This window comes from Campylobacter sp. CCS1377 (assembly GCF_040008265.1).
Taxonomy (GTDB): domain Bacteria; phylum Campylobacterota; class Campylobacteria; order Campylobacterales; family Campylobacteraceae; genus Campylobacter_D.
This window is the reverse complement of record NZ_CP155620.1, coordinates 288,356-403,698: the sequence shown is the minus strand read 5'-3', so window position 1 is coordinate 403,698 and position 115,343 is coordinate 288,356. Positions and strand designations below refer to the sequence as shown.

The 115,343-nt window shown below is 30.6% G+C and carries 110 protein-coding genes, 4 tRNA genes and 2 pseudogenes (2 of these 116 running past the window's edge); 41 read left to right on the top strand and 75 right to left on the bottom strand.

The window, feature by feature from the left end; translation table 11 throughout:
• The 5 genes in view from AAH949_RS02085 to lpxB are tightly spaced (at most 11 nt apart) and all read right to left on the bottom strand, a layout consistent with a single transcriptional unit that may run on beyond the window.
• On the bottom strand, positions 1 to 327 hold the 5' portion of the coding sequence (locus tag AAH949_RS02085; protein WP_348518830.1) for a chemotaxis protein. Its footprint begins 630 nt before the window's first position; only the first 327 of its 957 coding nucleotides appear in the window; its start codon is at positions 325 to 327; the stop codon falls past the left edge of the window.
• Position 328: 1 nt separating this feature from the next.
• Positions 329 to 1,060 (bottom strand): metallophosphoesterase, encoded by a 732-nt coding sequence (locus AAH949_RS02080; protein ID WP_348518829.1) that lies wholly within the window; start codon positions 1,058 to 1,060, stop codon positions 329 to 331.
• Positions 1,057 to 2,790 (bottom strand): sulfatase-like hydrolase/transferase, encoded by a 1,734-nt coding sequence (locus AAH949_RS02075; RefSeq protein ID WP_348518828.1) that lies wholly within the window; start codon positions 2,788 to 2,790, stop codon positions 1,057 to 1,059. The genes AAH949_RS02080 and AAH949_RS02075 overlap by 4 nt, the downstream gene beginning before the upstream one ends.
• Positions 2,790 to 3,275 carry a transcription elongation factor GreA gene (gene greA, locus AAH949_RS02070; RefSeq protein WP_134237714.1) on the bottom strand — a complete coding sequence of 162 codons (486 nt, stop codon included), beginning with the start codon at positions 3,273 to 3,275 and terminating at the stop codon, positions 2,790 to 2,792. The genes AAH949_RS02075 and greA overlap by 1 nt, the downstream gene beginning before the upstream one ends.
• Before the next feature lie 11 nt (positions 3,276 to 3,286).
• On the bottom strand, positions 3,287 to 4,381 hold the full coding sequence (lpxB, locus tag AAH949_RS02065; RefSeq protein WP_348518827.1) for a lipid-A-disaccharide synthase: 1,095 nt from the start codon (positions 4,379 to 4,381) through the stop codon (positions 3,287 to 3,289).
• Positions 4,382 to 4,528: 147 nt separating this feature from the next.
• Between lpxB and zupT the strand changes: the two genes are divergently transcribed.
• Positions 4,529 to 5,404: a zinc transporter ZupT gene (gene zupT, locus AAH949_RS02060; RefSeq protein ID WP_134237712.1), complete on the top strand. Its 876-nt coding sequence runs from the start codon at positions 4,529 to 4,531 to the stop codon at positions 5,402 to 5,404.
• 155 nt (positions 5,405 to 5,559) lie between these two features.
• On the opposite strand, the gene AAH949_RS02055 is transcribed toward zupT, so the two are convergent.
• From AAH949_RS02055 to peb3, 5 genes are all read right to left on the bottom strand, one after another.
• On the bottom strand, positions 5,560 to 6,132 hold the full coding sequence (locus tag AAH949_RS02055; RefSeq protein ID WP_348518826.1) for a cytolethal distending toxin subunit A: 573 nt from the start codon (positions 6,130 to 6,132) through the stop codon (positions 5,560 to 5,562).
• 9 nt (positions 6,133 to 6,141) lie between these two features.
• Positions 6,142 to 6,945 (bottom strand): cytolethal distending toxin subunit B family protein, encoded by an 804-nt coding sequence (locus AAH949_RS02050; protein ID WP_134237710.1) that lies wholly within the window; start codon positions 6,943 to 6,945, stop codon positions 6,142 to 6,144.
• Complete coding sequence (locus tag AAH949_RS02045; RefSeq protein WP_348518825.1) at positions 6,942 to 7,760, bottom strand: RICIN domain-containing protein; 819 nt, start codon at positions 7,758 to 7,760, stop codon at positions 6,942 to 6,944. The genes AAH949_RS02050 and AAH949_RS02045 overlap by 4 nt, the downstream gene beginning before the upstream one ends.
• 47 nt (positions 7,761 to 7,807) lie before the next feature.
• A complete protein-coding gene (locus tag AAH949_RS02040) occupies positions 7,808 to 8,650 on the bottom strand; it encodes a DUF817 domain-containing protein (protein ID WP_208335048.1) in 843 nt (280 codons plus the stop codon).
• A 74-nt stretch (positions 8,651 to 8,724) separates the two neighbouring features.
• A complete protein-coding gene (gene peb3, locus AAH949_RS02035) occupies positions 8,725 to 9,477 on the bottom strand; it encodes an AcfC family glycoprotein adhesin PEB3 (protein ID WP_134237708.1) in 753 nt (250 codons plus the stop codon).
• 160 nt (positions 9,478 to 9,637) lie between these two features.
• On the opposite strand from peb3, the gene surE reads away from it, so the two are divergent.
• Genes surE through blaOXA form a run of 4 tightly spaced genes read left to right on the top strand, consistent with a single transcriptional unit; the run spans position 9,638 to position 12,260 of the window.
• Entirely contained in the window at positions 9,638 to 10,417 is a 780-nt protein-coding gene (gene surE, locus AAH949_RS02030; RefSeq protein WP_348518824.1) for a 5'/3'-nucleotidase SurE, read from the top strand.
• A complete protein-coding gene (locus AAH949_RS02025) occupies positions 10,410 to 11,066 on the top strand; it encodes a ThiF family adenylyltransferase (protein WP_348518823.1) in 657 nt (218 codons plus the stop codon). The genes surE and AAH949_RS02025 overlap by 8 nt, the downstream gene beginning before the upstream one ends.
• Positions 11,050 to 11,499, top strand: coding sequence for a GNAT family N-acetyltransferase (locus tag AAH949_RS02020; protein WP_348518822.1), 450 nt, complete (start codon positions 11,050 to 11,052; stop codon positions 11,497 to 11,499). The genes AAH949_RS02025 and AAH949_RS02020 overlap by 17 nt, the downstream gene beginning before the upstream one ends.
• A complete protein-coding gene (blaOXA, locus tag AAH949_RS02015) occupies positions 11,496 to 12,260 on the top strand; it encodes a class D beta-lactamase (RefSeq protein WP_348518821.1) in 765 nt (254 codons plus the stop codon). The genes AAH949_RS02020 and blaOXA overlap by 4 nt, the downstream gene beginning before the upstream one ends.
• 309 nt (positions 12,261 to 12,569) lie before the next feature.
• Here blaOXA and AAH949_RS02010 read toward each other — a convergent pair whose 3' ends face one another.
• Positions 12,570 to 12,785, bottom strand: coding sequence for a 4-oxalocrotonate tautomerase family protein (locus AAH949_RS02010; protein WP_348518820.1), 216 nt, complete (start codon positions 12,783 to 12,785; stop codon positions 12,570 to 12,572).
• 124 nt (positions 12,786 to 12,909) lie between these two features.
• On the opposite strand from AAH949_RS02010, the gene AAH949_RS02005 reads away from it, so the two are divergent.
• Entirely contained in the window at positions 12,910 to 13,800 is an 891-nt protein-coding gene (locus AAH949_RS02005; RefSeq protein ID WP_348518819.1) for a hypothetical protein, read from the top strand.
• Positions 13,801 to 13,984: 184 nt separating this feature from the next.
• Here AAH949_RS02005 and AAH949_RS02000 read toward each other — a convergent pair whose 3' ends face one another.
• The 10 genes from AAH949_RS02000 to AAH949_RS01955 all read right to left on the bottom strand — a co-directional run bounded on the left by AAH949_RS02000 (position 13,985) and on the right by AAH949_RS01955 (position 20,820).
• A complete protein-coding gene (locus tag AAH949_RS02000) occupies positions 13,985 to 14,224 on the bottom strand; it encodes a hypothetical protein (protein ID WP_348518818.1) in 240 nt (79 codons plus the stop codon).
• 142 nt (positions 14,225 to 14,366) lie between these two features.
• Positions 14,367 to 14,651: a hypothetical protein gene (locus AAH949_RS01995; RefSeq protein ID WP_348518817.1), complete on the bottom strand. Its 285-nt coding sequence runs from the start codon at positions 14,649 to 14,651 to the stop codon at positions 14,367 to 14,369.
• Positions 14,652 to 14,832: 181 nt separating this feature from the next.
• Positions 14,833 to 15,318, bottom strand: a complete 486-nt coding sequence (locus AAH949_RS01990; RefSeq protein ID WP_134237699.1) for a hypothetical protein — start codon at positions 15,316 to 15,318, stop codon at positions 14,833 to 14,835.
• A gap of 328 nt (positions 15,319 to 15,646) precedes the next feature.
• A complete protein-coding gene (locus AAH949_RS01985; RefSeq protein WP_134237698.1) occupies positions 15,647 to 16,525 on the bottom strand; it encodes a sulfate/molybdate ABC transporter ATP-binding protein in 879 nt (292 codons plus the stop codon).
• Between the two features lie 9 nt (positions 16,526 to 16,534).
• The gene (modB, locus tag AAH949_RS01980; RefSeq protein ID WP_134237697.1) at positions 16,535 to 17,206 is read right to left on the bottom strand and encodes a molybdate ABC transporter permease subunit; all 672 of its coding nucleotides are present in this window, start codon (positions 17,204 to 17,206) and stop codon (positions 16,535 to 16,537) included.
• Positions 17,196 to 17,597 carry a TOBE domain-containing protein gene (locus tag AAH949_RS01975; protein ID WP_134237696.1) on the bottom strand — a complete coding sequence of 134 codons (402 nt, stop codon included), beginning with the start codon at positions 17,595 to 17,597 and terminating at the stop codon, positions 17,196 to 17,198. Before AAH949_RS01975 ends, modB begins: the two co-directional genes overlap by 11 nt.
• On the bottom strand, positions 17,594 to 18,343 hold the full coding sequence (gene modA, locus AAH949_RS01970) for a molybdate ABC transporter substrate-binding protein (RefSeq protein WP_348518816.1): 750 nt from the start codon (positions 18,341 to 18,343) through the stop codon (positions 17,594 to 17,596). Before modA ends, AAH949_RS01975 begins: the two co-directional genes overlap by 4 nt.
• Before the next feature lie 43 nt (positions 18,344 to 18,386).
• A complete protein-coding gene (gene bioC / locus AAH949_RS01965; RefSeq protein WP_134237694.1) occupies positions 18,387 to 19,073 on the bottom strand; it encodes a malonyl-ACP O-methyltransferase BioC in 687 nt (228 codons plus the stop codon).
• Positions 19,070 to 19,681 carry a pimeloyl-ACP methyl esterase BioG family protein gene (locus AAH949_RS01960; RefSeq protein ID WP_348518815.1) on the bottom strand — a complete coding sequence of 204 codons (612 nt, stop codon included), beginning with the start codon at positions 19,679 to 19,681 and terminating at the stop codon, positions 19,070 to 19,072. Before AAH949_RS01960 ends, bioC begins: the two co-directional genes overlap by 4 nt.
• Positions 19,678 to 20,820 (bottom strand): pyridoxal phosphate-dependent aminotransferase family protein, encoded by a 1,143-nt coding sequence (locus AAH949_RS01955; protein ID WP_348518814.1) that lies wholly within the window; start codon positions 20,818 to 20,820, stop codon positions 19,678 to 19,680. Before AAH949_RS01955 ends, AAH949_RS01960 begins: the two co-directional genes overlap by 4 nt.
• 144 nt (positions 20,821 to 20,964) lie before the next feature.
• On the opposite strand from AAH949_RS01955, the gene sodB reads away from it, so the two are divergent.
• Positions 20,965 to 21,603, top strand: a complete 639-nt coding sequence (gene sodB, locus AAH949_RS01950) for a superoxide dismutase [Fe] (RefSeq protein WP_348518813.1) — start codon at positions 20,965 to 20,967, stop codon at positions 21,601 to 21,603.
• A gap of 29 nt (positions 21,604 to 21,632) precedes the next feature.
• On the opposite strand, the gene AAH949_RS01945 is transcribed toward sodB, so the two are convergent.
• Both AAH949_RS01945 and AAH949_RS01940 read right to left on the bottom strand, forming a co-directional pair.
• Positions 21,633 to 21,935, bottom strand: a complete 303-nt coding sequence (locus tag AAH949_RS01945) for a hypothetical protein (protein ID WP_134237690.1) — start codon at positions 21,933 to 21,935, stop codon at positions 21,633 to 21,635.
• Between the two features lie 205 nt (positions 21,936 to 22,140).
• Positions 22,141 to 23,346, bottom strand: coding sequence for a saccharopine dehydrogenase family protein (locus tag AAH949_RS01940; RefSeq protein ID WP_134237689.1), 1,206 nt, complete (start codon positions 23,344 to 23,346; stop codon positions 22,141 to 22,143).
• A gap of 239 nt (positions 23,347 to 23,585) precedes the next feature.
• On the opposite strand from AAH949_RS01940, the gene AAH949_RS01935 reads away from it, so the two are divergent.
• The 9 genes from AAH949_RS01935 (at position 23,586) to AAH949_RS01895 (ending at position 38,537) form a co-directional block, all read left to right on the top strand.
• Positions 23,586 to 24,425, top strand: coding sequence for a ChaN family lipoprotein (locus AAH949_RS01935; protein WP_134237688.1), 840 nt, complete (start codon positions 23,586 to 23,588; stop codon positions 24,423 to 24,425).
• Positions 24,422 to 26,698: a TonB-dependent receptor gene (locus AAH949_RS01930; RefSeq protein WP_348518812.1), complete on the top strand. Its 2,277-nt coding sequence runs from the start codon at positions 24,422 to 24,424 to the stop codon at positions 26,696 to 26,698. Before AAH949_RS01935 ends, AAH949_RS01930 begins: the two co-directional genes overlap by 4 nt.
• Before the next feature lie 8 nt (positions 26,699 to 26,706).
• Positions 26,707 to 27,453, top strand: coding sequence for a MotA/TolQ/ExbB proton channel family protein (locus tag AAH949_RS01925; RefSeq protein ID WP_348518811.1), 747 nt, complete (start codon positions 26,707 to 26,709; stop codon positions 27,451 to 27,453).
• A complete protein-coding gene (locus AAH949_RS01920) occupies positions 27,450 to 27,857 on the top strand; it encodes a biopolymer transporter ExbD (protein ID WP_348518810.1) in 408 nt (135 codons plus the stop codon). The genes AAH949_RS01925 and AAH949_RS01920 overlap by 4 nt, the downstream gene beginning before the upstream one ends.
• Entirely contained in the window at positions 27,854 to 28,615 is a 762-nt protein-coding gene (locus tag AAH949_RS01915) for an energy transducer TonB (protein WP_134237685.1), read from the top strand. The genes AAH949_RS01920 and AAH949_RS01915 overlap by 4 nt, the downstream gene beginning before the upstream one ends.
• A 59-nt stretch (positions 28,616 to 28,674) precedes the next feature.
• Positions 28,675 to 30,168: a putative transporter gene (locus tag AAH949_RS01910; protein ID WP_348518809.1), complete on the top strand. Its 1,494-nt coding sequence runs from the start codon at positions 28,675 to 28,677 to the stop codon at positions 30,166 to 30,168.
• 156 nt (positions 30,169 to 30,324) lie between these two features.
• Complete coding sequence (locus tag AAH949_RS01905) at positions 30,325 to 32,115, top strand: hypothetical protein (RefSeq protein WP_348518808.1); 1,791 nt, start codon at positions 30,325 to 30,327, stop codon at positions 32,113 to 32,115.
• 16 nt (positions 32,116 to 32,131) lie between these two features.
• Entirely contained in the window at positions 32,132 to 35,863 is a 3,732-nt protein-coding gene (locus AAH949_RS01900) for a hypothetical protein (protein WP_348518807.1), read from the top strand.
• Between the two features lie 19 nt (positions 35,864 to 35,882).
• Positions 35,883 to 38,537 carry a BspA family leucine-rich repeat surface protein gene (locus AAH949_RS01895; protein ID WP_348518806.1) on the top strand — a complete coding sequence of 885 codons (2,655 nt, stop codon included), beginning with the start codon at positions 35,883 to 35,885 and terminating at the stop codon, positions 38,535 to 38,537.
• A 105-nt stretch (positions 38,538 to 38,642) separates the two neighbouring features.
• On the opposite strand, the gene AAH949_RS01890 is transcribed toward AAH949_RS01895, so the two are convergent.
• Positions 38,643 to 39,770 (bottom strand): MFS transporter, encoded by a 1,128-nt coding sequence (locus tag AAH949_RS01890; protein WP_348518805.1) that lies wholly within the window; start codon positions 39,768 to 39,770, stop codon positions 38,643 to 38,645.
• Between the two features lie 158 nt (positions 39,771 to 39,928).
• Here AAH949_RS01890 and AAH949_RS01885 point away from each other — a divergent pair, with 158 nt between their 5' ends.
• Positions 39,929 to 41,221, top strand: coding sequence for a hemolysin family protein (locus AAH949_RS01885; protein WP_134237746.1), 1,293 nt, complete (start codon positions 39,929 to 39,931; stop codon positions 41,219 to 41,221).
• 23 nt (positions 41,222 to 41,244) lie between these two features.
• On the opposite strand, the gene AAH949_RS01880 is transcribed toward AAH949_RS01885, so the two are convergent.
• From AAH949_RS01880 to yajC, 25 genes and pseudogenes are all read right to left on the bottom strand, one after another.
• Positions 41,245 to 41,868, bottom strand: a complete 624-nt coding sequence (locus AAH949_RS01880) for a flavodoxin (RefSeq protein WP_134237679.1) — start codon at positions 41,866 to 41,868, stop codon at positions 41,245 to 41,247.
• A 242-nt stretch (positions 41,869 to 42,110) separates the two neighbouring features.
• A tRNA-Ser gene (locus AAH949_RS01875) sits at positions 42,111 to 42,198 on the bottom strand.
• A gap of 28 nt (positions 42,199 to 42,226) precedes the next feature.
• Positions 42,227 to 42,300: transfer RNA gene (locus AAH949_RS01870), tRNA-Cys, on the bottom strand.
• A 16-nt stretch (positions 42,301 to 42,316) separates the two neighbouring features.
• Positions 42,317 to 42,405: transfer RNA gene (locus AAH949_RS01865), tRNA-Leu, on the bottom strand.
• A 6-nt stretch (positions 42,406 to 42,411) separates the two neighbouring features.
• Positions 42,412 to 42,486 (bottom strand) — tRNA-Gly (locus AAH949_RS01860).
• A 585-nt stretch (positions 42,487 to 43,071) separates the two neighbouring features.
• Entirely contained in the window at positions 43,072 to 43,827 is a 756-nt protein-coding gene (locus tag AAH949_RS01855; RefSeq protein ID WP_134237678.1) for a hypothetical protein, read from the bottom strand.
• Positions 43,828 to 43,979: 152 nt separating this feature from the next.
• On the bottom strand, positions 43,980 to 44,579 hold the full coding sequence (gene bioD / locus AAH949_RS01850; RefSeq protein ID WP_348518804.1) for an ATP-dependent dethiobiotin synthetase BioD: 600 nt from the start codon (positions 44,577 to 44,579) through the stop codon (positions 43,980 to 43,982).
• A gap of 11 nt (positions 44,580 to 44,590) precedes the next feature.
• A complete protein-coding gene (locus AAH949_RS01845; protein WP_348518803.1) occupies positions 44,591 to 44,905 on the bottom strand; it encodes a multidrug efflux SMR transporter in 315 nt (104 codons plus the stop codon).
• An 89-nt stretch (positions 44,906 to 44,994) separates the two neighbouring features.
• Positions 44,995 to 45,330, bottom strand: a pseudogene (locus AAH949_RS01840) (SMR family transporter); the annotation flags it as partial.
• A 72-nt stretch (positions 45,331 to 45,402) separates the two neighbouring features.
• Positions 45,403 to 47,256: a methyl-accepting chemotaxis protein gene (locus tag AAH949_RS01835; protein WP_348518802.1), complete on the bottom strand. Its 1,854-nt coding sequence runs from the start codon at positions 47,254 to 47,256 to the stop codon at positions 45,403 to 45,405.
• A 235-nt stretch (positions 47,257 to 47,491) separates the two neighbouring features.
• Positions 47,492 to 48,133, bottom strand: coding sequence for a uroporphyrinogen-III synthase (locus AAH949_RS01830; RefSeq protein WP_348518801.1), 642 nt, complete (start codon positions 48,131 to 48,133; stop codon positions 47,492 to 47,494).
• Positions 48,111 to 48,743 carry a thiamine phosphate synthase gene (thiE, locus tag AAH949_RS01825; RefSeq protein ID WP_348518800.1) on the bottom strand — a complete coding sequence of 211 codons (633 nt, stop codon included), beginning with the start codon at positions 48,741 to 48,743 and terminating at the stop codon, positions 48,111 to 48,113. The genes AAH949_RS01830 and thiE overlap by 23 nt, the downstream gene beginning before the upstream one ends.
• On the bottom strand, positions 48,733 to 49,545 hold the full coding sequence (gene thiD, locus AAH949_RS01820; protein WP_348518799.1) for a bifunctional hydroxymethylpyrimidine kinase/phosphomethylpyrimidine kinase: 813 nt from the start codon (positions 49,543 to 49,545) through the stop codon (positions 48,733 to 48,735). Before thiD ends, thiE begins: the two co-directional genes overlap by 11 nt.
• A complete protein-coding gene (locus AAH949_RS01815) occupies positions 49,542 to 50,228 on the bottom strand; it encodes a 3-methyladenine DNA glycosylase (RefSeq protein ID WP_348518798.1) in 687 nt (228 codons plus the stop codon). The genes thiD and AAH949_RS01815 overlap by 4 nt, the downstream gene beginning before the upstream one ends.
• Positions 50,225 to 50,986 (bottom strand): ATP-binding protein, encoded by a 762-nt coding sequence (locus AAH949_RS01810; RefSeq protein ID WP_134237669.1) that lies wholly within the window; start codon positions 50,984 to 50,986, stop codon positions 50,225 to 50,227. The genes AAH949_RS01815 and AAH949_RS01810 overlap by 4 nt, the downstream gene beginning before the upstream one ends.
• A complete protein-coding gene (locus AAH949_RS01805) occupies positions 50,967 to 53,921 on the bottom strand; it encodes a DEAD/DEAH box helicase (protein WP_348518797.1) in 2,955 nt (984 codons plus the stop codon). Before AAH949_RS01805 ends, AAH949_RS01810 begins: the two co-directional genes overlap by 20 nt.
• A complete protein-coding gene (locus AAH949_RS01800) occupies positions 53,921 to 54,316 on the bottom strand; it encodes a polymer-forming cytoskeletal protein (protein ID WP_134237667.1) in 396 nt (131 codons plus the stop codon). Before AAH949_RS01800 ends, AAH949_RS01805 begins: the two co-directional genes overlap by 1 nt.
• Entirely contained in the window at positions 54,256 to 55,152 is an 897-nt protein-coding gene (locus tag AAH949_RS01795) for a M23 family metallopeptidase (protein ID WP_134237666.1), read from the bottom strand. The genes AAH949_RS01800 and AAH949_RS01795 overlap by 61 nt, the downstream gene beginning before the upstream one ends.
• Positions 55,139 to 56,317: a Mur ligase family protein gene (locus tag AAH949_RS01790; protein ID WP_348518796.1), complete on the bottom strand. Its 1,179-nt coding sequence runs from the start codon at positions 56,315 to 56,317 to the stop codon at positions 55,139 to 55,141. Before AAH949_RS01790 ends, AAH949_RS01795 begins: the two co-directional genes overlap by 14 nt.
• Positions 56,304 to 57,677 carry a hypothetical protein gene (locus AAH949_RS01785; RefSeq protein ID WP_134237664.1) on the bottom strand — a complete coding sequence of 458 codons (1,374 nt, stop codon included), beginning with the start codon at positions 57,675 to 57,677 and terminating at the stop codon, positions 56,304 to 56,306. The genes AAH949_RS01790 and AAH949_RS01785 overlap by 14 nt, the downstream gene beginning before the upstream one ends.
• A complete protein-coding gene (gene lptE / locus AAH949_RS01780; RefSeq protein WP_134237663.1) occupies positions 57,661 to 58,173 on the bottom strand; it encodes an LPS assembly lipoprotein LptE in 513 nt (170 codons plus the stop codon). Before lptE ends, AAH949_RS01785 begins: the two co-directional genes overlap by 17 nt.
• A complete protein-coding gene (gene leuS, locus AAH949_RS01775) occupies positions 58,170 to 60,602 on the bottom strand; it encodes a leucine--tRNA ligase (RefSeq protein WP_348518795.1) in 2,433 nt (810 codons plus the stop codon). Before leuS ends, lptE begins: the two co-directional genes overlap by 4 nt.
• A 9-nt stretch (positions 60,603 to 60,611) precedes the next feature.
• Positions 60,612 to 61,583: a protein translocase subunit SecF gene (gene secF / locus AAH949_RS01770; RefSeq protein ID WP_348518794.1), complete on the bottom strand. Its 972-nt coding sequence runs from the start codon at positions 61,581 to 61,583 to the stop codon at positions 60,612 to 60,614.
• Positions 61,583 to 63,160, bottom strand: a complete 1,578-nt coding sequence (secD, locus tag AAH949_RS01765) for a protein translocase subunit SecD (RefSeq protein ID WP_348518793.1) — start codon at positions 63,158 to 63,160, stop codon at positions 61,583 to 61,585. Before secD ends, secF begins: the two co-directional genes overlap by 1 nt.
• Entirely contained in the window at positions 63,153 to 63,425 is a 273-nt protein-coding gene (yajC, locus tag AAH949_RS01760) for a preprotein translocase subunit YajC (RefSeq protein ID WP_134237659.1), read from the bottom strand. Before yajC ends, secD begins: the two co-directional genes overlap by 8 nt.
• Here yajC and AAH949_RS01755 point away from each other — a divergent pair.
• The 4 genes from AAH949_RS01755 to AAH949_RS01740 all read left to right on the top strand — a co-directional run bounded on the left by AAH949_RS01755 (position 63,398) and on the right by AAH949_RS01740 (position 66,213).
• Positions 63,398 to 64,711, top strand: a complete 1,314-nt coding sequence (locus AAH949_RS01755; protein WP_348518792.1) for an apolipoprotein N-acyltransferase — start codon at positions 63,398 to 63,400, stop codon at positions 64,709 to 64,711. The two genes, yajC and AAH949_RS01755, sit on opposite strands and share 28 nt — an antisense overlap.
• Before the next feature lie 139 nt (positions 64,712 to 64,850).
• Positions 64,851 to 64,982: a hypothetical protein gene (locus tag AAH949_RS01750; RefSeq protein WP_348518791.1), complete on the top strand. Its 132-nt coding sequence runs from the start codon at positions 64,851 to 64,853 to the stop codon at positions 64,980 to 64,982.
• 276 nt (positions 64,983 to 65,258) lie between these two features.
• Complete coding sequence (locus AAH949_RS01745) at positions 65,259 to 65,561, top strand: hypothetical protein (RefSeq protein WP_348518368.1); 303 nt, start codon at positions 65,259 to 65,261, stop codon at positions 65,559 to 65,561.
• Entirely contained in the window at positions 65,506 to 66,213 is a 708-nt protein-coding gene (locus AAH949_RS01740) for a hypothetical protein (RefSeq protein WP_348518790.1), read from the top strand. The genes AAH949_RS01745 and AAH949_RS01740 overlap by 56 nt, the downstream gene beginning before the upstream one ends.
• Before the next feature lie 227 nt (positions 66,214 to 66,440).
• Here AAH949_RS01740 and metK read toward each other — a convergent pair whose 3' ends face one another.
• A complete protein-coding gene (gene metK / locus AAH949_RS01735; protein ID WP_348518789.1) occupies positions 66,441 to 67,637 on the bottom strand; it encodes a methionine adenosyltransferase in 1,197 nt (398 codons plus the stop codon).
• Positions 67,638 to 67,751: 114 nt separating this feature from the next.
• On the opposite strand from metK, the gene sstT reads away from it, so the two are divergent.
• The 15 genes from sstT to AAH949_RS01660 all read left to right on the top strand — a co-directional run bounded on the left by sstT (position 67,752) and on the right by AAH949_RS01660 (position 84,598).
• Positions 67,752 to 69,008, top strand: a complete 1,257-nt coding sequence (sstT, locus tag AAH949_RS01730) for a serine/threonine transporter SstT (protein WP_348518788.1) — start codon at positions 67,752 to 67,754, stop codon at positions 69,006 to 69,008.
• A 9-nt stretch (positions 69,009 to 69,017) separates the two neighbouring features.
• Positions 69,018 to 69,899 (top strand): aspartate carbamoyltransferase catalytic subunit, encoded by an 882-nt coding sequence (locus AAH949_RS01725; protein WP_134237655.1) that lies wholly within the window; start codon positions 69,018 to 69,020, stop codon positions 69,897 to 69,899.
• 3 nt (positions 69,900 to 69,902) lie between these two features.
• Positions 69,903 to 71,618, top strand: a complete 1,716-nt coding sequence (locus tag AAH949_RS01720; protein ID WP_348518787.1) for a M3 family oligoendopeptidase — start codon at positions 69,903 to 69,905, stop codon at positions 71,616 to 71,618.
• Positions 71,615 to 72,058 carry a hypothetical protein gene (locus AAH949_RS01715; protein ID WP_134237653.1) on the top strand — a complete coding sequence of 148 codons (444 nt, stop codon included), beginning with the start codon at positions 71,615 to 71,617 and terminating at the stop codon, positions 72,056 to 72,058. The genes AAH949_RS01720 and AAH949_RS01715 overlap by 4 nt, the downstream gene beginning before the upstream one ends.
• Positions 72,055 to 74,124: a UvrD-helicase domain-containing protein gene (locus AAH949_RS01710; RefSeq protein WP_134237652.1), complete on the top strand. Its 2,070-nt coding sequence runs from the start codon at positions 72,055 to 72,057 to the stop codon at positions 74,122 to 74,124. The genes AAH949_RS01715 and AAH949_RS01710 overlap by 4 nt, the downstream gene beginning before the upstream one ends.
• A complete protein-coding gene (truB, locus tag AAH949_RS01705; protein ID WP_348518786.1) occupies positions 74,121 to 74,939 on the top strand; it encodes a tRNA pseudouridine(55) synthase TruB in 819 nt (272 codons plus the stop codon). Before AAH949_RS01710 ends, truB begins: the two co-directional genes overlap by 4 nt.
• Positions 74,933 to 75,163 carry a carbon storage regulator CsrA gene (gene csrA / locus AAH949_RS01700; RefSeq protein ID WP_134237650.1) on the top strand — a complete coding sequence of 77 codons (231 nt, stop codon included), beginning with the start codon at positions 74,933 to 74,935 and terminating at the stop codon, positions 75,161 to 75,163. Before truB ends, csrA begins: the two co-directional genes overlap by 7 nt.
• Positions 75,160 to 75,921: a 4-(cytidine 5'-diphospho)-2-C-methyl-D-erythritol kinase gene (locus AAH949_RS01695; protein ID WP_134237649.1), complete on the top strand. Its 762-nt coding sequence runs from the start codon at positions 75,160 to 75,162 to the stop codon at positions 75,919 to 75,921. The genes csrA and AAH949_RS01695 overlap by 4 nt, the downstream gene beginning before the upstream one ends.
• Positions 75,918 to 76,370: an SsrA-binding protein SmpB gene (smpB, locus tag AAH949_RS01690; protein WP_134237648.1), complete on the top strand. Its 453-nt coding sequence runs from the start codon at positions 75,918 to 75,920 to the stop codon at positions 76,368 to 76,370. Before AAH949_RS01695 ends, smpB begins: the two co-directional genes overlap by 4 nt.
• Positions 76,371 to 76,379: 9 nt before the next feature.
• Entirely contained in the window at positions 76,380 to 76,979 is a 600-nt protein-coding gene (locus AAH949_RS01685) for a redoxin domain-containing protein (RefSeq protein ID WP_134237647.1), read from the top strand.
• Positions 76,980 to 77,270 carry an ATP-dependent Clp protease adaptor ClpS gene (locus tag AAH949_RS01680; RefSeq protein WP_134237646.1) on the top strand — a complete coding sequence of 97 codons (291 nt, stop codon included), beginning with the start codon at positions 76,980 to 76,982 and terminating at the stop codon, positions 77,268 to 77,270.
• The gene (locus tag AAH949_RS01675; protein WP_348518785.1) at positions 77,267 to 79,384 is read left to right on the top strand and encodes an AAA family ATPase; all 2,118 of its coding nucleotides are present in this window, start codon (positions 77,267 to 77,269) and stop codon (positions 79,382 to 79,384) included. The genes AAH949_RS01680 and AAH949_RS01675 overlap by 4 nt, the downstream gene beginning before the upstream one ends.
• Positions 79,359 to 80,009, top strand: coding sequence for a leucyl/phenylalanyl-tRNA--protein transferase (gene aat / locus AAH949_RS01670; protein WP_348518784.1), 651 nt, complete (start codon positions 79,359 to 79,361; stop codon positions 80,007 to 80,009). Before AAH949_RS01675 ends, aat begins: the two co-directional genes overlap by 26 nt.
• Before the next feature lie 102 nt (positions 80,010 to 80,111).
• A complete protein-coding gene (locus tag AAH949_RS01665; RefSeq protein WP_348518783.1) occupies positions 80,112 to 82,694 on the top strand; it encodes a hypothetical protein in 2,583 nt (860 codons plus the stop codon).
• Between the two features lie 143 nt (positions 82,695 to 82,837).
• Positions 82,838 to 84,598: a ShlB/FhaC/HecB family hemolysin secretion/activation protein gene (locus tag AAH949_RS01660; RefSeq protein ID WP_348518782.1), complete on the top strand. Its 1,761-nt coding sequence runs from the start codon at positions 82,838 to 82,840 to the stop codon at positions 84,596 to 84,598.
• A 109-nt stretch (positions 84,599 to 84,707) separates the two neighbouring features.
• Here AAH949_RS01660 and AAH949_RS01655 read toward each other — a convergent pair whose 3' ends face one another.
• A complete protein-coding gene (locus AAH949_RS01655; RefSeq protein ID WP_134237642.1) occupies positions 84,708 to 85,343 on the bottom strand; it encodes a MarC family protein in 636 nt (211 codons plus the stop codon).
• 102 nt (positions 85,344 to 85,445) lie between these two features.
• On the opposite strand from AAH949_RS01655, the gene AAH949_RS01650 reads away from it, so the two are divergent.
• Positions 85,446 to 86,246 (top strand): ferritin-like domain-containing protein, encoded by an 801-nt coding sequence (locus tag AAH949_RS01650; protein WP_348518781.1) that lies wholly within the window; start codon positions 85,446 to 85,448, stop codon positions 86,244 to 86,246.
• A gap of 1,162 nt (positions 86,247 to 87,408) precedes the next feature.
• On the opposite strand, the gene pssA is transcribed toward AAH949_RS01650, so the two are convergent.
• From pssA to AAH949_RS01560, 18 genes are all read right to left on the bottom strand, one after another.
• The gene (gene pssA / locus AAH949_RS01645) at positions 87,409 to 88,146 is read right to left on the bottom strand and encodes a CDP-diacylglycerol--serine O-phosphatidyltransferase (RefSeq protein ID WP_134237640.1); all 738 of its coding nucleotides are present in this window, start codon (positions 88,144 to 88,146) and stop codon (positions 87,409 to 87,411) included.
• Between the two features lie 11 nt (positions 88,147 to 88,157).
• Positions 88,158 to 88,775 carry a phosphatidylserine decarboxylase gene (locus AAH949_RS01640; RefSeq protein WP_134237639.1) on the bottom strand — a complete coding sequence of 206 codons (618 nt, stop codon included), beginning with the start codon at positions 88,773 to 88,775 and terminating at the stop codon, positions 88,158 to 88,160.
• The gene (gene ftsH, locus AAH949_RS01635) at positions 88,772 to 90,718 is read right to left on the bottom strand and encodes an ATP-dependent zinc metalloprotease FtsH (RefSeq protein ID WP_348518780.1); all 1,947 of its coding nucleotides are present in this window, start codon (positions 90,716 to 90,718) and stop codon (positions 88,772 to 88,774) included. The genes AAH949_RS01640 and ftsH overlap by 4 nt, the downstream gene beginning before the upstream one ends.
• Positions 90,711 to 91,550, bottom strand: a complete 840-nt coding sequence (locus tag AAH949_RS01630; protein ID WP_348519177.1) for a 50S ribosomal protein L11 methyltransferase — start codon at positions 91,548 to 91,550, stop codon at positions 90,711 to 90,713. The genes ftsH and AAH949_RS01630 overlap by 8 nt, the downstream gene beginning before the upstream one ends.
• Positions 91,551 to 91,572: 22 nt before the next feature.
• Positions 91,573 to 91,950, bottom strand: coding sequence for a chemotaxis response regulator CheY (locus AAH949_RS01625; protein WP_134237637.1), 378 nt, complete (start codon positions 91,948 to 91,950; stop codon positions 91,573 to 91,575).
• Positions 91,951 to 92,036: 86 nt separating this feature from the next.
• Positions 92,037 to 93,824 carry a UDP-N-acetylglucosamine 4,6-dehydratase (configuration-retaining) gene (pglF, locus tag AAH949_RS01620; protein WP_348518779.1) on the bottom strand — a complete coding sequence of 596 codons (1,788 nt, stop codon included), beginning with the start codon at positions 93,822 to 93,824 and terminating at the stop codon, positions 92,037 to 92,039.
• A gap of 2 nt (positions 93,825 to 93,826) precedes the next feature.
• Positions 93,827 to 94,987 carry a UDP-N-acetylbacillosamine transaminase gene (pglE, locus tag AAH949_RS01615; protein WP_348518778.1) on the bottom strand — a complete coding sequence of 387 codons (1,161 nt, stop codon included), beginning with the start codon at positions 94,985 to 94,987 and terminating at the stop codon, positions 93,827 to 93,829.
• 95 nt (positions 94,988 to 95,082) lie between these two features.
• Positions 95,083 to 95,619, bottom strand: a complete 537-nt coding sequence (locus AAH949_RS01610) for a hypothetical protein (protein WP_348519176.1) — start codon at positions 95,617 to 95,619, stop codon at positions 95,083 to 95,085.
• A gap of 66 nt (positions 95,620 to 95,685) precedes the next feature.
• Positions 95,686 to 96,273 (bottom strand): UDP-N-acetylbacillosamine N-acetyltransferase, encoded by a 588-nt coding sequence (gene pglD, locus AAH949_RS01605; RefSeq protein ID WP_134237634.1) that lies wholly within the window; start codon positions 96,271 to 96,273, stop codon positions 95,686 to 95,688.
• Positions 96,260 to 96,862 (bottom strand): undecaprenyl phosphate N,N'-diacetylbacillosamine 1-phosphate transferase, encoded by a 603-nt coding sequence (gene pglC, locus AAH949_RS01600; protein WP_348518777.1) that lies wholly within the window; start codon positions 96,860 to 96,862, stop codon positions 96,260 to 96,262. Before pglC ends, pglD begins: the two co-directional genes overlap by 14 nt.
• Positions 96,855 to 97,985 carry a N,N'-diacetylbacillosaminyl-diphospho-undecaprenol alpha-1,3-N-acetylgalactosaminyltransferase gene (gene pglA / locus AAH949_RS01595; protein WP_134237632.1) on the bottom strand — a complete coding sequence of 377 codons (1,131 nt, stop codon included), beginning with the start codon at positions 97,983 to 97,985 and terminating at the stop codon, positions 96,855 to 96,857. Before pglA ends, pglC begins: the two co-directional genes overlap by 8 nt.
• Entirely contained in the window at positions 97,982 to 100,303 is a 2,322-nt protein-coding gene (locus AAH949_RS01590) for an STT3 domain-containing protein (protein WP_348518776.1), read from the bottom strand. Before AAH949_RS01590 ends, pglA begins: the two co-directional genes overlap by 4 nt.
• 3 nt (positions 100,304 to 100,306) lie before the next feature.
• Complete coding sequence (locus tag AAH949_RS01585; protein WP_348518775.1) at positions 100,307 to 101,404, bottom strand: glycosyltransferase; 1,098 nt, start codon at positions 101,402 to 101,404, stop codon at positions 100,307 to 100,309.
• On the bottom strand, positions 101,392 to 102,327 hold the full coding sequence (locus AAH949_RS01580) for a glycosyltransferase family 2 protein (RefSeq protein ID WP_348518774.1): 936 nt from the start codon (positions 102,325 to 102,327) through the stop codon (positions 101,392 to 101,394). Before AAH949_RS01580 ends, AAH949_RS01585 begins: the two co-directional genes overlap by 13 nt.
• The gene (locus AAH949_RS01575) at positions 102,324 to 103,391 is read right to left on the bottom strand and encodes a glycosyltransferase (RefSeq protein ID WP_348518773.1); all 1,068 of its coding nucleotides are present in this window, start codon (positions 103,389 to 103,391) and stop codon (positions 102,324 to 102,326) included. The genes AAH949_RS01580 and AAH949_RS01575 overlap by 4 nt, the downstream gene beginning before the upstream one ends.
• Positions 103,388 to 105,091, bottom strand: a complete 1,704-nt coding sequence (locus AAH949_RS01570) for an ABC transporter ATP-binding protein (RefSeq protein WP_348518772.1) — start codon at positions 105,089 to 105,091, stop codon at positions 103,388 to 103,390. Before AAH949_RS01570 ends, AAH949_RS01575 begins: the two co-directional genes overlap by 4 nt.
• Positions 105,085 to 106,071, bottom strand: a complete 987-nt coding sequence (galE, locus tag AAH949_RS01565) for a UDP-glucose 4-epimerase GalE (protein ID WP_348518771.1) — start codon at positions 106,069 to 106,071, stop codon at positions 105,085 to 105,087. The genes AAH949_RS01570 and galE overlap by 7 nt, the downstream gene beginning before the upstream one ends.
• 51 nt (positions 106,072 to 106,122) lie before the next feature.
• The gene (locus tag AAH949_RS01560; protein ID WP_348518770.1) at positions 106,123 to 106,923 is read right to left on the bottom strand and encodes a 3'-5' exonuclease; all 801 of its coding nucleotides are present in this window, start codon (positions 106,921 to 106,923) and stop codon (positions 106,123 to 106,125) included.
• Between the two features lie 66 nt (positions 106,924 to 106,989).
• Here AAH949_RS01560 and waaC point away from each other — a divergent pair, with 66 nt between their 5' ends.
• Positions 106,990 to 108,015 (top strand): lipopolysaccharide heptosyltransferase I, encoded by a 1,026-nt coding sequence (waaC, locus tag AAH949_RS01555; RefSeq protein ID WP_348518769.1) that lies wholly within the window; start codon positions 106,990 to 106,992, stop codon positions 108,013 to 108,015.
• Entirely contained in the window at positions 108,008 to 108,886 is an 879-nt protein-coding gene (locus tag AAH949_RS01550) for a lipid A biosynthesis lauroyl acyltransferase (RefSeq protein ID WP_348518768.1), read from the top strand. Before waaC ends, AAH949_RS01550 begins: the two co-directional genes overlap by 8 nt.
• On the opposite strand, the gene AAH949_RS01545 is transcribed toward AAH949_RS01550, so the two are convergent.
• The 3 genes from AAH949_RS01545 to acpP are packed head-to-tail and all read right to left on the bottom strand — an operon-like array spanning position 108,883 to position 111,307.
• Positions 108,883 to 109,824, bottom strand: coding sequence for an acetyl-CoA carboxylase carboxyltransferase subunit alpha (locus AAH949_RS01545; RefSeq protein WP_348518767.1), 942 nt, complete (start codon positions 109,822 to 109,824; stop codon positions 108,883 to 108,885). The two genes, AAH949_RS01550 and AAH949_RS01545, sit on opposite strands and share 4 nt — an antisense overlap.
• Position 109,825: 1 nt before the next feature.
• A complete protein-coding gene (locus tag AAH949_RS01540; RefSeq protein WP_348518766.1) occupies positions 109,826 to 111,040 on the bottom strand; it encodes a beta-ketoacyl-ACP synthase II in 1,215 nt (404 codons plus the stop codon).
• A gap of 33 nt (positions 111,041 to 111,073) precedes the next feature.
• Complete coding sequence (acpP, locus tag AAH949_RS01535; RefSeq protein WP_134237620.1) at positions 111,074 to 111,307, bottom strand: acyl carrier protein; 234 nt, start codon at positions 111,305 to 111,307, stop codon at positions 111,074 to 111,076.
• 146 nt (positions 111,308 to 111,453) lie between these two features.
• Between acpP and tenA the strand changes: the two genes are divergently transcribed.
• The gene (tenA, locus tag AAH949_RS01530; RefSeq protein WP_134237619.1) at positions 111,454 to 112,119 is read left to right on the top strand and encodes a thiaminase II; all 666 of its coding nucleotides are present in this window, start codon (positions 111,454 to 111,456) and stop codon (positions 112,117 to 112,119) included.
• Between the two features lie 18 nt (positions 112,120 to 112,137).
• Here the strand turns inward: tenA and AAH949_RS01525 are convergent.
• From AAH949_RS01525 to gpmI, 3 genes and pseudogenes are all read right to left on the bottom strand, one after another.
• Positions 112,138 to 112,544, bottom strand: a pseudogene (locus tag AAH949_RS01525) (pyridoxamine 5'-phosphate oxidase family protein).
• A gap of 8 nt (positions 112,545 to 112,552) precedes the next feature.
• Positions 112,553 to 113,296, bottom strand: a complete 744-nt coding sequence (gene fabG, locus AAH949_RS01520) for a 3-oxoacyl-ACP reductase FabG (protein WP_134237617.1) — start codon at positions 113,294 to 113,296, stop codon at positions 112,553 to 112,555.
• Between the two features lie 69 nt (positions 113,297 to 113,365).
• Complete coding sequence (gene gpmI, locus AAH949_RS01515; protein ID WP_348518765.1) at positions 113,366 to 114,844, bottom strand: 2,3-bisphosphoglycerate-independent phosphoglycerate mutase; 1,479 nt, start codon at positions 114,842 to 114,844, stop codon at positions 113,366 to 113,368.
• Between the two features lie 79 nt (positions 114,845 to 114,923).
• Between gpmI and mraY the strand changes: the two genes are divergently transcribed.
• A protein-coding gene (gene mraY, locus AAH949_RS01510; protein WP_348518764.1) for a phospho-N-acetylmuramoyl-pentapeptide-transferase crosses the window boundary here: on the top strand, positions 114,924 to 115,343 show its beginning. The gene runs 642 nt beyond the window's last position; only the first 420 of its 1,062 coding nucleotides appear in the window; its start codon is at positions 114,924 to 114,926; the stop codon falls past the right edge of the window.

The window sequence follows — 115,343 nt, the reverse complement described above, 5'->3', positions numbered from 1 at the left end:
ATGAACGATAAAACCTATAAGAATATTACTGAATTCAGTAATGATCACTCTAGGCTTTAACATAGCTCCTTCTGGCTCTTTGATTTGCATCCACTTGGCAAGATTAACAACCGGAATTACCACACCACGAAGGTCAAATATTCCTTCGATATAATCAGGTACTCCTGGTAGCTCTGTAAGGCTAGGAATTTTTATGATTTCTCTCACTTTGGAGACATTAACTCCATAAATTCCTTCATAAACCTTATCTTGACCTTGTTTAAAGATACGAAAATCAACAAGCTCCATTTCATTTGAACCCGTTTTTACGATATTTTCTTCAAACATTTCAACACCTCAACTTCTGTTCTTGAAATTTTACTTTGTCTTGGCATTCTACTACAAAAAAACTTCTCTCATATGCAAAACTTGGTAAGTTAATATAATTAATTTTTTCTGTATTGAAAATAAAATTTTGATGATAGTGTCCTTCGATGACCCAATGTCCATTTGCTTGATATTTTTCATATCTTTTTTGAACTAGATTATCAAAATTATCTATTTTGTAAAAAAGATTTTTGTTTGTTTGATTTTTTAAAATTTGTTTTGAAATGGCATGAAAGGTAATGTTATTTAGAAAATTTAAAAAAATTAATAAATAGTGATTTCTTAAAGTTTTTAGTATAAATTGCAAAAAAGGCTTTAAAAAAATATCTCCATGGGCCAATTGAATTTTTTGATTTTCATCTTTTGTAAAAAAACACTCTAAAGGTTGAGAATTAATATCAAAAACTTTAACATTTCTAAAAAGATTTTTTAAATTAAAATCATGATTTCCTTCTAAATAAATAATTTCTATTTTCTTGGTTAATTCTTCAAGTAAATCTATATAAGGCTTTGCGAAATCATGAGTAGCAGAAATTTCGCCTATTAATAAATCGAAAATATCACCCATTAAAATGAGTTGCGGGGTAGAAATTTCACCATTTTTTAAAGCTTGTAAAAATTCCCAAAACCCTCTTCTTTCTTCATTTTCATGTGCATCAGCAATTAAGATTGCTTTATTTTGTATAAAAATCAATGCTTTGCCTTCTCACTTTTTAATGTCTTATCATAATCAACTTTACCATTAAAAAATCGAATTCTTTTAGTGTTGAAATCTTTACTTAATACATCTCTTGTAGCTTCATAATCTTTGACTTTAATACCTCCAATAGTTACCATTACATGGATTAAATCATCAATCATAAAAGGCCTATCTTTTGCTTTAAGTATTTTATCTACTAACTTAGGATTATTTTGTTTAAATTTGTTACTTACTATGAAAAAAAACGGAATTTCAGCAGTAAATTTTGAAGTCACAAAATGCTCCGCTCTATCTCTATACTCATATACACTTTCTCCATGATCACTCATATAAACAATAACAACTTCTTTATCTTTAAATAAATCAAAAATTTCATTTACAAAATAATCATTATAAAGGACAGAATTTGCATAAGTGGCCACAATTTCTTTCTCTTCAATTTCAAGATTTCTATCAATATCATCTGCATTAAATTTAGCAAAGCCTTTATCATACCTTCTATCGTATCTAAAATGTGTTCCCATTAGTTGCAAAATAAAAAAATCTTTCTTATTTATTCTATCTTCAATAAGTGACAACATTTCAGCATCCAATGCCTTAGTAAAAATTTTATCATCTGTTGCAAATTTATTTAGAAAAATAGTTTCTTCTGCACGATTTGCCACAGCAGTAGTAATACTTGTATGGCCACTCATAGGTTCGTGATTAGATATAAAAATACTCTTATAACCCGCTAATTCAAATAAATCAACGATATTTAATCTATCATGCCAATTTTCTTCATTTTCAATATTTGAAAAATTCATAACCCTTCTAAGCGATGCTTGAGTGCTTGCAAAAGGTGATATAACATCATTAAATTTAATTAAATTTCCATTTCTTTCCAACACTTTTAAATTAGGTGTGGTTTCTAAATTATAGCCATACAAACTCATATAATTTCTCTGGGTACTTTCACCGATAACAAGGATAATATAAGGAATTTTCTTCTCAACGCTCACCCCCCCCCTATAAGAATTTGCAACTTTTTCATAATTATTTAGATAAAAATTATAATTAGCCCATATACCATTATTGGAATAGAATCTAAAAAATTGCTCTGGAATATCAATCAAAAAACTAAAATTAATCTTATCTATAGAATTTATCCCATGTTTTTTAGCAAAATAGCGATTTGCACAATCTAATACTAAACCCAAAATCACTGCAATATAAATAAAACACATTCCTGTTAATATTTTTTTATTGGATATATGTAGATATTTTTGATTTTTTTTAGTAAAAATAAACCATAAAAAAACACAAAAGAAAAATAAAACACAAGTGACTATTAACTTAAAATCGATATAAAATTCAGCAAATTCACGAATTTCTTTCAAATCCGTCTGAAAAATAAGATCTATAAATAAAGGATTAAATTTAGTAGAATAATTTGCTAGTAAATATCCTTGCAAGATAAAAGCAAAAATTGCATATATAGTAATAAAATACAAAAAAAATCTAGCTTTTTCCTTTAAAAAAAGGAAAAAAATATGAATGATGAAAATATTTAATACAAAAACAATAACGATATTTTTTAGTGCTTTAAAAATAAGCCACTCTAAAATATCGCGTTCAAAAGTCAAATAACTCCACCATAAAGATATACTGATATCTAATATAAAAATTAAAGATATATATGGAAAATACTTAACAATAAAATCAAAATATCTTTGTTTTACCATCAAAACTCCAAGGCTTTGTACTCTATGGAAACAATTTCAAACTCGCTTTCACCTTTTGGCAAACGCACTTTAAAATCATCTCCTTCTTTTTTTCCCAGCATAGCCCTTGCTATAGGCGAAGCTATGGAAATATAACCTTTATCCAAATTTCCTTCACAAATTCCAACTAAAGTATATTTACTTTCTTTTTCTGTATCTAAATCCATAATCACCACAGTTGAACCAAATTTTACACTATCATGCTCATAAGATGAAGGATCAATAACTTGTGCCCTTGCGATCAAATCACTAAGCTCTGCGATGCGACTTTCTATTAAAGCTTGTTTTTCTCTTGCGGCGTGATATTCTGCGTTTTCTTTTAAATCTCCATGACTTCTTGCGGTATCAATTTCTATCACAACAGCTGGGCGTTGATTATCTTTTAAATCTTTTAACTCGGCAACTAATTTATCATATCCAAATTGACTCATAGGTTCTTTTTGCATTATCCATCCTTTTAAATTTCATTTAAGATTTTAGCGAGATTTTTCGCACTTCCAAATTTTAAATATTCTTTTAAAAAATCTACTTTATCAAAAAATGCCTTATAATCATATTTATTATAGGCATTATATAAGTTATCCACATTCACTTCATCTTGTAAAAATTCAGGATTTAATTCGCTTTTGTTAGCAAAATCACAAAAGATATTTGCAAGGCCAATGTGTTTTAATTTCACAAAAAGTTTTGCAATGAAAATATCGATGGTTTTTGCCTTATAAGCTAATATAAAAGGTGTGCCAACAAGCGCAGCTTCAAGCGTAGCTGTTCCACTACAAATAAAAGCAAAATCAGCTTTTTTAAGAACCTTTGGTGTATTGTTTTCTATCTTAAATTCTTTGATATCGCCATAAATTTCTAGTTTTTTAAGATTAAATGGTGGTACGCAAAGGATTTTTTCACCATTAAATTTAAGTGAAAGCTCTTTAAAAATAGGCATCAGACGCTTAATTTCACTGTGTCTTGAGCCTGGTAAGAAAGCGATAATTTTTTCATTTTCTTTTTTTTCTAGCAAATTTTTAATATCATTTTCATTTTTAAATTCTTTAATCTCATCTAAGAGTGGATGTCCTACAAAAGTGCTTTTGCTAAAAAATTTCTCATCAAAAGGTAAGATAGAAGCTAAAATATCAAAATGACTTTCTATAATAGGAATACGCCCTTTTTTCCATGCCCAAACTTGAGGCAAGATATAATAAATTCTTTTTGTTTTTAAATTTGCTTTTTTTAAAGCCTTTGCAAAAGGTATGTTAAAAGCAGGAGAATCTATACATAAAATCGCATCAATTTTTTGAGTAAGACTTAAATTTACTAGCTCTTTTATGGCTCTTTTGGCTTTTAAAATGAGTGGTAAAACCTCTATAAAACCCATAGCACTAAATTCATGAGAACTATACAATGGTTTGAAATTTAAAGCAAATTCTTCGCACAAACTCTCATCATAAATTCCATAAAGTTCAAATTCTCCAAAATCTTTTTTATAAGCTTTTAAAACTTCTTTTAAATGCAAATTTGCAGAAGGCTCTAAGGCACATACTAAAAAATTTTTCATTCTCTCTCTTTTTTAAATTTTAAAGCGAAATCATAGCCAATTTTCACTTAAGACTTTGCTATTTTTTGAAAATTAAAGTTAAATATTATTAATAATTATTATCAATAAATAAAATTTATTTACTAATTTTTTGCTATAATCCTTGCCATGGAATTTACATTAGATCAAATTTTAGTAGCGATGGCTTTGACCATCTTAGCCGGACTTTCAACAGCTATTGGTTCTGTGATAGCATTTTTTAGCAAAAATGATAATCTTAGAATCCTTTCTTTTGGACTTGGTTTTTCTGCTGGGGTGATGATATATATTTCTTTCATGGAAATTTTACCTTCATCTTTTGTAGATTTTAAGAAATATTATAATTCAAGTTATGGGGAACTTTTGGCACTTTTGTGCTTTTTTGGTGGGATTTTCTTATCGGCTATCATTGACAAATTCATCCCTGAAGATGTCAATCCGCACGAGCCAAAAGAGGATTTAAGCGAGCTTAAAATTTGTCCTTTGCCTAAGAAAAATGAAAAAGCACCAACTTTTCACGCAGGCGAACCTTTAAAAAAAATTAATGTAAAAGCTTTAAAAAGAACAGGAATTTTTACCGCACTTGCTATTGCTATACATAATTTTCCAGAAGGTTTTGCAACTTTTATTTCAAGTCTTGATAATCTAAGTTTTGGCATAGCCATTGCCGTAGCAGTAGCGATACATAATATCCCTGAAGGAATGGCGGTTTCTTTACCAATCTATCATGCTACAAATGATAAGAAAAAAGCTTTTATCTACTCGGCACTTTCTGGTGTGGCTGAACCTATAGGAGCGTTTGTAGGGGCGTTTTTAATCTTGCCTATTATGAATGAGCTTACCTTGGCTATCACTTTTGCTGTAGTGGCTGGGATTATGGTGTTTATTTCTTTTGATGAGTTGTTACCTGCTGCGAAAACTTATGATAAAGCCCACGATAGCCTTTATGGACTTGTTTTAGGAATGGCGGTGATGGCGGTGAGTTTGATTTTGTTAAATCCTTGAGTTAAATCAAGAATTTTAATTATTATTTATTAGGAAAAGCTCTAAACATTTTTCCATTAAACAACGCACCATTTTCTTTGAAATAAAGAGCAAATTCTAACATACAAAACTTATTTCAAACCAAGCCACAAAAGCTTGGTTTTATCATAAAAGTATTAGTAAATCGGGGTTGCTTCGACTATAGCAGGAGAGAAAAAGAAAAGCTCTCTTAATTCTATAGGTACAGATGGATTTACGGTGCAATCATCCAAACCAAAGCGATTTTCTATAGCGATATTTGGATCAGCAAAAGTACTCATGCATTTTACTCCACCATTGGTTAGCGATCTAATTTGCACTGCAGCATTAATTGTAGGCATTATAGAAAAAACAGTCTGCATTGTGCCATCTTGCAAATCCTGTTTGCAAGATTTTGTCCCAAAAGCTTTATCATTTAACACAGCTAAGCATACATTACTTCCTCTAGGATTTACAAATTGCACATAACCAAAAGGGCGTTGTTTAGCATATCTATCCTTGGCTTTTAATTCATCACTAAGCACTATTTCTTTTAAAAACCAATTTTGCTCTTCTAATTTTTGCGAACTGTATCTAAATGGGCTTAAAGAAATTCCTGTTTCTAAAGATCTTATAGCAAACATTTGCGTAAAATCTTCCAATTCATCCAAAATAGGTGTAGCTTTTAAAAAGCCTAAAATTGCTAAAAATAAAATTAAAATTTTTTTCATCATCTTCTCCTAAGGTCTTCTAAAATTCACAGGAAAGTGATCGGAAGATAAAAAGGTTCTAAGTCCTGCCATAGCTAAAATAGCAACTATTGGTGGCGGGGTGTAAAGTGTAGCAGTATTTGAATTTCCCGTAACAGCATAATCAATAGTTCTTCCGCCCGTTTGAGTAAAAGAAGATGGTGTTACAACATTAATACGAGATCTTAAGCTTGCATCAAGTAAAGGCACTAAAGCACCCGCTTCTCTATTAAAATCACCTAAAATCATCCAATTAATATCTGGTCTATTTCTAAAAAACATATCTACAGCAGTTACAATAGCTCCTGCATCATTTCCACCACTTGCTAAAGCATGTATGCTAAAAAATGCATCGTTTCCTATGCGTATGCCAATGATTGGTCTTGAAGCAACTGTTGGAGGTGGTAAAACAAAAACCTCATCTGCTTGCACTCTGCTAACAATTGCCATATTAACGCGATTTGCACCCACATCCACTCTTGAGTAATAAATAAAAACAGAATTTGGTCTTGAAGCAGAGCCTAAATTCCACTCATATTCATGGATTGGTATTCCTACTCCTACGGGTTGGACTTGTCTTGGAGTTTGCACTGCAGTACTTGGCAAAACTCCCGCTTCTTGCACAGCTAAAACATCCATAGGATTATCGCCTGTTACAAGTTGTCTTATGCTAATATTCCATTTACTCTCCGTTGCTGCTGATGAACCTTGCAAATTCCAAGTTCCACTATTGTAGTTTTCTAAGGCACCAAATAATAAATTCACACTAAAAACTAAAAATATTATCTTTTTCATTCTAATTCTCCTATGCCAGAATAAGGTGATCTACCTTTGAAAGTTGGCGCACTAATAGTCCATTGTCTATCTAAGTTTTTTTCCTTTGATTTTAAACAATCAGTTAAATAAATATTATAAAAATTAAAGCTAAATTCCTCCATTACATTTCCAACTGGTGTTTGTATGCATTGTTGCGTTGCAAAATTTTGAATTTGAAAAGCCCCATTACTCATGGGCAAAAGTCTCCAAAATTGTGCAAAATTGCTTTGATCGCAAGGATAATGCACTATGCCATTTCTATACGCATTTAAACAAGTAAGAGTTTTTGCATTTTTAATCATCACAGTGTTGTTTGGAAATTCGATGAGTTGCCAAACTCTTGCATCGCCAAAAGGTCTACTATCAAACAAGTTGTATCCCCATATCCAATTACCTGGATTTAAAGCCCAAACAGTCAATGCAGCTCCATTAGGATTCATAATAGTGACAAAATCACTCACAATGCCTGAATTTTCATATAAGGCATTAGAGGCAAATTCATTTTTTGATTTAAGTCTTGGCAAAGGACCTTTTATAGCATTATCGCCTTTAAAGGTATTTGTAGCAACTATAGGCGGTGTAAGCGGTATAACTGGAAATTTCTTACCTTCAACCAAACTTGGAGTCTTTTGCTTTGCAGGTGGTGTTGGCGTTGAACCAAGCTTTAAAGGATCGCTATCGCTAAATTTACCATAAGATCTACCTAAAGGATTTATTTGTTGTTCTTTTGAAGAACAAGCCGAAAAAATAACCGCAAAAATTAAAAAAATTAAACTAAATTTTATTTTTTGCATATACCCTCCTTATAAAAATTTTTAATATAGTAACATAAATTATTAATTTATTTTGCCACATGAATGCGACTTTTAATATCCTTTAAAAATAAAGTTATAGTAAAAGTCATCACAATAACCAAACTCCACGCACCCCATTTTCCAAGACTTACTAAAGCCCAAGCACCAAGTTGATTAGGATATCTCCAAACACCTAAAAGTGTGCCTAAATTTTCAGCTAAATATATAAAAAATCCCACCAAAACAAAGCTTAATAAAAGTGGCATTTTGCGTTCTTTATCTAAAGGAGTAAAAATAATCACACTTCTTGCATAAAGTCCTAGCAAAAAAGCCAAAATATAATACCTATAATCACCTATATAATGATGAGTAAAAAAATTAATATAAATGAGTCCTGAACTTAGCACCGCTAAAGTGAATGGAGGATGGTGAGAAACTTTCATATCAAAAAGTCTCCAAGCTTGTATCACATAACTTCCAACCGCTGCATACATAAAACCAGAAAAAAGTGGTACTCCCCAAATTTTTGTATAGGCAAAATCTGGATAAGCCCAAGAATTTACAACTGAAGTCTTAAAAGCTTCGAGCAAAAAGCCTAAAAAATGAAACAAACAAATAGCTTTTAATTCATCTTTACTTTCTAATTTGCTAAGTACCATCCAAGCTTGTATTATTAAAGCAATGATTAAAAGTAAATCATAACGATAAATTCCAAAAAGTCCTTCGCGTGGCACACAAAACATCGCGATGAAAAAAAGCCCTGCAAACAAACATGCCCTAGCTTGTTTTATACCAAAAAACCAAAACTCCATACAAAAGCGTTTAAAACCTTTATAATTTCTTGCTTTTTGATTGGTTAAAATGGCATCTAGATGATTTAAAATTCGCAAATTTATTCCTAAAAAATTTTTTAAAATTATAGAAAAAATTTGCAAATTCTACAAAATTAATAAAAGATTAAAAACTACTCTCTCCAGCCGTATTTTTTGAAAATCTCTTTAGCTTCTTTGGATTCTAAATATGCGATGAAATCATATACTTCTTTGTCGCTATTTTCTTTTGCCACAATATTTAAAGTTCTATAAACCACTAAATCTTTTTCGATCGCCACAACACTTCCTAGATCAGGATTGCTTTTTGACCAATCAATCCATGTGATCCACGCATCTGCTTTATTTTCCGCAAAAAGTTTTCTAGCACTTCCGCTATTTGGCGCAAAAGCTACTATATTGGATCTAAAATTTTGTATAGTTTTTATATCCCCAGTTCTTCCTATCATATCCTCCCAAACACCCGTTCCAGAAGTATTGCTCTTTCCTGATCCTTCTGGAACAACAATTCTTACTTTTTTATTAGCCAAATCTTTTAAGCCCTTGATTTTTAAAGGATTGCCTTTTTGAGTTAGAATAATAGCTTCTCTAAAATACAAAGGCTTAATTTTACTGGCATTAAAATCTTCTCCAAAATCACTTGCTATAGCTAAAGCTGATTGATCCGAAGCGCCAAATAAAATATCTGCATTTTCTTTAGCTTTTTCCATCCAAGTAGCTTGAGGACCAAAATTTACATTGACTTTTACACCTGTTTTTTCGGCGTATTTATTTGCCACATCTTTTAAAGCTGTATGCGGACCACCTGGTCCATAAAGATTTATATCAGCATTTGCTATACTTAAAGTTAAAGCACATATACTAAATAATTTGACGATTTTTTTCATATTTCTTCCTTTAAATTTTGAAATTTTTAAAAGTTGAAATTGTAAAAATTATTTATTAATAATTAGTTATTATAAAAAATATTATTTTCATAATTTAAGATAAATCCAAAAAAGAATTTTTTGCTAAAATATCATCATTTCGACAAATTAAGGATAAATAATGAAAGAAATTTTAATCACAAATGATGATGGATATGAGAGCGAAGGGCTTAGAAAACTTGTCAAAATGCTAAGAAAAGAATTTAAAGCTAAAATCACCATAGTAGCCCCAGCTTATGAAAAATCAGCATGTTCGCACTCCATAACACTTACAAAACCTTTGCGTTTTGTAAAAGTAGGAAAAAGATTTTATAAGCTTGATGATGGCACTCCTGCAGATTGCGTTTATCTAGCTTTGCACGCACTTTACAAAACGCGTTTGCCCGATCTTGTCATAAGTGGAATTAATAAGGGTGCAAATGTGGGCGAAGACATCACATATTCAGGCACTTGTGCGGGTGCAATGGAAGCAGTTTTGCAAGGAATTCCTGCTATTGCACTTTCGCAATTTTATAAAAAAAGCGAAAAAGAATTTGATTTTAAAAATACTTTGAAAATCACAAAAAAAATCGTTAAAAAGATTTTTGATCAAGGTTTTCCGCTAGATAAAAAAGAATTTTTAAATATCAACTTTCCTTCCCCAAAAAGCGAATTTAAAGGCGTAAAAGTTTGTAAGGCAGGAAAAAGAGTGTATAATTTCAAGGCACATTCTAATGTCAATCCAAGAGGGGTTGAGTACTTTTGGCTAGCGGCTGCGAATTTAGATTTTGAAGATGAAACTAATAGCGATATAGCGCTTTTAAAGCAAGGATACGCCACGATAACGCCCATAATGCTTGATTTAAGTGCTTATGAAAAAATGAAAAAAGTTAAAAAATGGTTAAAGGCAAACGATGAATGATAGATTTACTCGTATAAAATGGCTAGTAAATGAAGAAAATTTCAATAAATTAGCACAAACCAAAGTGCTTGTATGCGGACTTGGTGGAGTAGGTGGAATATGCGCAGATGCGCTTTTTAGAAGCGGTTTTAGTGATCTTACTTTAATTGATGCGGACAAATTTGAAATCACCAATCAAAACCGCCAAATTCATAGTGAAAATTTAGGAGAAGAAAAAGCTAAGGTTTTTGAACAAATTTATAATGCTAAAGGCATAGTTAGCAAGATTGATGATGAGTTTTTGGCTAATTTTGATTTAAGTAAATTTGATCTTATAATCGATGCGATTGATGATATTCCAGCCAAAGTTGCGTTAGCAAATTTGATTGACTTTAAACGCCAAATTTTTATTTCTTCTACAGGTGGTGCTAGAAAGCTTGATCCAACACGCATTAAAACCACAAGTATTTTTAAAACCCATGGAGACGCACTAGCAAAAAAATTCCGCTATGAACTTAGAAAATCAGGCTTTAAGGGCGATTTTGATGTGGTGTTTTCTGATGAAGAAGCGGTGTGTAAAGATCTTGGCTCTTTTATGGGAGTAACTGCTTCTTTTGGGCTCGCACTAGCTTCTTTAGCATTAAGGAAAGTCCTTGATAAGAAAAGGTGATATTAAAGATTTAGAGGCTTGCATAAAGCTTTTTAAGCAAAGTGTAAAAACACTTTGTGCAAAAGATTATACAAAAGATCAAATTAAAGCTTGGCTTGGGATTGATGAAGAAAAATGGAAAGAAAAATTTAAAAATGATGAGATTTTCATCTATGAAAGAGAAGGTAAAATCGCTAGTTTTATAAGCATAATATTGGATCAAAAAATACTTGATTTACTTTTCACTCATCCTGATTTTGCTAGTCAGGGCTTAGCTACAAATTTACTTGATTTTGCTTTGAGAAATTATCCACATAATGAAATTTACACTTTTGTATCATTAAGCGCCAAAGAGTTTTTCTTAAAAAATGATTTTGAGATTGTAAGGGAAAATGAAGCTATAAGGGCTAATCAAATTTTAAAAAATTTTTTAATGAAAAAAGAATTAAAGTGAAAAAACTTTTTTTGCTTTTATTTGTGTTAAATTTGACTTTTGCTAAAGACTTAAAACTTGAAGATTTTTTTAAAAACTATAATACAAATGGCGTTTTTGTGCTTTTTGATGGCGAAAATTATGCAAGTAATGATTTTACAAGAGCCAATAAGGCCTTTTCTCCTGCTTCTACTTTTAAAATTTTTAATGCTTTAATCTCTCTTGATAGCGGTGTGATAAAGAATGAAAAAGAGATTTTTTATCACTATAAAGGTGAAAAAGTATTTTTGCCTTCTTGGGCGCAAGATATGAATTTAAGCTCGGCTATTAAATACTCTAATGTCCTTGCTTTTAAGGAAGTGGCAAGGAAAATTGGCATAAAAACCATGCAAAAATATTTAAATGATCTTCACTATGGCAATGCTAAAATTTCGCAAATTGATACTTTTTGGCTTGATAATTCACTTAAAATTAGCGCCAAAGATCAAGTGGATTTGCTTTTTAAACTTTCGCAAAATACTTTGCCACTTTCTAAAAAAGCACAACAAAGTGTTAAAAAAATGATTTATTTAAAAGATATGAAAAATTTAGAACTTTTTGGAAAAACAGGCTGGAATGAAAAAATCGCTTGGATAGTAGGTTTTGTGCGTTTAAAAGATGAAAATAAATTTAAATCTTTTGCACTTAATTTAGACATTAGCGAATTTAAAGATTTATATAAAAGAGAGGAAATTTTAGAACTTTATCTGGATAAAATTTTAACCAAAACCGAAAAAATGTAAGCAAAATAAATTTTCAAAGTTTATTTTTATATCAAAAAATATTTAAGAAATTTTTATAGGATATAATTAAAACAAAAAATTTACAGAAATTTCTCGTCTTGCTTATAATTTAGCCTTTATATAAAGTACGAAAGATAAAACACAAATGACTTATTTTATTATTGATTTAGTTTGGATTGTTTTAGATAGTGTAGTTTATTATACTTTTGTCTATAAAATAAGTACTTTACGAAGCTAACTTCAGTTATAAAGCTCTGCTTTAAATTTAAAACGGAATGCGGGGAGTAAATGGTTTAACTGCAAAGAAAACTAGCTTTTTTTCTGCTCTTTTCTCACTTCAGTGATAGTTTTTCCGCCTAAACCATAATTATCCTTTTCAATTTCATCGATAATGACAACAGTAGAAGCTTTATTTTTGTTTAAAACCTTAGCAAGTAAATCTGTAACACCTTCAATCAATTCTTGCTTTTGCTTTGGCATAGGTTCGCCGTTTTCTTTTGTGATTCTAATATTAACAAAAGGCATAGCATCTCCTTGATTTTAATTTTTTATATTGTAGCGCATATCTTAAATTTTAAAAACTCACATGATATAATGATGCATACATAAAAATATTTATTTAATTAAGTCATTAGTGGAGCAAAAAACAATGTTTAAAATTTTATTTTTGATTTTTATGGCAACTTTTGCCTTGGCTACAGATTTAGATACTTTGGATTTAAGTAGTGCGGACTTAAGTTTTAGCGAGTTTTTGGCGGATAGTTTTAATTTTACCATTGTGCTTTTTATGTTTATTTTTATGTTTTCTCCACTTTGGGGATGTTTATTTTTTGCTAAATTTGGCAAAAAAGATATAGTTTTTGACAAAGAAAGCATTTGGAATAACAAAATAGAACATCATTTTTTTGTCAAGCAATATTTTAAACATTATGCAATTTGGCTTGTAATGTTTTTCATCATAATAAGTCTTATGTACTCTGCGGCTTTACTAGGGGTTTCTTTGGATAATTTTGATGGGAGAACTAAATATTATCTCATTCTTTTTTATTTCTTTTTGATTTTTATGGCAGCAACTACTGGTGCAAATCTCTTTGGAGCACATTTTCGCTCAAATTATATCGATTTTAAAGATAGGATTTTCATCACCCCAAAAGAAATAGTGCTTTTTAAATTTAATAAAGAAAATAAAGAAAAATTTTCTTTTGAAAAAGGGCGGTTTAATGCTAAAATCCTGCCTTTTACAAAAGGAAAAATAGAGTATTTTGCCTTTCCTATGATAGGCTTTACTTTGATTTTAGATGATGGAAGACAAAAGGTAGAAGTGGAAATTTTTGTTACACTTTATTATTTTAACAAGAAAAAAGCCTTGATGGAAAGTGAATTTTTTAATAAGTTTTTTAATCATCTTAAAAATTACACAAGAAGTATCAATCACAAAAACTATTCCAACGCACAAGAATGCATTCAAGATATTACAGAATGGGGTTATAGAAGTGTTTTAAAAGACTTACTTGATAATTTGTCTTTAAAAAATAAGTAATTTGGCAAATTTATTTTAAAATGTGATATTTCAATTAATTATAATCTTTATCAATAAAAGTACAATTTATATCAGGATGATCTTTTAGATGATAGCTTGCATATCCGATTATTGGTTTAAATTTTTCATTTTCAATTTGAAAAAATGCTAAAAAATTACTTGGAATAATTTCTTTTTGACCGATTTATTTGTAGTCTTTAAAAATTTCTTCTTTGAATTTTTTATATTCTTCAATGTGTTCTTGGCTGAGTTTTTCTAAAATTTCACTTTCATTTTTCACTAAAAATTCATCAGTAAAATAAAAATAATCAAATTTTTTATCACTTACGATAAAAATTTTATTTTTATTTAATTCTTTAGCATTTTCAAGAAAAGGATAACGCTCATAAGCTTTATAAAAAGCATACAATCTTTTTCTGTCCATTTCATTAAATGAGTATTTAAGCCAAGCATTATCATTTTCATTTGTAAAAACTTTTTTATAAGCAAGAATTATTTTTGACTATTTTTTTCATATTCTTTTGTGAATTTTTTATATTCTTCGCTTTTTTCATCTTTTAACTCATCTAGCACTTGTATAAAAAATTTTCTCGTTGTTTAAAATAATAAAATTCCCAATTAATCTCATACAAAAGCTTATCTGCGATTTCTGGTTCTAAATCAAGCTTAAGATTGCATAATTTTTTAAGTTTATAAAAAGAGTCTGATGAACAAGAGTCTTTTTCTGTTTGCTGTTGGGTTTTACGGCTGTTTTCTTCTATTTTTTCCAAAAGCCAAAGTGGAGAAGTAACCGCAGCAAATGCACCAAGTGCTACAATTTGAGGCGAATGAATTACGCCTAATGCTGCCATTCCTGCTGTTTTGCTGCTACACCCACCCAAAAACAAAATGCAGATTAAACCAGCGATGATTTTTTTTCATTGTTTTTACCTAAGTTAATTTTAAAATAATGAAAACAATTATAACTATTTTAAATTAAAAGTGAGAATTGCTCCAAATTTGGAGCAAATTTTAGAATAATTTGCAATCAATTTAAGGCATTGAATTCTGTTTATTTTTGCGTTCTCGTTCTGTTCGCCTATCTTCATAAAGTTTATCATATTTTTTGGTTCGATAAAGTAATCTTATATCAAAATCTGTCTTATCAAGTGAAATTATAGAATTTCCATCTTTAAAATTTGCCAAATTATCGTATTTTTCTACCATTTTATATTTTGATAAAGATGATAAAAGATCATCAAAGCGATCTTCGTCAAAACATAATAATACCCCTATTAATTTATCCTCTGTATCAAAGCCAAAAATCACATCTCTATTTAAACCTTTAAGATCAAAATTTTTTTGATTAACAACAATTTGCTTGCCTTTGGTTACAGGATCATTTCCAATCTGCGTAAAATCAGGATATTTTTTGCTAACTTCCTCAAAAGTCGCTTTTCCAAGCTCAAAGCCAAAAGGATCGGGATCGCCAAAGAGTGAAATCACCGAAAAAATCAAGATTAAAAACACTTTTTTCATTTTTTACCTTTTAATAAAACATAAAACTAAAATTATAAAAACTTAAGTTTAATAAATATTTATAAGTGTTTGGTATTTTTTATTTACTTGTTTATATTGCTATAAAAATTAGTGAGTGTGGTTTGAAACAAAATATAGGCATTTTTTGATAAGATGGTAAAAATATTAAAAAAAGAAAGATTAAAACGCGAAATTCCTAGCTTTCATTAGTAGGAATTTTGAGATAAATTGCCAAATTATTGCTAAAATTAAACAAGAAAATAATTATAATTTACGCATTTGTATTAAATTTTAAAGGAATTTCAAATGGATTTAAAGACTTACCTTCTTAAATTTTTCCCACAATGATAGGGTTGAAGGCTTTCATGGAAAGTAAAAGTGTATCGCCGATTTTTATATCTTTGTAAGATTTTAAAAATTCTTCTTCGCTAAGTGTGATTTTAATAATATCTTGATTTAAAAGTAAAGTAAAAACGACTAAAATATCACTTTTTTTAATCTCAAGTAAAGTCGCACTTAAACGCAATTTCGCACTTAAATTTGATTGAGTGAAAAATTCACTTGTCTTTGCATCTTTGATGATTTTGCCATTATTAAGCTCTAAAATTCTATGGCTTAGCTTATAAATTTCAGCCAAATCGTGACTAACCAATAAAGTAGTAATTTTAAAATGTTGTAAAATTTTCATCAACTCATCTTGTAAAAAGGAACGCATTTTAAAATCTAGCGCACTCAAAGGTTCATCTAAAAGCAAAATTTGTGGCTCTCTTGCTAAAGCCCTTGCTAAAGCCACTCTTTGTGCTTGCCCTCCGCTTAAATTTTTAGGATAAATTTTAGCTAACTTTTCCAAATTCATCAAATTTAAAAGCTCTTCTACCTTTTGCTTTGAAGTTGCAGCATAAGAAATGTTTTCTTTTACGCTCATATTTGGAAAAAGGGCATAATCTTGAAAAACAAAACCGATTTTTCTTTTTTGTATAGATAAATTGATATTTTTTTGGGTATCAAGCCAAAGCTCATTTTCCACTTCTATGCGTCCAAATTCAGGTTTTATAAGTCCTGCAATGATTTTTAGCAGAGTCGTTTTTCCTACGCCACTTTCTCCAAAAATAGCAGTGATTTCATTTGTCCTTAAATGTGTGTTAAAAACTAATTCTTTTTTGCCTTTTGCGGTATCGAGGGGAAGTTTTATATCAATTTTTATCATAAAATAAACCTATAGAGTAAATTTTTTATTGACAAAATAAAGACTTAAAAGTATGATAAAAGAAAGCGTAAACAAAGTAAAAGCGTATTGATGCGCTAAAGTATAGTTTAAGACTTCAAGCTCATCATAAATTGCTATACTTGCAACCAAAGTTTCGCCTTTTTTATGTCCACCTATCATCATCACAACACCAAATTCGCCAACGGTATGCGCAAAACTCATCGCACAAGCGCTAAAAATTCCCACTTTAGAATTGGGTAAAATCACTCTAAAAAGTGTGTAAATTTTACTCTTTCCTAGAGTGTAAGAAGCATCAAGTAGGTTTTTATTTACCGATGAAAAGGCACTTTGCAAAGGATTTACCATAAAAGGCAATGAAAAAATTAAAGAAGCAAAAACCAAACCTTGAAAAGTAAAAACTAAAGAAATATTTAAATATTCTTTTAAAAACTGCCCCAAAAAGCTATTTGCTGAAAAGCTTACAAGCAAATAAAAGCCCAAAACACTAGGCGGTAAAACCAAAGGCAAAGCCACAAGGGTTTGCACCAAGCTCTTAAAAGGTAATTTCACAAAGCTTAAAAGATAGGCTAAAAAAACTCCTATGAAAAAAAGTATAAAAGTAGTGATAAATGCGAGTTTAAAAGTAAGATACAAGGTTTGTAAAAAATCACTATCCATCAACTGCCCTTAAAATAATATCATTTGCCTTAACAAAACAAAGCCATTCTTGTCCTTCTTTAAGATTAAGCCTTAAAGCCTTTTCTTTGGTAATAATGCTTGAAATTTCATCACCTTTAAAATCAAAAAATACATGACATAGCATTTTGCCTTTTTTAATACTTTTAATTTTAGCCGAGAATGAATTTTCAACACTTAAAATGGAATTTGGCAAGGCAAAGCTAAGTTCGTGTTCTTTAAAAAGTACTTGAATATTTGAGCTTATTTTTAGATCTTGTAAAGAATTAAGATCAAGCATTAAAACACTAAAAATTTGCTCTTTAATGTTGATCTTAACAATGACAATCTCATCTTCATTTAAAAGATCTATAATTTTACCATTTAAAGCATTCAAGGTGTGTTAAATCCATATTTTTTAATGATATCTTTACCTTGTTTAGAACTTACAAAATCAGCAAACTGGGTAGCTAATTTTTTATTCTTGGCATATTTTGTGATAACAAAACTTTGTTCTAGTGGAGTGAAATATTTTTCATTAATTAAAACCACTTTTCCTTTGGGTTTATTTACGGGTGAAACCAAAGAATAAGCCACGATGCCAACTTGTGCCACTCCAGTGTCTACATGTACCACAGGCTGAGAAATATTATCACCTAAAACGATTTTATCTTTAAAAATCTTATCAAGTCCTAGTTTTTCAAGTGTTTGCGTGGCAACCACTCCATAAGGTGCAACTTTTGGATTTGCTATACTTAAATGTGAAATAATATCTGCTTTTTCGCTCAATTTTTCAATGCCACCGTTAAGTAAATTTTCATCCAAACTATACAAAGCCACAACACCTAAGGCATAAATTTTTGGTTTGCTAATTGCATTATTATCTTTTGCAATTTGTGCGGCATACTTTGCATCAGCTGAAAAAAAGAGATCAAATTCCCTTCCTTGCGTCAAAAGCTGATAATGCTTTCCTGAAGCACCAAAAACAAGCTCTATTTCATCATCTGGATGTGTTTTTAAAAACTCATCTTTAATTTCACTCATGGCTTTAGAAGCAGAAGATGCGACAAAAATACTGATTTTTTCGGCGTTTAAACTAAGTGAAAAAACGCTCATCATTAAGATGAAAAATATCTTTTTCATTAAAACTCCTTTATAAAAAATAAATAATTATATAACAAAAAACTTATTTTACTCTTTTTTTGCATATTATAAAAATAGAATGATAAGTAATTTTGTTTTGAAATTTTTCTTCAAATTCTTTTAAAAAACCCTTATTTAAAGGATAAAACCCCAAAGAATTTACTCCGCTAAATTTTAAATGTCTAAAAACATCTAAAGCACTTTTAAATTCCAAATTTATAAACTCTTGCGTAATTTTTACTTCACCAAAATGACTTGTAAAAATTTGCTTTAGCTCATCTACACTAAAATAATTTAAACCCAAACCCGTGCTTTGCTTAATTTCTTTTAAATTATTTTTTCCAAAAGTAGAAAGAAGTAAAATACCATTTTCATTAAGCATATCCCTAAGACTTGGTAAAATGCATTTTAAATCAAGCCATTGCAAACTTGCATTTGAAGTGATGAGATCAAATTTTTGCTTGCTTAAATTTTGTTTTGCAATTTCATTCATATCAAAAATTAAAGTGTTAGAATTTTCTTTAAAATCCAAAATATCATTTTTTAAATACTCATCAAAAGTAATGATTTTTTCAAGCTTTTTACTAAACTCGCCCCTACCACAACCAAATTCAAATACTTTTTCAAAATGCGTGAGTTTTGATTCTCTTAAAATTTCGCAAAGCTTTAAACCCATAAAATCTTGCGCTTTTGCGTGTTTTGCGTAATTTTTTGCTTTTAAAAAATTCAAATTTCATCCCAAGTTTTAAAATGAAAAAAAGCAAAATGCGGTTCGTCTAAAAAAATAAGCTTGGAAAAAGCGTTTTTCAAAGCATTTGGCGGAAAAATTTCATCCGTCTTACTTGAGTAAATTTTATCCCAAATAAAATCTTTGTTACACTCTTTTAAGGCAAATTCGAAAAGTTTTTCAAGCTCGGTTTTTAAATCTTTTTCATCTTTAAAAATAAAATTTTTTGCTTCATTTTCGCGCCCTTTAAATAAGGCTTTTTTAAAGCTTGAAAGTTCAAATTTTTTAATTTGCTTGGCAAAAATTACAGGATGAATTCCTTTCAATTTATCTATGCCAAAATTTGTGCCATTGATGGCAATTTTTTGCGAAAACTCCATATCTTTTAAAACTTTACTTGCCACGCAAACACCCATAGAAAAGGCTATAAGAGTGATTTTAGAAAAAGGACTTAAATCAAATTTAAAGTCTAAATTTTCATAATCACAAACCAAAACCACATTTTTATCACTTTTTAAATGCAAAAAATGGCTAGGATGTGATGCAAAGCCACCAAATACTAAGATAAGCTCTTTTGAGTTTTTATTTTTGATTAAATGAGTTATTTTCATAAAAGTTCTATCGCTTTCTCTAAATCTGTCTTACTAAGTCCTGCATGTAAGGAAAAGCGAATTCTAGCTGTATTTTTAGCCACGGTTGGCTCTTTAATAGCTGGGGCAAAAATACCATTTGTTTCGAGTTTTTTTGCCACTTCTATGGCTTTTTTATTTTCTCCTAAAAGCAAAGAAATGATATAGCTATCGCCTAAAATTTGATGATTTTTTTGTATGAACTTGTTTTTAAAAAACTCTGCCAAGCTTTGTAAATTTTCTCTTTTTTCTTTAAATTTACTCATTTTTTCAAAAATAAATTTCGTCCAAGCTACATTAATAGGTGGCAGTGCAGTGGAATAAATAAAAGCCCTTGCTTTGTTGATAAAAAAGTTTTTAAAAGGCTTTTCGCAAATCATACAAGCCCCCATAGAAGCAATGGCCTTACCAAAGGTAAAAACCAAAAAATCAACCTTTGTTTCCAAATTTAAAGCCTTAACAAGCCCCAAACCATCATCACCAAAACACCCCACACTATGGGCTTCATCGATGTAAAGTTTTATTTTAGGGTATTTTTCTTTAAAGGCAACCAAAGCCTTAAAATCACAAAAATCACCATCCATGCTAAATAATGCTTCGCTTAAAATGATGATTTGTTCATAATTTTCATAATGTTTTTTGATTAAATTTTCCAAATGCTCCATATCGTTGTGACGAAAACGAAAAAATTTCGCTCCACTAATTCCAAGCCCATCAATCATACTCGCATGGATAAGCTTATCAGCCAAAAAAAGTGTATTTGGGATACTTGCAAGTGCGGCAATACAAGAGATATTTAGATGATAACCGCTATTAAAATGTAGAATTTCTTTTTCTTTAAATTTGGTTTTTAAAAAGCTTTCAAATTCTTCATAAATTTCAAAATTTCCACTCAAGCTTCTTGAACTTGAACTTGAAAAAAACAGATTTTCATCTTTTAAAGTACTTAAAAATTCATCTTTTAAAGTTTTAGAAGAGCTTAAATTTAAATAATCATTTCCCGCTAAATTTAAAAGCTTAATGTCATTTTTAAAAACGAAATTTCCATCGTGTTTTAGAGGTGTTAGACTTCTAAGATTGTGATTTTTTGCAAGAGTTTCTAAGATATTTTCAAGACTCATTTTTTCCCTAAATATTTTTCGCATTATTTTAGCAAATAAAATATTCATTCGTATTTGAAAATGAAAAATTTAAATCAGACTATTTATCTCTTTTAATGATTTTATGCTACAATCTTTTACTCAATTTATTAAAAGGAGAAAATTATGTTTGAATTAAGACAATTACCTTATGACACCAATGCTTTTGGCGATTTTTTAAGTGCTGAAACCTTTAATTATCATCATGGAAAACACCATCAAACCTATGTGAATAATCTTAACAATCTCATCAAAGATACACAATTTGTCGGTAAAGAACTTGTTGATATTATCAAAACTTCAAATGGTGGAATTTTCAATAATGCAGCTCAAGTTTATAATCACGATTTTTATTTTGACTGCATTACTCCAAATGCCTGTGAAGTAAAAGGCGATTTAAAAGCGGCTTTAGAAAAAGAATTTGGCTCTTTGGATAATTTCAAAGCTGAGTTTATCAAAGGTGCGACAGGAGTTTTTGGTTCTGGCTGGTTCTGGCTGGTTTATAACACCAAAAATCAAAAATTAGAATTTGTAGGCACTTCAAATGCAGCTACACCTATCACTGAAGATAAAATTCCTTTACTCGTTGTAGATGTTTGGGAACACGCTTATTATGTAGATCATCGCAATGCTCGTCCTGCTTATTTAGAGAAATTTTACACTCATATTAACTGGGATTTTGTTGCAAAAGCTTATGAATGGGCTTTAAAAGAGGGTATGGGATCAGTTAGTTTTTACGCAAACGAGCTTCATCCTATAAAATAACTTATTCCGCTTTATGCGGAATAAGTTATTTAAAATTTAAAATCCCACTCTCCTTGATCTGTCTCAACCCTAACTTCCAACAACTTATCACAACCTCGTAGTGGAATATAATTCCATACTTCTCCGTATTTTAAAGTTTTATTAATTTTTATATCACGGTTATCTAGCACTCCGCCAATTTTACATTTTCCGCGATTTGGAATTATCTTAGTAATTGTAACAGAATCCACTAAAGAGGTAATTTTTAAAAATTTAGAATTCGAGTAAAGTAGCTGATTGTATTGTTCAAAAGTTTCAATTTCGACAGGCGGCTCTTTACTTCCACAGCCCACAATAAATAAAGCAAAAGTTACTACTAATAATAGTTTTTTTCATAATTTATCTCCTTATTAATTTAAAATATGGTCAAAATTATAAAAAAACTTAAACAATCATAAAAATTTATAAAAAATATGAAAAATTTGGAAAATATTAACTTTTATAGATAAAATAAAGAATGTAAAAATTTTAAGCCCCAAATTTAGGGCTTTTTTAAATTTATTCTCCCAAACTTGGAGTCATTTCGATGATTTTCCAAGGTAGCCCTTGAATATTTAACTCATCCATAAAAGGCTTAGCGTCAAATTCTTCCATATTAAACACACCTTTACCTTGCCAAATTCCTTTAGCGACTAATTTTGTGCCTATCATTGCAGGAACGCCTGTTGTATAGCTTACTGCTTGTGCGCCAGTTTCTTTATAGCATTCTTCGTGATTGCAAACATTATAAATATAAACTTGTTTATCTTTGCCATCTTTAATACCACGGATCACACAACCAATATTTGTAAAACCTTTTGTGCGAGGACCCAAACTTGCAGGATCAGGAAGTAAGGTTTTTAAAAATTCAATCGGCACAATTTCTTTTCCTTGATGCATTATAGGTTTAATACCTAGCATTCCAACATTTTCAAGACATTTCATGTGAGTAAGATAGCTTTGTCCAAAAGTCATAAAAAAGCGAATTCTTTTTAGGCCTTTGATATTTTTTACCAAGCTTTCAAGCTCTTCATGATAAAGCAAATAGCTATCTTTTACACCTACTTCAGGATAATCCCATTCCATTTTTATTTCCATAGGCTGTGTTTCTATCCATTCACCATTTTCCCAGTAACGCCCCTTAGCAGAAACTTCTCTTAAATTAATTTCAGGATTAAAATTAGTCGCAAAAGCATAACCATGATCACCTGCATTGCAATCTAATATATCTATGTAAGAAATCTCATCAAATAAATTTTGCTGTGCATAAGCACAAAAAACATTTGTAACACCAGGATCAAAACCGCTTCCTAAAAGCCCTAAAATTCCTGCTTGCTTAAACTTATCATTTCTTGCCCATTGTTCTTTATATTCGAATTTTGCTAAATCAGGATGTTCGTAATTTGCAGTATCTACATAGTGGATATTAGTTTGAATACACGCATCCATTAAAGTAAGATCCTGATAAGGCAAAGCCACATTGAGTAAAATTTCAGCTCCTGTTTTTTTGATAAGTTCTACAACAGCAGTGGTGTCATCTGCATCTATTTGCTCAGTTTGAATTTCTATACCCAAACGCTCTTTTATAAAAGCTGCTATTTCATCACATTTGCTTTTAGTTCTACTAGCTAAGGTAATTTTGCTAAAAGTATTAGAATTCATTGCACATTTTACGGTGGCTACACGGCTTACTCCGCCTGCGCCTATGATTAAAAGATTTTTCATTTTTATCCTTAGATTAAATTTTTCACGCATTCTAACAAATTTAAACTAATTTACCATCAGGAATTTTACTCATTTATTTTGTTTTTAAATTATATAAATGATACTTAAAATCAAAAAAAATTAAAAATTATAAACAAATATTTTGATTATATAAATTTAAATTCATTATTTTAAGTATATTTTTAAATTTATAATATTAATATTTGATATCAATTTTATATCAAAAAAAGGAAAAACAAATGGCAAAATTTTTACTTGCTTTTAGCGTATTATTATTTTATGCTTGCACAGGACTTAACACACAAAAACCATTGAAGGAAAATGAGAATTTCTACATTCTCTCAAGTGCAAATAAAACTCAAATTTCATTTGATGATTTTTTCAATGAGCTCTTGAAAAACGATATCATCTTACTAGGAGAAAGACACGATGAACCCAAACACAAAGCAAGTGAAATAATGATTATACAAGCTTTAAATGAGTATTGCTCCAAGCACAAAATTTCTCTTGATATAGCATTTGAAATGTTTGCAAGCGCCAACCAAACAAAGCTTAACAAGGCTAAGCAAAACAAAAATACTATCACACCTTCAGAACTTCAAACGGAGTTAAATTGGGATAAAGCTTGGGATTATAAAGCATATCAAGAGCTTATTAATCTAACATTTTATTCTGATATGAATTTACTTGGTGCAAATTTATCTAAAGAAGAAATCAAACAAATTTATAATGGCGTAGTGCCTTTAAATGGCAATTTATCGACACAAATTGCCGTAAAAGAGCAAATTAAAAATTTAATTTCACTTACTCATGAGTTAAAAGATGAAAATATGCTCACAAAACTCGTAGAAATTCAGCAATTTAAAGACAGAAGAATGGCAGATATCTTAGTGCATAACCCAAACAAAATCGTGTTGATTGCAGGAAAATTTCATGTGAGCAAAAAAATAGGCATCCCCTTGCATATAAAAGATTTTAAAAGCGATAAAAAAGTCGCTGTGGTGATATTTAATTTTGATAAAAATGATTTAGAATATCAAGATGCTGATTATATATTCGTCTATGGGGAAAGAAAATGAAAAAATTAAGTTTAATTTGCTTTATTAGTATATCTTTTGCCAACTTGGCCTTTAGCGAAGAAATAGAATTTGATACCCTAGATATTTCTGGCTCAAAATTAAAAAATGAAGAAAAACCTTTCATAAGCCCAGAAGCAATAAGCACAAGGGAAGGATTAAGTGGCGGCACTCAAAGCATAGATTCTATCATCAGAAGCATACCAGGAGCCTATACACAAGTTGATCAAGCTCAAGGTGGAGTTTCTGTAAATATTCGTGGTATGACAGGCTTGGGTAGAGTAAATACGCAAATTGATGGGGTAACTCAAACTTTTTTTGGCTCTGCCAGTGATGATAGTTTTCATGGACAAATTGGAACTTCAAGTTTTAGCGCTCCTATTGATAAAAATTTCTTAATTGGCGTTGATATTACTAGGGGAACTTTTAAAGGAGCAAGCGGAGCAAATGCCCTAATGGGCTCGGCTAATTTTAGAACCATAGGTGTAGATGATGTGGTGCGCGATGGAAATACCTTTGGCTTTTTAGGAAAATATTCTTATGGAAGCAATGCTATAGGACCAAATTTCATGGGAACTGTGGCAGCTAAAACCTTACTTGAAAATGGTGCAAGTGTGGGATTTTTGTTTGGTTATAGTGGACAAAATCTTTCTCAAAACTACAAAGTCGGAGGTGGAGGTTATATAGGCGATCAGCAACCTCCATTTGATAGTGATGATGATGGAATTCCTGACACAAATTTACCTGCACCCATCAATCCAAAAAATCTCTACAATCAGCCAAGAAGTCAGCTCATTAAAGCAGAATACCAATCAGAGCTAATAAAAGCAATACTAAGTTATCGTGGTTATCATAATAATCTAGCAGGAAGAAAAATCACAAATGACACTTATCAGCTTGATTATCGTTTTACACCAAATTCAAATCTTTTGGATTTAAAATTTTTAATGGCTTATAATGATGGGAAACAAAAATATAATCAAGGTTCAACTTGGGGCTATCATGATATGAGTGGAGTAAAAACCAAAAATAGAGCCTTAACTCTTGATTTAAGCAATACAATGAGTAAAGAAATTAGCCTAGAGTCTAATTTTTATCTCACTTATGGACTTAATTTATTAAACAATCATTATAGTAATGATTTTCCGCGAGATAGAGTTTTACTTCCTTATATACTCACAGCCTTTTATCCAAAAGGCGAACAAGATATCAAAACTTTTTATATTGATACAAGCTATACCTATGGAATTTTTACCTTAAATTCAAATATAAATTGGCTTGATGCAGATTTGAGTGGCTATAAGGGAGTATGCAGCATATATAATTCTTATTGCCAACCTAAAACTGCTGGAAATATTGAAAAAAATTACAAAAATTTCAATTATTCTTTTGTATTTTCAGCTAATATGCACCCATTGTTTAATCCCTTCATCTCGTATTCAAAAAGCCATAGAATTCCAAATGTTCAAGAATACTTCTTCACTCACGATGCAGGATTTGAGCACAATATGAACACTTTTTTAAAACAAGAAAGTGCCAATACCTACCAAATAGGCTTTAACTCTTTTACACATGGGCTTTTAAAAGATGATGATACTTTTGGCTTAAAAGTACTTTATTATGATACTTCGGTAAAAAATTATATTTACAATAGAAGATATTGGCAAAAGGCTGACGATGCCATTTTTGTAATGCAGCTTAATGATGATGAAAAGGCAAAATTTAACGGCGTTGAGCTTGAATTTAGATATGATATGGGAGTTTTTTACTCCACGCTATCTTATACCTATCAAAAATCCAAACACAAATTCTCAGACACAGAGTCTTTAGAAACCGGAGGCGCACAATCGGGTCAAAGCCAGTTTGCTCAACTTCCAGAGCATTATGCAAATCTTGATATAGGGGTAAGACTGCTAGAAGAAAAGCTTAATATAGGAGCAATAGCCAAATACACAGGAAAAGCAAAAAGAATAGCCCCTATTGGAAGTTTAGAAGATGATCCAAGTAATCCAGATGCTATGGCGCCACTTAAAACCACAGATGATTTGCCTAAAATACCTACCATAATCGATCTTTATGCAAGTTATGAGCTTTTTAAAAATTTTAATATCAAAGCAGAAGTGCAAAATTTATTCGATGAAAATTATATGGACGCACTTTATGCTTACAATACAGGCGATAGTCAAAATGCAGGTGGACTTTTTGATCCTATATTTATTTACAACAACTCCGCTCGCGGTCGCACTTTTATAGTAAGTTTTGAATACAAATATTAAGGAAAACAATGAAAAAAATATCACAAATGATTATCTTGCTTTTTTTACTGGCAAATGTTTTATTGGCAAATGATGCCAATCTAACCCAAGTAAGTGCTGAACAAACAATAAATTTAAGTTTTAAAGACTTGTATTTTCACGCACATATTATCGTTAAAATAGTTATATGGATACTCGTTTTATTTTCTGTGCTCACTTGGGCGATTTTTATTTATAAATTCATCACTTATGCTAAATATTTTAAAATTTTAAAGCAAGATAGGCAATTTTTTAAAGACGCTAAATTTCATAATTTATGTCTTAATGATAAAAGTCTTGCTTTGCAATTTTACAAAGAAATTCAAGATGAGTTAGAAAAATCATCCATTTATGATAAAAATTTAAAAAACCGTATAGAACAAAGACTAAAACTTAAATCACTAAACATCATCACACAAGTCAAAAAAAGTGTGTCTTTTTTAGCTTCAGTTGGCTCAAGTGCTCCATTTATAGGACTATTTGGAACAGTCTGGGGTATAATGCATAGTTTTATCAATATCGCCAAAGCACAAAATGCGAGCTTAAACATAGTTGCACCTGGAATTGCTGAAGCTTTATTTGCTACAGCTTTAGGATTAGTCGTTGCAATACCTGCTGTTTTATTTTACAATTATCTATTAAAACTCAATACCCATTTTTCACATTTATTAAACGAAAACATCATTACACTTTACCTACTATTTGATAGAGAAAATACTTCAAAGGAGCAACAATGATTTACATTCAAGAAGAGGAAGAATTAAGCGAAATTAATGTAACGCCTTTTATAGATATCATGCTTGTTTTGCTTATCATTTTCATGGCAGTTACACCAATTATAACAAATTCAATTAAAGTCGAACTTCCAAAAAGCTCCAAGCAAAACGAAGAAAAACCCAAAAACCCCATCGTTGTCTATCTTAATGAAAAAGATGAAATTGCCATTAATGAAACCATAATTAACGCAGACAACCTAGCTTTAATTATCAACGAAAAAAGCAAAAACAATAAAGAGCAAATCATATATTTTCACATCGACAAATCAGTTCAATACGATAAAATCATACGCTTGATGGATAAAATCAAAGAACAAGGATACACCAAAATAGCCCTAGTTTCCCAAAAGGAAAATGCAAAATGATTTTCAAAATAAGCTTAAGTGTATCTTTATTTTTGCATATTTTGGTTTTTTCTTTGTTATTTTTTACGCCCTCTTTTAACAAAAATTTAAACAGTGGGCTCAATCTCAAACAGGGTGAAAAATTCGAATCCATAATGATAATTTCAGAACTTCCTATAGGAGAAGTCAAAGAGGTTTCAATCAATCAAAAACAAAGCATACAAAGTCAAAATACAAAGATAAATCATAAGCCAAGCTCTATTAGCAATGATTTTTTAAAAGAAAAAACAAAACTACAAGCCAGTGCTGAATTTTCACACAAAATCACAGAAAAAAACAAAAAAGAAAATTCCATCACAAACAACACCAATTCGCCTAATTCTAAAGCAAAGGATCAAAGCCTAAGTGCACCCATAAAAAGCGAGGAAAAAATAACACAAACCCTAGTAAGCGGAAATGCTAAAAAGCAAATTCAAAACTATCAAGCTGTGCTTATGGCACATTTGCTAAAATTTCAAAGGTATCCCAAGGAAGCACTCATCAACAAACAAGAAGGAAAGGTTAATATCAAAGTGAGTATCGATGAGTTGGGCAATGTAACGAGTAAAAACATAAAAAAATTATGCCCACATTCTATTTTAAACAACGAAGCTATAAATCTCATAACAAGAGCATCACCTTTGCCAAAACCACCTCAAGAAATGCTTAAAAATTCAAACCAAATCACCTTTATTTTGCCGATTAATTACAATATCAAGGATTTTTTAAATAAAAAATAAAACTTTGGTTAGAAAAATTTTGTAAAATTACTTTTTTAAAATTTAAATCAAGGATAAATGTGTTTAAATCTTTTTTTCTATCTAAAAAATGGATCCTATGGGCTTATTTGGGACTTTTTTTACTTTTGTTTTTCTTATATATACAAACAAGTTTAAATGTTGCTATCAATGCTTGGTATAATGATTTTTATAATGCTTTACAAAAACCAAAAATTACGGCCATAAAACTAGAATTTAATGAAGAAAATTTCAAAGATGAGTTTAAAATCACCCCTGCTTTACTTAGGGAATTAAATTTAAATGAAGATGCCAATGAAAGCGTGGTTTATGAAAAAGCCAAAGCTAAAAAAATGCAAGATTTAGAACAAGAAAACACATCAAGACTTAATACTCAAAATGAGCAAAATAAAATCAACAATGATGATGAAATGAGCGAAAAAATCCTTTTGATTTTAAAAGATAATAATTTTTTAGAAGAACAAAATTTAAGCAAACTTAGCCAAATGGTAAAAAATGCCTTAAATAAAGATGAACGCCTAAGCGATGATAAACTAAAAAGCATTTTACAAAACGCACAAAAAGCCAGCGCAAAAGCTAAGGCAAATTTAGAAAATGCAAATTTTATCAATAAATTTGCGATTTTTTATTATCAAAAATTATTAGAGTATTTTTTTCATACTCCTGCTATGATAGAAAAGCCTTATTATGATTTGAGTGATTTTTACGCACTCATTTTTGTATTTTTAGCTATCGCTTTTCCTTATGTTTTAATCGCTACGATTAATATTTATTTTGCAAGTGTTTATGCTTTTAAATGGCGTGAAGCAATGACCTTTTCTTATCTTAAATTTTGGAAAAATAAAAATGATAATATAGAAGGAAGTTCGCAAAGAATTCAAGAAGATACTTATCGTTTTTCTAAGCTTGTTGAAAGTTTGGGGCTATCTTTTATAAGGGCTTTGATGACTTTGGTTGCTTTTGTACCTATCTTATGGGGTTTAAGCGATATGGTAAGTGCAGGATTGTTTGCAAATTTAGACAAAAATTCGCCTTTTTATTTTTTAAAAGATACAAATGGCTTGCTTGTTTATGTCGCACTTTTAATTTCTTTGGGCGGACTTGTTATCTCTTGGTTTGTAGGTATTAAACTGCCGGGACTTGAATACAACAATCAAAAAGCCGAAGCAGCTTTTAGAAAAGAATTAGTCTATGCAGAAGATGATCGTTTAAATTATGCTAAAAAAGAAACCATGATAGAGCTTTTTACAGGGCTTAAATTTAATTATAAAAGGCTTTTTTTACATTATGGTTATTTTAATATTTGGCTTTATTTATTTGAGCAAGCCATTGTTATCGTTCCTTTTATCATTATGGCACCTAGTCTTTTTGGCGGACTTATCATGCTTGGAGTTGTGATACAAATCAACAATGCCTTTGATCAAGTTAGAAGTTCTTTTAGTGTTTTTATCACAAATTGGACTAGTATCACCGAGCTTAGAAGCATTTATAAGCGTTTGAATGAATTTGAAAAAAATATTGAGTATAAAAAATAAAAACCTCAGCCTTTTAAGGCTGAAACTATACGATTGTAAAGATGTATCATTCTGAAAATATTCTCTTTTAGAAATTAGCAAAAGCAAAAAATTCAAAAAAACAAATTTTTGTTAAAATAATCTAAATTTTAATAATAAATTAAAAGGATTATTAAAATGGCAAAAGCAATCAAGAAAAAAGCACTCAAAGCTGCGATAGAAGAAGCAAATTTAGAAGAAGTGCAAAATTTACTCTCTGGTGGCGGAGCAGTGGATTTTGAATTCATTCAACAAGCCCAAAATATGGTAAGCGATTTAGAGCAAGAGTATTGGGACGATAAAGCTTTTTATAAAGGTATGCAAGTAGAAAATAGCGATATTTATAAAATTTTAAAACTTCTAGAAAAAGCTCCAAAACCTGTGCATAAAATCAAAGCAAAATTTTATACAACACAAGAATATAAACAAAATCCTTCACTTCTTAATATAGCGCATGATGAAATTGACAAAGCCCTATCGCGCGGTGAAGTGGAGCAAACAAAGGCGTATTTAGCACATTTTGATAAAAGTTTTTTTGACGGATATAAATTAGCTCATCCTAGTTTTTATTTTGCCACAGCTTGCGAATATCCCACAACAGAAATGATTGATGTTTTGCTTGAACTAGGCTTTGATCCAAACACGATAGATAAAGGTTATAACAACTATAACGCCTTACACCGCATCATTTCAAGTGCTGGGGTAAAAAATATCATTTATCTTGTGCAAAAAGGTTGCGATTGCTTACATTATGATCGTTTTGGTAGAACTGCATTGCATTATTGTAAAATTCCTATGATAAAAGCGGCAAAATCTCTTGGCTTAGATCTTAATGTCTTAACAAAAAAAGGCACTTGGATAAAAGAAATTGATTATGACAAAGAAGAAAGAATAAAAGAAGAAGTCCAAGAAAGCAATTTTTACTATAAATACGAAGCCGGTAGAACACCGCTTATATGTGCTGCTTTTGACGATAAACAACACGCTATTAATCTTTTAATCAAATTTGGTGTAAAAATGAGTATAAAAGATGCAAATGACTCTACTGCCTTAGATTATGCTCTCTCTTATCCAAAAACTGGTGCTTTTGTAAAAGGTGGAATTAATAAAGCTTTAGCAAAGGAGCAAATCAAAGGTTTTAAAACCCTAAGCTTTGCCACAATGAAAAGCAGTTATAAAAAATTGCAAGATATACTCGATGAAGGCGATCCAGAAAAACTTAAAAAATTCCTTAATAAATACGACTATGAAAGTGCATTTTGTAAATTTTTAGAACCTTTAAATGATAGCGCTTGGAATTTTGCTTACCTTCTTTATCATGCTTGTGAAGGAGCAAATTCTGAACAAATGCTAGAAACGATAAAAGAAACCACAAAAATTAACTTTAATTATCAAGATTTTGATGATAAAGATAATGTCTTGCATTATTTTGCTAAGTATAGTGATGAAGAATATTTTTATAGAAATTATTGCAAATTTAGAGCTAGAGATTTAAAGCAAGATAAAAAATCGCTGACTTATTTAGTGCAAAATGGTGCTTCGTTTAGTGCGATTAATGAATGTGGCTATACTCCATTTTTATCCGTGATTTTTCCCCCAATAAGCCCTATACGCCTTGCTCATATACAATTTTTTTTAGAACTAGGAGCTAATGCTAATGATGTAATCGTCTGCGATGAAAATGTTGTAAATGGTTATAATGCCTTAATGTTTATTGCTGGAAATTTACGATATGACAGAAAAGAATTAAAGGATAATAAAGAAAAACTTGCATTGTATGAAACTTTAATTTTAGATCTTAAAAAATACGGCATTGATGTAAATTATACAAATAATGGCAAAAATGCGATAGATATTCTTTGCGAAAATTTCAAAGAAGAAGAGATAAAAGACTTAAAATCTTGGTTTGAAAATTTACTCAAAGCTTAAATACGAAAGGTTTTTTATGCGCTACACAAACTATGAAAAAGATAAAATTTGTTATTTTGAGATACAAGATACTGATGAGAATTTTTTTGATACTTTTGCAATGATTATGCAAAAAAGTACTTTTAGTGTAGAGATAGAAGAAAGAGAAAAGTATCAAAGCATTCCCTCAAGATTAGAAGAAAATGCACAAGCTATGCAGATCATACAAAATAGCGATATGATGCTATTTATCCGCTTACAAGGAGAGCTCTGCATTTGGTGCTATAAAGAAGGTGTAACTACGATTGTTTTTGATTATATTAATGCACTGAGTGAATTTATTTTAAAAGATTTTTTTAATCTCTATGAAAAATTTCAAAATGGTGAGCTAAATTTAGAGGAAGATGAAGATGATGATTACGATGATGAAGAATATGATGATAGCGATGAAGAAGACGAAGAAAATAGCGACGCAAATAAACTTGAAGCATTTCGTGGAATAAATCATTTTCAAGGAATTGATGAAAAACTTATGCTTGAATTTGCAAGGCAAATGGACGCAATGCAAAATTACTACAAAGACGAATTTGAGCAAAGTGGCGCAATGAAACCAAAAGATAAGGTACTTAAAATATTTAAAGAAAGAGCAAGACAAAATGCTTTGATGAGAGTTTTAAATTTAAGCCTTGAAGAATTTAACGCCCTTTCGCCAAGTGATTTAGAAAAATGCCAAGAAATAATCGATAAAAAAATGAAAGATTTCATAGCCTATGTAAAAAGTCGCCTTTATTATAAAGATGTTGATCTTATTTTATTTATGCCTTTGCAAAGTACAGAAACCAAACAAAGCGTGGGTTTTATCAAAAATGAAGAAAAAATCAACAACAATCATGAGTATTTTTATAATCTCTTAATAGCAGGTGCAAAAGTAGAGCATAAATATATAGAAACGATCAGGGAAATGAAAAATTTTTATTATTTTTTATTGCACAGCCTTTGCGAATCTTATGAAAAATTACATAATATAAAAATTGATCATCAAGCACTTATAGTTTCTTTTCCTAGATATAAAATCTTAACAAAAATCGGCTTAGCTTTATATACTTGCTTGGTGACTAATGGGTTAGATCGCTTAAACGCACTTGAAAATATGGAAGATTTGGACTTAAATGAAAAATGGCAAGATGATGAAATGGTGGATTTTTTTCAAATAAGCTCAGATAGCAAGCCAAAACTTTTAAACTATCAAAGAGTAAATTACACACAAAATGGCAGGATAGAAACTCCTTTAATGGGCGATGAAGTTAGCGGTAAGATTGAGTGTTTTGACTATAAACTTTTAGAGAAATTATTAAAAAACAATCATTTAAATAACAAAAATAAGCCAGAACAAATCAAAACACCAAGCAGTTTTGAAAACGATGATGAAGAATTTATTTCAGATACAGCTAAAGAAAATTTAAATGAATTTTTGAATGAAAAATTAAATGAAAAACTTAGCATTAATGCTTTAAACATACTTTTTGAAGAAATTTTAGAGCAAGTAAGTGGCGAAAATTCGAGCCTTTATGATATTTTAGATGAATATCAAAGTTATGATTTGATTTATAGTGAAGAATTTGCAAATTTACTTCAAAAAAGCGTAAGTAAAAAAAGCTTAGAAAAAATAAATATTTTCGCAATTTATCCTGTTTTTGGTACAAATGTTCATTATGCGCTTAATTTAAAAAACAAAAGAATTCTTTTTGAGCTTAACCAACAAAGCTTTTTATGCTTACTAAAAAGTGGAGTAAAAATCACTGAAGAACAAATTGTACGACTTGAAAAAAGCAAAGAGCTTTATGAAAAAATGCAAATTTTAAATTTAGAACATTTTAATGAAAATTTAGAATTTTATAAAAACAATATTTTAGGACTTTTTGAAAGTGAAAAAGAAGCTTTACAAAAATTAGAAAAAATTGTTCCAAAAGAATTTTTAGTCAAAAACAAAACTTTTACAATGCTAGAGCAAATTTTAGAGCTTTTAAAATCTTGTATCAATTTAGATAAAGAAAAAAGAGTCAATTTCATACAAGAATTTGAGCTTAAAGATTGGCAAGTAACAAAGGGGGAAGTATTTGTTTATGATGAATTTAGCATACAAAATCGCTTTATGGGATTTTTAGGCAAAGAAAGTAAAGATATTAGCAAAACAAGACTTCTTTCTTGCTTAGAAACTGATGAATTTACAGAAATCCATAAATTTGGAAAAACCATTTATGAAAACTTTATAAAAGGCGAAAAAATCTTTTGCGTAGAGCTTATTTTAAACATTTTAGGCATCATAAAAGAAAGTGAAGAAAAAACGCAAAATTTTGTTTCAAAGGAAAAAATGAGTTTCAAAGAAAAGATTTTAAGCTTTTTACCTTTTTACAAAAAAAATCAAACAGATGAAAAAAACGATTTAACTTTTAATACTCCTGAATTTGGCTTGATAGATAAGCTTAGTTTAACCGAAGAAGATAATTATCATTTAGTATATTTTTTAGATTCTCACAGGGTAAATAACATCATTTTTGCACAAAATGGTGGTGATGTTTTTAACATAATAGAACAAGCTTTAGAGCTTATAGATTGCAATTTTTCTATCAATAATATTGACAAAAATGCAAGCGTGCAATGCTTTATTTTTAGGGATAAAAACATTAAAGATTATACTTTAGCTTTCATTATCTTAGAAGATGCTCGAATTTGTAATGATTTTTTAGATGAAGATTATTTTGATAGAGCATTTTTTGATGGACGCCGTAAAGAAAATTTAGCTTTTTTAAAAAATCTCGCCCCAAAAGAAGGCTATATGATGTTGCATTCTTGTTTTTATCGAGGTCTTATGGAATTAGAAAATCTTAATATCCATCATTTTATTGGGCATTCTCAAGGTTTTTATCAAATTCATTTCAAAAAACTTTTAAAACAAAAAAATTATATAAAGATTTTTATCACTTGTATTGATAGAAGTAAAAAAGTAGAATGCGAAAATCTCAAAACTACCTTTGATGAAGAATTTATAGACTATATTTGTGAATGCTATGAAGATAAGGAAGATGATTCTATTTTTCTTTACGAAAAGGATGAAAAGCTTTATATTTTGCTTTGTGAGGATACTTACTACACAAAAGAAGATCAAGACTTGCTTGTAAATTGCATAAGAAATGATTATGAATGTGGTGTTACGCAGCATGTAAGTGATAATTTTTACGAACTACTTTTTGGTAAAAAACTAGAAACTAAAACAGCTAATGATTTGCTTTTTAAAGCGATTACAACTTCAGATTTTGAACTTTTTAAGAAAGCTTTAAATCAAGGGGCAAATATAAACGGCAGAGTAAGTGATCAACAAGAAGTTAGCAAATATACTGATATAGATTGCACGGAAGGAACAAGTTATTATGTTGTGGCAATTTATAAAATACTTGAAAATATAGATCTTGAAGATTTTAGAGAAGAAGCTTTAAAAGAAGAGTGCAAAGAAGCTTTTAAAATTCTTTATTTTATGAGAGATTCTGTAAAAATAGATGAAGAAATGCTTGAAGAAGCTAAAGAAATGCTTGAAGATACGCATGGTGATTGGTGGTATGATACTTATAAAGAAGCAGATTTATGCGGATATGAAGGCAATTTAGATGATGAAGAAGCACTGATAGCTTGGCTTAGCCAAAATAAAGGCTTAAGATATTTTGAGACTTTAGGCAAAGATTTAGGGCTTGATTTAAAATTAAGCTGGAGATGATTATAAACAAGGAAAAATTATGGATTTTAATACCGATATTTTAGAAAGCTTAGATAATTTCAAAGCATTTTTAGATACAAAACCTAGCAAAGAGCTTTTACAAACAATAAAAGATTATTTAGATGATTTTATAAATTCTAATGAGTTATGGGATGCTGATCCTAGAGAGTATGCAGAGGACTTTGAAAACGATACGGGTATTGCTTATTATGAAGCAACTAGCAATGAATTTGATGAGTGGTTTCTTGAAAATTTTATTTTAGGAGATGATTTGGGTGAAATTTATAAAATGCTTGAATCACTTTTAAAAAATAAAGATTTAAGTAAAGCGCTTGAAAAAAGTGATGATGAGCTTTTAGAAGCGATAAAAAATGCGAAAATACTTGAAGCAGTGCGTTTAATCCACACAAAAAAAGATATAAAAATTTCACAAAATGCTATCGATACTTGTCAAAATCTCATAAAAAATATGGCCAAAGAAATCAATGAAGAGAGAAAATCATTTGCCCTAAAGATAGCAAATTCAAGCAGCATAGGAGAATTAAAAAATCTATTGGAAGATATACTTGGTGGGAAAAGCACAGAAAAAGCTCTTGAAAAATCCATTTTTTCTAAAGTGCTTAATGAAAATTTAATCAAAGAAAATTTAAGTTATTGCCCTACAAATAGCGATGAGTTAGTATTTTTAATAGAACAAGCGCAAGAAGAAAGAAATACACTTATTGATAAAGTAGCATTAAATTCAATTAGCCTTATATATCTTAATTCTTTACATAAAGTCTTTAGTTATGAGATAGCACAAGATTATAGTGGGATAGAAACTTGGGATGTTTCACATATCAAAGATTTTAGTCAGTGTTTTTATGAGTGCAGTAATTTTAATCACGATATTAGCACTTGGGATGTAGGCAATGGCACAAATTTTGAGTGTATGTTTTTTCGTTGCTTAAATTTCAATCAAGATATAAGTAAATGGAATATGAAAAAAGCGAAAAAAATCAACGAAATGTTTGCATATAGCAATTTTAATCAAAATATTGATTCTTGGCAAATTTCAAGCGAAACTATACTAAAAAATAAAGATATTTTTAAAAAATGTCCTTTGGAAAAAAATCCTCCGCGTTGGATAAAAGAAATTGATAAAAAAGCTAATGCCAACATAGGAATACTAGCAGTTCTTAAGCTTTTAGAGGATAATAGCGATGAATACAATAATAGGTATAATCATCGCCCCGAAAAAACTCTTAGAACCTTTAACACGCTAAAAGAAAGACTAAATAAAACATTAGAGGTTTTTCAAAACACAAACACACAAAAAAAGTTTAGCGACGCAGAACTTAGCAAAATTTATAAAAAAGCAATGCTTAATAAATACTACCGCACTGCCGATGATTATTATGGTGGGGTATTTGGTAGTATTTGTATTATACCTTTTGAGCTTATAGAAGCCATTGCTAAACTTGCTAAAAATCCACAAAAAGTGCTTATCGAATCAAAAAATACAAATTATCTTAAACTAGCATTGGAAAATGGTCGTGCAGATCTTGCTAAGCTTTTGATAAATTATGGAGCAAATTTTAAAGAACTTGTTAAAGATGATAAAATTTTGCATAATTTTTGGCGTAAAAGTATGGAATATGATTTTTATTTTATAGGTGAAAAATTAGATCTTAAGATATTAGCAAAACGCGAAGAAGAAAGGTGTGAAATATTAGAATTATATATGCAAAATGGTGCGGATTTTGAGCTTTTATTTTTCATGGATATAAATATTGCAAAACTTATTTTGATAAAAAATTATTTTAAATTTGAAGAAAGTTTTTTAAGTGTAGAAAATTCTATATACAAAAGTCCTATACCTTTAATATTTGCATTGGTTGAATTGATAAGATTAGATAATTACTATATGAGCAATCGTCATTTTAATAAAGCTTTGCTAGAATATATGATATTTTTAGATAGGCACAAAAGCATAAAAAGCCCGGATAATGATTATGATAAACGCCTTGAGAATTTGGATTTTATCCAGTATTTAGCTCAATACATAGAATTTATAGAAATAGATAATGAGATAAAAGATTATTTTACCTTGCTTTTAAAATTCATTGATGCGGTAGAAAAACTTAAAAATAATCAAAAAATTAAAATAGAGGATAAAAATTTACTCATTATGCTTGTAAAGATTGATGAGATTAATTTGGGGCTTTTAGATGTAAGCGAATTAGAAGACTTATCTGGAGTTTTTGGGTCTTCTTATCGTAAAGATTACAGCGGGATAGAAACTTGGGATGTGAGCAAAGTTACAAATTTTAATAATTGTTTTAGCAACGCACATTATTTTAACCAAGATATAAATACTTGGAATGTAAGCAATGGCAAAACTTTTAGATCTATGTTTTACCAAACAAGATATTTTAATCAAAATTTAGATAAATGGGATATGAGTAAAGCACAAAATCTCGACACAATGTTTCGATCTGCTGTTGCGTTTAATGGCAAGTTAGATACTTGGGATGTAAGCGAAGTAACTTCCATGGTAAGAACTTTTCAAGATGCTATTTGTTTTAATCAAAACTTAGACAATTGGAAAGCTATAAATCTAAAAGAATGTGGATCCACATTTGAAGGTATTCCTTTAGAATATAATCCACCAAAGTGGTATAAGTCAAAATAAAAACGATTTATAAAAATCGCGATTTTCAAACATAACGATGATTTATAAATTTTTATAAATCATTCATTTGAAAATTTATGATTTCACTACAAAAAAACAATAAAATTATTTATAATAATATCTAAACCTAATAAAAACAAATAAAATAATTAAAAGCAAAAAGGCAATCACAAAACACAACATCTGCCAGCCAAAAGTTTGGTAAAAAAAGCTTGGTAAAACAGATCCAAAAGCCCCACCACTATAATAAAAACTTAGATACAAACCATTTGCGATGCCTTTTTTGTTTGAATTTAAATTCAAAAGTGCTGATAAAACGCAGTGGCAAATAAACATTCCACCACAAAAAACAAACATAGCTCCAAAAACCAAAATAAAACTTGGCAAAGCCATCATTAAAGTCCCTAAAATATAAAGCATAAGCCCTAAAATCACAACCCTAGCCTTTGAACCCAAAATTTTCGTAATTTGCGAAATAAAAGCAGAAACTACAATCCCCATAATAAATCCCATATACAAAAATCCAATTTGGGCTTGACTGATGTTTTCAAAATGGGTTTTAGCGTAAAAAGGCAAAAAAGACATAATGGCTTGGAAAGAAAAAAATACAACAAAAATACTACAAAAAATCAACAAAATTTTAAAATCTTTCACAAAAGGGATAAAATCAAAAAAGTTAGGTTTTTGAAGTTTTACTGTATTATTATCCTTTAAACGCACAAATAATAAAGCACAAAAAATCATACACACAGCAAAAAAATTAAGACTCATCTGCCAAGAAAATAAATCCGCTAAAAAACTACTCATTACCCGACCAAATAACCCGCCAAATGTTGTAGCACCCACATATAAAGCAACATTTTTTTGAACATTCTCACTCTGGGTTCTAGTCAACACAGTTAAAAGAGTCGTTAAAATCGCAGGAAAACACAAGGCTTGTAAAATTCTCAAAAACAAAAAAAGCTCAAAATCTTTCGCAAAAGTGCAAAAAATTTGCAAAATCCCACAAGCAAAAAGCGAAGTGATTAAAATATATTTTGATGAAAATTTTTCCAATAAATATCCATAAATTAAAGGAGCAAATGCCAAAGGAATTAAAGCAAAAGATATGATAAGTGAAACCTTATTTAAGCTGATGTTAAAATACTGAGCAAATAAAGGCAGTAAGGGTTGTGGAGCATAAAGCATTGCCAAAGTCAAAGCCGCCGAAAAAATTGTTAGAATTTTAAGCATTCTCATCACCATTTTAAATCTATATAATTTCTTAAGATTATAAATTTTAAGCTAAAATTATGCTTTAAATTGGATATAATTTTAAAATTTTATTCTAAGGAGTTTCATTGGACCCCAGTCAAACTGTTGCTACCATTGATGTTGGCTATTCTACTTTCATGATTCTTGTTGCACTGCTTTTAGTGCTTTTAAATGGCTTTTTCGTTTTATCTGAATTTAGCATTGTCAAAGTGCGTCGTTCTAAACTTGAAGAACTTGTAAAGGAAAAAAAACGCAACGCCAAAAAAGCTTTAGAGGTTTCTTCAAAACTTGATACTTATCTTAGCGCTTGTCAATTAGGCATTACTTTAAGCTCTCTAGCACTTGGCTGGATAGGCGAACCCGCTATTGCTAAAGTATTGGAACATTTATTTTCTGGTATGAATTTACCTAACACACTCATTCATACTGTAGCTTTTGTGATTGCTTTTACTATCATCACACTCTTGCATGTTGTTTTAGGCGAGCTTGTCCCAAAAAGCATTGCCATAGCCATTGCAGATAAGGCTGTGCTTTGGATAGCAAGACCACTTCATTGGTTTTGGCTTCTTTTCTTGCCTTTCATTAAAACCTTTGATTTTTTAGCCGCCATCTCATTAAAAATCATAGGCATAAAACCTGCTAAAGAAAGCGAATTAACTCACTCAGAAGAAGAGATTAAAATCATCGCAAGCGAAAGTCAAAAAGGTGGAGTTTTAGACGAGTTTGAAACTGAAATCATACGCAACGCTGTTGATTTTTCCGATACAGTCGCAAAAGAAGTGATGACACCACGCAAAGATATGATATGTCTTAATAAACAAAAAAGTTATGAAGAAAATATGAAAATCGTTTGCGAGTATAAACACACAAGATTTCCTTATATCGATGCTTCAAAAGATAATATTTTGGGGATGATTCACATTAGAGATTTGATACAAAATGAATTAAGCGAACACAAGAAAAATTTGGATGATTTTGTAAGAAATATGATATTAGTGCCTGAAAATATCAGCATTTCAAAAGTTTTAGTAAGGATGAATAAAGAACGCATTCACACCGCTTTAGTGATCGATGAGTATGGTGGAACAGCTGGAATTCTAACCATGGAAGATATTATGGAAGAAATTGTCGGTGATATCAAGGATGAACACGATGATGCTATGGATAATTATAAAAAATTAGCCGACAATATCTACGAATTTCAAGGAAGATGTACCATAGAAAGCGTGGAAGAATTATTACTTATTAGCTACGATGAAAATCTTGAACAAGTTACCATTGGTGGCTATGTGTTTAATCTTTTGGGTCGCTTACCTATTGTGGGCGATCGCATCGAAGATGATCTTTGTTATTACGAAGTTAAAAAAATGAATGGAAATTCTATAGAACGCGTTAAAGTTGTTAAAAAAACCTCCCAAAATCAAGAATAACTCTGCAATTAGCAGAGTTATTCTTACATTTTCTTAAGCCACAAGTTGATTTCTTGCTTATCTGCAAAAGTAAGATAGCTTGCTTCACTGGCTAGATAAATTCTGTTTTTATCTTTCAAATACCCGTCATCTTTTTCAAAAGCTGCATGTATATCAATTCCTTTTAAAATTTGTGCATTAGGAGCAATTTTTCTTATATCATCAATACAACCCTCGATACTATCTTTTACTTGAGTGCAAAATGGAGCAATAATCTTAGAGCTAAAATCATACTGACTTAAAAAAGTTCGTACAGGAGAAGCAATTCCGCCTGACCAAATAGGTGTTCCTAAAAATATCATATCATAATCATCAAAATTAAGTTCCGCATTTAGGAGTTCTGGTTTGAAATTTTCCTCTCTTTCTTGTTTAGCAATTTCAAGCATTGCTTCAAAATTACTAGGATAATGATAAGTAGTTTGCAAACGCATCATATCTGATTTAGTAATACTTTGTAAATATTTAGCCAAAATATGAGTGTTTAAAGTTCTACTATAATACACAATCAAACTCTTTTTAGCTTCTACTTCCGCCATACTTAATTGCGGATAATACGCCAAAGCACCTAACAAAAATGCTTGTTTTAAAAACTGTCTTCGTGAATTCATATTTTCCCCCTATCAAATTGAAATTCAAAAAAATTATATAACTTATAAATTAATTATAAATAAATTCATTAAAAATATTTATATTATATAATGCTTTTATATTTTTTTAATTTTAAAGATAAAAATTATCTCAATATTTACAGAATTTTAATTCAAATAAGAATTTACCATATTAAAAAAATAATTTAAAAATGTAAAAACTTGATATTTTTAAGATAAGATATTAAATCGATTAAAAGAAGTGGCCGGGAGAAAGGGATTCGAACCCCTGGAGGTGTGACCCTCAACGGTTTTCAAGACCGCCGCTTTCGACCACTCAGCCATCTCCCGAAAAGTAAGATTTGAAATTTTATCGCATTGGAGGCGACATCCGGATTCGAACCGGAGATCAAGGCTTTGCAGGCCCATGCCTTACCGCTTGGCTATGTCGCCTTGAGTTTCACCAATATGGTGCCCGAGGCCGGACTTGAACCGGCACGGAAGAAAAATTCCGAGGGATTTTAAGTCCCTTGTGTCTACCAATTCCACCACCCGGGCAGGTGTTGGAGCGGGAAACGAGATTCGAACTCGCGACCCCAACCTTGGCAAGGTTGTGCTCTACCCCTGAGCTATTCCCGCGTTTAAAAATCATAATTTTATCAAACTAAACTTAAAAACATTTGAAGTTTTTAAGTTTAATGAAGAAATCTCATAAGATAAATTTTACTCTAAACAAATCAACTAATTATTAAAGCTTGGAAATTTTTTGTAAAAAATTTTAATTTAACGCTTTAAATAATATATTTTTATATGCTTTCATCAAGCAAAATATTAATTTTGCAAATTTGTACTTCCATTTATTAGCAAGATAAATTTACAAAAGCCACTCGCTATCAAATTCGCAAAATTCCATTACATACTATTATCATTAAAATAAATCTAAAAGCCTACAAATCTTCTATAATCTCACTCGATCAAAGTTTTATCGCATAAGGCTTATTGATTTTTATGTAATTTTTCATTGCAAAATAACATTCAAAAACAAAACATTTAATTTTTTAGCAAAATAAATTTATTTTAAATGATTGCATTTATGATGATTTTAGTTAGAATTTTCATAATTAAACATTTTTAATTATTATAAGTATTTTATTAATAAAAATTTATTTTTAAATAGCAAAAAGCCTTTGTCTAAATCATTTCAAAGACAAAAGCTATTAAAAACTATTCACAAACAAAAGTTAAATTCACTCTTAGACTTTGTTCCTCTTCTTTTACAAGTGGTAAACTCGCCCCAAAGTTATCATTGCCTACTTCTGCACTTTTTATCGCATAAGGCCTCAAACCTGTGTTTGCATTAAGATTTAAAGCCTGCAAAGCACATCTTTTTTGCAAATTAGTTGAATAATATTTTTCATAAGTTAAAGCCTTTTTTAAAGCTTCATTATATAATACTTCTTGATTTTTATCCAATTCTTCCTTAGCAAAACTTGCTTGCAAAGCTGGTATAGACATTCTTATTAAAGTATTATTTTGTAAAATTTTATCTACATCATTAATGAAAGCATTGTAAATTTCAAGTTTATCCTTACTAAATTCACATTCAAAACTCGCATTAAGTCTTTGCCCTTTAGGAATTTGCAAACCCTCTTTATACAAAAAAGTTGGCTCTATGCTGTAAGCCCCACCTACGCAAATTTTATCTTTTTGTGCTCTTTCTAAAAGTTCTTTGAAAGTTTGAGAAATACTTGCTTTATCTTCATTTTCAAGTACACTTTTTTGACTTAAAATTTCACTCGCATTTAAATTTAAAATAGCTTTGAAAGTACTAGGACTTAATTTATTTGAAACTTCAATCTGTCTTTGAAGTATAAGTTTATCATCTTTTGTTTTTAAAAACTGCACATTAAAAATCACGCCCGCAACAAAAAACAACAAACACAAAAGCCCTATCCCTAATCCTTTAAAAAAATTTTGCATTTTAACTCCTTGAAAATATTTTTGATATGAATATAGCAATGAAATTGTATTCTAGCAAAAATTTACATAAAGTATTAAGTGTATTAAAAATAAAAACCATGAAATATTAACTTAAATTGCCAAATAAGAATATTTTAAATATAAAGCTTAAATTAAGTCAGTATCTTTTCCACTTCCTCTTTAAAAATTTTGCTTTGAGCAAATAAATTTTGAGCAGTAAAAAAGGGTAAATTTACTATCTTAACTTTGGTGTAATTTTGTATGAATTCATCTTGCAAAAGATCTTTTTCGCCCATCATTACAAGGGCTAGAATTTCAATATTTCTTTGTTTTAAAGCTTCGATGCTAAGTAAAATATGATTGATACTTCCAAGATAGTATTTTGCTACCAAAAAAGTAGGATGCTTAAAGCGCGCCATATAATCAATCACTGTTTTTTCATCATCTAAAGGAGTAAAAAGTCCACCTGCACTTTCTATAAGCAAATGTTCACTCTTTGGCAATGCTATATCAAAGGCTTTATAGTTTAAATTTTCTTTTTTTCTACCAAGATGAGGAGAGGCGGGAGTTTTTAAAAGCATTCCTTCTTTAAAAATACGCGTTTTAGGACAAAGTTTGCGTATAAAATCACTGTCCGTTGGCTCGCCTGCTTGTATCAGTTTAAAATAATCAAAACCAAAATTCGCACAAAGTGCCGCACTACAATGTGTTTTGCCTGCATCTGTATGTATACCACTTATATAAATTTTCATAGCTTTAACTTTCAAGAAACAAGTTTTAAACCTACACTGCACAATAAAATCAGCGCAATAAAAAAGAGTTTAAGAAAATTCTTATTTTCCTTAAAAAACACCACTCCAACAATAACTCCACCTCCAGCGCCAATACCCGTCCAAATCGCATAAGCAACACCCATAGAAATACCTTGCATTGCTAAAGACAAAAAACCAAAACTACACATAAACAGTATGATAATGGCAAGTAAAAAAATCTTTCTATTTGTACTTACAAATTTTTTCATCGCAATAACGCCAAAAATTTCCATACAACCTGCCAAAAGCAAAAATATCCAACTCATCTAATGCCTTAGTTTAATTTTTGCAAACCCTCATCAAGCTCATCAAGCCCTAAATTTTGCGCGAGTTCATTAACGGTATTTTCATCATTTTCCTTACTGACGAATTTTAAGCCAATGACACTTAAAAGCAAAAGGGCGATTAAGGAGATTTTTAGCAAAGAAAAATTTTCATTGAAAATAAGCATTTCAGATAACACAACGCCACTCGTACCAATGCCCACAAAAACAGCATAAGCTACGCTAACTTCAATGTGTTTCATCGCAATAATGGCACAGCAAAAAGAAATTAAAATTCCAATACCTGTAAATATATAAAGCGTGAAGTTGTCAGCGTATTTCAAACCACTTACCCAAAAGCACTCCACAATGCCACCAATGATAACTAAAATCCAAGCGATTTTTGAATTCAATTTAACTTGTGCCATAAAGCTCCTTTAAAATAGGCGATTATAGCACTTAGAAGATGAAAAATCAAGGCAAAAAACTAGCCTTGATTTTTAGAATTTTTTGCGTTTAACATCACTGACTATGGTATTTGCCATAATATCGATTTCATTAGCAACCAAATGAGTGGTTTTTACAAAATCTGTATTTTGCTGCATAATATGATCAATTTCTGTGATAGAGTTATTAATCTGATCAATACCTTGTGCTTGCTCTTTTATACTTTCATTCATTTCGTTGATAGACTGAAGTAAAACATTTACATTAGCTTCAATTTCTTCAAGTGATTTTTGCGTTCTTTCAGCCAAATTTCTAACCTCATCTGCTACAACAGCAAAACCTCTTCCATGCTCACCAGCCCTTGCAGCTTCTATAGCAGCATTTAATGCCAAAAGATTGATTTGATCAGCTATATCCCTAATGACATTAGTTACTTCTCTAATATCATCGCTTTGTTTAACAACTTCTTCAGTGCGTCCTGCAACTGAATTCATTGATGCATTCATTTGATTAACTGCTGCGACACTTTCTTGGATGGAGCTGACTTGATTATCTGTTCTTTGCGATACTTGCTCCATGTTTTCTTTTAAAATACCAGCTTTATTTTTAAGATCTTCTCCACGACTTAAAGACGCATGAAGCATTTTTCGAATTTCCTCACCTAAGATATTGGATACTTTTTCTACTTCGCCCTTAGCTTGTGCAATGTTTGTCGTAAAATCAAGCTCTTTATAGCTATCAAAAACTCTTTGAATTTCATTGATATTTGTTCCTATGCGAGTTTCTAAAATTTCAAACATAGAGTTTAAAACTTCTTTTAATTCTTGTAATTGTGGGTTAATAGGATTTTCATTAATTCTTAAATTTAAATTTCCTGATTCTATATTTCTGCCTATGCTAGAAATTTGACGCACGGTGCTAATATCTTTTGCAAGCGATTTTTGGATAGAATGAATATTTTCATTAATTTCTAGTGCCATATGACCAAATTCATTTTTACTTTGACAATCAATAAGCACAGGCTTTTCGATCTTATGATTAAGATAATCAAAAAAAGAATCAAGACCTTTAGAAATCGCCTTAATTGGTTTTAAATTCGCAATAATAACAAAACGCATTAAAATAAATGCCACGATAATTGCCACTATACCTATTAAAATTTGTTTTACTAAAATAGCATTAATCGCATCAGTATAAACAGCCTCCTCGGCAATATTACAAATGCTATATTTTGCATTTGAAGATCTATCACAAACCACAGCCTTAGGAGCACCAACATTAACAAGTAAAGGCGTGTGAGCCGGTCTTGCTTTCATTTGATTATTTTGTAAATATTGTTTTGCTATTGCTTTGCTAAGCTCTGTTGAACCTAAAAGTTTTGCAGGATCTTCGCTGAAAATAATTACACCTTCATCTGTTAAAACCTGAGTGTAGCTTTGTGGAGTTTTACCATAGGCCAAAACATCATTAGAAAATTGTTGCATATCATAATCTGAAGCCACAACACCGATAAATCGTCCATTTTCATAAAGTGGCAAAGCATAAGTAACGGTGATTTTACCACTAGAAACTGATTTATAAGGCTCTGTAACTATTAAAACTCCAGCATTTTTTGCTTCTATATACCAAGATCTTTTTCTTGGATCATAATCACTAGTTTGTGGACTTTGATGGTTTTTATTTGATCTTAGCATCAAACCACTATCTTCAAAACCCACATAAGTAAGCTCAAATTTAAAACTTTCTTGAGTATTTTTAAGTAATCCGTAAACTTTATCTATATTTTCTTGAGTATAATGAAAATCCTTTAAACCTTTAGCAAGAACATTTAAAGCATTTTTTCTTTCCAAAGTGTAACGATTAAATGAATTTGAAACACTGTTGACCGAACGCTCTTGATTTGCCACCAAAAGTTTGTAAACATTTTCTTTTGACTCAAAATAACTAAATGCAATAGTTATCAACAAAATTAAGGTAATTAGTAAACTAATAACCAAAGTAAGCCCGTTAACCAAACCCATTTTTGTAAAAAATATTTTTTAAAGCCTTAGGCATTAAAAACTCCTTTCAAAATTAAGAATATGTTAACTAAATTATAACTCTGAAAAAATAAAAAATATCTAAATATGATAAAATAAGTCTTTAATAAGAATTTTGAGTAAGTTTTTTTGCTAAATTCACACAAGTTTTCAAATCTTGCTTTTCACAAATGTAAATATTTTTAAAATTTGAAAGTTTTTTGGCTGTGCTTTGTCCTATTGCGATGATTTTATCTTCATTGCTTAAAGAATAATTTTGCAAAAAATTTTCCACACCCAAAGGTGAAGTAAAAATAAAAACTGCCGGTTGCTCTAGTTTTTTTTCGCTTTTTTTAAAAATATTTTCATAAACAATGATTTCGCTTAAATTAATACCATAATTTTTAAGATCTAAATTTAAAGTAGAAGCAATATTTTTAGCTCTTAGATAAAGACATTTTTGATTTTTTAGCTCCTCTTTAAATTCATTAAAAAGATTCTTACCATAAGCAGCTTTAGGAATTTTAATATTTTTAAAACCTAGACTTTTAGCGAATTCAGCTGTGCTTTGCCCTACTGCGTATAAATTAATATTTAAATTTAAAATAATTTTAGCTTTTTCTAAAGCTTTCAAAGCATTTTTAGAAGTACATATCAAGACGTCAAATTCACTCAAATTCACGCTAAAATCATAAAATTTAATTTCATTTAAAATCAGATTTTCTACACCTTCAAAAGGAGTTTCATTTAAGAGATAAATTTTCATCGATTTTTTGTTTTAATTCTTTGGCCGCTAAAAAAGTATTTTTAGCATCCATTATCGCACGAACGACCGCAACACCGCTTATTTTAATGCCTTTTAGCTCTTTAATCACTTCTTTATCAATCCCACCAATTGCCACTACGCCAATGGGACTTTTTTCACAAATTTGGCTTAAAATTTCAAGACTTATTAGCGAACTTTCTTTGGTTGGAGTGGTTTTAATCGCACCACAACCTAAATAATTCGCCCCTTGTATGTAGTTTAATTGCTCTAATTTTTTAAGGCTTAAACCTATAATTTTTTCTTCCCCTAAAAGCTTTCTAGCGATACAAATTTGCAAATCTTCTTGTCCTAAATGCACCCCATCAGCATTCAAAGCTAAGGCGATATCGATTCTATCGTTGATTAAAAATGGAATTTTATAAAATTTACAAAGCTTTTGCACTTTTAAGCCAAGCTGATAAAATTCCCTTGAGTTTAATTCTTTTTCGCGAAGTTGGATAATGCTAACTCCGCCCTTTATCGCTTCTTCAAGTGTATTTAAAAAAAGCTCATCGCTTTTTTTACCACGACTTGCCACAAGATAAAGGCTAAGATCGAGTTCATTTTTCATTTAAAAACCTAAAAAAATGATTAGTCGGGCCACAGCCTTTGCCTAAATTTAAAGAATAATAAATGGCATTTCTGACATATTCTTTTGCCTCGCTTACGGCATTAAATAAATCTTTGCCTAAGGCTAAATTGCTAGCAATGGCTGAAGAAAGCGTGCAACCTGTGCCGTGAGTATTTTTTGTTTCTATGCGTTCGCCTTTTAAAATAAAAATTTCTCTACCATCAAAAAGCACATCATTGGCATTTTCTTCGCTATGTCCGCCTTTAAGCAAAACCGCTTTTGCACCAAGATCACATAAGTGCTTGGCTGCTTTTATCATATCTTTTTCATCGCTAATTTTAAACCCACAAAGAAACTGTGCTTCTGGGATATTTGGCGTAAGAATATCTGCAAATTTCACTATGATCTTTTTAAAAAAATCACAATTTTCTTCAGGCATTAAAGCAAAACCATTTTTTGCAAACATCACAGGATCAATCACGACATTTTGGGGTTTAAATTGTTCTAAATTTTTAGCCACACACTCCATAAGCTCGCATGATCCTATCATCCCTATCTTAGTTGCTTTTGGCACTATATCTTCAAAAACTGCAAGCATTTGCTCATCTACGCTTTTAGTAGGCACATCATACACTGAAATTACTCTTGCGGTATTTTCAGCCACCACGCTTAAAATCACACTCATACCAAAAAGATTGTGTGCGCTAAAAGTTTTAAGATCAGCTTGCACACCTGCCCCGCCACTACAATCACTTCCTGCTATGCTTAAAACAGGGATTAATTCACTTCCTTTTGCTCTCATTTTTCTTCCTTTAAAATTTTTATCAATTCCTTGCCTTGATTGCTTAATTTTGCACCCTTAAAGGCAATTTTTCCAAAAGCAATGATTTGGGCGTGAAAAATTTGATAAAGCTCATAAAGCTCGTAATTTTTACCCAAAAGTTTATTTAAATTTTCACTTTCATTCTCAATGCCACTTTCAAAAAACTCTCTTAATTCTTCATAATTTTCAAATTCATAACCCAAATAAAAGCTAAGTCTTTGTGTGTAGCTATCTACGACTAAGAATTCTTTTTTACACAAATAATTTAAAATACTATCAACACTCTCATAGCCCAAGCCTTTAATATTTAAAAGCCATTCTCTACTTACGCTTTCTTTGAAATTTTCTAAATTTTCAAAAGTATTTAAAATATTTTCTACTAAACCCTTTAATCTTTTAGCCTTGGTATTATAAAATCCGCTTGGTTTTATAAGTGTGGCAAGTTCTAAATTTGACAAAGAAGTAATTTGTTCTAAATTTGAAATTTGTGCGTTTTTTAAATTTGCTAAGGCTTTTAAAACATTATTCCAATTAGTATTTTGTGTCAAAATTACAGAAATTAAAAGCTCAAACTCGCTAAGTCCTCTATTTTCAAGCCAATCAAACTCACCAAAATCAAGCTTTAAATCAATCAGCTTTACAAAAATTTCAGCCCCATTCATTTAAAACTCTCCTTAAAAGCCAAATAAAACTGCTTAGCGGTTCGCCCACCCCTACTTGCTCTTAAATTTGCAAATTCCTTCGCTTTAGCGTGCAAAAGTTCTTTATCACACTTAATATCTTTAAAATAAAAATCAACAATTTCTAAATACTCGCTCAAGCTTCCTTGATAAAAACTAAGCCAAAGTCCAAATCTATCACTTAAACTGAGTCTTTCTTCAGCCGCATCACTTTGATGAAGTTCGCCGTGATTTACTTGCATATAATCATTATCGCTTTTATTTTCACTTAGCAAATGACGACGATTTGAACTTGCATAAATGAGTATATTTTTTGGCACAGCTTCAATGCTACCTTCTAAAAGTGGCTTTAAAAATTTATAACTATCATCATCTTTTTCAAAAGAAAAATCATCACAATAAAGTATAAATTTAAAAGGCTCATTTCTTAGCTCATCAATGATATCTGCTAAAGCAAATAAATCTTCTTTTGCGATTTCAACAAGTCTTAAATTTCTTTCTTTAAATTCATTAAAAATAGCTTTGATTAAACTTGATTTTCCTGTGCCTTTTGCACCCCATAAAAGTGCGTGATTTGCCCCTTTTTCTTCTATGAAATTTAAGGTATTTTCAAAAAGAGCCTTTTTTTGCTTTTCTATACCCACTAAATCCTTTAAAGAAATTTCATCAATCTCTAAAACAGGCTTTAAAATATCTTTTCTTGCCCTATAAATTGCTGCTTTATATTTTTGCCAATCCATCATCATTCTTTCTTAAATGTGTTAAAATCGCCTCTATGATATCATCATCATCTTTGCTTTTTGCTTTGATGAGTTTTTTTTCATCGTTGATTTTTGTAAATTGTATATTTTGCTCAAAATTGCTTATACTCTTAAATTTACCCAAAGCTAAAATTTTAATCACAATAAGCGCTAAAAACTGCTTAGTATAAATATCAAGCTTGCCAAAACGATCTTCAATTTCTCCCTCAATCTCATAAACCTCATTTACACTGCCACACTTACTAAGCCTTCTATAAAGCTCAAGCCTTAAACGATCTTCGCTGATGAGTTCATGATTTAAAAAGGCGTTGATGTTAAGTTTTAAATCGATTTTTTTCTCTTCAAAGCTCTCTTTTTTTGTCAAGGCATTTAACTCATCTTCTAGCATTTTAAGATACAAGCTAAGTCCGATTTGTTCTATATGTCCGCTTTGATCTATGCCTAACAAATTCCCACCGCCGCGAATTTCAAGATCATGATATGCCAAAACCGAGCCTGCGCCCAAATAAGAATTGCTTTCTAAAGAAACAAGGCGTTTTAAGGCATCTTCTGTAATGGTATTTTTATCTTCGACTAAAAAATAACAATACCCCTGCCTGTCGCTTCTTCCCACGCGACCCCTAAGCTGGTGCAAATCCGCCATTCCAAAACGATCGCTTCTTTCAACTATCATCGTATTTGCATTGGCTAAATCAATACCACTTTCCACAATGGAGGTACTTAAAAGCAAATCGTATTCTTTGTTTTCAAATTTAAGCATTTCTTCTTCTTGCACCTTAGCATCGATTTTAGAATGCAAGATAAGAATTCTTAAATTCTTAAACAAATCAAGCAAATGTTTTTTACACTGCTCTATACTTGCAATATGATTGTGAATATAAAAAATTTGTCCGCCACGCCTAAGTTCTCTTGCAATCGCTTCTTTTAGCAAAGCATCATCATTTTCCTTAACGAAAGTTCTAACATCTAATCTATCTTCCGGTGGAGTTTGCAAAACACTATAGGATTTTATAGAACTTAAAGCTTGGTTTAAACTTCTTGGAATTGGCGTTGCAGACATGGATAAAAGATGGGAATTTTGCGTGAGTTCTTTTAATTTTTCTTTCTGTTTTACTCCAAATTTATGCTCTTCGTCAATAATAACAAGGGCTAAATTTTCACATTCCACATTTAAAAGTGCGTGAGTTCCAACAACAACACAAGGCTTATTTTGCTCTAAATTTGCCAACAAAGTCTTTTTCTCTTTAGCACTTGTAAAGCGGTCAAGCTTAAAAACTTCAATATCAAAAGGCTCGAAACGCTTTTTTAAACTTTTAAAATGCTGATGAGATAAAAGCGTTGTGGGAGCAAAGAAAAAAGCACAAAAGCCACTTTTTACCACAGGATAAATAGCATTCATAGCCACTTCAGTTTTACCAAAACCCACATCGCCACTTAAAAGCCTATCCATAACTTTGCCATTTTCAAAATCGTTTAAAATTTCTTCACAAGCCTTGTTTTGATCCTCTGTATAAGAAAAACCGGCTTTCGAAACGAAATCAGCTTGACTTGCATAATCAATTTTGATTTCCTTTGGTTTTATCAAAGCTCTTTTTGCCGCCATTATGACAATTTGCGATGCAATGGCTAAAAGCTTGGTTTTTAATCTTTCCTTTAATTTAATAAAAGTCGTCTTTCCTAAACGATCTAAAAGTGGTATGCCTCCGCTTGCTCCTAAATATTTATCTATCATATAAAGATTTTCAACTGGCAAAAGAAGTTTGTCTTTGTTTTGATATTCAATAGCCACAAATTCTTTTTTAGCTCCACTAATGCTTATCATCTCAAGTCCTAAAAATTTCCCTACTCCATAATCTTCATGTACAATAAAATCACCACTTTTTAGTTCATCGATGATCAAATTAGCTTTGCGCTTATGTTTTTGTTTTTCTTTGCGATTTAAAGAAATGACAAGCTCTTCATTGCTGATTAAATTAACAATCAAATCGCTTTTAACAAAAGAAATATTTTGCGTATTTTCAAGCTCTAAAGCCTTAAATAAAGCTTCGTTTTTAGCTAGTATGGTGATTTTTTTATTTTGATGAAAAGAGAAAAAATCTTTATTATAAGAGCTTTTTAAATCCTTATAAATTTTAGCCTCAGGAATGATTTTAGCATTAATTTTAGCTAATTTTTCTAGATCTTTTTCATCATCAAATTTTTTAATGCTGATAAAATCAAGTTCTAAATAATCATAAAAATCATCAATACACCAAAAACCCAAAGAATTTATATCACTAATTAAAACATCGCTATTAAAATTCTCTAGTTTTTCTTTAAAATTTTCATAATTTTGACTTGAAAAATGTGTTAAAAAAGGGCAAATTTCCAAGCTTTCATACTCATTGGGAATAGATTTTTGAGTAATGGGGTCAAATTTTCTAATGCTTTCTATCTCATCTGCGAAAAGTAAAATTCTAGTAGGCAATTCTTCATTAATACAAAAAATATCAACGATTTCCCCACGCACACTTACTTCGCCCTTATCTTGGACTATATCGACAAATTCATAACCTAACCTTGCAAGCTCATCTTGAAATTCAATTAAATTAAAATTTTTATCTTTAGAAATGAAATAATTTTTAAGATGCGATTTGGAAGGTAGTTTTTTAAGCACAGTTGCAAAAGGAGAGATGAGAATCTTCTTTCCATCAACTTTGTGATAAGCATTTAAAATCTTACAAAGTTCAAAAAGTTCTTTAGAAAAGGCTCTTAAATCATCTCCGAACTCAGCTCTAAAATCAGGCAAAACAAAAGTTTTCAAACCTTTTAACATAGAAATTTGAGAAAGCAAAAAAGCTTCTTTATCATCCTCACAAAGCACTAACTGCGCTATTTTCTCACTTTGTAAATATTCAAAAAAATTAGCTTGCATTACTCATTAACAACATTAGCATTTTCTATCAAGGGCACATCATCTTTGATTTTGCTGTTTCCATTAAATTTACCACCATTTTCTATAGAAATTTCTCTTACAACAACATTGCCACTTACAATTCCACCTGCTAAAATTTCTAAACTATTTGCTTCTAACTCACCTTCAAAAATACCATTTACAACAACTTTATCGGCATTTAATTGCCCTTTTAAAGCCCCACTTTTTCCAATAACAACTATACTTTGTGAATTAATAGTTCCACTAATTTCTCCATCTAAGTGCAAAATAGAATCAAAATAAAATTGCCCTTCTATTCTTGCTCCTGATGAAATTACGGTTGTTTCTGTTGATACTGCTGCGCTAGTGACACTTGATTTATTAAAGATTGCCATGGCACTCTCCTTTCTTGATTAAAAATTTCATTAATATTTTTTCTTTCTAAATTCATAAAATTTAAAGGTTCTAAAGTTTTATTTACAAAACGAATTTCATAATGCAAATGTGGTCCAGTAGAAAGTCCTGAATTTCCTGTATAACCTATCAAATCACCCTTATTGACAAATTGACCTATGCTAACAACATTTTTTTGCATCATATGCGCAAAAACGCTTTTAAAACCGAAATTATGCAATAAAATTACTAAATATCCATAGCCATTATTATATCCTGCATACTCGACTACTCCATTAGCTGGCGCATAAATAGGCGTGCCAATCTCTGCTCTTAAATCAATTCCTGGATGAAATTCTCTTTTATCTAAAATAGGATGCTCTCTCCAACCATATTTCCCTGTCATTCCTTTATTTTCTATAGGCCAACCGCTTGGAATTTGCGTTAAAAAAGCAAGTTGCTGCTCATTGGTTAATCTTAAGGTTTCTAGTCTTTGTGCGATGCTTAAATTATTTTCTATTTCAAGTCCCAAACGCTCTTCTAAACTTGTGATTTTATCTTCAATAGCGGCATATTCTTGTGCTTTTTGTTCAATGCTCTCTTGCATTTGCTTATTAATCAAAGAAAGCTCTTGTCTCTTATCCATAAGTTCTTGTTTTTTTTGTGTTAATTGCATCACTTTACTGTCAAGATAATGAATATAAAAACCGCTAAAAATTAAAAACACAAACACAAAACCCACTATATATAAAACAATTTTTTTAATGATTTGACTCAAATAAAAATGCTTTGAACCATTGATATCGGTAATAGTTATTGTGAATTTATTTTTTAGCAAAATATTCCTTTAAAAAATTTTCAACCAAAACAAAAGAGCCAAAAACAAGATATTTATTTTTCTCATCAAAAAAAGTAAATTTTTCACACGAAATATTTAACTCATTAGAAATTTGTTTAATCTGCTCTGTTGCAAGCTTTCTGTCTATGCTTTCATATTCATAAATTTGAATTTTATCAATTATAGGCTTTAAAGTTTTTAAAACAGCAAAAACATCTTTATCTAAAAAACTATTATAAACAAGTATCAGTTTTTGCCCTAAAAAACGCTCTTTAATCGCTTTTGCTGCTAATTCATTATGACCTACATCTATAAATAAATTAGGTGTAATTTCTTCGCATCTTCCTCTTAGATCCAATTGGGGTAAAATTTTTAAAATATTTAATATTTTTTCTTTAGAATTTAAAAGAACACTAAAAGCAACAGAAGCTAAAGATAAATTATGCTCTAAAAAAGATGGCAAATGGTATTTTTGCGAATAAGTTTTAATTGCGAGCTTTAAATTCTCATCACACTCTTTTTGCATAATATGCAAATTTATATCTTTTAAAAGGGTGATTTTTGTAAGTTTTTCCAAAACTTCTTTTTCTTGCTCATAAGAGCAAATCGTTTCTTTTGCTAAAACCTTAAGCTTTGTTCTTGCAATACTTGTTAAGGTGTTTCCTAAAATTTGCATATGATCAAAACCAATTTTTGTTACTATACTCATTTGCTTTAAAAATACCGAAGTTGCATCATATTCTCCGCCAAGTCCTGCTTCAAAAATCACAAAGTCGCAATCCTTAAAAAGCATAGCTGCTAAAAAGGTAGCATATTCAAAATAACTTAATTTTTCTAAATCTTGCTTAAAAATTTCTTGCAATTTTTGATGTGCTATATTTAATTTTTCATCACTTTCAAGCTTATAATTTCGCCAAAATCTCTCATTAAAACTAAAAATATGTGGGCTAGTATAATGTCCTACATCAAAGCCACTCTCACAAAGCATTTGTGCTAAAAAACGACCTGTGCTGCCTTTACCATTAGTGCCAATGATTTGTATGATGGGTTTTAATGAAAGATGATTTTTATACTTTTCATACATTCTAAACATCATAAAATAATCAATTTTTTGATAATTCATACTTTTAGAATTTAAAAAAGCTTTATAATCACTTATTATCATTTTCTATCTTTTTTAAAAGTTCTTCGTAAATATTTGCACTAGGATAGCTTTGCTTATCGATAAAAAAACTTGAAATTTTAGGGATAATTATATCTTGTTTGTAAATAAATCTCGTAGAAGTAATGGTTTGAATATTTTGTGCAATCATTTTTTCAAGTTCTTCTTTATTTTTACCACGCACAATTAATAAATAAGTATTTTCATCCATCATCCATAATTCACCATTTTTTGAACAACTCTCTTGCAAAATCCTCTTAAAACGCGAAAAAATTTCATTGAGAGTATCAAGACCATATTTTTCCATAATAAATTGATAATTTGCTACCGTATATATACACAAAGCGTAATTAATATTATAAAGCTTAAAATTTTCATCCATTTTTTCAAGCTCGTTAGTTATACCCCAAGTTTCAATATTTTCATTTTGAGAATCATTGATTTGCGTATTTAAAATTTGCAGTTTTTCATTTAAAGACAAAAATTTCATTTTTAATTCTTCAAAACTTATCTTTACCTCTCCTTTTTCATCTTTAGGCAAAGCTTCGATAAAATCAATATGTTCTTGATTTAAATTTTCTAAGTTATGAAAAGCTTGAATGATATTTTTTAGATTTTTATCGAAAAAATTTAAATATTTTTGTGTATAAATATTATCATCCATAATGCGTTTATTAACCACATTCAACAAGGTGTTCTTAAAATCATTAAAAGAAAGCATAAAAGGTTTTTCTAAAAGTTGCTGTGTAAAAAGATCGATTTTTTTATCTTTAGCTAAAGAAGGTATTAAAGTAATACTAAGTAAATCAGCAAAATACTCATAAGATCTTTGCTCGAGTTGATTTAAAAGCTTTTTAATGCTAAGGCTAAATTCTTCATGTTTAATACCGTATTTTTTAAGTTCATTTTCAAGCTCCACATCATCGTATTTTTGTTCAAATTCTTGCCATTTTTTTTGAAGTAAATACATAGCTTCAGAATCCATAGCTTTACTAATGCGACTTGCACTCATACTTGCCATATCTTTGATTTTTCTATCTTTGCTTATTTTTAATATGTTTAAAATAGTATTTACAAGTTCAAAAAATTGATTAAACAATACTCCATTTTGCATATTAAGTCTCGAAACTAAAAAACTTAAAAATTCATCAACATTGCGTATATTTTTGCCCAACAATTCTTGCTGATACATAGGCATAAGCAAAGATTGATATTTATTTACCTTTGCTTTTGCACTTGTAATTAAGCCATATTTTTTACTTAATTCTTCAAAAATTTCTGTATAGTTTTCAGGAGTTGGTTTAAGTTTTCTCTCTCTTAAAAGACTTAAAGTTTCCCTAGCAATTTCATTGATGTTTGGCATTAATCTGGCCTTTTATTGCCATAATGGATACAAATTCATCAAAAGCCTCACTTGAGGCATTTTTGATTGCTTCAAAACGCGCAGTATCACTAATAATACTATTTGGTAAAATAGCAAAATCATAACTTCCACTCGTTTGCACAAAATCCTTAGTCCCATCTTGGTAAATAATTTCAAATTCCAAAATTAATTTGGCTTTATAATTAACCACATAACCATTTTCATCATAAATCAAAGGTATGAATACTAAACTATTAGTTCGCACATTGATTATAGTGTCAGCTTCATTTTTAGAAACTATTTTCTTATTGAATTTATTTAAAACAATCTCGCGGATAGAATCTATGATAAAAACACTGTTTCTTGGATCTTGCTGGCTGATTTCGACATTAACATAAATGCGTTCTCCAAAAATATTACCTACAATTTTACTTGTCGGCATATAACCACAAGCTCCAAAAAATAATACCCATATGCTTAAAATAATTTTTCTCATTTAATTACCAAATTCACAAGTTTTTGTTCTATATAAATTTCTTTAACCAAAGTCTTGCCCTCAAGCCATTTTGCTACGCTTTTTTTAGCAAGTTCTAAAATTTCTTCTTTATTAGCAGAGCTTGAAACTTCAAATTCAGCACGCTTTTTGCCATTTATACTCACGGCTAAATTTAAGCTTTCTTTTTCAAAGACTTCATCCTTAAGTTCAAGCTTTGAGAAATTTTGAAGTTTAAATAAATACTCACTTAATTCAAAACAAACATGCGGGATAATAGGCTCTAAAATATTTAAAATAATATAAAAACCCTCGATGCTAAGCTTTTCATTTTTAACAGAATTTAAAGCATTTAAAGCTTCCATACAAGCAGCAATTAAGGTATTAAAAGCAAAATTTTGCTCATACACTTCAAAAGATTTTTTCAAAGCTTCATAAACTTTTAATCTCGCATATTTTTCTTTTTTTGTAAGCGTACTATGATCTATAAGTGGAAATTCTTGAGGCTTAAGCCCCATAGCCCTATCAAAAAGCTTACAAATAAATCTATAAGCACCTTCGAGCGCATCATCATTCCATTCAAGTTCTTTAGCAGGTGGCGCTGCAAAAAGTATGAAAAGTCTTGCAGTATCTGCTCCATATTTTTTAATAATCTCATCAGGATCTACCACATTGCCTTTTGATTTAGACATTTTAGCTCCATCTTTTAAAACCATACCTTGAGTTAAAAGTCTGCTAAAAGGCTCATCATCACTTAAATATCCTAAGTCCCTTAGAGCTTTTTGAAAAAATCTTGCATAAAGCAAATGTAAAATTGCATGTTCAATCCCACCAATATATTGATCCACACTCATCCAATACTTCACACTTTTTTCATCTAAAGCCTTTTCTTGCCAAGTTCTCTCATCACTCGCAAAACGCGCAAAATACCAAGAACTTTCAAAAAAAGTATCCAAAGTATCAGTCTCTTTTTGTGCTTCTTGTCCGCATTTTGGACAAATACAATTTTTCCAAGTAGGATGCTTTTCAAGTGGATTTCCTTCGCCTGTAATTTCTACATCTTCAGGTAAGGTAATAGGTAAATTTTCTATTTTTTGAGGCACTATACCACAAGTTTCGCATTTAATCATAGGGATAGGCGCACCCCAATATCTTTGTCTTGAAACGCCCCAATCACGAATTTTAAAATTCACAACCCTTTTACCAATGCCATCTTTTTCAAATTTGGCTATGATTTTAAGTCTTGCTTCATTAGAGTCAAGTCCGCTAAATTCGCCACTTTCTATAAGCTTTCCTGTTTTTTGCGTAAAAGGAAGTGTAGTGTTTTCACTTTCAATAACTTGCTTGATATCAAGTTTATATTTACTAGCAAATTCAAAATCTCTTTCATCATGCGCAGGCACTGCCATAACCGCACCACTACCATAATCAGCCAAAACAAAATTTGCTACCCAAACTGGGATTTTTTCTTTAGTTAAAGGATGAATAGCATAAATTCCTAAGAAATATCCTTCTTTTTCACTGATTTGTCTTTCTCTTGGACTTTGATTTTGCATAGCTTTAATTTTATCTGCTATGCTTTTTTCTAAGTGATTTTTACTTAATAAATTTTGCACGATTTTGTGCTCTGGCGCTAAAGCCACATAAGAAACACCATAAATCGTATCTGCTCTTGTGGTAAAGACTTCAAAGCCATTCTCATTTGTTTTTTTAATGCTTTCTTCATCAAGTTTTAAACTAAATTCCAAACCTTCACTTTTACCTATCCAATTTTCTTGCATGGTTAAAACTTGAGAAGGCCATTTATCTTTTAAATTTTCAAGTTCTTTTAAAAGCTCATCTGCATAAACGGTGATTTTTACATAATATCCTGGCATTTTTTTCTGCACCACTTCATGCCCACAACGCCAACATTTTCCATCTTCGACTTGCTCATTTGCCAAAACGGTTTGATCTTGCTCACACCAATTAACATTTGCTTCTTTGGTATAAATCAAACCCTTTTCATACATTTTGATAAAAAATTCTTGCTCAAATTTTGTATAAAGCGGATCAGAAGTTGCAAGCATTCTTTTTTTAGAAAAAGAAAAGCCCAAAGAAAAAAGCTCATTTTGCATATAAGCTATATTTTCATAAGTCCAAGTTTTAGGATGAATTTTATGCTTTATCGCTGCATTTTCAGCTGGCATACCAAAACTATCAAAACCGATTGGATGCAAAACATTAAATCCCATCTTTCGATAATACCTAGCCATAGCATCACCTATACTATAATTTCTCACATGCCCCATATGAATACGTCCGCTTGGATAAGGAAACATCGATAAAATGTATTTTTTAGGTAAGGTTAAATCATCTTTTGGTTCAAAATAGCCATTTTTATCCCAAATTTCTTGCCATTTTTTTTCTATCACACTTGCATTATAAGCCATAATTTCTCCTTAAACTCTACCATTTTCGTACATAGATCTAAGTTTTTCTTTATCTTGCTTTCGTTTTAGTTTTTCTAATTCTTTGTTTCTAAAATCCAAAACACTGAATTTAAACCAAAGCAAGGCAGGACTTGCTACAAAAATCGAACTCAAAGTCCCTGCTACCATACCCACAATCAAAGCTAAAGAAAAGCCTTCTATCATAGAACCACCAAAGAAATAAAGTATCACGACAGTAGCTAAAGTGAGACCTGAAGTTAAAACAGTTCTGGATAAAGTTGCCGAAACGCTTTCATTGATAATTGAAGGAAGTTCAGTGCTTTTGCTACTCTTAATTCCATCACGAATTCTATCAAAAATAATAATCGTATCGTTTAAAGAATACCCAAGCACCGTTAAAACTGCTGCTAGAGTATCCAAATTCACATCAATTCTAAATAAAGAAATAGCACCCAAAGTAATGATAACATCGTGAATTTCAGTAATAATAGCCGCCATAGCAAAACGCCATTCAAAACGCACAGCAATGTAAATTAATATCGCAATCAAAGATACTGCAATAGCCATTAAACCTTTATTTCTAAGCTCATCACCCACTTTTGGACCCACAACATCAGCACGACGAATTTCAAAATTCCCTGTTTGCTTTAAAAGCGAAGATATACTCTCGCCAATATCAGTACCAAGATTATCATTGCTTCCAGAAAAACGAATGGTTACCTCATCAGCACTGCCAAATTCCGTCACAGATAAATTCACAAAGCCACCCACTCCAGTTAAAATTTCTCTGATATCATTAATAGGTGCAGCTTTGTCGTATTTTAACTGGATTAAAGTTCCTCCACTAAAATCAATGCCATATTGCAAACCTCTGTCAAAAAGCAGATAAATCGATCCTAAAACCAAAAATGCCGAAAGAGAGATCGCAGCAAAACGCATTCTCATAAAATCATAAATTTTTTTCTGGCTAAAAAATTGCATCAAACTCTCCTATAACCAAACCAAAGTCTTGTATTATTGCTTTTTTCAATGCTACGCATAAAATAGTCAAACATTCCATGCGTTCCCCAAATCGCAGTAATCATAGACACCAAAATTCCAATCCCCAAAGTCACAGCAAAACCTTTGACTGGTCCTGTCCCATAAGCATAAAGCGCAACCGAAGTCACCAAAGAAGTTACATTAGAATCAATAATGGCTGTCATAGCATTTTTATAGCCTTGTTCTATACTGGTCTTTATACTTGCACCTTCGCGTAAAAGCTCGCGAATACGCTCATTAATAATCACATTAGCATCCACTGCCATACCTACAGTTAAAACAAGTCCTGCCATACCTGGTAAAGTTAGGGTTGCTCCAAACATTGCCATTACAGCTATAATCACAAGAACATTTACAAATAAAGCTATATTAGCAAAAACCCCTGCGATACCATAATACATCATCATAAAAACAACAATGGCTATTGATGCACCAATGAGTGCTATCATACTCATTTTAATGCTATCTGCACCCAAAGATGGTCCTATGCTTCTTTGTTCTAAAAGTTTAACAGGAGCAAGTAAAGCCCCACTTCTTAAAGCTACGGCTACATCTCTTGCTTCTTCAGTTGTGAAACTTCCACTGATTTGTCCGCTTCCTCCACCTATGCGCTCATTAATAGAAGGCGCGGAATAAACTTTATTATCAAGCACTATAGCCAAACGCTTTCCAACACTTTTTTCTGTATAATCACCAAATTTTTTTGCCCCTTCTGAATTTAGAGTAAAATTAATCACAGGAGTATTGTTTTGCGAAAAGGCAACTTTAGCATCCGTAAGCGTAGATCCATCAAGTATGGGTATGCTTTTAACGATATATTTGATATTTTCATTTCTTGCATCACTTAAAATCACATCGCCATATTGCGCTGCATCAGCTTCGCTCATATTATAAACTTGATTCATTCTCGCATCATCTACTTCCATTAATTGTAAATGCGCAGCCTTTGTAATTCTTTCTTTAGCCCTTAGTTCATCTTCTCTGGTTTTAATCCCTGCTAGTTCGACTAAAATTTTATCTTCACCTTGCTTTGCAACTGTTGGTTCAGCCAATCCAAATTCATCAAGTCTATTGCGTATGGTTTCAACAGCTTGCAAAATAGCATAATCTTGCGTAGCTTTAATCTCTTCTGGGGTTAAAGAAATAGAATAATGCAAATTCGAAAAATTCACAGCCAAGCCATTGATATCTTTTAAGATTAGATCCATTTTTTCTACATCATTTTCATCAAGTAAACTAAAATCTATCCTATCATTATCCACACTAAAACGATCAATAATGATATTTTCTTTTTCGATAGAATAATTTAGCGATGAAGCAATGGATTTGATTTTAGATTTTATTGCTTCTTCATTATCTACACCCAAAAGCATATAAAGTCCGCCTTGCAAATCAAGCCCTAAATTAATCTTAGCACCACTTTGTGATTGCATAAATGAAGGCATTGCAAACACGATCCCAAAAACAAACACCGCTGTAAAAATAATCAAGCGATAAGTGATTTTAAAATTACGCATCAATTTTCTTTGCTACAAATTCTCTTGAAATTTTTGCGGTAACATTTTCTTCATTAAGTTTAACTTTGATAAAATCCTCTTCTGGTTTTATCACTTCACAAATCAGCCCACCATTTGTGATGATTTTATCTCCTTTTTGCAAGGAATCAATCATCAATCTATGGTTTTTAGCCTGTTTTTGCTGAGGTCTAATAACCAAAAAATAAAAAATCGCAAATAATACGACAAGAGGTAACAATGAAGTCAAAATTGAATTTTCTGCCATTTTCTTCCCTTTTATTAGAAAAATTAAACCCTAATTCTACCATTTTTAAAATAATAAAAGTCTTTTTTGCAGCAATTTTACTTTCAAATCCTATATATTTTTCTTTTTTTGAAAATTTATTTTTAGAATTTATCAGCCCATTTTTAGCAATTTGGGGCTTGATACTTTTATTAAAATCTAGTGCCAAAGAATATTTTTGGATAGGGTTTTTTATTGGAATATTTTGGTTTTGGTGGGTAGGGCTTAGTTCTATTTATTTTGATTTATCTTATTTAATTCCTTTTATTATCTTGCTTATGGGCTTAATTTATGGGATTTTATTTAGAATTTGTCATCTTTTTAAATATGATTTTTTAAGGCTTTGTGCTATTTTTGCCCTTACTTATATTCATCCTTTAGGCTTTGATTGGCTTAATTGGGGAATTTTCACTGTTTATGGTGTGTTTGATGCAAGTTTTCGTGGCACGGTGGGAATTTTTTTAATCACTTATTTTATCTATGAAAAATACATTTCAAGATATTATAAATTAGCCATTATTGCCATTATCTTTTTTTCATCTTTACAATACTCGCAAAAACAAGCAGAGCAATTAAATTTAAATTATGAACTTATAAACACAAATATTTCTCAAGATCAAAAAACACAAAGCCAATACTTTTTACAAAATTCAGAGCAAATTTTAGCTTGGGTTAAAGATGCTATCATTAAGAAAAAAGACTTGGTTGTTTTGCCTGAAACTTCCTTTGCTTTTGATATAAAATACGCTTATAATGGTCTTTATTTTGATACCTTAAAAGAGCTTTCAAGGGACATTACTATTGTCGTTGGAGCCTTTAACATACAAGAAGATAAAACCTACAATAGCACTTATATTTTTGACAAAGGCGAAGTAAAAATTCTAAACAAATACTATCTTGTGCCCTTTGGAGAAGAAATTCCTTTTTTCAAAGACTTGGTACAAACTTATTTTTTACCAAATATAGAAGAATTTCAAAGAGGAAATGAATTTAACCAATACACCTTAAACAACCAAAACATAACAAATGCGATTTGTTATGAAGCAACCAAAGAAGTGCTTTATAAAAATTCAAAAATCATCATAGCCATTTCAAACAATGCTTGGTTTAATTACTCAAGTGAGTATAAATTGCAAAAATTACTCATACAATTTTACGCAAGTAAATATGGTGTAACCGTGTATCACGCCACTAATGGAAAAGAAAGTGACATTATAAAACCTAAAGAAATATTTGTGCAAAAAATTAAAAATTATTTTAACAAGTAAGATGAAAATTAATACCGCTACAAAATGATTATGGCTGAGCGCATTGTCGATAAATTTTCTCATTAATTGAAATTTTAGTTAGGAAAAAATCATTTTTGCCGATTTATCTTGTAAATCTTATTTTTACAAGGTGGCAAAAATGATTAATGGTATCAATTCTTATTCAAATTATAATTACACAACCACTTTAACCAATAATACTCCAAATACAAAATCATCTAATGTTGCAAATGATACTCAAACCTTGTTAGTGATAAACCGCAAGCAGTAAGCAAAATACTAGGCTATGGCGTAGATAAAGATGGTTTTTTTACAAGTGATTTTAATGAAGTTGCAGGATTACCTAAAGATTATAAGATTATCCTAAAAGTGTAGAAAGTTTTGTGAAATTTCAAGAGAGTGAAGAGCAGTTTTTGGCTATGTATAGCAAAATTGATATAGCACAAACATTTAAAATACTTATAAAGTTTTTTCACAACTTGTTCCACAAAATTCAAATTCTAGCTTTTCTGCACAAGATTTAGCAAATATCCCTTATGCTTTTACTGTGGATAAAAATTTAAATATAAACAAAACCTATACTTTTGAAGAATACAGCAAAAATTTTCTCACGATTAATCATAAAGGTAGTTTGACCTTTAATACTATGAAAAATCTTGGAATTGGCATCGGTGTTAAACTTATGCCGATTGATGCTGGTAGTATTTTTTATAATGATAGTGTCGCTTTTATTGATAAAAATGTGTATAAAAATTTAGATGGTAGTGTAGATAAAGGCGGAGTTTTAATGGCTTTTGTTAATAATACAAATTTTTTCAACCTCGTATGGAACTTTTTTAGTAAAAGGTGAAACGAATTTACTTGGAAAACTCATAAATATAGACGGAAATACAAATGAGGCAAAATTAAAAGAATTTCACAATTTTATAAATGCTAATAAAATTCAAATTGCTTTTAAAAGTGGTTCGGGAGATGATATTTGGGATATTATTAGTGAAAAACTATCAATGAAACTTTTTATAAAAAGAAGTCAAGATATAGGAAATAGTACTTTGACTATACAAGCTATGAATTTAGATAAAGAATATCAAGAAATGATTAACTCTAATATGAGTTTAGAAGAATTTAAAACTAAATATCTTGATTTTAAACAAAGGCACGATGAATTTGTAAAATCACTAAAAGAAGCAGAAAAGGCAAAAGGTATAGATTATGATAAATATCCTACTGGAAAGCCTAATGATGATACAAAAGCAATTGAAGAAGCACAAAAAAAGAGAAAACCTATACAAGCGCAAAGTTCAAGCGAAACTTACAAAGATGATAATAAAATGAATGAGCTTTTAAAAAAGCTACTAGAAACTAAATTTGGCACAAGCGATGAGCTAGAAATTCTTTTTGGCGAAAATTTTAAAAGTAAATTTGGCGATGATGACGCAGGGGAATTTAATAAAATTCTTTCTTTAAATTCTGTACCAAAAAGCATAGATATTAGGGCTTAAGAATTATTTTTATCAACAAGGGTTTTAATATCCCTTGCATTTTTTAGAGTCTTTAATCATCCCCCTATCAAGAAAAATCTTTGGCTTTATCTTTGATTTTAAAAGCTTTCTTATAAATCGTGGATATATTTTACAATTTCAATAAGCTATAAAAAATAAGTATTTTAGAGTTTTTATTTAAGCAGTTTTAGAAGAAAAAAGCCTTGAAAATTCAAGGCTCAAAAAAATTATAATAATGTTTTAAATTGCTCTATCGCATCAAGCTTTTCCCAAGGATAGTCTTTTTGTCCTACTTGACCGCGTGCTGCAACATCAGCATATAAAAAAGTATCCTCACTTGGCTTATCAAGAGCAAATTTATCGCGAATCCAATTTGGGGTTAAAGGGAAATTTTTCATTACAAATTCACTCAAAACATCATCATTTGCACTTGTATTTGTCCCCATACAATCTACACTTACAGAAGTTGGTTTTGCAACACCTATAGCATAGCTAAGCTGAACTATACATTTTTTAGCAAGTCCCGCTGCGACGATATTCTTAGCTAACCATCTACCTGCATAAAGCCCACTTCTATCAACTTTTGTATAATCTTTACTCGATTGCGCACCACCGCCTATTGGAGAATATCCCCCAAAACTATCTACTATGAGTTTTCTTCCGGTTAATCCACTATCATGTAAAGAAGAGTGGTTGACATATTTTCCAGTTGGATTGATTAAAATTCTTGTTTTAGCTGGATCAAAAAGTTCTTTTGGTAAATTTGTTTCTAAAATAAGTTTATTAATTAAAGTTCTTAAATCTTCTATTTTCATGCTTTCAACACAAGGTGCAGAAACGACTATAGTATGGATACTTTGCGGTTTGCAATTTTCAAAATTTGCTTTTGTTCCATAATCAATCGTTACTTGAGTTTTAATATCCACACCAAGCTCATGCGGATTAGCCTTTGCATAAGCATAAACCTTATCACAAAGCATTCTTGCATAAGAAATAGCTGCTGGCATATACTCATTAGCCTCACAACTTGCAAAACCAAACATAATACCTTGATCACCTGCTCCTGTTTCGCCATCTTCTTGATCCACGCCTTGATTAATATCAGCGCTTTGTTCATTTAAAAACACCATAACATCAACCTCATCAGGATGCAAGCACTGCTCTTTACTAAAATGCCCACTTCCTGTATAGCCAATGTTTTTCAAAACATCTTTAACTAAATTATCGTAATCAAGTTTGCTAAGTTTGTGATTTGACTTAACTTCGCCCCCTATCACAACCTTATTTCCTGCGACAAAAACCTCACTCGCCACCCTTGAATTTTTGTCATTTTTCAAGAGTATATCCACTATTGTATCAGCGATTATATCAGCACATTTGTCTGGATGACCTGCGCTTACGACTTCTGAAGTGAATAGATACATAAAAAGTCCTTTCATAAAAAATGAACTTTGCATTATATATAAAATATTTAAAATAAATATAAAAAAAATTCTGCTAAAATCAATACTTGCAAAATTTTCATTTTAAGGCTTAAAATGTTTTTTAAACTTGTAGAAAAATACAAAAACGGAAATTTAATCTTACAAATTAGCATTGGTATTGTATTAGGAATTTTAGTGGGGCTTTTTTCAAAATATTTAGCTTCTTTTTCAATGCAAAGCTCGCAAAATTTAATCGAATTTGTTAGCATTTTTGGTAATCTTTTCACAGGCGCACTCAAAGCCATAGCTCCGATCTTAGTTTTTATTTTAATTTTAACTTCAATTTGCACCAAAGAATTCACTCAAAATAGTGCAAAAATGAAAAATATAGTCTTTTTATACATAATAGGCACTTTTTTAGCATCAGCAAGCGCGGTAATAGTAAGCTTTATTTTTCCTATAGAACTTATTTTAAATGGAGTTCAAAAAGCAAGCAATGCTTCTCCTGCTCACATTAGTGATGTGTTTAAGGATTTATTATTTAAGATTGTAGATAATCCCATCAACGCGCTTTCAAGTGGAAATTATATAGGAATTTTAGCTTGGGCAATAGGTGCTGGAATTGCCTTAAGACATTGTTCTATCGAAGCGAAGCAAATTTTTATTGATATCAATGAAGGGGTTTTAAAAATTGTTAAATTTATAGTTAAACTTGCTCCTTTTGGAATTTTTGGACTTGTGGCAAATTCAGTCGCACAAACAGGTTCTGATGGGCTTTTGAGTTATTTAAAATTACTTATAATTTTAGTTTTTACTATGCTATTTGTGGCCTTTGTGATTAATGCTTTAATTGTTTTTATTTACACGAAAAAAAATCCTTTTCCTTTAATTTTTATTTGCATCAGGCACAGTGCTGTTTTTGCATTTTTTACAAGAAGTTCGGCAGCCAATATCCCTGTAAATATGTCACTTTGCGCAAAACTTGGCATTGATAAAGATCTTTATAGTATTTCAATCCCACTAGGCGCTACGATCAATATGGCAGGAGCTGCCGTAACCATAGCCATTTTAAGTCTTAGTGCAGCTCATACTGTTGGTATTGAAGTGGGACTTTTTCAAGCTATTTTACTTAGTATCATCGCAACTTTCGCAGCTTGTGGTGCAAGCGGAGTGGCTGGCGGATCACTTTTGCTTATCCCTTTGGCTTGTTCTTTGTTTAATATAGATTATGATATAGCTATGCAAGTGGTTGCGGTAGGTTTTATTATAGGCGTGATTCAAGATAGCACAGAAACTGCTTTAAATAGCTCAACTGATGTATTATTTACTGCGATTTGTTCTAAAAATGAGTTAAACTATAATCTCAAATAAAGGAAAAAAATGAGACATTTAATCACAACAAAAGATCTAAGCAATGAAGAAGTTTTAAAGCTATTTAAAGATGCAAAAGAATTTTTAGATGAAAAACCAAGAACCTTACTAGAAGGAAAAAGCATTACAACTATATTTTTTGAAAATTCAACTCGCACTCTTTCTTCTTTTGAAAGTGCTGCTAGAAGGCTTGGTGCTAAGGTTTTAAGATTAGATGTTTCAAGAAGTAGCTCCAGTAAAGGTGAAACACTTTATGATACAGCAGCAAATTTAGACGCCATGGGTCCAAGTGCTATTGTGGTAAGACATCATCACTCAGGCGTTCCTCACAGTTTGGCTACCCATGTTAATTGTCCTGTTTTAAATGGCGGAGATGGTAAACACGCCCATCCTACTCAAGCCTTACTTGATCTTTTTACCATAATGCAGCATTTTGGTGAAGATGTAAAAGGCAAAAAACTTATTATAGTAGGAGATGTTAAAAATTCGCGCGTTGCTGCTTCAAATATGGAATTGCTTCCGCGTTTTGGCATTGAAATTTCTTTGGTTGCACCTCCGCATTTTATGCCAAATTATCCTATAAAACAATTCCACCAACTTAAAGATGCTATTGAAGATGCAGATATTATTATGAGTCTAAGAACGCAAACTGAAAGACATCAAACTCAAGTATATAGCTCTTTAAAAGATTACGCGAATGATTTTTGCATTAGCAAAGATTTAATTAAAGATAAAAATCTTATCATATTGCACCCAGGTCCAGTGCACCGAAATATAGATATTAGCGATGAGGTTATGCAAGATAAAAGGTGTAAAGTTTTAACTCAGGTTAAAAATGGAGTAGCGGTTAGAATGGCTGCTTTAAAAAAATTAATTTTAGAAAATGAGTAAATTATGAAAGAATGGAATTTAAAAGTTTTATTTGAAAACGAAACGGTCTTAGAGGAATATTTAGCACTTCATATTCAAAATGCTATTAACTTTAAACAAAATTACGAAAAGCAACTCAATGCCTTACAAAATGATCAGTTTTTGGTTGCTTTAAAAAAATACGAAAATTTAAATTTAGCCATAACTAAAATTATGACTTATACATATTTAACTTTTGCTAAGGATACAAGCAAGGGTGCTTTTTATGCAAAATACGAAGAAGAATGTAAAAAAATAGAAGAGAATTTACTCTTTTTTGAGCTTGAATTTTGTGAATTAAGAGAAGAAAAAATACAAGAACTTATCGATTTTTGCCAAGATTATAGTTTTTATTTAAAAAATTTATTTAAAAATAAAAAATATAATTTAAGTCAAAAAGAAGAACGCATAATGCTTTATCTTTCTAGCACTGGAGCTGCTGCTTTTGCAAGGCTTTTTGATGAGAGCATGAGTGCGTTAAAAATTCCTTTTGAAAATCAAAATCTTAGCGAAGAAGAAATTTTAAGTAAACTCTATAGCCAAGATAGAAAAATTCGCAAAAAAGCCGCCAAAGAGTTCACTAAAGCCTTAAATAAAAACTCTAAGTTATTAACTTTTATACTTAATATGATTAAAACAGAACTTAGCAATATTTGCAAACTACGAGGCTATGAAAATGCCGAGACGCCAAGACATTTAAGAAATCAAATTTCTCAAAAAAGCGTTGATTCGCTTATTGATACCACTCAAAAGAATTTTCATTTAGTTTCTAAATTTTATAAGAGAAAAAAACAAATTTTAGGCTTTAACAAACTCAAAGATTACGATCGTTATGCACCTATTGGCAAAGAAGCAAAATTTAGCTTTGAAGAAAGTAAGCAAATCATTTTAGATGCGTTTTATAATTTTTCTCCTATTTTTGGAGATATTGCCAAAGAAGCTTTTGAAAAAGGGTGGATTGATGTTTATCCGCAAGATAAAAAACAAAGCGGAGCTTTTTCGCATTCTGCTACTCCCGATGTTCATCCTTTTATTTTATTAAATTTCACCGGAGGTAGACGCGATCTTTTTACCTTAGCCCATGAACTAGGGCACACTATACATCAAAAACTTTCTTATCAAGTTAGTTTTTTAAATCAAGATACCCCACTAACTACAGCAGAAACTGCCTCTGTTTTTGCTGAAATGCTAGTGTTTGATTTCATTAAAGATAAATTAAACAAAGAAGAACTTATAGCACTTTATGCTGCTAAAATCGAAGACATTTTTGCAACTTTATTCAGACAAATTAATTTCACTTGTTTTGAACGCAAAATTCATGCCAAAAAAGAAGAGCTTAGCACTAAAGAGATTAATGAAATTTGGTTAGAAGAATCTAAAAAAATGTTTGAAGATAGCGTGATACTAAGTAAAAACTACACCCTTTGGTGGAGCTATATACCACACTTTATCCATAGCCCATTTTATTGCTACGCTTATGCATATGCGCAACTTTTAGTTTTGGCACTTTATGGGCTTTATAAAAGCAAAAAATGTGAAAATTTCAAAGAACTTTACATTAAAATGCTCTCACTTGGTGGAAGCTTGAGTCCAAAAGATCTTATTTCAATGTTTGATTTTGATATAGAAGATGAAAATTTTTGGCAAATTGGAACGAGAGAAATTGAAAAACTTATCAATGAATTTATGGAGCTTAGATGATAGAAAAAACCTTAGCTAATGCTGATTTTATTAAACTAATGCAAAAAAATTGTTATGAAATTTTACACTTTTTGACTAAAGAAAATACAGAATTTTCTATAGTTGTTAATCCAAAATTTGTTGATTTTGATCCAGCCTTGCCTTCCCATCTTGATCTTAGCAAAGAACCTTTTACGCGTTTTGTTTTAGGAGGTTATACTTTTGATTCTATTGTATTGAACGAAAAAAGTATTTGTTTTCACGCAGGTTTTGGACCTGATGATTTTGCTACTTTTGTCAATGTAGATTTAGGTGCTATCACACAAATCATTGTTAATGATGCAGTTATTTTCATCAATTTTAGTTTTTACACACGCAAAAAAGACACACAAGCTTTGGCTCAAAATTCAAAAAATATTTTTTTAAACAATCCTAAAAACAAAGAAAAATTTAAAAAATGAAACTTTTTGAAAATCTAAATCCAAGCCAAGAAGAAGCTGTTAAACATGTAGATGGTGCTATGCTTATATTAGCAGGAGCAGGAAGTGGAAAAACCAAAACCATCACCACTCGCCTTGCTTATTTAATTGATGAAGTGGGCATTGCACCAAGCAATACCCTAACCCTAACTTTTACCAACAAAGCTGCGAATGTAATGAGAAATCGGGCCTTAAATATGATGAAAAATACTCACGAGCAAAATCCTTTACTTTGCACTTTCCATAAATTTGGACTTTTGTTTTTAAGGTTGCACATTGAAAAACTGCAACGCAAAAATAATTTTCTCATCATCGACACAGAAGATAAAAAGAAAATTCTAAAAGATTTAATCAATGATGACAAAAGCAATTTTTCAAACATATCTGCTCAAATTTCACACTTTAAAAATCATTCTAAAAGCGTTGAAGATGTTTTTGAAGATTTAGATTTTTTTCAAAAAGACAAAGAAAAATTCGCCAAATTAGAAAAAATAGCCAAAATTTATCAAAATTACCAAAACTATCTTTTACAAAACAATTTTGTAGATTTTGATGATCTTTTGTGGCTTACAAATACCATTTTAGAAAGTGATCAAAATTTCGCAAAAGAGCAAAGCGAGCTTTATAATTACATTACCGTTGATGAGTATCAAGACACCAACACCTTACAATACAAAATTCTAAAAAATCTTTGCAATGCTCATGAAAATATCGTGGTTGTAGGTGATGATGATCAAAGTATTTATGGCTGGCGGGGTGCAAAAATCGAAAATATCTTAAATTTTCAAAATGAATTTAATAATGTCAAGCTTGTCAAACTAGAGCAAAATTACCGCTCCGTAAATACCATACTTCAAGCCGCAAATAATTTAATCGAACACAACCGAAAAAGACTAGGCAAAAAGCTTATCTGTACCAAAGATAAGGGTGAAGAGGTAAAAATTTTAGAAAATGAAGATGAAAAAAGTGAAAGTTTTAAAATCGCAAAACTCATCAAAGAATTACTAAAAAATAAAATCAAAGCTAATGAGATTGCCATTTTATTTCGCGTGAATGCACTCTCAAGAGCATTAGAAGAAGCTTTGATGAAAGAAAAAATTCCTTTTAAGCTCTTAAGTGGAGTTAGATTTTATGAGAGAGCTGAAATTAAAGATATTATTTCTTATCTTAGACTTTTGGCAAATTTAGATGATGATTATTCTTTCAAACGCATTATTAACCGTCCTAAAAGAGGCTTTGGTGATAGTAGTTTTGAAAAACTGCAAAAATACGCACAAAGTCAGAAAATTTCTTTATTTGAAGGTCTGTGCAATACCTATGGCACTTCGATGTATAGCACCAAATGCAATAATGAATTAGAACTTTTCATTGAAAATATTAAAGCCATCAAAGAATGCCAAGACTTAGGGCAAATCATTACTCAAATCGAACAAAGATTTAAAATCAAAGAATTTTACAAAGAAATGAGCGATGGTGAAGAAAGAATCTTGAATATCGATGAATTTTATGCAAATTTCAAGGATCAAATCAAAGAAGGAAAATACGAAAGCCTAGATGATATCTTAAACGAAATTTCACTGCTTAGTGATCAAGATGAACTTGAAGGAGAAAGTGTTTATATTATGAGCGTACATGCAAGCAAAGGTTTAGAATTTGATCATGTTTTTATCATAGGACTTGAAGAAGGATTTTTCCCTTTAAACAGTGAAACAAGTGATATTGAAGAAGAAAGACGCCTTGCTTATGTTGCCATTACTAGAGCTAAAAAATCTTTGCATTTAAGCTATGCAAATTCAAGATTTTACAAGGGCAGTCGTAGCAAGCTTGCCAAAAGTAGATTTTTAGGAGAAACAGGACTTATAGAAGCAAAACTCATCATTGAACAAGATCAAAAAAATTTCAGAAAAGGGGATTTAATCAAGCATAAAATTTTTGGTATAGGGCGCATTATTAATGTATCCAAAGTAGGAAATGAAGAAAAACTCGGCATAAATTTTGGCGGGATTGAACGCACTATTATGTCAAGTTTTGTAGAAAAAATCGTATGAATAAAATTTTTGTTGCTTATAAACCCACAGGACTTAGCTCAAACGCTTTTTTAAACAAAATTAAAAAAAAATACCAAGTTAAAAAAGCTGGATTCTCAGGCACTCTTGATCCTTTTGCAAAAGGCGTTTTAATCATAGCTTTTAATCAATACACAAAACTTTTTCGTTTTCTTAAAAAAACTCCAAAAACTTACCGTGCAACACTTTGGCTAGGGGTGCATTCTTTAAGCCTTGATACTCAAAACATTCAAAACATCACACCCATAAAAGCTTTTTGTGATGATGAAATCATAAAACTTACCCAAGAGCTTTTAGGCGAGATTAAATACACACCACCACAATTTAGCGCTAAAAGAATAGATGGAAGAAGAGCCTATGACTTTGCAAAAAGGGGCGAATTTGTCAATCTAAAACCTTGCACCATGCAAATTTATGATTGTAAAATTTTGCACTATACTCATCCTTTTTTAAGTCTTGAACTTAGTGTAAGCGAGGGTGCTTATATTAGATCTTATTGTGAACTTTTTGCGAGCAAATTAGGTATAAATGCAACCTTAAGTGCTTTAGAGCGGATAAAAGAAGGAGAATTTATCTATAATAATGAAAAAAGTTTAAATGTGCTAGAATACCTAAATTTAGAAGAAAATACCTTAAAAGATATAAGTAAATTAGAAAATGGAAGCAAGCTTGTTTTGGCTGATTTGGCAAAGCAAAATGAAGGGATTTATTATATTCAAAATAAGGATTTTTTTTCGGTCATAGAAATTAAAGAGGCACAAGTGGCATACATTATAAACAAGGTAAAAAAATGTTAATACTCTCAAGAAAAGAAAATGAAAGCATTAAAATAGGCGAAAACATAGAAATAAAAATTATCCAAACTGGCAAAGGTTACACTAAAATAGGCATAGAAGCGCCAAAGTCTTTAATGGTTTTACGCAAAGAATTGCTTGACCAAATCAAAGATGAAAATCTACACTCAATCGCTAATGTCGATGATGCAAAAATCAGCAATCTAGGAAAAAAACTCAAACAATGAAAAGCTACGCAAAAGCCAACATATTTCTTAAAATCATAGGTTTTGATGATAGAAATTATCATTTATTAAGCTCGCGTTTTATACTTTTGGAAAATTTATATGATGAGCTTTTTTTGGTAAATGAAAAGCAAAGTGATGGTTTTGAAATTTTAAGTGATTTTAAATGTGAAGACAATATCATTGCCAAAGCTTTTAAACTACTATGTCAAAAAGGCTATCAAAAAGAATTAGAAGAGCTTTTTAGTCAAAAAAGTTTAAAACTAATCAAAAATATCCCAACTTGTGCAGGACTTGGCGGAGGAAGCTCAAATTGTGCTACTTTTTTAAAAATGATAAATGAAACACTGAATTTAAAACTCTCTAAAGAAAATTTAATTCAAATGAGTGTCGCACTAGGTAGTGATATTGCCTTTTTTCTTAGTGATTTTAAAAGTGCAAATGTCGGCGGCTGTGGGGAAATTGTACAAGAATTTGAAGATGATTTAGTGGAACTTGAATGGACTTTTCCCGATATAGCTTGTCAAACACAGGCTGTTTATAAAGAATTTGATCTAAGTTCTTTTGATTTAAATCAAAATTTAAAACAAGCTCAAATTTATGAAAAATTAAGCACTAAAGAATTACTTAGCTATAAAAATACCGCTTTAAATGACTTATTTATCCCTTGTGTATCTTTATATCCTAAAATGTCATTTTTCTTAACGCAAAATTATTTTTTAAGCGGAAGTGGAAGTAGCGTTTTTAAGGTAAAACAATGAAAATCATTGCAAGAAATAAAAAGGCTTTATTTGACTATAGTGTGATCGAAAAATTTGAAGCAGGCGTGGTATTAAAAGGTAGCGAAGTTGTTGCTTTGCGCGCAGGAAGAGCGAATTTAAAAGACTCTTTTGTTCGCATCATTAAAGGAGAGCTTTTTTTACTCAACGCTCATATTTCGCACCTTAACACAACGCATTCTTATTACAAACACGATGAAAGAGGTGCTAGAAAGCTTTTAATGCATAGAAAACAAATCGATAAACTTTTAGGAAAAGTAAGCATTGAAGGATACACTTTGGTGATTTTAGATTTGTATTTTAATGCCAAAAATAAAGTTAAAGCCACTCTAGCCTTAGCAAAGGGTAAAAATTTACATGACAAACGCGAAACCCTAAAGAAAAAACAAGCCGATTTAGAAGCAAGAGCGGCGATAAAAAACTACATCTAAGGAAAAATCATGAAAAAAACTTTACATTTTGTTTTATTTTTTGTTCTACTAAGCTTTTTTTATGCTTGTAGCAATGAAGAGGTTAAAAATGAGCTATTATTTGCAGAATTTAAGCCCAATGAAAGCCTTATTTTAAAAAATATTAACGGTGGGGAATTAACCCTAGTGAGAACAAAAAATGGCTTTGCCATTAAGGGCGAAGAGGATAAAATTTTAATGTTTGATTTTTTTGGCACTTTCTGCGCGCCTTGTAAAGAAGAAGCTTTGCATCTAAGTCGCTTACAACAAGAAAATTCACAAAAACTCATTTTAATAGGTCTAAGTCATTTTGAAAGCGTTGAAGATAAAACCGTCAAAGAATTTGCGGATAAATACGGAGCTTATTATTTTTTAAGCAATTCTAAGCAAAACGATCGCATTATAGCTCAAATTTTAAAAGATATTAATTATCAAAGTATGGAGCAATTGCCTTTTAAAGTTGTAATTAAAAATGGTATTTATCAAGAATTGACAAATTATTGGGAGGCTGGTGTAAAATCACTCTTTTATATAGGAAAAGTACCAACATCTACCATACAAGAAGATTTAAATCGTATTATGGAAAAATAAATGCCACAAAGTCAAATTCTTGAAAAAACAAAACTCGAACAACCTAAAATGTTTAAGGTTTTATTGTTAAACGATGATGTTACGACTATGGATTTTGTTATAGAAATTTTAATGAAAATTTTTCATTTTAATCTCGAAAAAGCCCAACAAATTATGCTAGAAATTCACCACAATGGTAGCGGAGTTTGTGGGATTTTTACTGAGGAAATTGCCCTTTCAAAACAAAAACAAGTTAAAAATGCAGCTATGTTAGCAAATTTTCCACTTCAAACAAGGATAGAACCTGTATGAAATACGAAGAGAATTTAGAAATTTTTTTAAAAAATGCCTACGAACTTTGCAAGGCAAACCATCACGAATTTATCACTTGTGAACATATACTTTTTGTATTAACAAGACTAAGCACAGATTTTAAAAATCTTTTTGAAAAAATCGCTCAAACAGAAATTAAATTTTTAGAAAATGATTTAAAAATTCACATTTCTAAAAACAATACCTTTTTAAGCCAAGAAATCAACCCTGAATATTCAGTTGTTTTAGATGAAATTTTAAATTCTTTAGACAATTTTATTGTTTTAGAATTTTTACAAAAACTTTGCAATGAAGAAAGAACTTACGCGCAAGTTTTGCTTAAAAAATATCAATTTTCATACGACAAACTTGCAGAATTAAAATCTCAAAATGAATTTGAAAATCTAAATTCATACACACAAAATTTAAACACCCTAGCTCAAAAAGGCAAAATCGATCCTTTAATAGGAAGAAAATTTGAACTTGAAAGAATCATGCAAATTTTATCAAGACGCAAGAAAAACAATCCTATCTTAGTAGGCGAAGCAGGAGTTGGAAAAACAGCCATTGTAGAAGGCTTGGCCTTAGCAATCACACAAAAACAAGTCCCAGAGCATTTGCAAAATGCACAAATTTATGCCCTAGATTTAGCGGGTTTATTAGGAGGAACAAAATACCGCGGAGATTTTGAAAAAAGGCTTAAAGATATACTCAAAGAGCTTGAAAAAATTCCAAATGCGATTTTATTTATCGATGAAATTCACACCATAGTAGGTGCTGGAAGTAGCAATGAAAACCACAGCGATATGTCAAATCTTTTAAAACCAGCACTTAGTAATGGTTCGTTAAAATGTATAGGAGCAAGCACTTTTATCGAGTATAAAAACACCTTTGATAAAAACAAAGCCTTAAGTCGCCGTTTTGCAAAAATCGATATTGACGAGCCTAGCAAGGAAGAGTGTTTGCTTATCATAAAAGGCTTACAAAAACAATATGAAAATTTTCATCACATTAAATACAGCCAAGAGGTAATTGAAGCGAGCGTAGAGCTCGGCAAAAAGTATTTTAATGATAAATTTTTGCCTGATTCTGCTTTGGACTTGCTTGATGAGCTTGGTGCTTCATTTGCTTTAAAACAAGAAAAAAATAAAAAAGCAAATCTTAAAGATCTAGAACAAATTTTAAACAAAATGACAAGATCTCACAAAATTTTTGAACTTGATTTCACAAAATGCTTGCAAAATTTAGAAAAAACACTCAAAAAACAAATTTTTGGACAAGATGAAGTGATAAATTCGCTTTGTAAAAGTTTAAAGCAAAGTTATGCGGGGTTAAAAAATTCCCATTCTCCAAAAGGAGTATTTTTATTTACTGGTTCTAGCGGAGTAGGAAAAACAGAGCTTTGTAAAGCTTTAGCACAAGCTTTGGGCTTAAATTTAGAACGCTTTGATATGAGCGAATATGCTGAAAAACACGCTATAAGCAAGTTAATTGGTACTCCAGCAGGTTATGTGGGTTATGAGGATGGTGGACTTTTAAGCAATGCTATACGCAAAAATCCTTTTTCTTTAGTGCTTTTCGATGAGATAGAAAAAGCTCATCCTGACTTAAGTAACACTTTTTTACAGATTTTTGATAATGCAAGTTTGAGTGATAATACAGGCTTAAAGGCTGATTTTAGAAATACCATTATCATCATGACTTCAAATTTAGGCTTAAAAGAAAACAATGAGCTGGGCTTTTTAAGCAAAAATGAAGAAAAAAATAATCGTGCCATTAAAGAATTTTTTGCTCCCGAATTTATCAACCGTATTGATAAAATTTTGCATTTTAAAGATTTAAATAACACAGATTTAAGCAAAATTGTCCAAAAAGAGCTTGATGAGCTTTGCACTAATCTTAAAAATATTCAAATCAAAGCCGATGAAAAAGTCAAAAGCTACCTAGCTCAAAAAGCTTATAAAAAAGAATTTGGCGTAAGACTTTTAAAACGCGTTATTTCTGAAGAAATTGGCGAAAAATTAAGTGATGAAATTTTATTTGGCAAATTAAAAAATGGCGGATTAATTAAATTAAAACTTAGCAAAAATGAAACCATCGAATTTATATACTGAACTCTTAAATGCACCTAAAAATGCTCCGGTTTTTTTAAGTCAAAAATTTGAACTTGATTTTTTGGTTAAAGCTTATACTTTTGGGCTTTTTCCATGGACGAGCAAACCCATTACTTGGTGGTGCCCCGATCCGCGTTGTGTTTTATTTCCCAATGAAATTTATATACAAAAAAGCATGAAAAGATTTTTAAATCGCTACACTATAAAACTTGATACAAATTTTAATTCCTTGATAAAACTTTGTGGAAAAAACCGAGAAAAAACTTGGATTAATGAAGATTTTATCCAAATCTATACCGAACTTTTTGAAAAAAATATCGCTCACAGCCTTGAAATTTATGATGAAAATGAGTTAATAGGTGGAATTTATGGTTTAATAATAGGCAAAGTATTTTTCGGTGAAAGCATGGTAAGCTTAAAACCCAATGTTTCCAAAATCGCACTCATTAAACTTTGTGAATTTTTAAAACCTTATGATTTTATTATTGATTGTCAAGTTTATAATCCCCATCTTGAATTTATGGGTGCTAAAAACATTTCACGAGCCAAATTTTTAACTCTTTTACAACAAAAAGTTTGCCAAAATACTGATTTTAACTCTTTTAAAAATATTATTAAATATTAGATTATATTAATAAATAATAATTAATGTTTATTATTTATTAAGTTATATTTAACAACACTTATCTTAAAATTAAAGAATTTTATTTTCAAAAGGAGCAAATCAATGAAAAGAAATAAAGTTGGCAAAATTTTCTTGTCTTTATCTCTACCTACAGTTTTCTTTTTATCTCAAGCAAATGCTGCTGAACAAGGAATTTTACAAGAACAAAACACCTATATAATTCCAAAACATAAATACACCAATGAACAAGTATATAATGAAAATACCAATACTTTCAATCGCTTAAATGGAAAAAATTATTATGGTATAAAAAGCAATGGAAAGATTAACGATATCACTTTAATTTATAATAATCCAAAAACTCCAGGATATACAACAAAAGATCTTCCTTATAAACTAGAAATTCTTAATCCCGATTTTACAGATGAAAAAATATCTCCAGATGGGAATAATATTGAAGAAGGAACAGAATTTACACGAGTGCAAAAAGCCGTTTATATACCTTTTTTAGTAAGTGCATTTTCTAATGGGGGAGATGTGTATTCTAATAATCTTATTATAGCTGATGGGGAACTTAGTTCTGTATATTTTCTAAAACCAACGGATAAAGAAGTTCCTACTCCAGCTCGTACAGAAAATGATGATAGATTTGATTATCTCATCACTGCAGGATTTACAAAAAAAGGGGAATCTTATGATAATACCATTGAAATTAAAGAAAATGGCTATATTAATATGGGGGTTGAAAATACCTATGCCTTACCACTTAATGGTGCACCTTATGTAGTAGGTGGCATATCTTTAGCCGGAGAAGTACATAACAATAAAGTCATTTTTCAAAAAGATTCTGCCATTGATTTTCATGCTAGTAAATTCACGCAAATTAATAATATAAGAAAATACGATGAAAGAATAATGCATATTATAGGTGGGCTTTCTTATAATTCTGATGTAAAAAATAACAAAGTTACTTTTAATGGCTCCAAAATCAATGTTCATGGTCCTGCATTTGCTTATTCAACTCTCGCAGCTGCACATATTGTTGGTGGAATTTGCACAGGTAAATTAAAACCTTGCAATGCTATAAATAACACCATAGAAATCAATAGCTTAAACCTTGACCTAAGGGTAGATAGTTCAGGAACTCCCCTAGCCTATGATGCAATAGCAAATGAAATATTTTGGGGTGGTAGAACTAGTCGTGGAAATGCCATAGGAAATAAAATCATCATTAATGATTTGCAAACCATCCTTGCACTTAATGCATCTGTCAAAGTTTCAGGATTGGTTGAATTTTACGGAGGTTATGCCATTGATGGTGAAGCTAATAATAATACCATAGAAGCCAATCTTCAACACTCCATCAAAGCTCACGAAAATTTCTTAGGAAAAAATGAATTCACTTTATATGGTGGATATGCCACAAAAGGAGCAAGTGGTAATTCTATCAACATAAGACATAATCTCACTTCAGAGGATATGCCCGAAAATCACCAAGATAGAATTCAACTTGTAGCCGCTAATACCAAACAAGGTCAAGCAAATAACAACAAAATAAATATTTCAAATATCAATACAGCACTTCCGTTTTATATTTATGCAGTTGAAAAAAGGATGATGCAAAACCAAAAATATTACGCAGATAGTGCAGATTCAAACAGCATTGTTTTGCGAGATGTAAAATCCTCTAAAGCATTAAATTCAGTAATTGAAGCACAAACTCTAACAAACAATGCTATTAATTACAATGGCGTTCAAAGCATAAGCTCAATTAGTTCTACCTTCATTGCCTCAAAAGTATCCATTAGAGCAAATGAACTTTCTAATAACAATCTTGTCAATCTCAAAGATTATTCTTCTGCAGCAAGAGAAAACATTTATGTTATTCGCGGAGATAAAGAAGTTATGTATAATAAAATGTATCTTAATAATATTACCTTAGGAACAGCATCAGACAAAAGAGAAGGTATTATTGTGATAACTGCAGGACTTGGTGAAAAAAGTCATGATAATATACTTGCCATTACCAATTTAAATATTGATGAATATCACAATAATAGCCAAATTTACATCGCTCCATCTGCTCACCTAACACGAACAAATGCAAATTCTTCAAGTGATAATACCTTATACATGGGTGGAACTCATAATATCTTTCAAGGCACTATTATCAATAACATTAGCGGAAGTTTCAATCAAACTGTAACAGAGAGCGAAAACACTGAAAATTACACTTCTGCAATCACTCCATCATCAAGTGCTTTCACAAAAGGTAATCATTTCATTGTTGATTCTAATGTAGTGGCTAATACTATAAATAATTTCGAACATTATACCTTCATTCTTTCTAAAGATATTGATATAAATAAAGCAATGATAGTTTCAAACTCTACAGCCTTAAATTTATCTAGTCAAGGTGCATTAAATTTGTATACCAAAGATAATTTTAATGTCAAAAAAGGTACAAAAATCAAAATCATCGAAAGTAAAGCTGGTTTTACAGATATTGAAGGTAGGGCTTTGGATATAAATAATCTAAAAAGTTTACTTACTACAATGAGTAAAAATACTAAACAATTTAGCACTAAGATGATTCCTAATTTGAGCAATAAAAAATTAAACAAGCTCAAATATACACTTGAAACTAATGAAAATGGCACGATCATTTATATGAATATCATCTAAAAAATTATAGATATTAGAAAAGTAAATAACTTTTCTAATATTTTATAAATATTTTAAAAAAAATAATAAATATTTATTTTATATGATATAATATTAGCTTTGTTGTTTATTAGTTAAAATTTAATTTGAAAAGGTTGTAAGAAATGAAAAAACTATTAATTATCCCTATATTGCTCGGCAATTGTTTATTTGCGCAAGCATCGCAAGAACAAAGCGAAATGGATATTTCTAAATTTGTTGCAAATGCAAATGATTACTCAATCGACCGCGAATATAGCGATATGATAGAGAATTCTCCTTATAAAAATGTCCCACAAAATAAAAACTTAAATAACACCTTAAAAACAAAAAATGCCCCTATTAAAAATCAAGAAAATAATCAAACCAAAACTCCCAGTAGTCAAAATCAAAAACCAATAATAACAAAATATAAATTTCATATCGACAATGAAGGAGAAACTTTTGAAAGTCTAAAAGTAAGCGAAGAAGAACTCCAAGAATTATTAATAGACTTTAGAACAAAAAAGTTTGAAATTAAAGATCTTCAAGATATTTCAAACATCATTTCCTACTTTTTTCAAATCAATGGCTATCCATCAGCAACTGCTTATGTTCCACAACAAGAGCTAACAGACAGTATTCAAGTAAATATCGCTTTAGGAGTTTTAGGAAAATACATTATTAATAATCAAACCGGTACAAGAGACTATGCTATAGAAAGTAAATTAAATCAAAAACTAAAAGGTAAAATCATTACCATAAAAACCATAGAAGATTCTGTTTATAGAGTAAATGAAATGTATGGAGTAGAAGCTTTAGCTGCACTTCAAGCGGGTGAAAATTACGGAGAAACTGATATTGTTATCAATGTAGAGCAAACTCAAAAAGTAAGTGCTATGGTTTATGGCGATAACTATGGCTCACAAGGTGCGGGGATATACCGCGGAGGTATCAATGTAACTTTCAACAATGTCGCAAGACAAGGTGATAGCGGAAGCGTTTTCTTGCAAAGAAGCGATGAGCAACAAACCAACTATGGCATCAGCTATACAACTTTTTATGGAAATTTTAAAGTTACCACAGGTTATTCTCAAGGAAGTTATGCTTTGGGTGGAGAACTTGAAGATATGGGAATTTCTGGAACTTCAAAAGATTTAACAGTTAATGTTTCTTATCCTGTATTTTTAACCACAACAGCATCTTTATATCTAACCAGTGGTTTTGCTTATAGGGATTTAAAAGACTATATGATGATTTGGGGATTTTGGCCAAATGACACTTTTAAACACAGTTTTGCTTATAAATTTGGTATAGAAGGAACTTATAACGGCTTAAGCAATAATAATTTTTCTTATAGTGCTATCATCACTCACGGAACTGTAATAGGTGACAATGATAATGTAAGATATGCAAATCAACAACAAAGATTTTTAGGACAATTTGCAAAACTTAATGTTAATATCAATAACTCTTATTTTTTCCACCCTTTACTTACCCATGTAGCCACCATTTCTTACCAACAAGTTATCAATGGCGCCAAACTTGACTCTTCAGAAACTATGTCTTTAGGTGGACCTTATGGAGTAAGAGCTTATAGAAACGGTGAAGCCGATAGAGATAATGCTATCATTGGAAATTTTGGCTTGCGTTTTACTTCGCCTATACCAAATTTTTATATCACTCCATTTTATGATATAGGCTATGCTTGGTTTAATAAACACGCATATGGAGATGATTTGTTTATGGATGCTTTTGGACTTGAGCTTTTATACATCAAACCGGGAAGCTTTTATGCCAAACTTGATGCCGCTAGAGCTTTACACACTTATGAAGATAAAGACTTGGGTGTAAAAGATGGCAAACCAAGAGCTAGAATTTATTTTAGTGCCGGAAAATACTTCTAAAAAATTTTAAGGTGATTTCCACCTTAAAATTTTACAAATTTCATAATTTTTATATTAACTCTACTACAAATTAAAATAAAAACACAGTTAAAAAATAATGAATTTTAATTTATTTAGCAAAAATATTAATAATCCCCACAATAATCATTTTAACCCCCATAGCTACGATAAAAACTTGCGAAATTCTTGAAAATACATGTAAGATTAATTTCCCTACAACTTTTTCAACCGTAGCAGCAAAATGAAATAAAATAAACATAAAAGCAAAAGCCGCAATCACAGCACCAATAGCTATTTGCATCCCACTATCTTCAGATATCACAATCACAGTTGATAAAGTCCCAGGTCCTACAAGCATAGGAAAAGCCATAGGAACGATAGAATGTTTAAGCAATTCTTTTTCACTTAAACTCTGATAACCATCAAAGGTTTTAGTTACCTGTGAAGCTTGAAATAAAAGATTTTTTATCGCCATAATCACCAAAATAAGCCCACCTGCTATCCTTAAATCATCAAGTCCTATCCTAAACATATACTTCATGATATAAGGACCAGAAATAAGAAAAATCAAAACAATAATGCAAGCGGTGTAAAGAATATTTCTAAAAAGCTTCTGACGCAAATTTGTAGGTAAGTTTTCACACATAGCAAGAAATTGAGTTAAATTTCCAAAAGGATTTAAAACCGCAAGTAAAGTGATAGACCAAAGCATAATCGCTTCTAATTGAGTTTCTAAATAAAACATAAAAAACCTTTAAATGAAAATTATAACTAAAAAATAAAAATATCAGTCAAGTTTTAACGAAAAATAATATAATTTTATCTAAAATCCATTCAAAGAAAAGTTATGAAAAAAGAATTTTTTAGTACTTTAGAAAATATACTTTACGAGCAAGATTTCCAAACTAAAGTCTATAAATTTAACGATTTTTATGAAAATTTTAAACAAAATAATTTAATTTTCAATCACGAATTTAAAGCTATATTAAAAGATAATTCAAGAAAAGATTTAATCTTAGTCCATCCCACAAGGATACGAAGACCTAAATTTACAAACTCGACTCAAGCACTAGCAAAAACCTTGCATTCTATTGCACATATAGAATTTAGTGCGATAAATTTAGCACTTGACGCAAGTTATAGATTTACAAATTTGCCATTAAAATTTTATACAGATTGGCTTGAGGTGGCAGATGAAGAAATCAAGCATTTTATGCTTTTACAAAAAGCTTTAGAAGATCTTGGCTATAAATATGGAGATTTTGCCGCTCACGATAATCTTGAACTCGCTCTAAAAGCGACAAAAGATTCTTTAAGTTTAAGAATGGGAGTGGTTCATCGTGGCTTAGAAGCTAAAGGACTTGATGCTAATCCCTTTGTACAAAAAAAATTACAAAGCAATAATCATCCTATAAAAAGCTATCTTAAAGAAGTGCTAGACATTATCTTAAATGATGAAATAAAACATGTGAGCAAAGGGGATTTTTGGTGGAATTTTTCCAAAAAAGACGATGAGCAATTTATCGACTTATGCAAAAAATTCAAACAATTCTCACTTGTAGGCAAAAGCATTAATGAAGAAGCGAGATTAAAGGCTGGATTTAGCCAAGAAGAAATTAAAGCACTTCAAAAGATTGATTTTTATTAATAGCTTTATTTGTGATATCTATAAGGCATTGTGGTATTTTTTGAATTTCAGCTTTTACCTATTGTATAAAAATCAAGACTCTATCTTTGCTATCTAAGAAGATTAATCTGCAATGTTTTTTAAATCATTTAAAAACTCATCAGAATAATGAATTACCACTAATGGCCTTTTTGTTTTAGTTGTTCGTAAATTCGGTTTTGGAGTAAAATTTCAATTCTTTATTTTCAAGCTTATTAACTATATTTTTCAATCTAATAGTATCCACTTGACTTAAATTGCTTTGCAAGGTTTTAATCGTTATTGTCAGGTTCTACCACATTGATTTTTTCGCCAAAGAGTTGTTTTAAAGAATTAATCATCTCATTTGTTAAAGTGAAGCCATTTTGGGCTTGAAGCATAATTTGCATTTGCCATTTTTCTACCTTTTTGTTGTATTTTAGTATTCTAGTGTGGTTTTAATGCCTATGAATAAAATACTTAAATACCGATAAAAAACCAAAACTATTGCTATATTCCATTAAAACTTTCTCTATTAATTCACTTGTAGCTATTTATAACAATAATTCCACAAATAGCCATACTTATAATACCCAATAGAAGAAGACTAACAACAAAAAATTCCCATTTTACTCCTTTTTAGTTTTTTCTATTTCTTGTATTGTTTTTTTAATCTTAATATGCAAGATTAAAATTAAAATCATCATAACGATGATACCTATAGCACTAGCAATAATTAAATAAATTTCTGTTTTTTTGATATTGCGTTGCAATAAATGCAAATAGAGCAATAAAGATTGTGATGAAATAATTTTGCCATCACCTTAATTCTGCTAATTTTTCTTTTAACTCATCTAACTTTGCGATAAAGAAATTATGGCTAAAAATTTACAATTTCACTGTTTTAACTATTAAAACCGAGTAAAAATCTTTTTATCTTGCTTTTGTGTTATATGAAGTTAAATTCCTTTGGCTATTGAGTGCATACTCAATTCATCAACACACAAAGCAAATAGTATTTAAAAATATACAAAAACATAAATTTAATTTTTTTAAATTTATCTTATGCAATGCATAAATAAAACACCAAAAATTACAAAAATATATAGGCGTCTTTACCCATCAAAAACAAAAATCTATTAAATCCAAAAAAGAATATTAAAGTTTATTTTTTTAAAGTTTTATTTGTCTTTTTTAAAATCACACTACACATGGTATAAACTGCTCTTAAAATGCCATAAAATACATAACTTGTAGCGATAACAGCCACACTTTCCAAAGGATAAAGGTATAAAAAAGAACAAAAAACCATAAGTATCACCAAAACCCTTAAAACATTCGCTCGACCAAAATCAACCTTTTTAAAACTAGGATAGCGGATATTACTTACCATCAAAAGAGCTAAAATGGCTTGTAAAATAAGAAAAAAGACCCCATAAGGTTTTAAAAAATCATAACTTAAAAAAGAAAAAGTCCAAATAGCACTTACCACAGCCGCTGTAGGTATAGGGAGACCTATGAAAACAGAAGGCTCATAAGTGCCTGTAGTGACATTAAACCTCGCTAAACGGATTGCACCAAAAACAACAAAAAAAGCTGTGATTAAAGAACCAAGTCTTCCAAATTCAGAACCTATTGCCATATAAAAAAGCACAGCAGGAGCCACTCCAAAAGCTACCAAATCTGCTAAAGAATCAAATTCTACTCCAAATTTAGAAGTGGTGTTTGTAAGTCTTGCCACGCGTCCATCAAGTCCATCGCAAATCAAAGAAAAAATAATATAAAATAAAGCCGCGCCGTATTTACCCTGCACCGAAGCTAATATGGAAATCACGCCTAAAAAAGCTGAAATAGCAGTGAAAAGATTAGGCAAAATATACGCGAAATTAAATTTAGTATCCATCGCACTTTCTTTTATGAAAAATATCCAAGCAAAGAACAAGCTTTAATCTCATCGCCAAGTCCTGCTAAAATCCTTGTATCTTTTGGTAATAAAAGACAAACTTTACCATTGTGAGTAAAACTAAGCTCATTGCAAGCTTCAAGCTCTTTAGAAAAATCATACAATTTTAATTTTCTATCCAAAGAGCCCGCGTAAATAATCATAGCCATTTCTTTATCCAACACGCTTAAATTAAGTCTTATATTCTCATTCAAATAAGATGAAGACTTAATTTCTGAACACAAAAACAAACCATGATTTACCTTAACATTTTGAATTTCTGCTTTTGCGCAAGATCTTATGCTCCCTACATTATAAAAAGCATTTTTTATCACAAGGCTTACACACTCACCCAAATTCTCATCATAAGCATTGCCTATATAGACAACGCGCCCATCAATTGGTGATAATATAGCCTTTTTATCCATGCAAAATCTATCGCGCAAAGGATTTCTATACAAAAAAATCAAAAACAAAGTCAATAAAAACAAAAACCATGAAAAAGTCCAAAAAATCAGCACCAGCAAAAACAATAAAAAAACAGCAATAACACTAAAATATCCTGCTCTTGCCAAAATCATATTTTTCATTTTTCTTTGTTTTCTTCTTTATTTTCTTCGCCAATAATTTGCAAACGGCTCGGAAGATTATTTTGCACTTCGTATTCTTTGATAATCTCTCTTACTTTTGTGCCTTCTATGGTTTCTTCTTCATAAAGTGCACTAACCATAGTTTCAATCGCACCTTTATAAGTGCTAAGCGTTTCTTTAACATCTTTATAGCGCTCATCTAAAGTTTTTTTAACATAGTCATCTAAAGACTCTGCCATTTTTTCAGAATAATCTTTTATAGTTTGCCCACCACTTAAAAATGTATTTCTTTGTTTTTCAAGAACCATAAGTCCAGCGATCTCACTCATTCCATACATAGAAATCATTGCTTTAATGATATCTGTAGCTCTTTCAAGATCATTACTTGCGCCAGTTGAAATTTCACCGATAAAAACCTCTTCTGCGGCACGACCACCCAAAAGCACATCAACTTCAGCGATCAACTCATGTTTTTGCATTAAAAATTTATTTTCTTCAGGGGTATTTAAAGTATAGCCAAGCGCTGCAAGTCCGCGAGGGATCACAGAAACTTTACTTACGCGTTTTGCACCCTTTGTTGTTTCAGCAATTAATGCATGACCGCACTCATGATAAGTCACGATTTTTTTCTCTTTATCATTAATACGGCGTGATTTTTTCTCAAGCCCAGCTATAGCTCTTTCAACCGCTTCTACAAGATCATTTTGCTCTACATATTTTTTAGAATCCCTGCCCGCCAAAAGCGCTGCTTCATTAATGATATTAGCCAAGTCAGCCCCTGCAAGTCCGGCTGTAAGTCTTGCAATATCTTCAACCTTAACATTTGGAGAAATTTTAACATCTTTCATATGCACTTTTAAAATTTCACATCTGCCTTTAAAATCAGGCTTATCCACTAAAACTTGTCTATCAAATCTTCCTGGTCTTAAAAGCGCAGCATCTAAAACCTCTGGGCGGTTTGTAGCTGCTAAAACAATCACTGGAGAACTCTCAGTACCAAAACCATCCATTTCGGCTAAAAGCTGATTTAGGGTTTGCTCTCTTTCGTCATTTCCGCCCATCATACCACTTGCCGCACGACTCTTACCGATAGCATCAATTTCATCAATGAAAACAATAGCCGGTGCTTCTTTTTTTGCATTTTCAAACAAATCCCTCACACGAGATGCACCCACGCCCACAAACATTTCTATAAAAGATGAGCCTGAAACACTAAAAAATGGTACATCAGCTTCACCAGCAACTGCTTTTGCAAGCAAAGTTTTACCTGTGCCTGGAGGTCCTACAAGCAAAAGTCCTTTTGGAATTTTAGCACCAAGTTTGATATATCTCTCAGGAAATTTAAGAAAATCCACAATTTCTTTCACTTCTTCTTTAGCCTCTTCCACACCTGCTACATCATTGAATTTAACCTTTGGCTTTTCTGAATTGACAAGCTTTTTTGAACTTCCTATACCCAGTATAGAACTTCCCATATTTTTTTGCATACGACTTGCCAAAAACATCCAAATTCCAAAGAAAATAAATACGGGTAAAACCCAAGAAAAGAAAATATCACTTAACCAATTTGTCTCAGAATATGCTCCATAAGCAATGTTTTTGCTATCGAGCAAAGCCACAAGTTCTGGATCATTAACTTTTTTAGCAATATAAATTGTATTAAGAGAATTTGAAACCGCTTTAATTGTAGTTTGCCCTATGCTAACTTGATTGATCTGACCACTTTCAACCAATTTTTTAAATTCAGAATAAGCGATATTTTTACTCGTTTCAGTTCCATTCATTGCACTGCTTAAACCACCATCACCATCTGAAAAACTCTTAAAAAGTATCACCATAATAATCCCAAAAATCGCAAAAACCAAAATAGGATTTTTATTGAAAAAATTATTTGGATTGTTTTTTGGGGTATTGTTTTTATTGTTGTTATTTGTATTATTCATTACCTTCCTTTTTATAAACTAAACTCAGCCACTCATTGACCTTTAAACTTTCTACCAATTTTAAATCCTTAAATTTATCCTTAACTCTCTCTTCGTATTTGTCTAAAATTCCTGAAAGAATAAGATAAGCACCATCTTTTAGACTATTTTTTAAATCTTTTTCAAGTATCAAAATCACATCTGCTATGATATTTGCCACAATCAAATCGTATTTTATCGTAGCTTTATCAATAGAACCTATCCAAGAATGATTTAATGATAAATGATTTAATTTTGCATTAGATAAAGTACTCGAAATAGCTAATTCATCAGTATCGCAAGCATCAACCTTAAGTCCTAATTTTGCTAGAACTATACTTAAAATTCCGCTTCCACAACCAAGATCTAAAACTTGCATATCTTTTTTAGCATATTTTTGCAATAACTTTATACAAGAATGTGTACTTTCGTGATGACCAGAGCCAAAGGCTAAGGCAGGATCGATTTGTATATTAATTAAATTTTGTTTTGGTTCTTGCCAAGTAGTGTGTATATAAAAATTATCAATTTGTATAGGATTAACACCTTTTTTATATTCTTCAATCCAATCTTTATTTTCTTTTTGTTCTAATTTTATATCAAAACTGATTTTTTGAGATTTTTGTATTTCTAATTTTTCTTTCAAACAATTTAAAGCCCAAAATAAATCTTCCAAACTCTCATCAGATCTAACATAAATTCCCCCATCTTTTTCTTCTATAGCTTCAATACCTAAATCAAAAACAACATCGACAAAAAAGGGCAAAAAACCAATATCTACTTTAAAAAAAAGTTCATTATAATAAGATTGCATTTTTAAATTAAAAACCCAAAAATTATCCCACATTAGTACCTAAAACATCTTCAAGTTTTTCTTTTAAAACTTGCGGAGTAAAAGGCTTTACAATATAATTATTCACACCTGCTTTTAAAGCGGTAATAACCTCGGCCTTTCCACCCTCAGTTGTAACCATAATGATAGGCATATCTTCAAATTTTTTATCCGCTCTAACCTTTTTAACAAGATCCAAACCATTCATTTCTGGCATATTCCAATCAGTAATTAAAACCTTAATTGTATCATCTTTTTCAAGAATTTCCCAAGCTTCAAGTCCATGTTCAGCCTCTAAAACATCATCATGTCCAAGTCTTGAAAGCGTATTTTTAATAATCCTTCTCATAGTTGAACTATCATCTACAACTAGCATTCTCACCGCTAATCCTTTCCATAAATTCAAAAATTTATTTTAATTTGCAATTTTATCTTTTTTAAACTTATTAATCAAGTAAATATAAAAATTTATCCTTGATAATCTCCGTCCTTATTGTGATTAAATTCAGGCACAATTGTTTTTAGAATTTGAGCCGGATTTTCACTTTTTACCAAAGCTTGAATTTGATCATTTAAAATCTGCAAATCTACCTTTTGACTTGTTGTTGCGAAAATACTTTCATATTGAGTTCTCACATCATTTTCGTTAATCAAAAGTTCTTCAAAAAGTTTTTCACCTTTTCTAAGTCCTGTGATTTTGATCTCTAAATCGTTTTTATTTGAAAGCATAAGCATTTTTTTAGCCAAATCTATAATCTTCACAGGCTCACCCATATCAAGCACAAAAAGCTCCCCACCTTTAGCAATAGCCGCTGCTTGTAAAACAAGCTGAACGGCTTCACTAACTAGCATAAAATAACGCACTATATCAGGATGAGTTAAAGTCAAAGGTTCGTTATTTGCAATTTGCGCTTTAAATTTAGGTATCACACTCCCACTAGAACCCAAAACATTGCCAAAACGCACACTTGAAACTTCAAAATTTTCATCACTTGAATTTAAAGTATAAAGCTCGCAAACCCTTTTAGTGCAGCCCATTATACTTGTAGGACGCACCGCTTTATCTGTACTTATCATCACAAATTTTTTAACCCCATTTTTCTTGGCCACATCGGTTAAAATTTTTGTCCCCAAAATATTATTAAGCACGGCAGAATGTGGATTTTGCTCGCAAAGTGGGACATGCTTGTAAGCAGCAGCATGCAAGATAAGATCTGGCTTGTATTCTTTTAATACTTCATTTAAACTTTCTTCGTCTAAAATACTAAGCATTACAGGAGTGATTTTTTCTTTATGCAAACTTAAATCTTCATTGATTTTATAAAGATTAAACTCACTATGATCTAGCATTATAAGATGTTTAACGCCAAATTTAATGCATTGCTTGCAAAGCTCACTGCCTATAGTACCCCCTGCTCCACTTACCAAAACAACCTTATCCTTTAAAAAAGTTGCCACTACCCTATCATCTAAATCTTTTGGCTTTCTAGCAAGCAAATCTTCTATACTGATATCTCTAGCCTCATTTCTTGTGAAAGAAAATATTTTAACATCACTAATACCATACGAAATCAGTTCATCGAAAAGCTTTTTTAATTCTTCTTGCTCCAATTTTAAAGCAATGATAGCCGTTTTAATTCCATCTTTAGCATAATCTTTGATTTTTTCTTTTTCTTCTACAATGAATTTATCGCAATATGTTCCAATTAGCTCTTTTCTCTCATCAACCACTGCAATAGGAAAAAGCCCCAAAGATCCCTCTTTTGCACCTTTTAATAGATGCAAAGCCTTAGAGGTTGCACCCACAACAATGCAAGGATTTTCTTCATCAATCAAATTAGAATGTCTAAAATCAACAAACATTCTTTTTGAAATTCTTAAAGTTCCTATAAACATATAAGAAAGTACAAAATCTATACCAATTACACTTCGCGGAAAAGGATTAAAAAAATCTCCATAAAAATAAAAAATTCCCAAAAAACAAAGCTCTGCTAGGGCCAAGGCAAAGAAAATTTTTCTTGCCTCATTTAAAGAAAAAAACCTCCACGCTACTTTATAAATTCTAAAAATGAATAAAAAAGTTATTTTTAAAACAAGTAAAATAAGCCCAGCTTTAATCATACCTTCATAAAAAATATCAGGAATATCTCCACTAAAACGCAAAGAAAAAGCCAAAAAAATCGATAAAAGAAACAAGAAAACATCGCAGCAAAGAAAAAAAATCAATCTTTTGCTTTTATAAAAAGTTAAATTCATTCTTATCCTTCAATGCTTTTTAAAATCAAATCTGAAATTTCGCACACATCATCTTTACTCATCGCAGTACCACTTGGCAAGCAAATTCCTTTTTGAAAAAAGAGCTCACTATTGCCATTAACATAAGCTTTGGCACCCTTAAACACTTCTTGCATATGCATACTTTTCCAAAGGGGACGCGTTTCAATTTGTTCCTTCTTAAGATCATCTATAAGCTTTGAAATTTTTGAATGCAACTTTAAATCTTTTTTTGAAATTTCTATACATTTTTGATAAGCATTCATTTCATTTTTATCAAAATCAATCAAAGCCGTGCTTAACCAACGATTGCTTCTTGAATTTGGCAGTTCATCTAAAAAGACTAATTTGTCCCCTAAAAATTCTTTATACCACTCATAAATTTCTCTTTTTTTAAGCACTCTTTGTTCTAAAACTTCCATCTGTGCTACGCCAATAGCGCCTAAAACATTGCTTAAGCGGTAATTATAACCATAATCTAAATGCTCATAATGTAAACAATTTTCCCTTGCTTGAGTACTATAAAATCTCGCTTTTTCAATTTTTGCTTTATCTTTACCTACAAGCATTCCACCGCCTGAAGTGGTGATAATTTTATTGCCATTATAAGAATAAGCACCAAATTCTCCAAAAGTTCCCAAAGCTTTGCCTTTATAAAAACTTCCTAAAGCCTCAGCCGCATCTTCGATTAGAATAATATTTTCTTTTTCGCAAACTTGGATAATCTCATCCATTTTAGCCGCATTGCCATAAAGATGAGTCAAAATCAAAGCCTTTGGTTTTTTTTCGCATTCCTTAATGGCAAGTTTTAGCAAATCAATGTCGATATTAAAAGTCTCATCACAATCTATAAAAATAGGTCTTGCCTTAAGATAACAAATAGGAGCTACTGAAGCAATAAAAGTAAAAGATGAAGCCAAAACAATATCATCTTGTTTTACTCCTGCTACTCTTAAAGCCAAATGCAAAGCCGCGGTAGCTGAATTTAACGCCAAAGCATTTTCACATTTAGAATACTCTTTTACACTCTCCTCAAAACGATTTACAAATTCGCCCAAAGGAGCTATATAATTACTTTTAAACACTTCTTCTATATATTTTAACTCATTGCCGCCCATATGTGGAGGAGAAAGAAAAAACCTCATTTTTTATCCTTTATTATAAAAAGTGATTTTACTAAAATGATGTATTTTATCTAAAATAATTTGCTAAGAATCAAACGCTAAAATTCTTTTTACAATCAAAGTTTATTTTCATACCAAATTTTGAGTTTTTCTAAGTCTTCTTTTTTATACATACTTTCAAAACATTCAAGTGTTTCGTTTTTTGCTTTAATGATAAGACAAGTTTGAAATTTTTTTAAAAATTCTTTCTTTTCTTCAAAAATTTCTAAATCTTCTCGTTTTATAAATTTTTTATAAAACAAATTGTGTGTAGTTGGAATATAAATTCCATCTTCGCAAACTACCATCAAATTTACAACAGAAAAAAGCAATAAAAATATACCCGTTATCATGGAAGAAACCGATATCTGCAAACTCCAAAGTGCTTTTAAATTTTCATTTTCTAACTCAAAGAAAAAAGGAAGTTGATAAAAGCCTTCAAAATTACGCCAAATTCCTATTAACCCACTAAAAAATATGGCAATGCCGGTATATTTTACAAGCTTGCCAGACTTAGAATTTGGATTCATTTTAATTTTAAAAAGCATTTTATGTTTAAGAGAATTCTTTAAAGGAAGTGTATAGTATATTAGATATATAGTGAGTAAATTCATAATAATCCACCCTAAAGGCGAAGGATATCTTACAAAATCAATCAAAAAGGTATATTCAAAACCCACTTACATCCTTTTTGCAGGCACTCCTACAAAAATGCCTTTTTCAAATTGATCTTTAATCAAAGTCGCTCCACCGCCTAAAATACTATCATCTGCCAAACTTAAATTCGGTAAGACACAAGAATTAATCCCCAAAAAACAATTTTTGCCAATTTTCACATTTCCTGCACACTTAGCCCCAACGCTTACATGGGAAAACTCGCCCACCACGCATTCATGCTCGATCACACTTGAAGTGTTTAAAATCACACCTTTTTCAATCTTTGCCTTTGCATTAACCACTACCAAAGGCATTATTAAAATTCCTGCATTTTCTTTTATATCCGCACTTTGACTGATAATCGCACTTTTATGGATAAGATTTACAATTTTAAAGCCATTTTGCAAAAGCTTTTCGTAAATTTTTTTTCTTATTTTATTATCCCCAATAGCTACAAAAATATCGTATTTTGGCAAAGAACTTTCAAATTTTTTACCCTTATTATCATCTAAAAAAATACATTCTTCATAGCCCAAACTCATAGCCACATCAGCACAAACAAGCCCATGTCCACTCGCACCATAAATGTAAATTTTTTTAGTTCTTTCCATTAAATTTCTCCGTTGTCACGCACCCTTCTTTACTCACTCCACTTCTTTTTAAAACCTTTAACGCAGTTAAAAATATAATTTTTAAATCAAGCAAAAAAGAAATATTTCTAATATAATACACATCAAGTTCAAATTTTTTCTGCCAAGAAATAGCATTTCTACCATTTACTTGCGCCCAGCCTGTAATGCCTGGACGCACTTTATGGCGGAGTTTTTGCTCTTCATTATAAAGAGGTAGATATTCCACTAAAAGTGGTCTAGGTCCTACAAAACTCATATCACCTTTTAAGACATTAAAAAGTTGCGGTAATTCATCTAAACTTAAGCTTCTAACGATTTTTCCAAAGGCCTTTAAACGCAATTCATCGCTAAGCAATTCCCCATTTTCGTCTTTTTCATCACTCATTGTTTTAAATTTATAAATTTTAAAGATTTTTTCATTAAGTCCTGGACGGTTTTGAGTAAAAATTACACTGCCTTGAGTAATTTTTAAAAGCAAAGCGGTAATAATAATAAGGGGTGAAAAAAGCATCAGGAGAATTAAAGCTAAGCAAAAATCAAGCATTCTTTTTAAAAATTTTTCATACATTTTTCATCACCTTTTCATAAAGTTTTAAATAAGTCTTTGCAATTTCGTTTTCATCGTAATTTAACGCATCTTTAGCTGCATTTTTACCCAAATTCATTCTTAAATTTTTATCGACCAACAAAAGCTCGATTTTTTGTGCTAAGTCCTTACTATCTTTAGTTTTGGCCCAAAGTCCATCATAAGCGTTTGAAATCGCTTCCACGCAGCCTTCACACTCACTTACCACAATAGCCTTTCCACAAGCCTTAGCCTCCAAAACGCTTACGGGAAAACCCTCTTTATAGCTTGGTAAAACAAAAATATCACAATTTTGCAAAAGCTCCACTATATCGCTTCTAGCACCCAAATAATGCGCTTTACCAGAAGTTAAAAATTTCAAACTCGCACAAGAAGGATTATCATCTCTTCCACCTACTAAAACAAAATTTGCTCTATCTTTTAAAAGCTCTGCGCTTTCATAAAATTCTTTTACACCCTTATGCCACAAAGCTCTTGCTATCATTAAAATAATAGGCTTTTCATCGATATTTAAATTACGCCAAAAAGCTTTTTTAGCTTCCTTTTCTACTCTCATAGGAAAGAATTTTTTAAGATTAATACCCACAGATTTAATCACACAAATTTTATTTTCCTTAAGTCCTAAATTTCGCATAAAATCAGCATTTGAAGAATTGACAAAGATAAAACAATCAGCGATTTTAAAGCTTAATTTATAAAGAGTATTAATGATAAAACGCACCAAATTTTCCTTAAAACCTTGCTCGATATAAAAAGATCCAAGCCCTTCAACAAGCCCAATTTTATAAGGAATTTTTGCAAATTTTGCTGCGATTAAACCAAAGGTATTACTTTTATGTGCCCCACTTTGTAAAAGATCTAAATTTAAGCTTTTTAAAACATTTTTAAGATGTAAAAAATTTTTAAAAACCACAAAAGGATTCAAGCTCGCTCTTGAAAGATCATAAATGACAACATTTAAATTTAAATCCTTTAATTTTTGCGTGTATTCATCTTGCGGCACAATGATAAAAACCTCATCTCCTCTAGCTATCAAAGCCTTTATTATAGGCATTCTAAAATGATATATGCTTGCCCCTGCGTGAGATAAAAACCCTACTCTCATTTTTTTATTTTAAAAACCTTTGCATTTTTATCATTAATAATCAAATCATACAAATCTTTATCATAATTGTTAAAGAAAAACATTTGAACAAAAGCACTATTAAACATTTTTTCATCCATAATGATAAATTGACCTTGCGCGGTTTGAAATTGCTCTTTTAAGAAAAAGACATAAACTTTACCTTGTGTATCCATAGGAGTAACCTTATAATCGCCAGTTGTTACAGAATTTATCTCGATAATTTCTTTTACCGCATAAGTATTATTCTCATCATCTCTCCAAATTCTAAAATCTTCAGAAAGCTTAGATCCATCACTAAGTATAAATTCTCCATTATTTTGAAGCACAGCTCTTGTAACTCTAAATATAAAAGGATTTACCTCTCCTGTGCTTAAATCAATATTTGAAAAAGTTGCAACAGTAGAAAAAATATTCATCATTCTTGCTGGCATATAAATATAGACATCTCGCGTTTTTGGTGTTGAAATATTATAATTCTTATCCCTTAAATCGTATAAAAATAAATCAACATTGCTAGCATTACAATCTTTCATCATAGCTTGCAAGAGATCATTTCTTAAAATATCATTTTGTGGAGCATAAAAACCTTTTTCTGTATATTCAACACTAAGTCTTGCCATATTTGCAGCCGAAATTTGATCTTTGCTTAAAACAAAAGAAGGAAAGAAATTATCCTTACCCAAATGCTTTCCCCCATCAACCAAAGTTTTTACATCGCTATAATAACGGATAGGATAACCATAATCCCACCAAGCCACAACATAATCTTCCCTATCCGCTATACCTTTAAGCCTATTAAGAATTTCGGTTTCACTTTGAATAAACACACTAGGAGCTTTGTATTCATAGATATGTTTTAAGCCAAATACTAAACCCAAACTAAAAAGAAACGATAAGGTAGCAATTTTTACTCGTTTTTGTTTTTTTTGAATCAAAAATTCCATAATCGCTACCATAAAACAAAATAATAAAATAAAGGCAAGCAATAAGGAATTAAAATAGGTGGTATAAAATAAATTCAATACTAAATAAACAACAGAACAAAGTGCAAACAAGATTAAAGAAAAAAGTTGATATTTTCTTATTTTTTCTTCTTTTTTAAGCTCTATATTTTGTATAAAATTCAAGATTTTAACACCAATATAACCATAACCTAAAGCCATAATAGGCACAGCATAAATCGTAAATCTAAGTCCACCTTTAAGTGCTAAAAATCCAAGCGCTAACATTGGCAAAGCTAAAATCATACTTTTATGTTCCCTTAAAAGCCAAATAAGACCGATAAAGGCAATGATAAAAGTAAGCTCGTTAGTGCTAATTCTTTGCATAAAAACCGTCCAATCAATATCCCCAACCTCCTGAATAGTTTCATTAACATTAAAATAAACGAAATTTTGAGCCAAATTTCCTATGGCATCATTTTTAAAAATATAAAACTGCAATTGATAAATAATAGGATCAAGTCCTCCGCTAAAAATCAATAATATTAAAGTCAAAGCCCCTAAAATAGCAATAAGTCTAATTTTAAACCACTCATTTTTAAAAGCAAATAAAGCAAAAATCAAAGCCAACAAAGCTAACTGATAGAACCAAGCAAAAGGCGCAAGAGCTATCATCATAAAAATAATTGCCAGATAGGCTATATTATCTTTTCGGTGAAAGACATAAGTGTAAATTAAAAAAAGCCCCATAAAAGCACAATTTAAAGTATAACTTGATGGATACCACCAAAGATAAAAAATCATCGTAATAGGAAGCAAAATGAGTGATAATAAATCCTTATGTATAACCAAACGAATAATAAAAAACAATACAAACATTGGTAAAACAATCACAAGCATATCCGTATCATAATACCCACTCATCGTGCGATTATAATAACTATTTGCAATACTAGCTAAAGTGGCAGCGATAAGTCCCATTAAAGGTTGTTTGTATTCATTGGCAATTAAAATAATAGGAATGACAATCAAAGAAGAGAAAAAAGTACTCATATACAAAATAATAATTTCAAAGCTAAAAGGAGTAAATTTATAAATATAATAAGTCAAAGTCGAAAGCGAAGAACCATAATAACTTAAATCATTTGGCTGATGAAAGCCTGCTAACATATCTCTTGCACCTTCAGCAAAGACATAGCCATCATTAGACATAATCATTAATTGATGATTAAAATAAAACTCATCAAAATCACTTGCCCACCAAACCCAATAAAATCTACATAAAACACTAAACGAATATGCAAGAATGATAAATAAAAATAAATGATAATTTTTAAAATTTTCTTTTTTAAACATTTTTTATCCTAATAAATATTTTAAAGCATCGCGTGCGATTTTAACTTTATCAAAATCAAGCGCTCTAGTTTTAGCCTTTTGTTTATAAGCTTTTCTTAAATTCTCATCTTCAAGCATGATTTTTAAACCTTTAAACATAGAATTTTCATCATCAACTTCAACCAAAAACCCAAATTCATCATTGCCAAAAAGCTCTCTTGCTCCACTTTTATGGTCAGTGCAAACCACAGCACAACCACAAGCAAGACTTTCGATTAAAACATTTGAAAAGCCTTCAAAAACAGAGGCAAAAGCAAAAAATTCGCACTTGCTCATATATTTATAAGGATTATTATCAAAACCTAAAAGCAAAACCTTTTCTTCCAAATTTAATTCTTTAATTAAATTTTCCAACTCATTTTTAAGCACGCCTTCACCCAAAATCACAAGTTTTATATCGGTTTTTAATCTTGCATAAGCACGGATTAACAAAGCATGATTTTTGCCCTTATCAAGCCTACCCACACTTAAGATAAATCTATCTTTTAAGCCGATTTCTTCTAAGGATTTTTGTTCTATATTTTCTAAATCAATGGCATTATATAAAATTTCGCATTTGTTTACATCGATTTTAAAATTTTTAACTAAATCTTCCAAATTTCCCTTAGAATTTGGCAAAATCAGATCTGCCTTTGGATAAAGTAAAGTTATTAAAAATTTATTCACCAAAGAATTAAAATTATTTTTTGCATACATCACGCTTGGAGTAGTGCATTCATTGATCACAAGACGAGTTTTGTTACCAAAAATTCTTGCCATTAAAGCGATATAATTGGGACGATTTAGAAAAACAAATTCAGTGTCAATGTTTAAATTTTTACAAAGTTTTTTGTATTTTAAAGCCAAAAAAGGCAGTTTTAAAAATTTAAAAATAGGATTTTCACTTGGGTGTGAATGCTCTAAAAAATGGATATTACACTCAGGAATTTCATAAGAAATTTTATCATTCATTAAAATCACATGCACTTCAAATTTTAAACTCAAAATAGGCAATAAAGTCGCCACAACCCTTTCAGCACCACCACTTCCCAAAGAATAAATAAAAATCGCTAATTTTTGCATGCTAATCTCACTCTAATTTTTGATAAAAAAATAATTAAGCTATTTGGCACTATGCTTAATGCTAAAAGAATCAAAGCAGGGGTATTGAATTTGATTTTTAAGCTTTTAAACAAGCAAAAATACATTTTCTTAAATTCTTTTGCCAATTTTGCATAATAAGCAGCCATTTTATAATACATCGCACATTGGCTTTTATAGTCATTATCTTTAGAAATTTGAAGTTCTTTTTCTAAAATTTTAGCCAGTTCTAAATAACCAAGATAAACCCTAAAAGCATTTTTTGATGCAGCTTTTGTTACACTATCATCGCGGTTAATCCTATAAATTCTAAAAGCCTTATGAATATAAAAACTTTTGCTCTCATATAAATGTACCCAAAGAGTGGCTTCATTGCCATAAAAATTTTCATTAAAACGATGATTTTTAAGCAAAGACTTTCTAAAAACAGATAAAAATTCCCCACTAAACTTTGCCATCAAAAAGTCTTTTTTGCTTACTTCGCAATCTTTTTCAAGACCCCTTCCGCTAAATTTATCACTAAGTTTTGAATTCTCTTCAATCAAACAATTGCCAAAAACATGATCGTATCCTGATTTTAACTTTTCAATTAAAATATCAAGTGTATATGGCAAAAGTTCATCATCATCATCTAAAATCATAACAAATTCGCCCCTAGCCTCATCAAGACCGTTGTTTTTGTTGCCATTAGGACCTTGCTTGTATTTTGTATTTAAAACATACCTAATGCGTGCATCTTCTTTTTGCAATTCTTGCACAAGTTTAGCGCTTTCATCTTTAGAATGATCATCACTTATTATAATTTCTAGGTCTTTAAAATCTTGATTTTGCACACTTTTTATAGCTTTTTTTAATAAATTCGCACGATTAAAAGTAGGGATAATAACGCTTAAAAACACACTCATTTTCTAACCTCTTCAATGAGATCTAGCCATTGACTGGCTATAAAACCAGTATCAAATTCTTTGCATTTTTTACTAGCATTTGCAAGTATTTTTTCTCTTAAATTTTTATTTTCCATTACACGAGTTAGGCTTTGACTTAAAGCTAAATCATCATTTTTGGGCACGATAAAACCATCTTTTTCATCAGCAATTAAATCTCTTGCCCCATCCGTATAATCTGTACTAATTCTTAATACATCAAAAAACAAACTTTCTATCAAAACTGTAGGCAAACCTTCCACAAAAGAACAAAGACAAAGAATTTCAGCTCTTTGATAAAGACTTTTCATATCCTCAACACGCCCTAAAAATTCTATATTCACACCAGCAATTTTTGCTTCATTTTCCAAATTTTGCCTTAAAACACCCTCTCCTGCAATGCAAAAACGATATTTTTGCCTAAGCTCTAAATTCAAATTCTTCACCGCTCTAATAAACATGGAGGCATTTTTATTCTCATCTAATCTTCCCACAAAAATAACAATTTTTTCCTTTTTTATATCCGTTTTATCACTCAAAGTAAAATGACAAGGATTTAAAAGAACTTTTACATTTTTAACAAATTTTTCATAATATTTTTTATCACTACTTCCCAAAACACACAAAGCATTGCAATACCCAAAGCTTATTCTTCTTAAAAAACGCCAAATTTTAGACTTTAAATAACTTTGATGACTATGCTCGCTGATAATCAAAGGGGTTTTTATACCCCATTTTGCAAAAATACAAGCAATATTTGTCGTATCCAAAAAAGAAATAAAAATATCTGCATTATCTTCTAACATTGCTTTTCTTAGGGCGAAAAACCTATAAATTCTAGCCAAAATTCTATCCTTTAAATTTTGGTTTTTAAAATAAGGTAGAGATTTTACTTCTACGCTTTCATTTAAAGGATAGAAAGATTTTTCTTGATTGAATTTAATAATTTTAACTTCATGATTTTTGCAAAATTCATTTGCTAAAGTAACCAAAACCCTTTCAGCTCCTCCCGAATTTAAAGTTGAAATGATAAAAGTAATTTTCATAACAAACCCTGCTCTAGCGTTAATTTTCCATGCTCTATCTTATAAATTTTATCGCATTTTGTTATGGTAGAAAGTCGGTGCGCAATGATAATTACGGTTTTATCTTTTGAAATTTTATAAATTTCATCCATAATTTTTTCTTCACTTTGAGTATCAAGCGCAGAAGTGGCTTCATCAAGAACTAAAATTTCAGGACTTAGATAGAGAGCTCTTGCAATAGCAATGCGTTGCTTTTGTCCTCCGCTTAGATTATTTCCCCCATCGCCAACTTTTGTCTGCGCTTTGTGGGGTAAATTGTTTATAAATTTGTCTAAATTAGCTTGCAAAATAACCTTTTGCATTAATTTCTCATCTACTTCATCACCAAAAGTGATATTTTTAGCAATGCTATCATTGAAAAGATAAATATTTTGCGGAATATAACCTATTTTTTGGCGATATTTTTTAAAGGTGTTAGAATTTAATTTTTTATCATCAATTAAAATTTCTCCCGAATTTGGATTTAAAAGCCCAATGATTAAATCAACCAAAGTACTTTTCCCACAACCACTCTCGCCAATGAAAGCTATTTTTTCTCCTTTTTTTATCTCTAAATTAATATCTTTTAATAAATTTGGCTTACCCTCATAAGCAAAAGAAAGATTTTTTAATTTAATATGCTTTTTAAATTCTATATTTTCATTACCTAAATGCTCTTCTTTCTCTTTTAAAACATCATAAATTATATCAAGTGAATTCCTATAATATAACAAGTCATGATAAGCATTAATGATGCGATTTGCACTTGGCATCAAACGATAAAGTGCTAGAACAAACATAGAAATCATAGCCAAAATACTTGAAATATCACTCTTAGTCTTTAAAACCAAAAACACAACAATAAACACCAAAACACAAAAACCCACGCCTTCAAGATAAATTCTAGGCATAGCATTAACACTTTCATTGGTAATATTTGCCCTTGAAAAATCCATACTTTGATTTTCAAAGAGTTTTAATACCCCATCTTCTTTGGTTTTTAATTTGATTAATTTAAAATTATTTAAATTTGTTGCTAAAATTTCAAAAAAATTTCTCATAGCCTCTTCGCGTTTTTTACCTGCTTTTTTAATCATAGGAGAAAGCACTTTTACTAAAATAAAACCATTTAAACCCAAAAAAATGCTTAAAAATAAAGTGATTTTATAATCAATCAAAAGCATTAAACTATAGATCAATAAAATCACAAAAATTTCACTCATCATAAGCAAAAACGATGCTATCATCGTGCTTAAATTATACGCTTCTTGAGTGATGGTTTTTAAGAGATCAGAATGATTTTTTTGTGTGAATTTTTCATAATCAAAATGCAAAAATTTAGCAAAAACCTTATGAGCAATAGTATGATATCTACCCTTAGAAAATTTAGCCAATAAATGAAAATAATAAGCATTCAACAAAGCTCTAAAAATATAAAAAACAATTAAAGCGAAGCCAAAATACACCACAAATTCATAAATTGGCACATTAAAATGAGAATAAAAAGCTTTTAAATACTGATTTTTTTCAAACAAGGAAAAATCACTTGCTATGGACACAAAAGGCATAACTAAAGAGATCGCAAAGCTTTCCATAAAAGAAATAAGTATAGAAAAAAGCAATAAAAAAAATAAAAATTTCTTATCTTTTTTACTTAAAATAAAAAATAATTTTTTTAGCACTGCTTCTCCCACTCATAGGCACTTTTACAAATTAATTCCAAATCATCGTATTTTGGTTTCCACGAAGTTTTAGATCTTATTTTCGAAGCATCAGAAATAAGTACCGATGGATCTCCTGCGCGACGCGGAGCAAGCTCAACCTTAAAATCTACCCCGCTAACTTTTTTCATCGTTTCTATCACTTCTTTAACGCTAAAACCATGACCATAACCGACATTAAAAATATCGCTTTGATTATTTTGTAAATATTCAAGCCCTGCTAAATGCGCACTCGAAATATCATCAACATGGATATAATCTCTAATACAAGTGCCATCTTTAGTATTATAATCATCGCCAAAAATAAACAATTTATCCCTTTTGCCTGCAGCACACTCAGCAGCTACTTTAATGAGTAAAGTCGCCTTAGGATAGCGTTGGCCAATAGGATAAGTATTGCAAGCTCCTGCGACATTAAAATATCTTAAAATACAATACTTAAATTCAGGATGTGCCATATTAGCATCTTTTAAAACTTTTTCACTCATCAATTTACTCATACCATAAGGATTGATCGGCGCTAAAGAACTATTTTCATTCACAACAGAATTCTGTGGCTCGCCATAAGTGGCCGCAGTAGAAGAAAAGATGAAATTATTAGTATTATTTTCTATACAAGTTTGAATTAAATTTGTAGTATTAACAGTGTTATTCATATAATATTTCAAAGGATTTTGCATACTTTCAGGCACTTCAATGCTTGCTGCAAAATGCACAACAGCATCAAATTTTTCTTGCTTAAAAATTTCTTTAACACCCATAAAATCACTTAAATCTTGTTCGAAAAATTTAAATTTCTTTATTTTTTGCAAATCATCTAATGCGATTTTAGAACCCTTAGATAAATTATCCAAAACACAAATTTCATGATTTGTTTCTAAAAATTGTTTTAAGGTATGCGAGCCTATATAACCTGCTCCGCCTGAAATTAAAATTTTCATAATTAAATCCTTGCGATAATAAAGATAAAAAAATATTCTATTATATTTTTCTTAATCATCTTTCTTTAAAATAAATTTCTCAATCTCATTTTGAGCACAAGTAGAGAAAATCTCGACATAATTTCTGTGTTTTTTTTCCTTTTTTAAATATTCAACCATTAAATTTAAAAAATCCACATAATCACTTTCACATAAATTTCCCTTAATTAATTCATATTTTAAATACAGCATATAAGTATTTAAAACATCACTTTCGCAGTATTCATGAATTTTTTCATACTCTTTATTATAAAATAAAGTCATCACTTCATCGCCATGCACTTCATACTTCCCAGGAAGCCCTGCCATAGAACAAATCAAATCAAGCCTTAAACCCCTTGTACCGCCCAAAGATTCAAACAAATCACAATGCTTAAGCTCTGAAAAACGCGTTTTGTAATTATTCCATTTATCGCTTATTGTATCAAGATAGGTGCTTGCCTTAATATTGTATTTTAATGCCCTTAAAACCAAAACAGGCATATCATAATTTTTACCATTAAAGCTTACAAGCTTGGGTTGTTTTTCGATGAAATTGAAAAAATTCCTTATCATGCTCTCTTCATCATCGCCATCAATTTTATTCACCTTAATAAACCTGCCAAAACTATCACTCACAACAGCACAGATGCTGACAATTTTATGAAAAGGCAAAGGTAAAAATTCATTTCCGCTTTGTTCTTTTTGCCACTCAAGCGCCTTTAAACTTACTTCTAAATCACTACCTTCAAAAGCTAAATTTTTTCTAATGAGTTCAGTATCAGGAATGCTTTCACAATCAAACACACAAATATATCCTTCATTTTTTGCCATTTTTTACCTTTCTTTAAAATATTTTGTTAAAATCATAACAAAATTTCAAGACAAAGTTATCAATTAATGAAAATAGCAATTATTCGACTATCTGCTCTAGGCGATATTATACAAACGAGTATAGTTTTACAATTTATAAAAAAAATTAATCCAAAAGCTAGCATTGACTGGTTTGTTGACGAAAGATTTAAAGATTTATTGCAAAATCATTCTCTTATCGATCATATTTACGCTTTACCTTTGAAAGATAAAAAAATTCAAAAAACTTTAGCTTTGATTTTAAAAGCACGAAAAAACCATTATGATATGATCTTAGATTTTCAAGGGCTTATCAAATCAGCACTTAGTGCAAGAATGCTTGGTTCAAATATCTTTGGATATGATAAAGTAGGTCTTAAAGAAGCATTCGCAAGCAATTTTTATGAATATAAACTAGATATTAGCTATAATGAAAATGTTTTTATCCGCTATCTTTCTTTAACTTCTTTTGCCTTTAATCAAGAATTTACTCTACAAGATATCAAATTTAAAAACCCTTGTTTTAAAGCAGATGAGGAACTTAAAGAAAAACTTTCAACAATACTAAAGCTTTCAGAAAATCAACATAACATTCTTATCCATGTGGGTTCAAGCGAGGAAAATAAAATTTATCCTAAAGAAAAATTAGCCATACTTTGCAAACTCATTATTGATAATTATCCCGAGTCAAAAATTTTCTTAGCTTGGGGCAATGATAAAGAATTAAAATTTGCACAAGATCTTGTTGCTTTTAATCTTATTGCACAAAATCAAATTTCTATCTTGCCAAAACTCAATTTACAGGAATTAATAGCTGTTACAAAAATAATGGATCTTATTATTGGCAATGATAGTGGTCCTACTCATCTAGCCTTTGCTATGAATAAGCCGTCAATTACCATTTTTGGTGCAACTCCAAGCCAACGCAATGCTTTTGCAACACCCATCAATAAAATCATTGATTCTGGTAAAAAAATCCCCAATGCTAAATATCTTGATAAAAGTGATTTTTGCATTTCGCGTATTGATGAAGAAGATATCTTAAAGCTTGTTAAGGAACTTTTAAATGGATAAAAATTACTTATACTTAAGTCTTTATTGTATTTTAAAATTCTGTGTGAATTTTTTTCCTGATTTTATTTTAAATTTCATTGCCAAAACCATTGCTAGAATCACCTTTTGGTGCAATAAAAAACACAGAAAAATCATTGATACAAATTTGCAATTTTGCTTCCCTGAAAAAAATAAAAAACAAAGAGATGAAATCGCGTTAAAAATTTATCAAAATTTCACTGATTTTGGCATTGATTTTATTAAAAATCAAAATATCAGTAAAGAAGAAGTATTAAAAAAAGTTATTTTTGAAAACGAAGATTTTCTAAAACAATCTTTAGAAAGCAAAAAACCCATCATTTTAATAACAGCTCATTATGGAAATTGGGAATTAAGCTCTTTGGCCTATGCAGCCAAATTTGGTGCTATTTCCATAGTTGGGAGGGCTTTAGATAGTAAAATTATGGATAAAATTTTAAGCAAAAATCGCACCCAATTTAATATTGAACTCATTAATAAATTTGGTGGATTGAAAAAAATGTTTTCTTGTTTAAAAAATAAAAGAACTTTGGGAATTTTAACCGATCAAGATGCGACGGATAATGAAAGCATGGTGCTTAATTTTTTTGGTCATAAAGTTAATTTTATAGTTGGTGCTAGTGTTCTTGCAAAAAAAACCAATGCCTTAATCATTCCTTCTTTTATCTATAAAAACGAAAATAAGGGTTATAATATCAAATGTTTTAAGCCTATGGACGCGAATAATCATAGTATTGAAGAATTAACTTTATACCAAGCAAAATGCTGCGAAGAAATGATTAAATTTAAACCTGACGAATACTTCTTTTTCCACAAAAGATTTAAAAGATTTCATAGTCAAGCTTATGATTAATCTTCTTCTTTAAAAGCTCCAAGTTTTAAAATTTTTTGCATTCTATTGGCAACCAATTCTCTTTTATCTGTATTTTCTAATTCTTCGATAGCTTTAACAACATAATTCACTATAGCCACCGCTGCTCCATCTTTATCTCTATGAGCTCCATTTACAGGTTCTTCAATCACATCATCAATCAAACCTTGAGTTTTAAGATCATCAGCTGTAACTTTCATTGCCTTAGTTGCAGCTTCACTTTTTGTCGGATCATTCCAAAGTATAGCCGCACAACCCTCAGGAGAAATGACAGAAAAAACAGAGTTTTTCATCATAGCGAGCTTATCAACAACCCCAATAGCCAAAGCTCCACCACTTCCACCTTCGCCAATAACAACTGCAATAGTAATGGTCTTAAGATCACTAAGTTCATATAAATTTGTTGCGATAGCCTCACTCTGCCCACGCTCTTCAGCTCCAACACCAGGATAAGCACCTGGAGTGTCAATTAAAAACAAGATAGGAATTTCAAATTTTTCGGCAAGTCTTGCAACCCTTAAAGCCTTGCGATAGCCTTCAGGATGAGGCATACCAAAGTTTCTTGCAATTTTCTCCTTGGTTCCACGCCCTTTTTGCTCTCCTATAACTATAATCTTTTTTCCACCTAAATAACCTGCATAACAAACTATAGCGGGATCATCTCTATAAGCTCTATCTCCATGTATCTCATAAGCATCAGTTAAAATTGCATTAATATAATCCAAAGCATAAGGGCGATCTGGATGTCTTGCGAGTTGCAAACGCCCAAAATCACTTAAATTTTTATAAGTTTTTGCAATTTCTTTTTCTAAATTTTTCTGCAAAATTGCAACCGCTTCAAAATCTCCTTTGATTTGAGCATTAATGATATCTTCATCAATTTGTTTAATATTTTTTTCAAAATCTAAATAAGAAGCCATATCAATCTACTTTTTTAAATACTACACAACCATTTGTGCCACCAAAGCCAAAAGAATTACTCATCACCACTTTTAAATCTGCTTTTCTTGCTGAATTTGGCACATAATCCAAATCACACTCTTCATCTTTAACAAATTGATTGATAGTTGGAGGAATCAAACCTTGATCTAAAGCCATAATGCTAATAACAGCTTCAATAGCACCAGCAGCACCCAAGCAATGTCCTATTTGACCTTTAGTCGAACTTATGGCTGGAATTTCATTTCCAAAAAGCTCCTTAATGGCTGCTGTTTCATTTTTATCATTCACGGGAGTTGAAGTTCCATGCGCATTGATATAGTCTATTTTTGGATTTCCTGCCATTTTTAAAGCTTTTTTCATAGCTCTTAAAGGGCCATCTAAAGTTGGTGCGGTAATGTGGTGCGCATCTGCACTTTCACCAAATCCAACAAGCTCAGCATAAATTTTAGCCCCTCTTTTTACTGCCGCTTCATATTCTTCAAAAACTAAAGCACCAGCACCCTCGCCCATTACAAAACCATCTCTTTCCTTATCAAAAGGTCTTGAAGCGCGAGTAGGATCGTCATTTCTTGTTGATAAAGCCTTCATTGATGCAAATCCACCAATGCCAACTGGACAAATAGCTGCCTCTGCACCTATAACTAACATTTTTTCAGCATTGCCTAAGACTATGCTTTTGTAAGCCTCGCCTATAGCATGAGTTCCTGCTGCACAAGCAGTTACGCAAGAAATATTTGGACCCTTAAGTCCATGCTCGATAGAAATGAGACCTCCGAGCATATTCACAAGAGCTGAAGGGATAAAAAAAGGTGAAATTTTACGCGGTCCTCGTTCAGAGCAAATAATTGAATTTTTTTCTATATTTGGCAAGCCACCGATTCCAGCGGCCGAAACAACACCAAATTCTTCTTTATCTAATTTCTCATCAAATTTAGCATCTTCCATAGCTTCCTTAGCGGCTTTAATGCCAAGCTGAATAAATCTATCCATTTTTTTAGCTTCCTTAGGATCAATAAATTCCAAAGGATCAAAATTGCTAATTTCGGCAGCAATTTGTACTGGAAAATCACTTGTATCAAAAAGAGTAATTTTTTTCACGCCACTTTTGCCTTCGCAAATTGCGTTAAAAGAAGTATTTTTATCTAAACCCAATGCATTAATCATGCCTATGCCCGTAACAACAACGCGTCTCAATCAGCTCTCCTTAAAACAATAAACAAGTAAAAATTATTTTTGAAGATTATCGATATAATTTACCACATCTTCGATTTTAACTAATTTTTCAGCATCGCTATCTGGAATTTCCACATCGAATTTTTCTTCCAAAGCCATTACAAGTTCTACAACATCTAAAGAATCCGCACCTAAATCTTCAATGATTTTAGATTCCATTTTTACAGAATCAGCATCTACGCTTAATTGTTCTACTACTACAGCTTTTACATCATCAAAAGTTGCCATTTTTTCTCCTTATATAAAATAAACGAAATGCCATTTTACTAAAAAAAAGCTAAAAATTATATAATGGAATAAAAAATATTTTATAATTACTCAGTAATTATATGTATAATATAATTATTATCAATTTTATTTTTAAGGACAAAATAATGCTTTTTTCACAACTTATAAAAGAAAATTCAAAAATTTGGGATGAATATTTACATCATGAATTTGTAAAAAAATTAGAAAATGGAAGTTTAAATAAAGAAAATTTTCTTTTTTATCTTAAACAAGATTATATTTATCTGATCAATTATGCAAAATGTTATGCAAGACTTGCACTAAATGCAAATACGGCAAAAGAATTGCGTTTTGCTATGAAATTTCAAAACTATATCATAGAAGGCGAAATTGAACTTCATAAAAGCATTTTAAATTTAGGCATTGATGCGGATAATTTAAGCGTCAAAGATGAAAGTATAGTAAATATTGCTTATACGCGTTATATGTTAAGTGTGGGCGAAAGCGGAGATTTTTTAGATATGTTAGTGGCTCTTAGTGCTTGTGCCATAGGTTATGGTTATATAGGAGCTGAAATTTATCAAAGACTTGGAGAGAAAAATTTAGCAAATCATCCCTATAAGGAGTGGATCTTAACTTACGCAGGCAAAGAATTTCAAAATGAAATTCAAGAATTTGAGGAATTTTTAAATTCTTATACTCAAAAAATATCACAAGAAAAATTTAAAAAGTTAAGTGAAATTTTTTACAATGTAGTGCGTTTAGAAAGTGCTTTTTGGGAGCATGCTTTAAAAATGCAAATTGAAATTTAAAGCAAGGAATTCCTTGCTTTAAGCTTTAAAAAGTTTAAACTCTCCATTACTAAATTGCATTCTAGCACTCAAATTATCAAGATAAAAAACTTCAAATTTAGCATTTAGCGGATTTTCATATAAATCCGCTAAATAAGGATATTTTTCAAACATCATCTTTTTTACTTCTAAATTTGATTCAAAAACCGCATTGGCTCTAAGTCTTAAAAAGTGCCACTTTTTGCACAAGAACAAAACTCGATTCCATTGTAACTTTTTATATGTTTAAAAAGTCCTTTAGAATTTGAAGTGCAAAAATAAATCCTATCTCCTACAAGTAAAGGGCTTTGTATAGGACGCACTCTAGGATTTCCACAAGTGCCTAAAGTGGCTAAAAATGCCGGCGCATTATCATCTAAAAATTGTACAATTTCCTTTAAATCCATCTTTTTCCTTACATATATAAACCGCCATTAATCTTAAGTACATCGCCTGTTACATAAGAAGCATAGTCGCTAAGTAAAAATGCCACACAATTTGCCACTTCTTCAGGTTCTGCAAAGCGTTTTAAAGGGATATTATCTTGATAAGCTTGTTTAATTTCATCGCTTAAAACTTCAGTCATATCGCTTTTAATAAAACCTGGGGTTACACAATTAAAACGCAAATTTCTGCTCGCACCTTCTTTAGCAAAAGATTTAGTCATCGCAATCATTCCACCTTTGCTTGCAGAATAATTAACTTGTCCAGCATTTCCCATCTCTCCTACGATTGAAGCGATATTTACCACCGCACCAAAGCGTTTTTTACTCATAATTTTTAAAGCTTCCCTGCAACCTAAAAATGCTGAATTTAAATTCGTATCCACAACGCCACTAAAATCTTCTAATTTCATTCTTAAAGCGAGTTTATCATTGGTTACACCTGCATTATTAACAAGATAACTAAGCTCTCCATCGCTTTCTACTATAGTTTTTACCCCATTTTCAATTTCATCTTCTTTACTTGCATCAAATTTAATCACAGCAGCCTCGCCACCATTTGCAATAATTTCATCTTTTAAAGCATCTGCAAGCTCCGGCTTTGAGCGATAATTAATCCAAACTTTAAGCCCAAAACTCGCTAAAGTTTTTGCTATAGAAGCACCAATGCCTTTACTCGCACCCGTAATCAATACATTTTTTCCACTAAATTTCATCAACATTCCTTAAAAATTAAATTTTAAAATTGAGATTTTATCTTTTTTATCTCACAAAAAGCAAACAAATTAAAACAAAGCCTCATTCATTTCTTTTGGAATTTCTAAGTCTAAAATTTTAAGCACACTTGCGGCTATATTACTAAGTCCCATATTTTCTTTGATTTTAGAAACTCCTTTTGCTTCAACAAAAACAAAAACATCAAAAGTGGTATGATTTGTCAGCAAATTTCCTTTTTCATCTTGCATAGCTTCACAATTTCCATGATCGCTTGTGATAATAAAAGCATAATCATGTTTTCTCGCACACTCCACAACTTCACCCAAGCAACTATCCACTGCCTCAACGGCCTTAACCGCCGCATCAAAATCACCTGTATGTCCTACCATATCACCATTTGCAAAATTTACAACTATAAAATCCTCACCTTTTTCTATCCCTTTTTTGACTGCTTCGCACACTTCAAAAGCACTCATATCAGGCTTTTCATCGTAAGTTTTTACCTTTGGACTTGGAATTAAAACCCTTGTTTCATTTTCCAAAAGCTCTTCTTTTCCACCATTAAAAAAGAAGGTTACATGGGCATATTTTTCAGTTTCTGCAGTGTGAAGTTGGCTAAGTCCTGCTCTAGAAATCACCTCAGAAAGCGTGTTTTTAATCTCTTCTTTTTCAAAAAGCACACCAAGTTTAAATTTATCATCATAAACACTCATAGTGAGTAAATTTTCAAAGACTTTTTCTCGCTTGAATTCTTTAAATTCTTTAGAATTTAAAACCTCTATGAGTTGTTTCATTCTATCATTTCTAAAATTGATAAAAATCAATCCATCTTCTTCCCTCATACCCTTATAATTCTCATTTTGAGCTGCCCCAATGAATTCATCAGTAATATTTTCTTGATAGCATTTTTCTAAATACTGGACTAAATTTGGCACACCTTTACTTTTACCCAATAAACAATCATAATACTCCTTAACCCTTTCCCAACGCTTATCCCTATCCATAGCATAAAAACGCCCACAAAGCGTAGCAAAATGCACACCCAAATTCTCGCAATGCTTTTCTAATTTTTTAATAAATTCTAAACCAGTCGTAGGGCTTACATCGCGTCCATCAGTAATAGCGTGTGCGAAAACTTCATTGCCATTTTTGGCACAAATTTCAAGCAAAGCGTTAAAATGCGTATTCATAGAATGCACCCCACCATCGCTATAAAGCCCTATAATATGCACTCTTTTGCACTTTTGCAAAAGTTTTTTTAAATTGTCATTTTTTTCAAGCTCTTTATTTTCTATAGCCTTATTGATACGTACCAAATTTTGATAAATAATCTGACCGCTACCTATACACATATGCCCTACTTCGCTATTTCCCATTTGTCCTTCGGGTAAACCTACCGCTAAACCACTAGTTTTAAGTAAAGAATTTGGCACCTCTTTAAAAAGCCTTTCGTAATTTGGCTTTTTAGCTGCTTCAAAGGCATTAAATTCTTTATTTTCATTAAAACCAATTCCATCTGTAATCACTAAAATACATTTTTGTTTCATTTTCCACTCTTTTATAAGAAATTTTTTGGTTAAATTTTACTAGAATTAAACTTTTAAAAACCAAAAATAAGGCTAACTTTTGTATTATCTCTCTGAATTTAGTAACTATGCTTTTTTTACCTATATTAGCGTGCGTGCTGGTTTTGCGTTTTTTATAGCATTAGGTTTGACTTTATTTATTATGCCAAGATTTATTACTTGGGCAAAAGCAAAAAAAGCAAATCAACCTATCTATGAACTTGCACCCCAAAATCACAAGGTTAAATGCGACACTCCAACAATGGGTGGACTTATCTTTATAGCCTGTGCGGTTTTTACAAGTTTAATTTGCGCTAAAATTGATAATATCTTTGTTATTACCGCCCTTTTATGTTTAATTTCTTATACACTTATAGGACTTATCGATGATTTGGGAAAAATTTTAAAAAAGAACAATCACTCAGGCTTAAGCCCCAAAGTAAAACTTATAACGCAAATTGGAGCGGGATTACTTTGCGTA

Coding starts and splice junctions, on each gene's coding strand:
- AAH949_RS02075 (WP_348518828.1), bottom strand. CDS start 2,790: ATGGTAAAACAAAGATATTTTGATTTTATTGTTAAGTATTTTCCATAT.
- greA (WP_134237714.1), bottom strand. CDS start 3,275: ATGCAAAAAGAACCTATGAGTCAATTTGGATATGATAAATTAGTTGCC.
- lpxB (WP_348518827.1), bottom strand. CDS start 4,381: ATGAAAAATTTTTTAGTATGTGCCTTAGAGCCTTCTGCAAATTTGCAT.
- zupT (WP_134237712.1), top strand. CDS start 4,529: ATGGAATTTACATTAGATCAAATTTTAGTAGCGATGGCTTTGACCATC.
- AAH949_RS02055 (WP_348518826.1), bottom strand. CDS start 6,132: ATGAAAAAAATTTTAATTTTATTTTTAGCAATTTTAGGCTTTTTAAAA.
- AAH949_RS02050 (WP_134237710.1), bottom strand. CDS start 6,945: ATGAAAAAGATAATATTTTTAGTTTTTAGTGTGAATTTATTATTTGGT.
- AAH949_RS02045 (WP_348518825.1), bottom strand. CDS start 7,760: ATGCAAAAAATAAAATTTAGTTTAATTTTTTTAATTTTTGCGGTTATT.
- peb3 (WP_134237708.1), bottom strand. CDS start 9,477: ATGAAAAAAATCGTCAAATTATTTAGTATATGTGCTTTAACTTTAAGT.
- surE (WP_348518824.1), top strand. CDS start 9,638: ATGAAAGAAATTTTAATCACAAATGATGATGGATATGAGAGCGAAGGG.
- AAH949_RS02025 (WP_348518823.1), top strand. CDS start 10,410: ATGAATGATAGATTTACTCGTATAAAATGGCTAGTAAATGAAGAAAAT.
- AAH949_RS02010 (WP_348518820.1), bottom strand. CDS start 12,785: ATGCCTTTTGTTAATATTAGAATCACAAAAGAAAACGGCGAACCTATG.
- AAH949_RS02005 (WP_348518819.1), top strand. CDS start 12,910: ATGTTTAAAATTTTATTTTTGATTTTTATGGCAACTTTTGCCTTGGCT.
- AAH949_RS02000 (WP_348518818.1), bottom strand. CDS start 14,224: ATGGACAGAAAAAGATTGTATGCTTTTTATAAAGCTTATGAGCGTTAT.
- AAH949_RS01995 (WP_348518817.1), bottom strand. CDS start 14,651: ATGGCAGCATTAGGCGTAATTCATTCGCCTCAAATTGTAGCACTTGGT.
- AAH949_RS01990 (WP_134237699.1), bottom strand. CDS start 15,318: ATGAAAAAAGTGTTTTTAATCTTGATTTTTTCGGTGATTTCACTCTTT.
- AAH949_RS01985 (WP_134237698.1), bottom strand. CDS start 16,525: ATGATAAAAATTGATATAAAACTTCCCCTCGATACCGCAAAAGGCAAA.
- modA (WP_348518816.1), bottom strand. CDS start 18,343: ATGAAAAAGATATTTTTCATCTTAATGATGAGCGTTTTTTCACTTAGT.
- AAH949_RS01960 (WP_348518815.1), bottom strand. CDS start 19,681: ATGAAAATAACTCATTTAATCAAAAATAAAAACTCAAAAGAGCTTATC.
- AAH949_RS01955 (WP_348518814.1), bottom strand. CDS start 20,820: ATGAGTCTTGAAAATATCTTAGAAACTCTTGCAAAAAATCACAATCTT.
- sodB (WP_348518813.1), top strand. CDS start 20,965: ATGTTTGAATTAAGACAATTACCTTATGACACCAATGCTTTTGGCGAT.
- AAH949_RS01940 (WP_134237689.1), bottom strand. CDS start 23,346: ATGAAAAATCTTTTAATCATAGGCGCAGGCGGAGTAAGCCGTGTAGCC.
- AAH949_RS01935 (WP_134237688.1), top strand. CDS start 23,586: ATGGCAAAATTTTTACTTGCTTTTAGCGTATTATTATTTTATGCTTGC.
- AAH949_RS01930 (WP_348518812.1), top strand. CDS start 24,422: ATGAAAAAATTAAGTTTAATTTGCTTTATTAGTATATCTTTTGCCAAC.
- AAH949_RS01925 (WP_348518811.1), top strand. CDS start 26,707: ATGAAAAAAATATCACAAATGATTATCTTGCTTTTTTTACTGGCAAAT.
- AAH949_RS01920 (WP_348518810.1), top strand. CDS start 27,450: ATGATTTACATTCAAGAAGAGGAAGAATTAAGCGAAATTAATGTAACG.
- AAH949_RS01915 (WP_134237685.1), top strand. CDS start 27,854: ATGATTTTCAAAATAAGCTTAAGTGTATCTTTATTTTTGCATATTTTG.
- AAH949_RS01905 (WP_348518808.1), top strand. CDS start 30,325: ATGGCAAAAGCAATCAAGAAAAAAGCACTCAAAGCTGCGATAGAAGAA.
- AAH949_RS01900 (WP_348518807.1), top strand. CDS start 32,132: ATGCGCTACACAAACTATGAAAAAGATAAAATTTGTTATTTTGAGATA.
- AAH949_RS01895 (WP_348518806.1), top strand. CDS start 35,883: ATGGATTTTAATACCGATATTTTAGAAAGCTTAGATAATTTCAAAGCA.
- AAH949_RS01890 (WP_348518805.1), bottom strand. CDS start 39,770: ATGCTTAAAATTCTAACAATTTTTTCGGCGGCTTTGACTTTGGCAATG.
- AAH949_RS01885 (WP_134237746.1), top strand. CDS start 39,929: ATGATTCTTGTTGCACTGCTTTTAGTGCTTTTAAATGGCTTTTTCGTT.
- AAH949_RS01880 (WP_134237679.1), bottom strand. CDS start 41,868: ATGAATTCACGAAGACAGTTTTTAAAACAAGCATTTTTGTTAGGTGCT.
- AAH949_RS01855 (WP_134237678.1), bottom strand. CDS start 43,827: ATGCAAAATTTTTTTAAAGGATTAGGGATAGGGCTTTTGTGTTTGTTG.
- bioD (WP_348518804.1), bottom strand. CDS start 44,579: ATGAAAATTTATATAAGTGGTATACATACAGATGCAGGCAAAACACAT.
- AAH949_RS01845 (WP_348518803.1), bottom strand. CDS start 44,905: ATGAGTTGGATATTTTTGCTTTTGGCAGGTTGTATGGAAATTTTTGGC.
- AAH949_RS01830 (WP_348518801.1), bottom strand. CDS start 48,133: ATGAAAATTTATCTCTTAAATGAAACTCCTTTTGAAGGTGTAGAAAAT.
- thiE (WP_348518800.1), bottom strand. CDS start 48,743: ATGAAAAATGAACTCGATCTTAGCCTTTATCTTGTGGCAAGTCGTGGT.
- thiD (WP_348518799.1), bottom strand. CDS start 49,545: ATGAGAGCAAAAGGAAGTGAATTAATCCCTGTTTTAAGCATAGCAGGA.
- AAH949_RS01815 (WP_348518798.1), bottom strand. CDS start 50,228: ATGAATGGGGCTGAAATTTTTGTAAAGCTGATTGATTTAAAGCTTGAT.
- AAH949_RS01810 (WP_134237669.1), bottom strand. CDS start 50,986: ATGGATTGGCAAAAATATAAAGCAGCAATTTATAGGGCAAGAAAAGAT.
- AAH949_RS01805 (WP_348518797.1), bottom strand. CDS start 53,921: ATGCAAGCTAATTTTTTTGAATATTTACAAAGTGAGAAAATAGCGCAG.
- AAH949_RS01800 (WP_134237667.1), bottom strand. CDS start 54,316: ATGGCAATCTTTAATAAATCAAGTGTCACTAGCGCAGCAGTATCAACA.
- AAH949_RS01790 (WP_348518796.1), bottom strand. CDS start 56,317: ATGATAATAAGTGATTATAAAGCTTTTTTAAATTCTAAAAGTATGAAT.
- AAH949_RS01785 (WP_134237664.1), bottom strand. CDS start 57,677: ATGCCAAACATCAATGAAATTGCTAGGGAAACTTTAAGTCTTTTAAGA.
- lptE (WP_134237663.1), bottom strand. CDS start 58,173: ATGAGAAAAATTATTTTAAGCATATGGGTATTATTTTTTGGAGCTTGT.
- leuS (WP_348518795.1), bottom strand. CDS start 60,602: ATGGCTTATAATGCAAGTGTGATAGAAAAAAAATGGCAAGAAATTTGG.
- secF (WP_348518794.1), bottom strand. CDS start 61,583: ATGCAATTTTTTAGCCAGAAAAAAATTTATGATTTTATGAGAATGCGT.
- secD (WP_348518793.1), bottom strand. CDS start 63,160: ATGCGTAATTTTAAAATCACTTATCGCTTGATTATTTTTACAGCGGTG.
- AAH949_RS01755 (WP_348518792.1), top strand. CDS start 63,398: ATGAAGTCAAAATTGAATTTTCTGCCATTTTCTTCCCTTTTATTAGAA.
- yajC (WP_134237659.1), bottom strand. CDS start 63,425: ATGGCAGAAAATTCAATTTTGACTTCATTGTTACCTCTTGTCGTATTA.
- AAH949_RS01750 (WP_348518791.1), top strand. CDS start 64,851: ATGATTAATGGTATCAATTCTTATTCAAATTATAATTACACAACCACT.
- metK (WP_348518789.1), bottom strand. CDS start 67,637: ATGTATCTATTCACTTCAGAAGTCGTAAGCGCAGGTCATCCAGACAAA.
- sstT (WP_348518788.1), top strand. CDS start 67,752: ATGTTTTTTAAACTTGTAGAAAAATACAAAAACGGAAATTTAATCTTA.
- AAH949_RS01725 (WP_134237655.1), top strand. CDS start 69,018: ATGAGACATTTAATCACAACAAAAGATCTAAGCAATGAAGAAGTTTTA.
- AAH949_RS01720 (WP_348518787.1), top strand. CDS start 69,903: ATGAAAGAATGGAATTTAAAAGTTTTATTTGAAAACGAAACGGTCTTA.
- AAH949_RS01715 (WP_134237653.1), top strand. CDS start 71,615: ATGATAGAAAAAACCTTAGCTAATGCTGATTTTATTAAACTAATGCAA.
- AAH949_RS01710 (WP_134237652.1), top strand. CDS start 72,055: ATGAAACTTTTTGAAAATCTAAATCCAAGCCAAGAAGAAGCTGTTAAA.
- truB (WP_348518786.1), top strand. CDS start 74,121: ATGAATAAAATTTTTGTTGCTTATAAACCCACAGGACTTAGCTCAAAC.
- csrA (WP_134237650.1), top strand. CDS start 74,933: ATGTTAATACTCTCAAGAAAAGAAAATGAAAGCATTAAAATAGGCGAA.
- AAH949_RS01695 (WP_134237649.1), top strand. CDS start 75,160: ATGAAAAGCTACGCAAAAGCCAACATATTTCTTAAAATCATAGGTTTT.
- smpB (WP_134237648.1), top strand. CDS start 75,918: ATGAAAATCATTGCAAGAAATAAAAAGGCTTTATTTGACTATAGTGTG.
- AAH949_RS01685 (WP_134237647.1), top strand. CDS start 76,380: ATGAAAAAAACTTTACATTTTGTTTTATTTTTTGTTCTACTAAGCTTT.
- AAH949_RS01680 (WP_134237646.1), top strand. CDS start 76,980: ATGCCACAAAGTCAAATTCTTGAAAAAACAAAACTCGAACAACCTAAA.
- AAH949_RS01675 (WP_348518785.1), top strand. CDS start 77,267: ATGAAATACGAAGAGAATTTAGAAATTTTTTTAAAAAATGCCTACGAA.
- aat (WP_348518784.1), top strand. CDS start 79,359: ATGAAACCATCGAATTTATATACTGAACTCTTAAATGCACCTAAAAAT.
- AAH949_RS01665 (WP_348518783.1), top strand. CDS start 80,112: ATGAAAAGAAATAAAGTTGGCAAAATTTTCTTGTCTTTATCTCTACCT.
- AAH949_RS01660 (WP_348518782.1), top strand. CDS start 82,838: ATGAAAAAACTATTAATTATCCCTATATTGCTCGGCAATTGTTTATTT.
- AAH949_RS01655 (WP_134237642.1), bottom strand. CDS start 85,343: ATGTTTTATTTAGAAACTCAATTAGAAGCGATTATGCTTTGGTCTATC.
- AAH949_RS01650 (WP_348518781.1), top strand. CDS start 85,446: ATGAAAAAAGAATTTTTTAGTACTTTAGAAAATATACTTTACGAGCAA.
- pssA (WP_134237640.1), bottom strand. CDS start 88,146: ATGGATACTAAATTTAATTTCGCGTATATTTTGCCTAATCTTTTCACT.
- AAH949_RS01640 (WP_134237639.1), bottom strand. CDS start 88,775: ATGAAAAATATGATTTTGGCAAGAGCAGGATATTTTAGTGTTATTGCT.
- ftsH (WP_348518780.1), bottom strand. CDS start 90,718: ATGAATAATACAAATAACAACAATAAAAACAATACCCCAAAAAACAAT.
- AAH949_RS01630 (WP_348519177.1), bottom strand. CDS start 91,550: ATGCAATCTTATTATAATGAACTTTTTTTTAAAGTAGATATTGGTTTT.
- pglF (WP_348518779.1), bottom strand. CDS start 93,824: ATGAATTTAACTTTTTATAAAAGCAAAAGATTGATTTTTTTTCTTTGC.
- pglE (WP_348518778.1), bottom strand. CDS start 94,987: ATGAGGTTTTTTCTTTCTCCTCCACATATGGGCGGCAATGAGTTAAAA.
- AAH949_RS01610 (WP_348519176.1), bottom strand. CDS start 95,619: ATGAATTTACTCACTATATATCTAATATACTATACACTTCCTTTAAAG.
- pglD (WP_134237634.1), bottom strand. CDS start 96,273: ATGGAAAGAACTAAAAAAATTTACATTTATGGTGCGAGTGGACATGGG.
- pglC (WP_348518777.1), bottom strand. CDS start 96,862: ATGTATGAAAAATTTTTAAAAAGAATGCTTGATTTTTGCTTAGCTTTA.
- pglA (WP_134237632.1), bottom strand. CDS start 97,985: ATGAGAGTAGGGTTTTTATCTCACGCAGGGGCAAGCATATATCATTTT.
- AAH949_RS01590 (WP_348518776.1), bottom strand. CDS start 100,303: ATGTTTAAAAAAGAAAATTTTAAAAATTATCATTTATTTTTATTTATC.
- AAH949_RS01585 (WP_348518775.1), bottom strand. CDS start 101,404: ATGCAAAAATTAGCGATTTTTATTTATTCTTTGGGAAGTGGTGGTGCT.
- AAH949_RS01580 (WP_348518774.1), bottom strand. CDS start 102,327: ATGAGTGTGTTTTTAAGCGTTATTATCCCTACTTTTAATCGTGCGAAT.
- AAH949_RS01575 (WP_348518773.1), bottom strand. CDS start 103,391: ATGAAAATTACTTTTATCATTTCAACTTTAAATTCGGGAGGAGCTGAA.
- galE (WP_348518771.1), bottom strand. CDS start 106,071: ATGAAAATTTTAATTTCAGGCGGAGCAGGTTATATAGGCTCGCATACC.
- AAH949_RS01560 (WP_348518770.1), bottom strand. CDS start 106,923: ATGGCAAAAAATGAAGGATATATTTGTGTGTTTGATTGTGAAAGCATT.
- waaC (WP_348518769.1), top strand. CDS start 106,990: ATGAAAATAGCAATTATTCGACTATCTGCTCTAGGCGATATTATACAA.
- AAH949_RS01550 (WP_348518768.1), top strand. CDS start 108,008: ATGGATAAAAATTACTTATACTTAAGTCTTTATTGTATTTTAAAATTC.
- AAH949_RS01545 (WP_348518767.1), bottom strand. CDS start 109,824: ATGGCTTCTTATTTAGATTTTGAAAAAAATATTAAACAAATTGATGAA.
- acpP (WP_134237620.1), bottom strand. CDS start 111,307: ATGGCAACTTTTGATGATGTAAAAGCTGTAGTAGTAGAACAATTAAGC.
- tenA (WP_134237619.1), top strand. CDS start 111,454: ATGCTTTTTTCACAACTTATAAAAGAAAATTCAAAAATTTGGGATGAA.
- fabG (WP_134237617.1), bottom strand. CDS start 113,296: ATGAAATTTAGTGGAAAAAATGTATTGATTACGGGTGCGAGTAAAGGC.
- gpmI (WP_348518765.1), bottom strand. CDS start 114,844: ATGAAACAAAAATGTATTTTAGTGATTACAGATGGAATTGGTTTTAAT.